Below are 114150 nucleotides of genomic sequence, written 5' to 3' on the forward strand. Positions count from 1 at the left end.
ATCGCAACAAGCCAGTGGCTGTGGTCGGTGGCGGTAACACCGCAGTCGAAGAAGCGCTGTACCTGGCCAACATCGCCAGCACTGTGACCCTGATTCACCGTCGCGAAACGTTCCGCGCCGAGAAGATCCTGATCGACAAGCTCAATGCCCGGGTTGCCGAAGGCAAGATCATCCTGAAGCTGAACTCGACCCTGGACGAAGTGCTGGGCGACAACATGGGCGTGACCGGTGCTCGCCTGAAGAACAACGATGGCAGCTTCGACGAAATCAAAGTCGACGGCGTATTCATCGCCATCGGCCACACCCCGAACACGTCGCTGTTCGAAGGTCAGCTGACGTTGAAAGACGGCTACCTGGTTGTACAGGGCGGCCGTGATGGCAACGCCACTGCCACCAGCGTCGAAGGTATCTTTGCTGCCGGTGACGTGGCCGACCACGTTTACCGTCAAGCCATCACCTCGGCCGGCGCCGGCTGCATGGCGGCACTGGACACTGAGCGTTACCTAGACGGCCTGCAGAACGCTTCGTTCTGATTCCGTAGAAAACAAAAAAACCGGCCTTGGCCGGTTTTTTTGTGGGCAGACGATTCTGCCTCAGGACAATTTCGCAAGGCACGCCTCAAGAATATCCAGCCCTTCCTCCAGCACTGCCGCCTCTGTCGTCAAAGGCGCCAGCAGCCGAATAATGTGGCGCGACTTGCCGCTGGGCATCAGCAGCAAGCCCGCGTCGCGCGCCAGAGCCAGCAACTGAGTCAGTTGCGCCGAAGCCGGTGTGCCGTCGGCGTTGATCAGCTCGATGCCGCGCATCGCACCCACGCCGGTCAAGCGGCCCAGATACGGTGACAGTCCGCGTGCTCGCCAGGATTCGTAGCGGCTGACAATCGCTTCTTCCTGTTGCGTGCCCCAGGCGTGCAGATGTGCATCACTCATTTCGTCCAGGGTCGCCAACGCGGCGGCGCAGGCGATGGGATTGCCTGAGTAGGTGCCGCCCAATCCGCCCTTGGGCAAGTTGTCGATTAGCGATTTTCGTCCGACAACCGCACCCAGCGGCACACCACCGGCAATGCTTTTGCCCAGCAGGATCAGGTCCGGCTCAATGCCCAGTCGCGAGAACGCAAACCGCTGGCCGGTGCGGCCGAAACCGGACTGGATTTCATCGGCGATCAGCAAAATGCCTTTGTCATTACAGAATCGCCGTAGTGCCTGGGCGAATTCCACATCCATCGCCAGAAACCCGCCTTCGCCTTGCACCGGTTCGACGATAAAACAGGCCACGTCATTCACGTCGATCTCGACGCTGAACAGCCGATCCATCGCCTTCAGTGCCTCGGCGCAGGTCACGTCATTGTCTTTGCTAGGGAAGGGCAGGTGATACACCGGCCCCGGCAGCACGCCGACTTTCTGTTTGTAAGGGGCGACCTTGCCGTTGAGGTTGAGGGTGGCAAGCGTGCGGCCATGGAACGCGCCATCAAAGGCAATGATCGCGGTGCGGCCGGTGGCGCCACGGACGATCTTCAGGGCGTTTTCCGCCGCTTCCGCGCCGCTGTTGGTGAGCATGCCACTGACCGGGTAATCCACCGGAATAAACGCAGCCAGGCGATCCATCAGGTCGATGTAAGGCATATGGGGCGCTGCGTTGAACGCGTAGTGAGTCAGGCGGGTGGCTTGTTCACGAATGGCCTCGACGATGCGCGGATGGCAATGGCCGAGGTTCAGTACGCCTATTCCCCCGACAAAGTCGATGTAGCGCTTGCCATCGGTGTCCCAGACTTCGGCATTTTTGCCGTGGCTGAGGCTGATGGGGTGAACAATGGAGATCGACTGACTGATGGTTTCGCTGCGCATGGATGGCTGACTCTGAAGAAGGGATGCTTCTTTTTATCTAAGCCGCGAGCAGAGGTGTCCGGCAAACGAAATAAAGTTGCCGGGTCAATCTTAAAAGTCGGGATGTGCCCTGATACCGATCGATGGCGACGCATAATTCGTGGCGAGGGAGCAAGCTCCCTCGCCACAGGTTTAGCGACGAGTCAGTGGCTGCTGAGCGAACTTCACACCCGCCAAGCCATGGGCAATCAACGCCCGGATATTGCCGTGGTCGCTGCCTTCGGGCGTGGCTACCACCGAACGATAATGCTCGCCAAACGCCAACAGCGCTTCTTCATCGCTCAGACCTTCCAGCAGCGCCAGGCCCAGGGTCTTGCACGAGCCTTCGTTCTGCCCGGCTGCGTTTTCCACGCCACCGTTGTTGAAAGCCTGGGGCTGGTAGTCATAACCGGCGGCAATGAACGCCAGGGTGTCGGCGAAAACGTGTTCGCCACTCTTGAGGCTGGCGCGTAGGGTGTTCAAATCACTCATTGGGTTTTCCTTTGGCGAACGCCGCTTGTTGGTCGGCGCTGGCTTCTTTCTGGTATTGGGCTTTCCACTCGGCGTACGGCATGCCGTAAACCACTTCGCGGGCTTCGTCGAGACTGACGTCGATCTGGCGTTCGTCAGCGGCGGCCTTGTACCACTTGGACAGGCAGTTGCGGCAGAAACCCGAGAGGTTCATCAGGTCGATGTTCTGCACGTCCTTGCGGCTGTCCAGGTGGGCAACCAGCCGGCGAAAGGCGGCGGCTTCAAGTTCCAGGCGTTGTTGATCGTTCATGATGGGCTCTGTGCAATCAAATCGTGGCGCGGATGATAAAAGCCTGGCGACCGATGCGCCAGACACGGTCAGCGGCTTGCGGCCAGGGTAATCGACACCGACTCGGCGAAGCGCAGGGCGTGGGGCTTGTCGACTTCGACTTCGGCATACAGCACCGACTCGTTGGCCATGACTAGGTCCAGCAGCTCCTGGGTCAGGCGCTCGAGCAGGGCAAAGCGATTACCTTCCACGTGGGCAATGATCGCCTTGGTGATGGTGCGGTAGTTCAGCGCGTGATCGATGTCGTTGTCACGCACGGCCTCCTGGGCGGCATACAGGATGGTCAGGTTGATCAGCACATCCTGTTTGTTGAGGATTTCGTCCTCGTTGATCCCGATGAAAGTTCGCAAACACAGGTTCTTGACCCGGATGCGTGCCATTCCTGGTTGAAGTTGTGGCATTGCTACTTGCTCCGTCCAATCAATTGCAGGAACTCCTGGCGAGTGTTGCTCGACTCGCGGAAGGCGCCGAGCATCACCGAGGTGTTCATGGTCGAATTCTGTTTCTCGACGCCGCGCATCATCATGCACATGTGCTGGGCTTCGATGACCACCGCGACACCGGCGGCATCGGTCACTTGCTGCACGGCTTCGGCGATTTGCCGGGTGAGGTTCTCCTGGATTTGCAGGCGGCGGGCGAACATATCCACAAGCCGCGCAATCTTCGACAGGCCGAGCACCTTGCCCGTTGGAATATAAGCCACATGTGCCTTGCCGATGAAGGGCAGCATGTGATGTTCACACAGCGAGTACAACTCGATGTTGTCGACAATGATCATTTCATCGTTGTCGGAGGCGAACAGTGCGCCGTTGACGATCTCTTCGACGCTCTGTTCGTAACCGTGACACAGGTATTGCATCGCCTTGGCGGCGCGCAACGGGGTGTCTTGCAGCCCTTCGCGGTCGGGATTTTCACCGAGGCCGATGAGGATCTCGCGATAGCTCTGGGACAGGGCGTTGTGGGGCAGGGATAACGTCATGGGGACATCCTCGCGGCGGCGGCTTATTTGACGTGCCGTCCGCCGTTGACGGTCAGGGTCGTGCCGGTGACATAAGGGTTGTCGAGCAAATAGCGCAGGCTCTGGTAGATCACTTCGCTGCCGGGCTCAATGCCCAGTGCGGATTTGGCCAGGACCCTGGCGCGGTATGCTGCGTCGTCGTCGGGATTGAACAGTAGCAGGGCTGGCGCGATACCGTTGACCTTGATGTCTGGCGCGTACTTGGCGGCAAAGGACAGGGTCAGGCTGTCGAGCCCGGCTTTGCTGGCGCAGTAGCCGATGTGCTTGCTGCTGCCCTTGCGGGTCACGTCATCGCTGATATGCACGATGTCGGCGGGGCTTGAGCGTCTGAGCAAATCGGCACAATGCAGGTTGATCAGGTAGGGCGCGAGCATGTGCACGCTGAACATGCGGGTGAAGGCCGTGGCTTCTGCGCCCGGGGTTTCGGCCAGCCATTCGGAGGCGTTGTGGACAATCGCCCGCAGGCTGTCGGTGTGGTTCTTCAGTTCACCGATGAACGCGAGAATTCCGGCCTCGCTGGAAAAGTCCGCGAACACCGCTGTCGCTCCCAGATCGCGCAGGGTCTTTACGCCGGGGCGTTCGCTGCGGTAACTGAAAATGACCGGATGGCCGTCTTCGAGCAAACGCTGTGCACAGTGCAGGCCGACACGCTGGCCGGCACCGGTGATGAGGATGGGGGCTGCGGAAGAAGTCATGAACGGCTCGCGTCGCGGTTAGAGCAAAACTATACCAGCGACGGGAGTCGTGCACCTATGTCCCGTAGGGGCGAGGGTCATTGATTTTGGGTGGCAGGCTCCGCTGGCAACGGTTGTCGCTTTGCGGGGTGCAGCCAGCCGGCCAGCAGGTGGGTCGACAGTGGAATGAAGAAATAGACCATTAACGGCGTCAGGCACAGGGTGCTGACGAACACGCGGGTCAGCAATGCTGTTTCGGCCAAAAACGGCCCCAGTACAAAGTTGAACAGCAGGGACACCGGAAAGAACGCCAGCCAGATCGCCACGGCCTGCTTCCAGCGTGGTGGGCGTTGCCCGAGCGCACCGAACCAGCCATCGATGCCACTGACCCGATGCTCCGAAGGATGGGCAAACAGATTGCTGCCGCGTCCCAGCCAGGCAGTTCGCGAGGCGGAATGCTCCCAGGCATGCAGCGTCTGGTCGTCGGCGAAACGGAAAATAATCTGGAATTCGTCATCGTCGGGGGGCGGCGCGAGTACGCCAGAGCCGAGGTAACCGGGGAAGTCGGTGGCCAATTGTTCGCCTTCGCGCAACCAGGCCATCAGGTCCTGATAACGCCCATCGGCGACGCGACGCGCAACCATCAGCGTGACGGGTGAAGTAGACATTGTGTATCTCCGTATGACAAATGCGTCACTCCGGATAGGAGTTCCGCCAGGCGCAGCGCCGGGGTAGTGGGCTGCGTCTTGGGACAAGCAAGAATTATTCCTGATTGCATTGTGGACGTCAGTACCAATTTCTTTAGGCTTGGTGTTGAATGCTACCGGGGTAAGAGAGTTAGAATGTGTCCAAATATGTACATGGACGTAGACTGAAGATGCCTGTGCTAACCGACCTTGCGCCCGGCTTGTCTACGGGGCGCTCCCTGACTCGAGAAGAGCTGTTCCCCATTCGTGAGGTCGCGCGCATGACAGGGGTCAACCCGGTCACGCTACGAGCCTGGGAGCGACGCTACGGGCTGATACAGCCCACCCGCACCGAAAGCGGGCATCGATTGTATTCGATGATCGATATCGAGCGCGTTCGCAGCATTCTTGGCTGGATCGAGCGTGGTGTGGCGGTCAGCAAGGTTGGCAAGATACTGGCCAAGACCGAACCGCTCCAGGCGCTGGAGCGGATCATTCCCGACGAGCTCGTTCAAGCCGACTACGACCAATGGCAGCAGCAGGTCGAGGCGGCGGTGAGTGTTTTTGACGAAGTTCAACTGGAACACGTCTACGGTCAGATTTTTTCCAGTTATCCGCTGACAGTTGTGTTTCAGGACATTCTGATTCCGATCTGGAAGCTATTGCTACAACGCCATGATGCGTTCGGTCAGACCAGCGAGTGGCTTTTTCTGGATGGCTTTCTGCGTTCTCGAGTATTGCAACGCCTGCTGCTGGTGCGTGTCATGCAGCCGCGACGAGTGATTGTCTGCGCCTTGGCCGGCCAATGTCGTGAACTCGAAGTGTTGGTCACGGCGCTGTATCTGAGCAGCATCGATTCGGCTATTCAGTTGTTGGCGATCGGGCAGCCCTTCGACGAGTTGATCCTGGTCTGTGAGAAGATCAAGCCCAGGGCGCTGGTGTTGATTTCCAATCACGCGCCGACTGCCGAACTGCCTCGACGTTTGAACCGTCTGGCCTTGGGGCTGGAATGTCAGCTGTTTCTGGCCGGGGATGCGTCCGACCTGGCGCAAGAAAGTCTGGCCGGGTCGTCGGTCGGTTGCCTTGGAAGCGAGGGATTGTTTATGCGCCAGCGTCTGAAACAGTTCCTGGCGGGAAACCTGGATACCTGAGATTCAAATATGCAAAGCAGGATGAGTCAGGCGATGTTGCTGAAGGATGTACTGACGCAGACGCTCGGTTTCGTCCTTGTCACTCTGGCTCAACTCGTAGGCGTAGAAACCTTGCTCGGTCTCACGCTCGAAGGTGCCGCGCAACGCAATTCGCTCATAGCCTGACGGGCTGAACCACAACGCGAAGTGCTTTGGCGCTTTGGTCTTGTTGCGAACTTCCAGTAAAACCCCTTTGAAGGATATTTCGTGCACCCACATCGTGCCGGGTTGCCCCTTCGCATTTTCCAGCGCAACGGGTTCTTCGAGCGCCAAGCGCCATGGCCGGATCATTGGCCCGTCTTCATAAATGCTTGGGACGCCGAGGCGTAGATGCATGGCGTGAAATTCATCTTCAACCAGGTGCAGCGGGAAGGTCATTTGCTGATTTTCGAAAGTGGCCTGGATGGTGACCTGCTCATGAGCAGCCAGACGCGTGAGCAAATCACGAATCTGCGAGCCGCCGTTGACCAATAGACTGGACGTCGCATCCCGCACATTGAGCTGCGGGTTGTGTTGCATGTTCTGGATAAAATCCAGCTCATCCTGGGTCAGGAGTGCGTCGCGCTGCATGATTTGCTCGAAAGAAATAATTACAAAGTCATCGGTGATTGTAGTAAATGACCACTAATTCGCGGATTGGTTTGAGCCGTTCGTCGATTTGAGGGCGGCAAGTTCTGCCTTTGCCTCGGCCAATTGCGCTTCCAGCTGCGCGACTCGCTGTTGCGTCTTGACCTGAACCGTGACGTCTTTCTGCACTCCGACGAAATAGGTCTGCCCGTCGTGCGGGTTTTTTACCGTGGACAATGACAGTTCATTCCAGAACGGGGTGCCGTCCTTGCGGTAATTCCTGAGTATTTCCCGGCAGGTACCACCACTGTCCAACGCGTGGCGAATCAATGCGAGGGCCGATTGATCCCGGTCTCCGGCCTGTAAAAAACGGCAATCCTGATAGAGAATTTCTTCGCTGGTGTAACCCGTCAGACGTTCAAACGCCGGGTTAACGTAAATCAGGATGTTGTCCAGTTCGCCTTCCTTTTCGGCAATCACGATGCCGTCGTTGGAGGCGTTTATTACCATTTGCAGCAGTGAGGCATTGATCATCGCAGAGTCCTTTGCGCATTGATTGATACGTTGCATTCTAAAAGATCAATGAAGGCTGTGCTGTTAATATCTCGGCCTTTTCTCAGCATCAGGATCAGATTGATGAAAGTCGCCATCCTTTCCGGCTCGGTGTACGGCACGGCTGAAGAAGTCGCCCGCCACGTTGCAAAAATTTTAAACACCGCCGGTTTTGAAACCTGGCACAACCCGCGCGCGACCCTCGCCGATGTTCAGGCATTTGGCCCGGAAGCATTTCTGGCGGTGACCTCGACCACCGGCATGGGTGAGTTGCCGGACAACCTGCAACCATTGTATTCGATGATCCGCGATCAATTGCCCGCCGCCTGGCGTGGCTTGCCGGGTGCCGTTATCGGGTTGGGCGACTCGAGTTACGGCGATACGTTCTGCGGTGGCGGTGAGCAAATGCGTGAGTTGTTCGGCGAACTGGGCGTGCATGAAGTGCTGCCGATGTTGCGTCTGGACGCCAGTGAAACGGTAACGCCGGAAACCGACGCCGAGCCTTGGCTGGCGGACCTGGTCAGCGCTCTGCGGGGCTGACCGGCTTTTATTGGCGGCAGTGTTCTGACATGGATCCAGGCTCCCCCGCGCACTGACTCGCTCGGCCACCAAGCTGGCTGCCAATGCAACTAGCCGATCTCCGGGGGCTGACTAGACTGCTGTAACGTCAGTGAACATTAAGAACCCAGAACAATAAAAAGAGATCCTTGCCGTGAGCGTAACCCCCATCCAGTCGCCACACAGTCTCCAGGATAAAGTCAGTGCCGCCGAGTGGCAGACCCGCGTCGACCTGGCGGCCTGTTATCGTCTGGTCGCCCTCCACGGCTGGGACGATCTGATCTTCACGCACATTTCAGCTAAGGTGCCAGGCACTGAAGACTTCCTGATCAACCCGTTCGGGATGATGTTCCATGAAATCACCGCGTCGAGCCTGGTCAAGGTCGATCAGGCCGGCAACAAATTGATGGACAGCCCCTACGAAATCAACCCGGCGGGTTACACCATCCACAGCGCCGTGCATGAAGTTCGTCATGACGTTGTGTGTGTACTGCACACCCACACGGCGGCAGGGGTTGCGGTATCGGCGCAGAAACAGGGCATTTTGCCGATCAGCCAGCAGTCCTTGTTCGTCTTGTCCAGCCTGGCTTATCACGCCTACGAAGGGGTGGCGCTGAACCATGAAGAGAAGGCGCGGCTGCAAGCTGACTTGGGTGAAAACAATTTCCTGATGTTGCACAACCACGGGCTGCTGACCTGTGGCGGCACTATCGCTGACACATTCCTGATGATGTTTACCTTTCAGCGCGCCTGCGAGATTCAGGTGCTGGCGCAGAACGGTGGCGCAGAACTGATCGCCATCGAACCGCAGATTCTGGCGGGCGCCAAGGCGATGATCGCCGGCGTTACCAAAAGTGCTCAAGGGATGGGTGGCGCGCTGGCCTGGCCGGCGCTGCTGCGCAAACTCGATAAACAAGACCCGGGTTATAAACTCTAAATGCCACTCGCCGAAATTCCTCTGTGTGTCTGGCGTAAACGCGGCCAGACGTTCGTCTTCCGCGGTCAGACCATCCGCTATTGGGCAGCGGGGCAGGGCGAGCCGTTGTTGTTGATCCATGGCTTCCCGACCGCCAGTTGGGACTGGCATTACCTGTGGCAGCCGCTGGCGCAGCGTTATCGGGTGATTGCCTGCGACATGCTTGGCTTCGGCGATTCGGCCAAACCGATGAGTCACGACTACAGCCTGCTGGAACAGGCCGATCTGCAACAAGCGTTACTGGCGCACTTGAATGTCGAGCAACCGGTTCACGTGTTGGCACACGATTATGGCGACAGCGTGGCCCAGGAGCTCTTGGCGCGGCACTACGAAGCACGAATCCATATCGCCAGTTGCGTATTTCTCAATGGTGGGCTGTTTCCCGAAACCCATCGCCCGGTGTTGATGCAAAAACTCCTGCTCAGCCCCTTGGGCTGGATGATCGGGCTAGCCTTTACCCGGGACGCGTTGGTGAAGAGTTTCAAGCAGATATTCGGGCCGCAGACTCGACCCACCGAAAGTGAACTGGATGATTTCTGGAGTCTGGTCGACAGCCATCACGGGCAACGGATCATGCATAAATTGATCTGTTATATCCCGCAGCGGCGAGTCCAGCGTGAGCGTTGGGTCGGCGCCATGCAGCGCGGCGAGATACCGCTGCGACTCATCAATGGCGAGGTCGATCCGGTTTCCGGCGCGCACATGGTGGCGCGCTACCGGCAACTGATTCCCGCCCCGGATACCGTCCTGCTGCCCGAGATCGGCCATTACCCACAGATCGAAGCGCCGGCGCAGGTGCTCAAGCACTATCTGGAATTTCGCGATCAGTTGATGTCACCGCCGCTCAAGTTGGCGTGTTCCTGACTATCCCGCTGCCTTATCGCGCACCATTCAGCCGCCCCCGTGTTCATTGTGACCGGCAGCCCCGTGCCTGACACTCGCACTAATAGTCCCTGGCCTGCTGGAGTTCCCCATGAATGAGTCTGTGCGCTTCGAAGATAAAGTCGTGATTGTCACCGGTGCGGGCGGCGGCTTGGGGCGAGCGCATGCTTTGCTGTTCGCCCAACAGGGCGCCAAGGTGCTGGTCAACGATCTCGGCGGCTCGGCTCAAGGAGAAGGCGCCAATGCGTCGGCAGCCGACCGAGTGGTGGCGGAAATTCGCGAAGCGGGCGGAACCGCCGAGGCCAACCATGACTCCGTCACCGACGGTGACAAAATCGTCCAGCACGCCCTCGATACGTTCGGTCGTATCGATGTGGTGGTGAACAACGCCGGCATCCTGCGGGACAAGACCTTTCACAAAATGGACGACAGCGATTGGGACCTGGTTTACCGCGTTCACGTCGAAGGCGCCTACAAGGTCACTCGCGCCGCCTGGCCACACATGCGTGAGCAAAACTATGGCCGCGTGATCTTCACCGCGTCGACCTCGGGCATCTATGGCAACTTCGGCCAGTCCAACTACGGCATGGCCAAGCTCGGCCTATACGGCCTGACCCGCACACTGGCTATCGAGGGCCGCAAGAACAACATCCTGGTCAATGCCATCGCCCCTACGGGAGGCACGCGTATGACTGAAGGCCTGATCCCGCCGCAAGTATTCGAGCAACTCAAACCGGAACTGGTCAGCCCATTGGTGGTGTACCTGGCCAGCGAGCATTGCCAGGAAACATCTGGTCTGTTCGAGGTCGGTGGTGGCTGGATGGGCAAGGTGCGCTGGGAGCGCAGCCTGGGTGCCGGGTTCGATCCGCGGGTCGGCTTCTCGCCGGAGGATGTGGCGGCGCATTGGCAGCAGATCTGCGATTTCGAAGGCGCGGCGCATCCGAAGGACAACATTGAGGCGCTGAAGGAAATGATGGAGAACTTGCAGAAGCATTCCCTCTGATTGCGCGACATCTGACGAGGCTTGCCTGAGTCCCGTCATCTCCCCCTGATTGCTTCCTGCCTGAAAACCTTTCGCCCATAAAAAAGGCCGCTGCAAACGCAGCGGCCAAAGTAAGACGTGGATCCAGGAGCTACAAATCAACGTCAGTGAACACAGGGCGATGAGTCGAAAAAATACGCTTCAAATCATCTGGATTCTGTCGCCAACGGGGTGGTCTATCATCCCCGTTCTTTGTGCTTTCGGGCCGTTTTCCGTGAAAGCCAGGCAAGAATAAGGTATTGATCGCAAAGGAAAAATAGCGATTTCAGACATGCACTGTTACAGTCTTGGCAACAGTCTTCGGCTGACCTTTTGTAACAGCTGCCGCAGCCTGCGCCAGCTGTTACACATCCAACTTCAATCATGTCCCATGCACTGCACTGATAACCCTCCATCCAGCCCATCCATACCCCGCGCAAAACCCCGCCCCATGCGGGCCTTCATCCTTTGGAGGTACATCGCGAATACCTCCTTGGTGCGCTTATCGCTCCCGGCGAGCGGCAGTAGGGTGGGGTCTTCTGTCACTCACCGGGGAAGACGCATGACAAAAACAACAATGCGCGCCATCTTCAAGCCGCAAGCGCTGGCCGCTGCGGTGGCCTTGGGCTGCTGTGCCCAGGCGCAGGCCGTTTCATTCAACATCGGCGAAATCGAGGGGCAGTTCGATTCCTCGTTGTCCGTCGGCGCGAGCTGGGGCATGCGCGATGCCGACAAGTCGCTGGTGGGCACCGTCAATGGCGGGACCGGCCAATCCTCGACCGGTGATGACGGACGTCTGAACTTCAAGAAAGGCGAAACCTTCTCCAAGATCTTCAAGGGCATCCACGACCTCGAATTGAAGTACGGCGACACCGGCGTGTTCGTCCGTGGCAAGTACTGGTACGACTTCGAGCTGAAGGATGAAGACCGCGAGTTCAAGCAGATCAGTGACAGTGGCCGCAAGGAAGGCGCCAAGTCTTCCGGGGCGGAGCTTCTCGATGCCTTCGTTTATCACAACTATTCCATCGCCGACTTGCCGGGCACCGTGCGCGCTGGCAAGCAAGTAGTCAGTTGGGGTGAAAGTACCTTCATCGGCAACTCGATCAACAGCATCAACCCGGTCGACGTTTCCGCGTTCCGGCGTCCCGGCGCGGAGATCAAGGAAGGCCTGATTCCGGTCAACATGCTGTTCGCTTCCCAGGGCTTGACCGATCAACTCACGGTGGAAGGTTTCTACCAACTGGAGTGGGACCAGACCGTCGTAGACAACTGCGGCACCTTCTTCGGTAACGATGTGGTGGCGGACGGTTGCAACAACAACTACACCGTCGGCAGCCCGGCGATTGCACCGCTTGCACCACTGGCGGCAGCCTTTGGCCAACCTATCCAGGTCACCCGTGAGGGCGTGATCGTGCCCCGTGGCGGTGACCGCGATGCACGGGATTCGGGGCAGTGGGGCGCGGCTTTGCGCTGGCTCGGTGACGACACCGAATACGGCCTCTACTTCATGAACTACCACAGTCGCACACCGACCGTCGGCACCACCACCGCCGGGCTGTCCACATTGGCCAGACTGCCGGGCATGGTCAGCGCTGCCAACCGTCTGGCCCCGGGCAGCGGTTCGGGCCTGGCGCAAAGCGTGATGCTCGGGCGCGGCCAGTACTACCTCGAATACCCGGAGGACATTCGCCTGTACGGTGCGAGTTTCTCCACCACGTTGCCCACCGGCACTGCCTGGACCGGCGAAATCAGCTATCGGCCTAACGCTCCGGTGCAGGTCAACACCAACGACCTGACCCTGGCGTTGCTCAACCCGATCGCCGGCGGCGCGGCATCGCCTGTAGCGACCCGGCCTGGCGCCGACAATACCGGTTACCGCCGCAAGGAAGTGACCCAGGTGCAAAGCACCCTGACGCATTTCTTCGATCAAGTGCTGGGCGCCCAACGGCTGACCCTGGTCGGTGAAGCGGCGATGGTCCATGTCGGTGGTCTGGAGCCGCGGAGCAAGCTGCGTTACGGCCGTGATTCGGTCTACGGCCAGTACGGTTTCGGTGGCGATACCGACGGCTTCGTCACCTCGACCTCCTGGGGCTACCGTGCCCGGGCGATCCTCGATTACGCCAACGTGATCGGCGGGATCAACCTCAAGCCCAACCTGTCCTGGTCCCATGACGTCGCCGGCTACGGCCCCAACGGGCTGTTCAACGAAGGCGCCAAGGCGATTAGCGTCGGTGTCGATGCCGACTACCGCAACACCTATACCGCAAGCTTGAGTTACACCGACTTTTTCGGCGGGAATTACAACACCCTGACCGACCGCGACTTCCTGGCGCTGAGCTTCGGCGTGAACTTCTGATCTGGCTGAGAAGGATGATGTTAATGCGCAAGATGATTCTGCAATGCGGCGCCCTGGCACTGAGTCTGTTGGCCGCCAATGTGATGGCTGCGGTCTCGCCGGAAGAGGCCAATAAGCTCGGCACCACCCTCACGCCGCTGGGCGCCGAGAAGGCCGGCAACGCCGATGGTTCGATCCCGGCCTGGACCGGTGGCATCCCGAAAAACGCTGGCGCGGTCGACAGCAAAGGCTTCCTGGCTGACCCGTTCGCCAGTGAAAAGCCGCTGTTCACCATCACCGCTGCAACGGTCGACAAGTACAAGGACAAGCTTTCGGACGGTCAGGTGGCGATGTTCAAGCGCTACCCGGAAACCTACAAGATTCCGGTCTACCCAACCCATCGCACCGTGGCCGTGCCGCCGGAAATCTACGAGTCGGCCAAGCGCAGCGCGCTGAACGTAACCAGCATCAACGACGGTAACGGCCTGGCCAATTTCACCGGCAATCGCTATTACGCGTTCCCGATTCCGAAGAATGGCGTCGAAGTGCTGTGGAACCACATCACCCGTTACCACGGCGGTAATCTGCGACGGATCATCACCCAGGTGACCCCGCAGACCAACGGCAGCTACACGCCGATTCGCTTCGAGGAAGAGATCGCCGTACCGCAACTGATGAAGGACCTGGACCCGGACAAAGCCGCCAATGTGCTGACCTTCTTCAAACAGTCGGTGACCGCGCCGGCGCGGCTGGCGGGTAACGTATTGCTGGTGCACGAAACCCTCGATCAGGTGAAAGAGCCGCGACTGGCGTGGATCTACAACGCCGGTCAACGTCGTGTGCGTCGTGCACCGCAAGTGGCCTACGACGGACCAGGCACCGCCGCCGACGGCCTGCGGACTTCGGACAACTTCGACATGTTCTCCGGTGCGCCAGATCGCTACGACTGGAAACTGATCGGTAAAAAGGAAATGTACATTCCCTACAACAGCTACAAACTCGACTCGCCGAGCCTCAAGTACGATGACGTGGTGAAAGCCGGGCACATCAACCAGGACCTGACCCGCTACGAGTTGCACCGGGTCTGGGAAGTGGTCGGCACGGTCAAGCCGAGTGAGCGGCACATCTACGCCAAACGCCACATGTACCTCGACGAAGACAGCTGGCAAGTGGCGCTGGTGGACCACTACGACGGTCGCGGCCAACTGTGGCGAGTGGCCGAAGGTCACGCCCAGTACTACTACGATCACCAGACTCCGGCCTACACCCTCGAGGCGCTCTACGACATCATCGCTGGCCGATACATTGCCCTGGGAATGAAGAACGAAGAGAAGCACAGTTTCATATTTGGCTTTGACGCCAAGGCTGCCGACTACACACCGTCGGCTCTGCGCGCCGAGGGCGTTCGGTAAGGGTTTTGATACATTTGCATCACAAAAGGCGACCGGTGGGTCGCCTTTTTTATGGGCGCCAATCAGCGCGCTGAATACCTCTCAACAAGCGGGTTGGAGAGGGTTAGGGTTGTCGGACAATTATAAAAAGGCACGCTGCAATGACCGCCATGACCCCGTGTCTGGACCGTTCTGGATTCCTGCCCCGCCTGTCCTCTCATCACTTGTCGCGGGCTCGCTTGACCGAGCCGCTACTGACCTCCACGGCCCGGGTGAAATTACTTTGCGCCCCCGCCGGCAGCGGCAAGAGTGCGCTGCTCGCCGAGTGCCTGTTGCGGGCGCCATCCCAGTGCCGGGTGCATTGGCTGCCCTTGTCTGGCGTGGTGTCGAGAGCGGCCGATTTTCGTCATTGTCTGGCTGAGGCGCTGGGGTTGGCCTCGTCAGGTGAAACCGAATTGCTGAGCAATCTGGCGCGATTGCAGACGCCGACCTGGCTGTTCCTCGATGACTACTGCCGTCTGCCGAACCCGGAGCTGGACTCGTTGCTGGATCGCATGTTGGCGATCGGCAGCCCGATGCTGACCTGGTGGCTCGGCACTCGTCGCCGGCCGCAATGCAACTGGCCACGGCTGTTGCTTGATGATGAATTGTACGAATGCGAGAGCGCTTCGCTGGCTTTTACTTCAGGTGAAGTGGAGCAGCTGTTGCGTCCCTGGGTGCCGGATCAGGCCAACAAGGTGGCCAGTCGGGTCATCCAGCGCACCGGCGGCTGGTGTGCCGGTGTGCGGATCGCGCTGTTGCAGAAGTGCGACTGGTCGCGTCAGGACAACCTCCAGGGACGGGCGGACACCTTGCTCGATTATCTGGAGCACGAGTTGTTCAGCTCGCTGACGCCTGAGTTGAGCGAGGCCTGGCGCGTGCTGGCCCACTTGCCACGCTTCAATGCCCGACTGTGTGATCACCTGTTTGGGGCCGGGGAGGGCGCGCAGTACCTGAGGACCTTGCAAGCACTGGGTTGTTTTATCGAACCCTGGCGCGACTCCACCGACTGGCTGCAGGTGTTCACCCCGTTCACCCAATTGCTGCGCGATGAGCAATGGCCGGCCGGACGCTCCTGGCATCGGCGGGCTTGCCAGTGGTTCTGCGCCGAGCAGGACTGGAAATCAGCCTTCGAACAAGCATTGCTCGCCGAGGAATACGAAGTGGCGGTCAGCCTGTTGCAGCACTTCAGTTTCGAGCAGTTGTTCGAGGAGCAGACGGTGGTGCTGTTGTTGCGTTTGCACGAGCAGCAAGGCGAGGAACTGACACTGGGCAGTCCGCAGTTGGTCGGATTGATTACCGCCGCCTTGTTGTTCGCCGGACGTTTCGAACAGGCGACCACCTGCATCGCTCGTTTGGCGCATTTCACGCCGCAACCCTCGGCCGTGCTTCAGCGTCGATTGATTGCCCGCTGGCAGTCCCTGCAGGGTTGGCTACTGCATTTGCAGGGGCGCATGGAGCCTTCTCGCGCGCACTTTCTTGACGCGTTGAGCGCACTCGATCCCGACTGTTGGACGGCGCGGTTGATGTGTTTGTCGGGGCTGACGCAACAGGCGTTGTTAAGGGGCGAACTCGACGTCGCACAAGCCCATAACCGTGAGGCCTTGTGCCTGGCGCGGGCGCAAGGTTCGCTGGTGTTCGAGGGCTTGATGGAACTCGATCATGCGCAGTTGCTGGAGCAACGGGGCGCGGCGTTACGGGCCGAAAGCCTGCTCTGTGACATCAATGAACTGCTCAGTCAGCGTTCGGACCGACCTGCCCCCTTGCTGGGACGAATTGCGTTGCGTCGTGGGCGGCTGGCCATGAGTCTGGGGGCAGACGAACACGCCGCCGAACTCTTTCAGACGGGGCTGGACGATTGCTTGCACAACCATGACAAGCGCGTGCTGTATGGGTTTCTCGGTCTGGCGCAACTGGCGGCCAATCATCGAGATTATGCGGCGGCGTTTGTTCATCTGCGCGACGCCGAACGATTGATGCAGCAGCGGCAGATTCCCGAAACGGTTTATCGGGGTGTACTGCTGCAAATCAGCAGCCATATCTGGTTGCAGCAGGGGCGCCCCGAGTTGGCCTGCGAAGCCTTGAGTCGGGTGCTCCGTCATTATCATGGCTCCCCCGTGCGGCAGGCACCGCCAGCGACACTAGAGCTGATACCGGTTCTGGAATACCTGTTGATACTGGCCGAGGTTCATCTAGGACTGGCCCAAGCGCCGTTAGCCCGGCTCGAGGCCCAGTTGCAATGGGCGCGACAGCGAGGCATGTCGCGACTACAAGCACAGTTGCATTTGGTCATGGCCGAAGTGGCCTGGTTGACCGACGACCCTTCTGCTCAGCAGTCGTTGCAGGACGGATTGGCCCTGGTTGAGCGCTGCAACCTCCAACAAGTCTTGTGCGATTTGCAACTACGCCAGCCTGAATTACTTGGCGCAATCCGTCTTGCCACAACGGGAACCCCTTTGAATGGGGAGACTTTCCCACAAAGTCAATTGAGTCTGCGTGAAATAGAAGTATTGAAGTTAGTGGCGCAGGGTAATTCCAATCAACAGATTGCCGATCTTCTATTTATTTCATTGCACACCGTTAAAACCCATGCGCGGAGAATTAATGTGAAGTTGGGGGTGGAGCGAAGAACTCAGGCGGTTGCTCAGGCAAAGTTGTTGGGGATGCTCGGTTAGTGTTGGGTTTTCTTTGTATGGGTTCGGCTTCTGATAACGATCAATCGACCAGGGCGGGTGGCTGATACCCCATTCGCCAACTCACGGCCCGGGTCGCCGCCAGCAAGCGCTGTGCCGCCGGGCCGTTTTCGTCAGCGTGGAACAACGAGGTTGGGCCGACGATAGTCATCACTGCCGCCACCTGGCCGACAGCGTTGAACACCGGAGCCGACAACGCATCCACGCCGGGCATCAGCAAACCATGCACATGATGCAAACCGCGTTCGCGGATCTGTTCGCATAGGGTGGCATAGGCTTTTTCGTCGGCCAGGGGATGGGCATCGACAGTGATTTCCTGTTCGCGCAATTCATCGGTTTCCCGATGTGGCAGGTAGGCACTGAACACCAGCCCCGTCGACGAACTGAGCAACGGCAACACCGAGCCCAATTGCGTGACCACCGTCACCGCTCGCACCGCCGGCTCGATGTGCACCACCGTAGCGCCCTGATTACCCCACACCGCCAAAAAACAGGTTTCGTTCAGATCGTCGCGCAGTTCGGCCAAGGGCAGGGCGGCGACTTTCAGCACGTCCATACTGTTCAGGGCAGCCAGGCCGACCCTAAGCGCTTCACGACCGAGGCCGTAATGGTTGGTGGCCGCGTTCTGCTCGGCAAAACCGCTGGCGATCAACGCCTGTAGATAACGGTGAACCTTGCTCGCCGGCATCTGCACGTGTTCGGCCAAGCGCGACAACGAGGTCGAGGGCGACAGCTCGGCGAGGGCCTTGAGGATGTCGGTGCCGACTTCGGCCGAGCGGACTTTCTGTTTACCGTTGCTTTCGCTGGTCATGGAGGCGGTGTGATCCCGGGACGAATGGGCGTCTTTATAGCTTGACGGTCAATACCAATCAAATTACGTTATGCGTAATTGAATTACGATAAAAATAACCCGGGCGTGCCAAGACCTCATCGCAGAGCAACTGGCCATTGCCTACTCCCGTTCAGGAGGCTCCATGAACCTCGATTCAACGGCGCCAGCGCTGGCTTATCAGTCAGGCTTTGGCAACGAATTCAGCAGCGAAGCGTTGCCCGGCGCACTGCCCGTCGGCCAGAACTCCCCGCAAAAAGCCCCTTACGGCCTGTACACCGAGCTGTTCTCCGGCACCGCGTTCACCATGGCCCGCAGCGAAGCACGCCGGACCTGGATGTACCGCATTCAGCCTTCGGCCAATCACCCGGCATTCGTCAAACTGGATCGGCAACTGGCCGGTGGTCCGTTGGGTGAAGTGACCCCCAATCGCCTGCGCTGGAACCCCTTGGACATTCCGACCGAGCCCACCGATTTCATCGACGGGCTGGTGAGCATGGTCGCCAATTCGGGCGCGGATAAACCGGCCGGGATCAGCATCTATAACTACCGCGCCAACCGTTCCATGGAGCGGGTGTTCTTCAACGCCGACGGCGAACTGCTGCTGGTACCGGAACTGGGCCGCCTGCGCATCGCCACCGAACTGGGCGTGCTGGAACTGGAGCCGCTGGAAATCGCCGTGCTGCCTCGCGGGCTGAAATTCCGCGTCGAACTGCTCGACCCGCAAGCCCGCGGCTACGTCGCCGAAAACCACGGCGCGCCACTGCGCCTGCCGGACCTGGGGCCGATCGGCAGCAACGGTCTGGCCAACCCCCGCGACTTCCTGACCCCGGTGGCGCATTACGAAAACCTCAAGCAACCGACCACCCTGGTGCAGAAATTCCTCGGCCAGTTGTGGGGCTGCGAGCTCGATCATTCGCCGCTGAACGTGGTCGCCTGGCACGGCAATAACGTGCCGTACAAATATGACCTGCGTCGCTTCAACACCATTGGCACGGTGAGTTTCGATCACCCGGATCCGTCGATTTTCACCGTCCTGACCTCGCCGACCAGCGTGCACGGTCTGGCCAACCTCGACTTTGTGATCTTCCCGCCACGCTGGATGGTGGCCGAGAAAACCTTCCGTCCGCCGTGGTTCCACCGCAACCTGATGAACGAATACATGGGCCTGATCAAGGGCGAGTACGATGCCAAAGCCGAAGGTTTCGTGCCGGGCGGCGCCTCGTTGCACAGCTGCATGAGTGCTCACGGCCCCGATGGCGAGACCTGCACCAAGGCGATCAACGCTGAACTGGCGCCGGCTAAAATCGACAACACCATGGCTTTCATGTTTGAGACCAGCCAGGTGCTGCGCCCGAGCCGGTTCGCCCTGGATTGCCCACAACTGCAAAACAATTACGACGCCTGCTGGGCCTCGCTGCCCGCCACTTTCGACCCGACCCGGAGATAACCCATGACTCAGACTTCCATCACTCGTAGCTGGGTTGCCTCCGCCAACGGCCACGCGGATTTCCCGCTGCAAAACCTGCCGCTGGGCGTGTTCAGCGTGAAGGGCGGCGCGCCGCGCAGTGGCGTGGCGATCGGCGACCATATCTTTGATCTGGGAGCGGCACTCGATGCCGGGCTGTTCGACGACGGTGCCGCGCGGACCGCCGTCGAAGCCACCCGTGGCGGCCAGCTGAATGCGTTTTTCGAGCTGGGTCGCGAGGCACGCGTCGCCCTGCGTGAACGCTTGATCGAGTTGTTTAAAGAAGGCAGCACCCTGCATGGCAAGATCGAAGCCCAAGGCGCAAAACTGCTGCCACTGGCGGCGGATTGCCAGATGCACCTGCCGGCGAAGATCAACGACTACACCGACTTCTATGTCGGCATCGAGCACGCGCAGAATGTCGGCAAACTGTTCCGCCCGGACAACCCGTTGCTGCCGAACTACAAGTATGTGCCGATCGGTTACCACGGCCGCGCCTCGACCATTCGTCCGTCCGGCACCGACGTGCGGCGTCCGAAAGGCCAGACCCTGCCGGCCGGCCAGACCGAGCCGACGTTTGGCCCGTGCGCACGCCTGGATTACGAACTGGAACTGGGTATCTGGATCGGTCCGGGCAATGCCATGGGCGACTCGATCGCCATCGGTGACGCCGCCGATCACATCGCCGGTTTCTGCCTGCTCAATGACTGGTCGGCGCGCGATATTCAGGCCTGGGAATACCAGCCGCTGGGGCCGTTCCTGTCCAAGAGTTTCATCACCAGCATTTCGCCATGGGTGGTGACGGCCGAAGCGCTGGAACCGTTCCGTCGTGCGCAACCGGCGCGCCCGGAAGGCGACCCGCAGCCGTTGCCTTACCTGTTCGACAAACGTGATCAGGAGGCCGGTGCCTTCGACATCGAACTCGAAGTGTTGCTGCTGACCGAGTCGATGCGTGAACAAAATCTGCCAGCCCATCGCCTGACTCTCAGCAATACGAAATACATGTACTGGACCGTCGCGCAGATGGTGGCGCATCACAGCGTCAATGGTTGCCAGTTGCAGGCCGGCGACCTGTTCGGTTCGGGCACGTTGTCCGGCCCTGAAAGCGGTCAGTTCGGCAGCCTGCTGGAAATCACCGAGGGCGGTAAAAAGCCGATCGAGCTGGCCTCGGGCGAGGTGCGTAAATTCCTCGAGGATGGCGACGAAATCATCCTGCGGGCACGTTGCAGCCGTGAGGGTTTTGCCTCCATCGGTTTCGGCGAATGCCGCGGCAAAGTGCTGCCAGCGCGCTAAGAGGTTCGGCTCATGGAACTCTATACCTATTACCGTTCGACCTCGTCTTTCCGGGTGCGCATTGCGCTGGCGTTGAAGGGGCTGGATTACCAGGCACTGCCGATCAACCTGATCGCGCCGCAGGGGGGCGAACATCGCCAGCCGGCGTATCTGGACATCAACCCGCAAGGCCGGGTGCCGGCCTTGCGCACCGACGAAGGCGAATTGCTGATTCAGTCACCGGCGATCATCGAGTACCTGGAAGAACGTTATCCACAGGTGCCGCTGCTGTCCAAAGACCTCGCCGCCCGCGCCCATGAGCGTGGCGTGGCGGCGGTGATTGGTTGCGATGTTCACCCGCTGCACAACGTCAGCGTGCTCAATAAGTTACGGCAGTTGGGGCACGATGAGGCGCAGGTGGTCGAGTGGATCGGTCACTGGATCAGCCAAGGGTTGGCGACGGTGGAGCAATTGATCGGTGACGCCGGTTATTGCTTCGGCGATCAACCGGGGCTGGCGGACGTTTACCTGATCCCGCAGCTGTATGCGGCCGAGCGTTTCAATATTTCACTGGACGCCTACCCGCGTATTCGTCGAGTGGCAGCGTTGGCGGCGCAACATCCGGCGTTCATCAAGGCGCATCCGGCGAATCAGCCAGACACCCCATAAAACTGTACACAGTCCCATAGGCGCGAGCGGTGCGGCGATCCGACTTGCCCGCGAAGAGCGATAACGCGGTATTGCTGATAGACCGATGCGGCAGGTTCGCGGGCAAGCCTCGCTCCTACAAAGGGCGGTGATTAATGGACGATGGCGTTGGGCGGCAGGTGCCCTAATCGTTCAGTCAGGCGAATCCGCTGGATTGGGTCGTCGCAGAGCAGCAGCGCGTGTTCCAGGTCAAAGCGCTCGGCATTCGGGCAGTCCAGCCGTTGATAGAGGCTGGCCCGGGCCAGGTAGTCGGAGGCGTTGGCATTGCCCAGCTCCAGCACGCGCTCGGCGTCGATCAGGGCGTCGATGTAGTCATCGTTCGTGAGGTACAACTGGCGCAGGTTGCGTGACAGCCGTTGCAGCATCTGCGCAGGTTCGGCGGTCTGCAAATGCTCGGCGCTGAGCTGCATGTTCGGGCCGTACTGGCGTTGCAGCAGTTCACGGCAATCGTTGGGGTACAGCCGGCGCCCGCCGCACGGGTCGAGCAGGTGATCGGCGCCTTGCACCCGCAGCAGGAAATGCCCGGGGAAGTTGACCCCGACCATGGGAATCTCCAGTCTTCTGGCCAGCTCCAGTGCAATCAGCGCCAGCGCCAGCGGCTGGCCGCGCCGGCGTTCCAGTACTTTATGGAGCAATGCCACTTGCGGGCGCAAGGGTGTGAAGTCGTCCTGGGCGAACCCCAGGTCATTCATGCGCCGCAACAACGGTTGCGCCAACTCATTTACCGGCAGCATCGGTAATCCGTAGCTGACCCGTTGTTGCAGATCCTTGAAGTCCGCCAGCACGGTCTCGATATTCAGCTCTTTATCGTGTTCGGCGGCGATCCACAGCGCCGCTTCGAACAGCGCGGGCGGTGATCGTTGCAAACAGTCGAAAAAGCGTTGGCGCGGGGTCATCGAAATCTCCGGGGAATGCCTCGTTTTAGCCCCGTCGCAGGCTTTCGTCCAGTGCTGAACACAGGCCGTAACAGGTTATGTCCGAAAACCTTTAAAGCCGCGCTGCTTATTCCTGTGCGCTTCTGCAATTTTTGTGCGCAAGCCTATACTGGCGACTACAAGAAGTGATTCGGGAGCCCTACGATGTTCGCTCTCATGCAAAGCACTCGCCTTGAATCGCTGCACCTGAGCGTCGATCCGGTCACCGGGTTGAAGGCGGTGATTGCCATCCATAACAGCCGCCTGGGACCTGCCCTGGGCGGATGTCGTTACCTTGCCTACCCCAGCGATGAATCCGCGATCGAGGATGCCGTGCGCCTCGCCCAAGGCATGAGTTACAAGGCGGCCCTGGCTGGCCTGGCTCAGGGCGGTGGCGTTGCGGTGATTATTCGCCCGGCCCATGTGGAAAACCGCGCCGCCGTATTCGAAGCGTTCGGGCGCTGGATCAATCAGCTCGACGGTCGCTACATCACCGCCATCGACGCCGGCACCTCGGTGGCGGACATGGACTGCATCGCCCAACATACGCAATTCGTCACCAGTACCACGGCTGCGGGAGACCCAGCACCCCACGCGGCCATGGGCGTGTTTGCCGGCATCCGCAGCACCGCCATGGCCCGTTTGGGCAGCGATAATCTGGAAGGACTGCGCATCGCCATTCAAGGCCTGGGCAATGTCGGTTATGCCCTGGCCGAACAGCTGCACGCGGCTGGCGCCGAGCTGTTGGTCAGCGACATCGATCACGGCAAAGTACAACTGGCCATGGAGCAGTTGGGCGCTCATCCGATCGCCAACGAAGCGCTGCTCAGCACCCCTTGCGACATTCTCGCGCCTTGTGGCTTGGGCGGTGTGCTTAACAGGACCAGCGTGACGCAGTTGCGCTGCTCGGCGGTCGCAGGTTCGGCCAACAACCAACTGACCCATCTGGAAGTCGCCGATCAGCTGGAACGCCGGGGCATTCTGTATGCGCCGGATTACGTGATCAACGCCGGCGGGCTGATCTACGTGTCGCTCAAACACCGTGGGGAAGAGCTGACGACCATCACCGCGCACCTGTCGAAAATCAGTTCACGGCTGACCGAAGTCTTTGCCCATGCCCAGGCGGAAAAACGTTCTCCGGCCAGGGTCGCGGATGAGTTGGCGGAGAAAGTGTTGTACCGGTGATGCTGTACCGGTGAAAAGTTTTGAACCGATGAAGGAGTGAGTGCTTATCCGGCCAACTTGCTCCCCAAGCCCTGCGCCACAAACGTCGGGCCTGATAATCGCACGCCGACCCCGCGTGCCAGGAGCCCTGTGATGCTTCACAAGGTTGAGCTGCCCTACACCCGTTTTTTATCCCCTGACGGCCAGGTGCTCTGCGATCTTCCTGCCTGGGCCGACGACTTCAATCTGTTGACGCGCTTGTATCGGCAGATGGTCATGACCCGCCTTTTTGACCAGAAAGCGGTCGCCCTGCAACGCACCGGGCGCATCGGCACCTATGCGCCGACTTTGGGCCAGGAAGCCATTGGCGTTGCGGTCGGCAGCCTGATGCACGCCGAAGACGTGCTGATCCCGTATTACCGCGACACCGCCGTGCAACTGATGCGTGGCGTGCGCATGGAAGAAATCCTGTTGTATTGGGGCGGCGATGAGCGTGGCAGCGACTTTGTCGACCCGGCGGTGGCGCAGGATTTCCCGATCTGTGTGCCGATCGCCACCCAGGCCCTGCATGCCTGCGGTGTTGCCAGCGCATTCAAGATCCGTGGCGAGCATCGGGTCGCCGTCACCACTTGCGGCGATGGCGGCACCAGCAAAGGTGATTTTCTCGAGGCCCTCAATGTCGCTGGCGCCTGGCAGTTGCCGGTGGTGTTCATGGTCAACAACAACCAATGGGCGATCTCGGTACCGCGACGCATTCAGTGCGGCGCTCCCACGTTGGCGCAGAAAGCCATTGGCGCCGGGTTCCACGGCGAGCAGGTCGACGGCAATGACATACTCGCCGTGTATGACCGCGTGCAAGCGGCCCTCGAACGGGCGCGCCACGGCAAAGGCCCGGTGTTGCTCGAATGCTTGAGCTATCGCCTCGGCGATCACACCACGGCCGACGATGCCACACGCTACCGGTCGGCGGACGAAGTCAAGCAAGCCTGGCTCGAAGAACCGATCAAACGTCTGCAGCGTTTCATGGTCGGGCAGGGCGTGTGGGATGAAAGCCGCGAGCAGGCGCTGATCAGCGAATGCCAGGGGTTGGTGCAGGTCGCTGTGGATAACTTCGAAGCGGCGGGCCTGCAGGCGCCGGCATCAGTGATCGATCATGTCTACGCCCAGTGGCCGCCAGCCCTGGCCGAGCAGCGTGAAGACTTCCTCGAACGAGTGGCGCGCCGGACGGGAGGTTCGGGCCATGAGTAACGGTAAGGTAACGCTGCTGGAGGCCGTGAATCTGGCGTTGCATCGGGCCATGCGCGAGGACGAGAACGTTATCGTCCTCGGTGAAGACGTCGGGGTGAACGGTGGCGTGTTTCGCGCCACGCTGGGCCTGCGCGACAGCTTTGGTTTCAAGCGGGTAATCGATTCGCCGCTGGCCGAAACCATGATCAGCGGGCTGGCAGTGGGCATGGCGGCCCAAGGCTTGAAACCGGTGGTGGAAATCCAGTTCATGGGGTTTATCTACGCCACCATGGAGCACCTGGTGTCCCACGCCAGCCGCCTGCGCAACCGCACGCGCGGGAGGCTCACTTGCCCGATGGTGCTGCGCTCGCCGATGGGCGCTGGGATTCGTGCGCCGGAACATCACAGCGAAAGCACCGAAGCACTGTTCGCGCACATTCCGGGGTTGCGGGTGGTGATCCCGTCCTCGCCGGCCCGGGCCTATGGTTTGTTGCTCGCGGCCATCGACGACCCGGACCCGGTGATCTTTCTCGAACCGACCCGACTCTATCGCATGAACCCGCAACCGTTGTTGGATGACGGCAAACGCCTGCCGCTGGACAGCTGTTTCACCCTGCGCGAAGGCAGCGACATCACCTTGATCAGTTGGGGGGCCAGTGTGATGGAAACCCTGCAAGCTGCCACAGCGTTGGCCGAGCAGGGCATCTCGGCGGAAGTGATCGATGTCGCCAGTATCAAACCGTTGGACCTCGACACGATGGAGGCCTCGGTGCGCAAGACCGGTCGCTGCGTGATCGTGCATGAGGCGCCGCGCTCCTGCGGGGTCGGCGCGGAAATCGCCGCCAGTCTCTACGAACGGGTGTTTCTACAGTTGCAGGCACCGATCCAGCGAGTCACCGCACCGGACATTCCGCCACCGCTGTATCGACTGGAATTGCTGTACATGCCCGGCGTCGAAGACATTCTTCATGCCTGTGACATCGTGCTGCGCCACGCCTGAAGACGCCTCTGAAGAAACGCCAGAGGCCGAGGAGGTTGCGATGAAATATTTCAAACTGCCGGATCTGGGCGAAGGTTTGCAGGAGGCGGAAATCGTCCGCTGGCACGTCAAGGTCGGCGATACCGTCAAGGCTGACCAATTGCTGGTGTCGGTGGAAACCGCCAAGGCGCTGGTGGACATTCCCGCGCCCTACGACGGCGTGGTGGCGAAAACCTTCGGCGGCGAGGGCGACATCCTGCATGTGGGTGAGCCGTTGCTCGGTTACGAAGGCGAAGCGGACGCGGGCACCGTGGTCGGACGGCTTGAGGGCGGCGGCACGAATCAGGAAGATGCGTTTTTTATCGGCACCGCACCTTCGACCCGCGAATACCTGGCGAACCGCGCCACGCCGGCGGTGCGTCAATTGGCGCGACAACTGGGCGTTGAACTGAGCGCCTTGGTCGGCTCCGGCCAGGACGGCCAGATCACCCGCAGCGATGTGGAAAATGCGGCCCAGGCGGAGCGTGAGCGTTTCGGCGGTGAGAAGCTGCGCGGTGTACGGCGCAGCATGGCGCTGAACATGGCCAGGTCCCATGCCGAAGTGGTGCCGGTGACGATTTTCGGCGATGCCGATCTGCATCGCTGGGGGCAGGCGCGAGAACCGCTGATTCGTCTGGCCAAGGCCATGGCGGCGGCCTGCGCCGTGGAGCCAGTGCTCAATAGCGCCTTCGATGGCAAAACCCAATTGCTCAAACAACATGAACGGCTCGATCTGGGCATTGCCGTGGATACGCCGGACGGCTTGTTCGTGCCGGTGCTGCGTGATGTCGGCAATCGCACGTCGGCGGATTTGAAAGAAGGTGTGATGCGCCTGCGCGCCGATGTGCAGGCGCGCTCGATTCCGCCCCAGGAGATGATGGGCGCGACCCTGACCCTGTCGAATTTCGGCACCTTGTTCGGTCGCTACGCCAACCCGGTGGTGGTGCCGCCGCAAGTGGCGATCCTCGCCGCCGGGGCGATCCGCGATGAGCCGGTGGCGGTCGAGGGGGCGGTGGCGGTGCATCCGATCCTGCCGCTGTCCCTGACCTTCGATCACCGCGTGGTCACCGGCGGCGAGGCGGCGCGGTTTTTCAAGGCGTTGGTCGACGCACTGGAGCAACCTGACGCCTGATTTTCTGCGGGCATGAAAAAGGCCCTGAGCCATTGGACTCAGGGCCTATTCAATTCGGGCATTGCTTACTTCGGCGTCTTGGCGGCTTTGGCTGGCTTGGTCGGCTCAGCTTGCTCCACTTCAACAGGTGCAGCCACTTCAACAGGTTTAGCGACTTCAGCCGGCACGTTGAGCAATTCGGACAGCGCGTCCGGTTGGCTCTTGAACGCCTTGGCGAACACATCGCGGTTCTTCGCCATGTAGATCCCGGCTTCTTCCACTTGCTGCTCGGTCAGGGACGGAACGGCTTTTTGCAACACTTCAGCCAGCAATTCGGCCAGTTCGAGCATTTTGTCATGACGGTCAGCTTCGGCTTTATCCATGAACAAGCGCTCCAGATCTCGGCTGCTGCGGTATACCACTTCGACGGCCATTCACCACCTCACATGCCTTCACATTTAGTTGTCTTTGCGACTACTGTATCTATATACAGCGAAAAGGATAAGCGAATCCCTGAGCTTTGGGTAGTGGCTTTTTAATGTAGACCGGATTCGGGGTTTGTCAGGTGGACCGTGTCGTCCCCATTCGCGAGCAAGCCCGCACCCGCCAGGATATGCGTTGTTCCTTGTGGGAGCGGGCTTGCTCGCGAAGGCGCCCGTCCAGACACCGCCAACGTGCCTCATATCACGCAGCCATCATCTCACCCAACAGTCCCTGGCCTTTTTTCTGCATGCAGAACAACCGTCACGTCCAACCCGCATCATCCGCTCGAACCGAGCTAAGGAATAACCATCGTGAAAATAAACTGGGCCGAGAACCTGCGGCAGAACGTACACCAACTGGCCGAGTCCCTGGGCAACCTGTTCGTCGAGACCTTCCACTACCTGGCGCTGTTCGCCATCGGTGCGGTGACTGCCTGGGCGGCGGTCATGGAGTTTCTCGGGATGCTGGAACAGGGGCACATCAAGATCGATGACATCCTGTTGTTGTTCATCTACCTGGAACTGGGGGCGATGGTCGGGATTTACTTCAAGACCAACCACATGCCAGTGCGCTTCCTGATCTACGTGGCGATCACCGCGTTGACACGGCTGCTGATCTCCAACGTCTCGCACCACAATCCGCCGGACCTGGGGATCATCTACCTGTGCGGCGGGATTCTGCTGCTGGCGTTTTCGATTCTGGTGGTGCGTTACGCCTCGTCGCAATTTCCTTCGGTGAAGATCGAACACCCGCAGCGCAAGATCGGTGCGGGTTCCGGTGAACATCCCGAAGTGGAGAAGGGCGAGCTCTAAAACCCGATTTCAGGTCGGGGCCGGGCTTTGGCCTGTGGCGGCGGCAGCTTACGGTTGTCGCCGTCGGTCATGGCTTCGAGGATGGCCACGGCACATTCACCCTGTTCGATGGCGATGCCGAACTGAATGCTTTGTACCAGGCGTTTGAGGCGCTTGGGGTCATTGCGTTGTTCGGCGCTGATCATCCGTTTGGCCACCACACGGCCAGCGTTGGAGAGGGTCAGCATGATGCTGCCGTCCAGGCCCTGGATGCTCAGGTTGATTTGATAATCCGCTGCAAAAGCATCGGTGATGAGCTGAAAAGGGTTGTCCATAATGCGTCACCGCCTGATTGAACGTGCAGTTGTTGACGGCCATGATCGGGATTAGTTCGCAATACCAGACCACCGGCCTTCCATGTTCATGCGCTTTCTTCCGTGCCGCACAAGGGAGATAGCAAGGGGCATGCCGGAAAAACTGTCGGACAATGTTTACGGCAAAAAAACGGCGGGCACTCTGGCCCGCCTTCTTTTTGCCTGCCCGTTTCAGGGCATAAATGAATAGATGATCGCTGACAGTGCAATCAGACCGACCAACACCACGAACACGTTCGAGGCCTGGCCCGAGTACTGGCGCAAGGCCGGCACGCGGCGAATGGCGTACATCGGCATCAGGAACAACAGGCAGGCGATGATCGGCCCGCCGAGGGTTTCGATCATGCCCAGGATGCTCGGGTTGAAGGTCGCCACGGCCCAGCAACTGAGGATCATGAACAGTGCAGTAAGGCGGTTCAGCCAGCTGGCAGAGACGGCTCGACCACGGCCACGCAGGCTTTTCACGATCAGGCCCTGAAAGCCTTCGCTGGCGCCGATGTAATGGCCCAGGAAGGATTTGGTGATTGCCACCAGCGCAATCAGCGGCGCGGCGTAAGCGATGACCGGTGTCTGGAAGTGGTTGGCCAGGTACGACAGGATCGAAATGTTCTGCGCCTTCGCCGCGGCCAAATCAGCCGGGGACAACGCCAGCACGCAGCTGAAGCAAAAGAACATAACCGTGACGACCATCATGGCGTGAGCGATCGCCAGAATGCCGCTGCTTTTGCGTTCGGCTTGCTTGCCGTAACGTTGCTTCTGATCGACGGCGAAGGCCGAAATGATCGGCGAATGGTTGAACGAGAACACCATCACCGGGATCGCCAGCCACAAGGTCTTGAAGAACAGCGGCAGCGGCATGCCTTCACTGGCGGTGGCGAAGAACGCGCCGTTCCAGTTCGGGATCAGGCTGATGCCCAGCAGCAGCAATGCCGCGACGAACGGGTAAACCAGCACACTCATGCATTTGACGATGACGCCCTGGCCACAACGGACGATGGCCATCAGGCCTAGAATCAGCCCCAGTGACAGGATCGCCCGAGGCGGTGGCGTCATGTGCAACTGGTGCTCCATGAGGCTGCTCAGGGTATTGGTCAGCGCCACGCTGTACACCAGCAGAATCGGGAAAATCGCGAAGAAATACAGCAGCGTGATCAGCTTGCCGGCACCGATGCCGAAGTGTTCTTCCACCACTTCAGTGATGTCCCCGGAACGGCCGGACAACACGAAACGAGTCAGGCCGCGGTGAGCAAAGAATGTCATCGGAAATGCCAGCACTGCCAGGATCAGCAGCGGCCAGAAACCACCCACGCCGGCGTTGATCGGCAAAAACAGCGTGCCGGCGCCAATTGCTGTGCCATAGAGGCCGAGCATCCAGGTGGTATCGTGTTTACTCCAGCCTTTGTGGGTTATTTCGTTATTGCGTGTGAGGTCTACAGCGGGATTATCGGCAGCAGGTGTACGTATTTCGGTCATCGTTTTCGCCTCGTTATTGTTTTTACTCGGGCTCACGTATTGCAGACGGTCAGGAGATGCTCCTCAGCATTCCACCCAGCTGACAGCCAAGCCGCCCCGTGAAGTTTCTTTGTATTTGTCGTGCATGTCGGCACCGGTATCGCGCATGGTGCGGATCACCCGGTCCAGGGAAATGAAGTGCTTGCCGTCACCGCGCAGGGCCATTTGCGTGGCGTTGATCGCCTTCACCGCGGCAATCGCGTTGCGCTCGATGCACGGCACTTGCACCAGACCGCCGACCGGATCGCAGGTCAGGCCGAGGTTGTGTTCCAGGCCGATTTCAGCGGCGTTTTCCAGTTGCTCCGGGGTGGCGCCGAGCACGTCGGCCAAGCCGGCGGCGGCCATGGCGCAGGCCGAACCGACCTCACCCTGGCAGCCGACTTCGGCGCCGGAGATCGAGGCGTTTTTCTTGCAGAGAATGCCTACAGCAGCCGCGCCCAAAAAGAACGCCACGACGTCATCGTCCGACGCGTCCGGGTTGAATTTCATGTAGTAGTGCAGCACCGCCGGGATGATCCCCGCCGCCCCGTTTGTAGGCGCGGTGACCATCCGTCCGCCCGCGGCGTTTTCTTCGTTCACGGCGAGGGCGAACAGGTTCACCCACTCCATGGCCGACAGGGTGGAGCTGATGACGTTCGGTTTGCCGATTTCCAACAGGCTGCGATGCAATTTCGCGGCGCGGCGCGGAACATTCAGACCGCCGGGAAGGATGCCTTCGTGACGCAAGCCTTGCTCGACGCACTCGCGCATCACCGACCAGATGTGCAACAGGCCCTGACGGACTTCGATTTCGCTGCGCCAGGCCAATTCATTGGCCATCATCAGCTCGGACACCCGTAGACCGTGCAGCTTGCAGAGCTTGAGCAATTCGGCGGCGCTGGAGAAATCGTACGGCAGCACGACGTCGCTGGCCGGCGCAACGCCGGACTCGGCTTCGGCCGCTTCGATGATGAAACCGCCGCCCACCGAGTAGTACGTCTGCTCGAACAGCTCTCCGGTTTCGCCGAAGGCTGTCAGGGACATGGCGTTCGGGTGGTAGGGCAGGCTCTCGTCGAGCAGCAGAAGATCGTGCTGCCAGTTGAAGGCGATGGTCGCTTTGCCGGCCAGGGACAGCTTGCTGGTTTCCCGCAGGTGCTGGATGCGCGAATCGATGGTGGTCGGGTCGATGCTGTCCGGCCATTCCCCCATCAAGCCCATGACACAGGCGCGGTCGGTGGCATGGCCGACGCCGGTGGCCGACAGCGAGCCATAAAGGCGGACTTCTACTCGTCGTACGTCGTCCAGCAAAGCCTGATCGATCAGGGCTTGGGCGAAGGTCGCCGCGGCACGCATCGGGCCAACGGTGTGGGAACTGGACGGACCGATGCCGACTTTGAAGAGATCGAAAACACTGATAGCCATGCTAAAGCCTATACAAGCAATGGAAGAGAAATCGCCGCCATTTTTGTAGGCCAAGCGCAATGTCGGCGATACTGCCTACCTCGGTCCTACGTGACCAACGAAACTTCCTAAGACAGCCTTTAGCAGGACTAAACGATGAGTCGTCAATTGCACGCCCAGACTTATGTCTGGCTGCACGTGTTTTCCTGTGCCGCGCGGCACCTGTCGTTCACCCGTTGTGCCGAAGAACTGCACATCACGCCGGGTGCGGTCAGTCAGCAAATTCGGCAACTGGAAGAGCGGCTGGGTTTTCGCCTGTTTCACCGTCGCGCCCGTGGAGTGGAATTGAGTGCGCAAGGCCAGCGCCTGGCCATTACGGTCAACGAGGCTTACGGCAGTATCGATGCAGAATTGCGACGACTGGATGCGGGAATGATCAGCGGGATTTTGCGGGTGCGTTCGATTCCCTCGTTCCTGAGCAAATGGCTGACTCCGCGTTTGCCACGTTTGCAGCAGCGTTTTCCGGACATTCAATTGCGCCTGGTGGCGGAGGACAGCAGCGTGCCGTTGCACGAGGGAGATTTCGACCTGGCGATCGATCTGAATGACGGCAGCTATCCCGGATTGTTATCCACAGCCTTGCTCGACGAGCAGATATTTCCGGTGTGCGCCCCGAGCTTGTTGCGAGGGCGGCCGCCGCTGCACGGCCCGGCAGACTTGATGCACTTCCCGTTGTTGCATGACATCACCGCGTGGCGCGGTAGCTACGAGTACGCGGAATGGGAGTTTTACCTCAATGCCATCGGTTTCGAAGGCGCGGACGTGCGGCGCGGGCACACCTTCAACCGCAATCACCTGACCATCGAAGCGGCGATTGCCGGGATGGGCGTGGCGATTGCGCGGCGAACGCTGCTTAACGATGAGCTGGAACGGGGCACGCTGATCGTGCCGTTTGGCCTAGCGGTGCCTAATCACAAGCGCTACGTGCTGCTCTACGCGCCGGGTGCGCTGAGCCATCCGGGCGTGCGCGCGGTGCATGACTGGCTGGTGGAAGAGGCGGGGATTTTTCGTGACCTGCATCCGCTGGGGGGCGCGGCAGATGTGACCATTTGTGACTGAAGACAGGGCCGACCCAACTCCCGACATTAACAGCGCTTTTGCTCGTTGTCCGGCTTTTTTTGCGTATGAATATTTATCTTTTTTTAGGGGTTGAAATGTTCCGCGCACACACCGATTGTGTAACCAAGAGGTCACGGTGATGAAGCCCAAGGGCCAGCCGAAGGGCCTCTCGCGAGCTAGCTGAAATAAGGGATGGAACTATGCAAATCCAAGTCAATAGCGATAACCATATTCAAAGCAGCATCCGACTGGAGGAGTGGGTACGTACTACCATTGAGAGCACGCTCGAACGTTATGAGGAGGACCTGACCCGCGTCGAGGTCCATCTGCGGGACGAGAACGGCGACAAGCCCGGTCCCCACGATATACGCTGCCAGCTGGAAGCGCGGCCAAAAGGCCACCAACCGATTTCTGTCACCCATAAAGCCGCTAACCTGGAACTGGCGATCGACGGTGCGGCCGAAAAACTCGAACATGCGCTTGAACATCTGTTCGGCAAACTGCGGGGCAAACCACGTGCCGCTGTGGTGCCGTTCGAAAGGCCTACTGCCGATGCGCTGCTGGAAGACGAGTTTCTCGAGAACGAACAGGCTGCACAAAACGGCTGAGGCCTGATTCACTTTTTACCTTTCCACTTTCTTTCCACCTAGAAAAACGGGCCTGCTTATGCAGGCCCGTTCTTGTTTCAGCATCCAGCGGGGCCCCACCACCAAACGGGTCAGCCTGCAAAAGATCGCAGCCTACGCATGCTCCTGCAGGAGCTGCCGAAGGCTGCGATCTTTTGATTTTGTTTTACCGCAAAAACGCCTGCCGATACTCCCCAGGCGTCCCACCCAACGCCTGTCGAAACCGGTTGGTGAAATGGCTCGCACTGGCAAACCCGCACGCCAGCGCAATCTCCCCCAACGGCTGCGACGATGCGCGCAACAACTCCCGCGCGCGGCTCAGACGCCGCGCCAACACATACTGATGCGGTGGCAAGCCGAAGCTCACACGAAACATCCGCGCAAAGTGATATTCCGACAGCGCGCACAAGCTCGCCAATTGCCCAAGGCTGATCGCCTCCGCCAACTGACTGTCGATGAACTCCACCAGTTGCCGCCGCTGATGCGCCGCCAATCCACCCTTGAGGCGCAAGCCCTGACGCACACCAACCTGGCTGAGCAAGGCGTGGCTGAGCATCTCGTGGGCCAGGCTGCTGGTGAGCAGGCGTTCGCCGGGTTCGTCCCAGTTGAGGCTGATTAACTGCCGAAAGTGCCGTACTTGCTGCGGGTCTTCGAGGAACGTGCGCTCGCGCAACTGCAATTCCCGTGGCTCGCGATCCAGCAACGTGACGCAACCAAGGGCAAATTGTTCGGGGCTGAAATACAGGTGGGCCAGGCGAATGTCGCCGTTGATCACCCAGCCTGACTGATGGTCGGCCGGCAGAATGCACAGCTTGTCCGGGCCGCCCTTGGTGCCGGGCTGGTCGCGGCGAAAGGTGCCGGTGCCGCCGGCGATGTAGCACGACAAAGTGTGATGGCTCGGCGCTTCGTAGTCCTGGGCGTCATGGTGGTTGCTCCACAAAGCCGCAGCCATGCCGTCACCGAGCTCGGCGCTGTGCTCCAGGCGAGCATTGGGCGAGCGGTTGAGGGCTTGAAAGACTTGCAACGTTTCCAGTGCGGCCATGATCGGTTCTCTCCAACGCCTTGCATCCTACTCCGTAGACGCTGGCCTGCCAGCCTGCCGACCGACAAAAACGCAAGTTTATGCAAGTGCAAAAGGGTGTCGCGCCGGACACTGAAGGCCTATTCAGGAGTCTTCACCATGAACCTCTCGTTATACCTGCTGACCGTGTTGATCTGGGGTACCACCTGGATTGCCTTGAAATGGCAATTGGGCGTGGTGGCGATTCCGGTGTCGATCGTCTATCGCTTCGGCCTCGCCGCGCTGGTGCTGTTCGTGATGTTGCTGCTTAGCCGGCGTCTGCAAGTGATGAACCGTCGTGGGCATCTGATTTGCCTGGCGCAGGGGCTGTGTCTGTTCTGTATCAATTTCATGTGCTTCCTCACCGCCAGCCAGTGGATCCCCAGCGGTCTGGTCGCCGTGGTGTTTTCCACCGCCACGTTGTGGAACGCCTTCAATGCGCGGGTGTTCTTCGGCCAGAAAATCGCCCGCAACGTGTTGATGGGCGGCGCGTTGGGCTTGCTCGGTCTTGGTCTGTTGTTCTGGCCGGAGCTGGCCGGTCATACCGCCAGCCCGGAAACCTTGCTCGGGTTGGCTCTGGCGTTGCTCGGAACCTTGTGCTTCTCTGCGGGCAACATGCTGTCGAGTCTGCAGCAGAGGGCCGGCCTGAAACCCCTGACCACCAATGCCTGGGGCATGGCTTATGGCGCAGCGATGTTGTCGGTGTGGTGCCTGGTCAAAGGTATCCCGTTCGACATGGAATGGAACGCCCGATACATCGGCTCGTTGCTGTACCTGGTGATTCCGGGCTCGGTGATCGGCTTCACCGCCTACCTGACGCTGGTCGGGCGCATGGGGCCGGAGCGGGCGGCGTATTGCACCGTGTTGTTCCCCGTGGTCGCGCTGAATGTGTCCGCGTATGCCGAGGGTTATCAATGGACGTCGCCGGCGTTGATCGGGTTGGTGCTGGTGATGTTGGGCAACGTGCTGGTGTTTCGTAAGCCCAAGGCACCGATGGTGCAGGGGAGCGGTAAGTTGGCTTGAGCTGAACAATGGTCGAACGCGGGCGGACTCAGCGCTCGATCTTCAGCGTCACATACATTAATAGTGGCAACATAAAATCAACAATATGCCGAGCCCAGTCTTTGGCGTTCCATGTTTGTGATTTGTCCATGTTGAACCATTCGACACCAACGACTTGCAGGCAGACGTAATAAATAAATAAACCGATCAATAAGCCGATAATGGAGAATTTTTTAGCCTCGTGAAACTTTTTGGCTGAGGCGTGAATGTTCCGGAAAAGCTGATAAGTACCCATTAGGCAATAAACGGTATACGTCACTTCGAGGGTAATGATAAGCCAGTAAATACGGTGGTGAAACAGGGGGGAGGTGATTGCCCGATAGCTGTTTTTTTCGTTGTTTTGAGCCGTGTCCATGCTTAGGACGTGAGCGACATATTCGTAGTTAGTTGCATAGTCAGTGAAGTTGCTATACATCACCAGCAGACCAAAAAAACTGATATACGCCATCAATATTACTTTGCTGTATCTGATGATCTGGTCGGTTGTCAGGTGGTTCAACATGAGGGTTCTCCATAAGTAGGCTCCGTAAGCAGCTAAGTAGTGGAGAGTCTATAGTGTGTATCTGTTTTTCGGCGGCAGACTGAATTGCAAGTTGTGTATCGAAAGGGCAGGCGTTTAAAATACCTGCCCGTTTTGATCAGCCTTTCCACACTTGTGGGTTCACCAGATCCTGCGGTCGCTCACCCAACAAAGCACTGCGCAAGTTGGCTAACGCACGGTTGGCCATGGCGTCACGGGTTTCGTGCGTGGCCGAGCCGATGTGCGGCAAGGTCACGGCGTTTTTCAGTTGGAACAGCGGTGATTCGGTCAGTGGTTCTTTTTCGTAAACATCCAGCCCGGCGCCACGAATCCGGTTGTTTTGCAGCGCTTCGATCAGCGCCGGTTCGTCCACCACCGGGCCGCGGGCGATGTTCACCAGAATGGCGCTCGGTTTCATCAACGCCAGTTCGCGGTGACTGATCAAGTGACGGGTCTTGTCGCTGAGCGGCACCACCAGGCAAACGAAATCGGCTTCGGCCAGCAACTGATCGAGGCTACGAAACTGTGCGCCGAGTTCCTGTTCCAGTGCGGTCTTGCGACTGTTGCCGCTGTAGATGATCGGCATGTTGAAACCCAGTCGACCTCGGCGGGCGATGGCCGCGCCGATGTTGCCCATGCCGACGATGCCTAAGGTTTTGCCATGCACATCGCTGCCGAACAACGGTGCGCCGACGGTGGCTTGCCATTGGCCAGCCTTGGTCCAGGCGTCCAGCTCGGCGACGCGGCGGGCGCTGCTCATCAGCAGGGCGAAGGCCAGATCAGCGGTGCTTTCGGTGAGTACGTCGGGGGTGTTGGTGAGCATGATCCCGCGTTCGTTGAAGTAGGCGAGGTCGTAGTTGTCGTAGCCGACGGAGACGCTGGAGACCACTTCCAGTTTGCTGGCGTTTTCCAGTTGTGCGCGACCGAGTTTGCGGCCAACGCCGATCAGGCCGTGAGCGTGGGGTAGGGCTTCGGTGAACTGGGCGGCGATGTCGCCGTTTTTCGGGTTCGGCACGATCACATCGAAATCCTGTTGCAGGCGTTCGATCATGGGCGGGGTGATGCGGCTGAAGGCGAGGACGGTTTTTTTCATTGGAGAGGGGCTCGTCGGGCGTGGAGATTGCCAAGCAAGCTAACATTCTTCGCGGACATTATGCGAGTGCTCGGATTGCCCGGGTGTACGCCATCCAAAATTGTGGGAGCGAGCGGTGCGGCGATCCGACTTGCCCGCGAAGGCCGCCTGACTGCCGGCCAATCACCCATAGATGAACCCGTTCAACTGTAGGAGCAGAGCTTGCTCGCGAAAGCGGTGTGTCAGGCGGCGTAAATGTTGAATGCTGGAAAGCCTTCGCGGGCAAGCCTCGCTCCTACAGGGGGTCAGCTGTGTGGCGCAGGCTTCGGTACGTCGACGTTATCCAGCACTCGGTTCACTGCCAGCTCGGCCAACATGATGACCTGCTGAATCGCCAGGAGCGTGTGCCGCTGCGGGGCGTCTACATAGGCTGCGATGTCGCTGGTCATGACGCTGGCCGAGGCCAGGGATTCGCAGACATGGGCCAGCAGGCTTTCGTTGTCCATGTCCGGCGCAACCTGAAACATCCTGCTTGGCTTGCGGCCTTCTGGTTTTTTCGGAGTGGGCTTGAGGTAGTGGTCGAGCGCGCGTTCGGCGGCTTCGTTGAGTTTTTTGGAATCGAGAGATTCGTAGGGCGAAACGTCGTCGGTTTCCGGAGGGTTCGGTGTTTCTTTAATCATGCGGAAGTTACTCATTGGCAGATGAAGTGGAACTGCCATCTTTCGTTTTCCAGACGAAAGGGTGGCAGCTGTGCGCGGACTGGAAAAACCGGAACACCCACCAAAACCCGGCAGACCCGAAGGTCTCCCGCGCACAGCCGCCATAACAAGGATTGCGTGCAAAAAAAGCGCCGCAGTATGCCATGAGCTGTAGTAAGTGTTTGCCAGGTTTTCCAGACCTGATCGCTGATTTGGCAGCGACCCACAAAGCCTACCCACTTCGCTTCCGACGCAACAACCGTCAAAACTTGTCGGAAATGCCCTCAAAAATCACCCCATCTGTAGGAGCTGCCGAAGGCTCGGGCCGCGTTCGGACGATCTTTTGATCTTACGGCGCGATCAATGACGTAAAGATCAAAAAATCGCAGCCTTCGGCAGCTCCAGCATCACCATCAAAAAACTCGGACTTCCCCTACACGCAAAAACGATTCGCCCGGCTTCTCTCCTTGAGTCCTCTCGCCAAAGTCTCACGTTTCCAAGGAACGGGACACGAGCGTGACCAGACTCATCCCCCAAAACCAACTCACCAGCCAACACGGCCAAGTGCTAGACAGCCACCAAGCCGTCGCCGACTTGCGCCAGGCCCTGAACTATCCCTACGACCTGCAAGGCTTCGACGACCTACTAAGCGCGGTCAGCGCTAACCGCTCTAACTACATGCAGGCCGCCAACCAGCAAAAACTCATCAATGCCGTTAGCAACGGTGATTGGGTCATGGTGAAGCCCCGAATCGATCCCGATAATGGCGGTGCTTCATGGAATGCCTTCAAGCCCAAACCTGAGCCACCACCCGCACAACATTTGGTCGAAGAACACGCCTTCGCCCTGCCTAAACCGGCTGAGTCCGGCTTCCACATCATCCAGCGCCCCATGACTCTCGAAGCCCTTGAGCGCTCGTTGTACGAAAACCCGCCAAACGATGCGCTGCGCCGGGAATTCCGCTCGCTCAATCGGCATCTCGGCGAGCGGGTGAAGCCGGGGCAGATGGTGATCTTCAGCGACTCGCGGCATTACATGTGCCGTCGCGAAGAGGCGCAAATGATGATCGCGGCGGAGAAGGTGAACGAAGCATTGAAGGATCTGAGTGATGAAGAGGCATCGTTTTTAGTCGAGCATCATGAAGTGATCGAGCCGTTTTTGGAGGTGTCGGCGGGATCGTTAGGCGTGGCGTCGTTCATGATCGGTCAGCACCTGGAGAGCCTGAAAACGACCCTGAAAGAACTTGATGGGTTGCATCAACAGCAATTCCGTGAACGCGGACATTTGCATTCCCCTGAGTTTTTTTCCCGGCGCAGGCGGTTGATGGCCAAACTCGATGCTGGTCTGGGGGGGCTTGTACGCAAAGGCACCGGTATCCCGGATCATCCCAAGCTCAAGCGTGCCTTGGGCCTTTCTACTCGTAGAGCGATTCATCATTGGAACAAGGCAGGGGCACCGACACAGTTACCCGGCTACGCCTCTAACATTGATGGTGTGGCGAAGGCTGCCAAGTTTATGAAGGCGGGAGGCTATGTAGGAATAGGGCTTGCAGCAGGTGCGGCTACCATGCGTATCAACGAAGTTTGCCGTACAGGAAGTGCTGAAGACTGCAGGCAGGTGCAATTTTCCGAGGGCGGTAAGCTGTCTGGTAACGTAATTGGCGGTGTTACCGCAGGAGTTGTGACGGGAAAAATCACCTTGAAGTACTGCGCCGGTATTGCTTTGAAGACCCGCGGCTTAGGCGGTGTTGTTTGCGCGTTAATTCTCAGCGGGGGCACAGCATCAGTTGGAGGAAATATCGGGGCGAAGTTTGGAGAGGCTGGTGGAGAATTGATCTACGAGGTAACAACTCCATGAGCCAAGAAAAGATGCTGTATGGAGCATGCGCCCTACTTTTATTGGGTTTTATGCTTATAAATTTGATCGTTATGTTTTATGTGGCGCTCTTCAAACTGGACGAAATTGAAAAACTTCTTAAGAATTCCGCTGTTTTAGAAAACGATCATTTGACGGGCAGTGGACCCATTAGCAGATTAATGCGCTTGAGCCGAATCAGCGGATTGCTTTGCGCCAGCACGTCATTCCTGCAGCGAACTGACCCGCTGGCGATCTCGGATATAGCACAATTTCCTGCTGGACTTAGGTTGTGGGTCAATGTTCCATTTCATATCGCAACGTTTTTCATTGTTTTTATGGTGGCTTTATGGGGCTGGGGAAAATATACCGGCCTACTGAGTTAAGTCTGTGGTGGAGGTTTTTTCGAGGGCGTATCGCCATAAGCGAGCATGAAGTTTTTTAATTCCGGGGCATGATGATGAGTGACGCTAAAAATATCGTGCTTGTTCTTACTGCGATCATTTTTCTACTGGTTTTTACCAGTCAGGTAATCCTGCTGTACGCCGCCTATTTCAAACTCGACCAAATTGAAAGTCACTTCAACGCGTCTCATCTGGTGAGTATCAACCGAAACACGGCGGGTAACGGCCCGTTTGGAAGGATGAACAGACTTAGGTTGGTTGGCGCTTTAAGGGGTAGTTTCTATCAACATCAGATGTTGGACTCGTATGCGTTTATGGAGGCTGAAATCTTGCCGGAGCGCCTGAAAAAGTGGGCTGAAACTCCAAAAAAACTGATGCGGATTGCGGTCGTCAGCGCTGGATTACTGTTGCTTTGGAGTGGTTTTGTATCTTTGCGTGCGACAATTTCAAACCCGATGAGTGACCTGAAACTACTCTACACAGCCATTCTGATCGGCTTTCTTGCCCTGGTTTTTATTGTTTCACTGCTGCGTGTGTACATCAGTTTTTTTAAACTCGAAGAACTCGAATCTCACCTCAACGACTCTTACTTCGTTGGTCGCAACCGTCGGGTCATGGGTGATGGCCTGTACGGGCGTCATTACCGCTTGACTCATCTCTCGACCATGCTTCGTGAGGATGATGCATTCCTGCTGAGAAGCGACCCGCATTGTATCGATGAGATAAAGCACTTCCCTTTACACCTACGACGCTGGGTCGTCATTCCCAATCTGATGTTTGCCTATTCAATTGTTGGCCTTTGTGCGTATTGGCTCTGCGGAAAGTACGCTGGACTGCTGGGCTAACCCGCAGTCCACATACCTCAATTCGCCACCCGAGCCCCACCCAAACTCCCACTCAATTCATACGCCGCCAATTCCGCCTGATGCGCCGCCAGAATCTCCGGCAACGACCCGCGCAAATACTCGACCCACGTCTTGATCTTCGCGTCCAGATACTGCCGCGAGGGGTAAATCGCATACAGATTCAATTCCTGCGACCGATACTTGGGCATCACCCGCACCAGCGTACCGTTGCGCAGCCCTTCAATCGCCGCATACACCGGCAACACACCAACGCCCATGCCACTGGTGATCGCTGTCTTCATCGCGTCAGCGGAGTTCACCAAGAACGGTGAGCTGTTGATGGTGACCATTTCCTGGCCTTCCGGGCCGTCGAAGGCCCACTTTTCCAGCGGGATCACCGGGCTCACCAGGCGCAAGCACATGTGATTGAGCAAATCGCTGGGCTTCTGCGCGCAGCCGTTGGCTTTTACATAGGCGGGGGATGCGCAAACGATGCTGTAGGTGATGCCCAAACGCTGGGAGACGAAGCCCGAGTCGGGCAGTTCGCTGGCGAGCACGATGGACACGTCGTAGCCCTCGTCGAGCAAGTCCGGCACACGGTTGGCCATGGTCAGGTCGAAGGTCACGTCGGGGTGGGTCTTGCGGTAGCGAGCGATGGCGTCGATCACGAAGTGCTGACCGATGCCGGTCATGGTGTGCACTTTGAGTTGCCCGGCCGGGCGCGCGTGGGCGTCGCTGGCCTCGGCTTCGGCTTCTTCGACATAGGCCAGGATCTGCTCGCAGCGCAACAGATAGCGCTTGCCCGCTTCGGTCAGGGCAATGCGCCGGGTGGTGCGGTTGAGCAGGCGGGTTTGCAGGTGGGCTTCCAGGTTGGAGACCGCGCGCGAGACGTTGGCCGTGGTGGTGTCCAGTTGTACGGCGGCGGCGGTGAAGCTGCCGGCCTCGGCCACGTAACTGAAGGCGCGCATGTTTTGCAAAGTGTCCATGGGGTGCTCTCTTGGCGGATGGCAAATTGTGACACGAAGTTTCAGGGGCTGAGACCCCGACCAAGGGATTATCTCGTTAACGGTAACAAAGAATCACAAGAATCCCGGCTTATCGCCATTCAGACCGCCCCCTAGAATTGCGCCCGTTCTTGTAGGAGCGAGGCTTGCCCGCGAAGACGGTCTCACAGTCACCATTGATATCGCCTGACAGACCGTCTTCGCGGGCAAGCCTCGCTCCTACACCTCCCAATTTTCAGGAAATCGCAGCAGTGCCGCGTCGCATCAACAGAGCGCTCAAGACGCTCAGTGTTTTGGCTTTAACCCTGGCAATCAGCGGCTGCATCGGAACCGGCGGTATTGCCCCACAAGGCAAGGCACTGGAGGCCAACTCATTGGCCACCGACGAAGCCATCCAGAGCGCCGCCCGGGACGCTCACTGGCCCACCGCTCAATGGTGGCAAGCCTATGGCGACCCGCAACTGAACCGCTGGATCTCCCTCGCCCTGCAAGACAGTCCGAACATGGCCATGGCCGCTGCGCGTGTGCGTCAGGCCCGGTCCATAGCGGGTGTTGCCGAGTCCGCCGAGTCGCTGCAGATCAATGGCCAGTCGACCCTCAAGCGCCACAACTGGCCCACCGATCAGTTCTACGGCCCCGGTGAGTTGGCCAACACCACCACTTGGGACAACAACGCCGCGTTGGGCTTCAGTTATGCCCTCGACCTCTGGGGTCGCGAAAGCAACGCCACCGAGCAAGCGGTGGACATCGCGCACATGAGCGTCGCCGAGGCGCGGCAGGCCCAGCTCGAATTGCAGAACAACATCGTGCGCGCCTATATCGAGCTCTCATTGCATTACGCGCAACGGGACATCGTCGCGGCGACCTTGAAGCAGCAACAGCAAATCCTCGACCTGGCGCAAAAACGTCTGGACGGTGGCATCGGCACGCATTTCGAAGTCAGCCAGGCCGAAACGCCGCTACCGGAAACCCATCGCCAACTCGATGCGCTGGACGAAGAAATCGCCCTCAGCCGTAACCAGCTCGCAGCCTTGGCCGGTAAGGGACCGGGGGAGGGCGCGCAGTTGCAACGGCCGACGCTGTCGTTGGGGACGGCGCTGAAGTTACCGTCATCGTTGCCGGCGCAATTGCTCGGGCAACGCCCGGACGTGGTTGCCAGTCGTTGGCAAGTGGCGGCTCAGGCGCGGGGCATCGATGTCGCTCACGCGGGTTTCTACCCCAACGTCGATCTGGTGGGCAGCCTCGGCTACATGGCCACCGGCGGCGGGGCGCTGGAATTCCTGACCGGCAAGAAGCTCAACTACAGCGTGGGACCTGCGATCTCGCTGCCGATTTTCGATGGCGGCCGTTTGCGTTCCGAGCTGGGTGAAGCCTCGGCCGGTTATGACATCGCCGTGGCCAAATACAACCAGACGCTGGTCAATGCGCTGAAGAACATCTCCGATCAGTTGATCCGCCGCGAGTCGATGGACAAGCAGCAAACGTTCGCCGCCGAATCGGTGGCCACGGCGCAGAAGACTTACGACATCGCGATGATCGCCTATCAACGTGGGCTCACCGATTACCTCAACGTACTCAATGCGCAGACCTTGCTGTTCAAGCAACAGCAAGTGCAGCAGCAGGTTCAGGCTGCGCGGTTGAGTGCTCATGCGGAGTTGGTGACGGCGCTCGGCGGCGGACTCGATGCGGGCGACGACGTCCCGAGTGCCGAGAAAACCCAGCCCCCGAAAACCCCGGTTCTATTACGTTGAGCACAAGAGCTGTGGGTGCGGGCTTGCTCGCGAAAGCGGTGAGTCAGGCGAAATCTACATTGACTGACACTCCGTCTTCGCGAGCAAGCCCGCTCCCACAGGGGCCGAGTTCTCGCCGCACAACCCTGGACCATTGAGCAGAATTTCATGACTCCCTTGCCCGCACCTTTGCGCTGGCTGTATTCCCTTGAATGGCGCCGGGGTTTCTTCGACTGGGCGCGCAGCGATGGCGTGACCTGGGTCTACATTTTCAAGGTGCTGTTCGCCGCATTCCTCACGCTGTGGCTGGCCATGCGTCTTGAATTGCCGCAACCGCGCACCGCGATGATCACCGTGTTCATCGTCATGCAACCGCAAAGCGGCCAGGTGTTCGCCAAGAGTTTCTATCGCTTCCTCGGCACGTTGGCCGGGTCGGCGGTGATGGTCGCGCTGATTGCCTTGTTCGCGCAGAACACCGAACTGTTCCTCGGCTCGCTGGCGATCTGGGTCGGCCTGTGCACGGCTGGCGCAGCGCGTTGTCGCAACTTTCGCGCCTATGGATTTGTGCTCGCCGGTTATACGGCGGCGATGGTTGGGCTGCCCGCTCTGGCTCACCCGGACGGCGCATTCATGGCTGCGGTCTGGCGAGTGCTGGAAATCTCTCTGGGGATTCTCTGCTCGACGCTGGTCAGCGCCGCGATCCTGCCGCAAACCGCCAGTGCGGCGATGCGCAATGCGTTGTATCAGCGCTTCGGTGTGTTTGCGTTGTTCGTCACTGATGGCTTGCGCGGTCGCAGTCGGCGCGAAGCGTTTGAAGCAAGCAACGTTCGGTTCATCGCCGAAGCGGTGGGCCTGGAAGGACTGCGCAGCGTCACGGTGTTCGAAGACCCGCACATGCGTCGACGCAACGGGCGACTCAGTCGTTTAAACAGCGAGTTCATGGGCGTCACCACACGCTTCAATGCCCTGCATCAGTTGCTCGAGCGCTTGCGCGGCAGCGGCGCCGATCATGTTGTCGCGGCGATCAAACCAGGGTTGCAGGACCTGGCCGAAGTGCTCGACGGTTTCAGCGGCCGTGCGTTGACCAGCCCTGATGCCGCTCGTCTGACCAGCACCTTGGCGACCTATAAGGACAACTTGCCGGCGCGGGTGCGCAAGCTGCGGGCGAGCTTTCAGGAGAGCGAACCGAGCGACGCCGAACAGCTGGATTTTCACACTGCCTATGAACTGCTTTATCGCTTCGTCGACGACCTGCACAGTTATGCACAGACCCACGCGTCCCTGGCCGATCACAGCCACGAGCGTGAACGCTGGGACGAGCCCTTCACCCCGCAAACCAACTGGCTGGCTTCGGCCGCGTCGGGGATTCGCGCAGCGTTCATCCTTGTGGTGCTCGGCAGTTATTGGGTGGCTACCGCGTGGCCTAGCGGGGCGACCATGACCCTGATCGCCGCTGCCACCGTGGGCCTGTCAGCGGCGACGCCGAACCCCAAACGCATGGCGTTTCAGATGGCCTGCGGGACGTTGCTCGGGGCACTGATCGGCTTCGTCGAGATGTTTTTCATCTTTCCCTGGATCGACGGTTTTCCATTGCTTTGCGTGATGCTCGCGCCGGTGATTGTGCTCGGGTCGTTCCTTACGTCGCGTCCGCAATACGCCGGTGTCGGTCTCGGTTTGCTGATCTTTTTCAGCACCGGTTCGGTGCCGGACAACCTTACGGTCTACAACCCTTACGCCTTCATCAACGACTACATCGCCATGGTGATGGGCATGCTGGTGTGCGCGGCGGCCGGGGCAATCATTCTTCCGCCCAACAGCCGCTGGCTGTGGCGACGGCTGGAGCAGGACTTGCGCGGGCAAGTGGTGTACGCCATCAGCGGCAAACTCAAAGGCCTGGCGTCGAGTTTCGAAAGCCGTACGCGGGACTTGTTGCATCAGGCTTATGGTCTTGCAGCGGGGCAGCCTCAGGTGCAACGGGACTTGCTGCGCTGGATGTTGGTGGTGCTGGAAGTCGGCCACGCGATCATCGAGTTGCGCAAGGAGCAAGCGATTTTGCCGGTGCACCCGGCGTATGCCGAATCCCAGCCGTGGCGCCAGTCCATCCGGGCGATGGGGCGTTCGCTGGTGCGGCTGTTTCTGCAACCGGGCCAGAGCAATCTGGAGCGGGCGCTGGTCGCCGTCGACCACGCGATCGGCCGCGTGCAGGCCACCGACGAACCCTTCGCGCCACACTTCGATACCTCTGCCTTGCGCCGGGTGAAGAGCTACCTGCACTTCATCCGCACCTCGTTGCTCGACCCGCAATCGCCGCTGGCCTCATACACCATTGCCAAGCCCCAAGGACTTGAACATGCCTCGTGAAATCGCCTTCCACGGCGTGTACATGCCGACCATGACCCTGATGTTTTTCATTGCGGCGGCGCTGGCCTGGGCGCTTGACCGGTTCTTGTCCGGGTTCGATCTGTACCGTTTCTTCTGGCACCCGGCGCTGCTGCGCCTGAGCCTGTTTACCTGTCTGTTCGGCGCTTTGGCGCTGACTGTCTACCGTTGACTCTCTATCACTGAAGAAGGCCTTGATGAAAAAGCTTTTCAGCCTGCTCGCGACCCTGCTGGTGCTGGCCCTTGCCCTGTGGATCGGCCGGACCTTGTGGGTGCATTACATGAACACGCCCTGGACCCGTGACGGCCGGGTGCGCGCCGACATCATCAATGTCGCCGCCGACGTGACCGGTGAGGTGGTGGAGGTGCCGGTGCGTGATAACCAGTTGGTGAAGAAAGGCGACTTGCTGATGCGCATCGACCCCGAGCACTACCGTCTCGCGGTGAAACAGGCGCAGAGCCTGGTGGCCTCGCGCAAGGCCACGTGGGAGATGCGCAAGGTCAACGCCCATCGCCGCGCCGACCTCGACAACCTGGTGATCTCCAGGGAAAACCGCGACGACGCCACCAACATCGCCGACTCGGCCCTGGCCGATTACCAGAACGCGCAAGCGCAACTGGAAGCCGCCGAACTGAATCTCCAACGCACCGAAGTACGGGCGGCGGTGGACGGCTACGTCACCAACCTCAACGTCCATCGCGGTGACTATGCGCGCATCGGCGAAGCGAAAATGGCGGTGGTCGACATGAACTCGTTCTGGGTTTATGGCTTCTTCGAAGAAACCAAACTGCCGCATGTTCGCGTGGGCGATAAAGCCGACATGCAATTGATGAGTGGCGAAGTGCTCAAGGGCCACGTGGAAAGTATTTCTCGCGGCATCTACGACCGCGATAATCCGGAAAGCCGCGAGCTGATCGCTGATGTGAACCCGACCTTTAACTGGGTGCGTCTGGCGCAGCGGGTGCCAGTAAGGATTCACATTGATGAAGTGCCGCAGGGCGTGCTGTTGGCGGCGGGGATTACGTGTACGGTGGTGGTGAACCCCCCGGCTGGCGAATAACCTGTGGCGAGGGGGAAAGCCCCCTCGCCACAGAAAGTGGCCGTGTCAGCCTTGGCAAAACGTCTCATGCAAATGCCGCCAAACCACCTTGCCATCGGCCTGTTTCTCAAACACCACCGAGGACCGCCGATCAGAATGCAGCCCCGTCGCATCGGTCTGTTGCTCGCGGTAACTGACCACTGCGCCACCGTCATACAGCGCGACACCTCGCAACTCGCTGAGCTCAATTCTGAACCCGAGCTTCTTCCCGCCCGCGAGCAGAAACAATTCATTCAACGCCTCGAAATCCAGTACCCGGCCCAACGGCGAGACCATGGAAAACTGCGGTGAAAAACGCGTCAGCAATTGCTCAAGCTCGGCCTCGTCCCGTTCCTCGGCCAACCATTGCTCGATGGCTACGTGGGCCTGGATCACTTCGTCAAAGTATTCGGTGTAGTCGGTCATGCTGTTTCCTGAAAGTCTGAAAGTGTGTTTTGACGCCTTCGCGGTCTCAGAGCTGCCCGCGCAACCCGAACCGCTTCATCAACCCCGACTCCAGCAACCCTTTTGGCAATAACCCCGCCATTAACGGCAACGCCCGGCTGCCGTTACCCAAACGCACCAGACGCGGCGTTTTGCTCTGCTGTACTGCCTTCAGTAAACCGGCGGCAAATTCACTGGCCGGCGTTGGTTTATCTTGAGAGGCCTTGGCCCGTGCACGAATACCTTCACGCAGTGGAAACCACGGGGATTGTTCGGTGATCAATTGCTCGGCTTCGTGGCCGGCATTTTTCGCGAAGCTGGACGCGATGGCCCCAGGCTGAACTTCCATGACCCGCACGCCGAACGGCGCCAGCTCCATGCGCAGCGCATCGCTCAAGGCATGCACGGCGGCTTTCGAGGCGCAGTAGGCACCGGCAAACGGCGTGACCAGAACCCCGGAAACGCTGCCGATGTTCACCACCAGCCCCCGGGCGCGACGCAGTACCGGGAACATCGCGCGAGTGACGCCGACAATCGCAAACACGTTGGTTTCGAACTGGCGCTGCATGGCCGGCACGCCGCCATCGAGCAGCGGCCCCATGGCGCCATAGCCGGCATTGTTGATCAGCACGTCGAGGCCGCCACGCTGCTGATTGATCCGTTCGCTCAACTGTTCGAGCGCCGGGCCATCGTTAACGTCCAGCTGCACGGCGGTGAAACCGGCGGCGGTGAGGGCTGCCACGTCTTCAGCCTTGCGGGCACTGGCCCAGACTTCGTAACCGGCATTTTTGAAGGTGTCGGCGAGGGCGCGGCCAATGCCGCTGGAGCAACCGGTAATCAACGCAACAGGCATGGCGCGGTCCTTGTGCAAAAGAAAAAGGGGGATCAGTCGGAGAAACTACCCTGCAACCGTTCAGCGCGAAATTCCAGGGTTTGCGGGCGGTAGCCGGGGCGCAAGGGCGGTAGCGGCAAGCAGTCTTCCCAACTGCCGCCGGCCTGCAATTCACCGGGGCCGCGATAACGTGGCGCAGCGTATTGATTGTCGGCCAGGTTCACCGTATCGCCCGGCGCATACGCCGCGATGCGCCAGCGCAACTCGGTCAGTGGCACGTCGTTGCCGTTTTTCATTGTCAACTTCAACGGCCGGTCTGCGGGACAGTGCTCGGGTGCGTAAGTGATGCGCAGCTCAAGGCGTGCCAGTTGCTTGATTTCGCGGTTGTCCAGCCAGAATACCCACGTCGCCACCAGGCCCAATCCGACAGCGGCCGCCACGGAAACCGGCACGGCCTTGGCCGGATAGCGCAGCAGCAGGATCAGCCAGGTGATGACCAGCAGGACGCCGATGAACATGTTTGAACGCTCCTTGAACGGATAACCGACATCCTACCGAAGGGGCACGAGAATGGATATTCGGTGAGCAAGGGGTTGTACCGTTGGTCGGTACTGTAATTTCTGACAGTAGCCAGCCATGTTCTTGAAACGTTAGAAGACATTGGCCGACGGGGCTGTTATTCGATGGACAGAGGCGATGGAAATGCACCACAAGACGCCCACACTGAGGATCTTCGATCCGCGCGGCCTGTCGATTCGCTTGGTAGATTACTGGCGCGCCATCGAAAACCTGCCCGCTGAGGTCCGCATCAATCGCACTGCTCACAATGGCGCAGGACGTGCAGTCAAACAGTGGGATCCGCGGTTATGGGCGCTGCAAGAAGGCGATCCCCTGACCCCTCCCAATCTGATCACGGTGTATTCGCTGTCCGGGAACGCGTTGCGCACGGACAGCGTTGATGCCGGAACGCAGATCACCCTGCGCGGTCTGGCCGACGAAGTGTTGTCGGACTGGGACAGCCGCCAAACACGTCGCGAGGTCGAATATGACGATTTGCTGCGGCCCGTGGCGGTGTTCGAACAGGGCGCCGTGGAGCCCCGTCGCTGTGTCGAGCGCTTTGCTTATGGCTACCCGGGCCAGGGTCATCAGGACCTTAACCAGTACGGCAAACTGATTCGCCATGACGACCCGGCGGGCAGCGTACTGTTCGACTCGTTTGCGATCAGCGGTGAAGGCATCGAAAACACCCGCCACTTCACCCTTGAGCCGGTAACCCCCGATTGGCCGGAATCGATTGATGATCGCCGACGGCTGCTCGAACCGGGGACTGGGGCGACGTCCAGGTGGCGTTTCGGCCCGTTGGGTGATGTGCTGGAACAGACCGATGCCAAGGGTAATCGTCAGACTTTCGGTCTGACCGTCGATGGCCGATTGCGCGAAAGCCGACTGCAATTGAAGGATCAATCCATTTGGCAAACGTTGGTCAGCGAGATCCGCTACAGCGCCCAAGGGCAAGTCGAAGAGGAGGTCGCGGGTAACGGGGTGCGGACGACGCTGGCCTATCGACCCGAAGACGGTTTGTTGATGGAGCGTCGGGCACAGGATGCCAGTGCCCGAATGTTGCAGCATCTGATCTACGACTATGACCGGATGGGCAATGTCTTGAGCATCGAGGACAAGGCCCTGCCCGTGCGCTACTTCGCCAACCAGCGCATCGACCCGATCAGTCGCTTTTGCTACGACAGCCTGTACCAGTTGATCGAAGCCTTTGGCTGGGAGGCGGGCGGTCCCAATCAAGGCCCCGAGTCGGTTGGTCGCACCGATCCGGCGGCCGTCAGCAACTACCGGCAGACCTACAGTTATGACGCGGGCGGCAATCTGCTGAAGCTGACCCACGTCGGCGCGCAAAACCATGGGCGCGATTTGAAAGCCGCCTGCTACAGCAACCGTTGCCTGCCCTGGCGCAACGGCGTGCCGCCTACCGAAGACGAAATCGCCGCCGCATTCGACGCCAAAGGTAATTTGCTGGCGCTGGATCAGGGACGGTTATTGACCTGGGATCTGCGCAATCAGTTGGCATCGGTGTGCCCGGTGGAACGCGCCACCAGGCTCAATGACCGTGAGGCCTACGCCTACAATGGCGCTGGCCAACGAGTGCGTAAAATTCGCTCGTTACAGACCAATGCCCGGACCGTGGAGGTTGAAGTGCATTACATGCCGGGGTTGGAACAGCGAACCGACAGTGGCACTGGGGAACAGCGGCAGGTCATCATCGCGCAGGCCGGCCTCAACACCGTGCGGGTGTTGCATTGGGAAACCGAGCCACCGTCTGGTGTGACCAACGATCAGTACCGATACAGCCTGGTTGATCAGATGAACTCCTGCATACTGGAACTCGCCGATGATGCGCGAATCATCAGTGCGGAAACTTATTATCCCTTTGGTGCAACAGCCTGGTCTGCCGGTCCGAACGACACCGATGGGGATTACAAAACCGTTCGCTACTCAGGCAAGGAGCGGGATGCGACAGGGCTTTATTACTATGGGTTCCGGTACTACATCTCGTGGTTGCAGCGTTGGCTCAATCCCGATCCTGCCTTGGATATCGATGGTCTTAATCTGTACCGCATGGTTCGAAACAATCCGATAGGGTTGGTTGATATGGAGGGTCTCGCACCTACTCCCAATAAGCCCGTAGTTCCTCCACGACCGCCCTTTCTTATGCTGCCGGTCGCAATCAAACCGGCGGTCCCACCCCGGCCTGCTGCTCTGCCTCTGCCGAATCCAGGGCTAACGGTTGATCCCTCGAAAGCCGCGGTGGTCGCGCCTCGAAGACAGCCTCCCATATCGTTGCCAGCGGCGGATAGGTCAAATGAAGCGCTTCCTTCCTATGCTGGCAGTTCAATGACTGTGGGCTCACATCAATTGATGCTTACTGGATCGGGCGATGTCATAGCCATGAGGGGGGACAATCGTTCCCCCGACACAATCCGTAAAGCGGGTGGTTTTTTTCCCAGGGATAACAGAGGGCCAGAAATCAAGGATGAGTTCAGGCGAGGGGTACTGGCCAAAGGCATTAACTCGTTGTCCCAGGAACACGTTAGAAGCCCCGTTCCAGGGTACGTATCGACCGGGATGGATGAAGATTCAGGAGGTTACGGTGACACAAGAGCCTACCTGTACCGGATGGAAATTCCGGATTTGAAGGAGCGAGACATCAATGATCAGACGCTGGGGCTCAAATCGTCTTTCAAATTCACTCCCAAAAACCGTCTGGATGCCAGATTTTTGATGAGTGATGAAACCCTTGATCAGTCAGGTTTCGTGGCGATCATTCCTCCCATGACAGTGGAAATGACCTTTGTTACACCGATTCCAAGTTCCTACATCGTTGCCGTCAGGGAGGCGAAGAGTACTCAATGGAAACCTTTTTAACGATGAAGACCAAGATGTAAAAAAACCCCGCCCAACCCGCTGCGGATAGGGAACGCAGCTGGCTGGACGGGGGCTTCTTGTTTTACTGAACGCTTACTGCGCGATGGTTTTCACCGACACGCCGCGCTCGATCGGGGTGGAGCGACCGTAGATATCTTCGAAGCGTTCGATATCGTCTTCGCCCAGGTAGCTGCCTGATTGCACTTCGATGATCTCGAGTGGAATCTTGCCTGGGTTGCGCAGACGGTGAACCGAGGCGATCGGGATGTAGGTCGACTGGTTTTCAGTGAGCAGGAACACGTTTTCGTCGCAGGTCACTTCAGCGGTACCGCTGACCACGATCCAGTGTTCGGCGCGGTGATGGTGCATCTGCAGCGACAGGCACGCACCCGGTTTGACCGAGATGCGCTTGACCTGGAAACGACCGCCCATGTCCACTGAGTCGTAGGAGCCCCACGGACGATAGACTTCGCAGTGGGTCTGGGTTTCGCTGCGGCCCTGTTCGTTAAGGGTGTTGACCATTTGTTTCACGCCTTGGACCTTGTCCTTGTGGACGATCATCATGGCGTCCTTGGTCTCGACCACCACGATGTTTTCCAGGCCGATCACCGACACCAGTTTGCCGTTGCCGTGGATCATGCAGTTTTTGCTGTCCTGGATGACCACATCACCTTTGGTGACGTTGCCGTTGGCGTCTTTTTTATTGACTTCCCAAAGCGACGACCAGCAACCGACATCGCTCCAGCCAGCGGTCAGAGGCACGACGCAGGCGCGCTGGGTCTTCTCCATCACCGAATAGTCGATGGAATTGTCCGGGCAGCAGGCGAAGGTGGCAGGGTCGATATCGACGGTGTCGGCATCCTGCGCGCTACGTTCCAGCGTCAGTACGCAAGTGTCGTAGATGTCCGGATCATGTTTTTTCAGCTCTTCGAGGAAGCGGCTGGCGCGGAACAGGAACATGCCGCTGTTCCAGAAATAACCGCCAGACTGGACGAACTCGGTGGCGCGCTTCACGTCGGGTTTTTCGACGAAATGCGAGACACGGCTGACGCCTTCCGGCAGCAAAGCATCGTTGGTGGATTTGATGTAGCCATAACCGGTTTCCGGTTTGGTCGCCGGTACGCCGAACAGCACCATCTCGCCACGCTCGGCTGCCACGGTAGCCAGGGCCAGGGCGCGTTGCAGGGCTTTCTGGTCTTCCAGGACGTGGTCGGCCGGCAGCACCAGCATCAACTCGTCGCGACCTTCATTGACCAGCATCATCGCGGTCAGGGCCACTGCTGGCGAGGTGTTGCGGCCGAAGGGTTCCATCAGCACGCGCTGCACGTCCAGGTTGCGGGCGCTCAGTTGCTCGTTGACGATGAAACGGTGTTCCTTGTTGCAGACCACGATCGGGGTGTCCATGCCTTCGAACACCAGGCGCTCGAGGGTTTGCTGGAACAGCGTGTGTTCGCCGGTCAGGGCGAGGAATTGCTTGGGGAACTGCTTACGGGAAAGCGGCCAAAGACGTGAGCCACTACCACCTGACAAGATCACCGGAATCATGTTGTTACTCCTTTAAAATCGATTGGTTAGAGCTACGAACGTTCTGTCGTTTCACTCTTGTTTTTGTTCCGTAATCAGATCGGCTCACCGATTCTGTAGCAGCTGCCGAGCCTGCGAGGCTGCGTTCGGCGACGTAGTCGTCGTGAATCCCGTCAATGCGGTCATTCAGAAAGACCGAGTTGCTTGGATTGCGACTGCTTCGCAGTCGGACGCAGGCTTCGCCAGCTGCTACAGGGTGATCACCGTCCTGATGAATTAATCAGCGCGTCGACACTGGGCGCTTGACCCAGACTGGCGACAGGCTGCTGCCGTTGCCGGTAACGTACAGCACCGCCGCTTCACCGCGTTCCAGGGCAACCGGTTTCACGTCGCCGACTTTCTTGTCGCCTTCGTACAGCGCCAGGCTGACTTTCACCGGGTTGATTTCACGCTCGCCACGGCCCTTGGCGGCCACGTTCGGCACCACATCGGTCTTGCCGTCGGCGGTTTTCAGGGTCAGGGCCTTGTCGCTGAGGTTCTGCACGCGCACCAGGGATTTCTGCTTGTTCTTGAACGGCGGCTCTTCGATCAGTTGCGGCGCGCCGCTGGCGTTGTTGACCAGAGTGTAATAGTGATCGCCGGCCAATTTCACTGGCAGGGTCTGGCTGCCGATCTTGGCGCTGTAGTCGCCGCCCGGCATGAAGCTGAAATCAGTGCTGGACAGCGGCGCGACTTCGTTCAGGTTGGTGGTGCCAACGGTGGCGCTGACTTCAGCGTTACCGGCGTTGTAGACCCGCACGAAGGTGGAGCCTTTCGGTGCGGTCGGGCCGTAGAGGGCGGCGTCGCCACCGGCGAAGGCCTGCATCGAGAGCACGCTCATGCCGGCGACGAGAGCAAAGGTCTTGGCGAGACGGCGAGGAGTAGTAGTGAAAGTCATGGGTGTACCTCTCTTTCAGTTTTGCGCCCGGTCGGGCGTCTCGGATTTGGTGTTTACAGCTACGTTTTGTTGGCGAGCGCCGGCTTGTTTAAGCTCTGCGACCCACTGCGGGTCGGCGTCACCGATTTCGTTGTTCACAGGCAGATATCGTTCAGGGAACTCCCAGATCAGCACTTGTGGCGGGCTGTTCTTGAAGGCATCACTTTTCAGGTAGCTGAGCATCGGCAGAATCGGGCCGTGGCCGTCTTCGGCGTAACTGACCACATCGCTGTGCAGCGCTTCTTTCAGCGCGCCGACGAAGTTCCAGTTCGGGTTGGCGCTGTAGCTGGTGCCGACCAGGGCTACCGGCACTTCAGCGTTGGCGAACAACGCGTCATCACCGGCAGCCTGGTCCTGGACCGCTACGGTGTTGCGCTTCTGCAAAGGTTCTGGCGCTGGCATCAGGTTTTCGAACAGTGGGTCCAGCGGCAGGAACAACCGCAGGTCACCCTTGTGCGTCACCTTCTCGGCAGGTTCGGTGACGAAGTTTTGCGGTTCGCCGCTGAGCGGTGCCTTGTCGGCGATGGTTTTGGCCAGGGTCTGGGCAGCGACTTGTGCACCTTCCGGGGTCCAGTGGGTGTCGGTGCGCAGGAACACTTGCTGACCGTCGTGCTTGGCTTGTTGCAGCGGGCCGAGCAGGTCAGGGGCGAGGATCTTGTCGGCCGCCACACGAGCGTGGAAGTCCTTGTACAGATTGGTGTGGATACTCGCCGGCTTCACTTCACCCAGGTGTTCCGGGTACAGACGCGTCTTGGCCGGCACGATCGCCATCACCAGTTGCACGCCTTGCTTTTTCAGTTCCTGGCGCACGCCTTCGACCAGCGCGTAGTTGCCTTGCAGGTTCAACTCTTCGTTGACGATCGGGTGGAACTCTTCATCGCTGTAGAGCCACTGATCGCGACCGAGCACCACACCCGGACGACCTTCGTTGAACAGTTTGAAATCCAGCGCGGCCCAAAGGTTGGTGCCCAGGCGTTTGATCGGGAACTCGTCGTCGTAATGCGTCTCGACGGCTTTGGTCCAGCGACCGTTGAGCACAGTGGCATCGGCGTTGGTACTGAAGCCGAAGAAGCTGCGTACCGACCACAGGCCCAGGACCAGCAAGGTCACCAGGAACAGGGCGATGTAGAAGATGCGTAATGAGCGGGTCATGGTCAGATCCCTCAGAACTGGAAGTAAAGGAACGGCGAGAAGCTTTGCGCCGAGAGTTTGAGAATCGAGGCGATGAACAGCAGCAGTACCAGGGCACGCATCACGTAACGGGACCAGTCGGCGGTCCAGTAGGCCGGTTGCACAGTCGCTTCAACGCCGACGGTGTAACCCGGTTGGTGGATGCTGGCCGGGTTATCGCCCGGTACGGCTTTGATCGTTCCGGGTGTCGCCGCAGCCGGGCCATCGGTCTCGGTGTTCACCGCAGGTTTGGTTTTGACCGGCGGCTGGTTGGTGTAGAAATCACGCAGGCCGAAGAACGCCAGGGTCACGTAAGCCACCACCAGGGTTGCCACTTGCAGACCGGTGAGGCTGGCCTGGTTGAGTTCCGACAGCGACCATTCGCCGAAGCTGAACATCGCGCCGTACATGCGACCGGCGACGTGCAGGTTCTCGGCACGGAAGATCACCCAGCCCATCACCACCAGCAGGAAGGTCAGGACCCAGCGGATCGGGTTGAAGCTGCGCGGCGAGGTGTTCAGGCCGATGGCTTTTTCGATCGCCAGCCACATGCCGTGCCAGGCGCCCCAGACGATGTAGGTGATGTTCGCACCGTGCCACAGACCGCCGAGCAGCATGGTCAGGAACAGGTTGCGATAGGTCATCAGCGTGCCTTTGCGGTTACCGCCGAGGGTGATGTACAGGTAGTCACGCAGCCAGGTGGAGAGGCTGATGTGCCAGCGCCGCCAGAACTCGGTGATCGATTGGCTGATGTACGGCTGTTTGAAGTTTTCCATGAAGCGGAAACCCATCATCAAGCCCAGGCCGATGGCCATGTCGCTGTAGCCGGAGAAGTCGAAGTACAGCTGCGCGGTGTAGGCCAGGGCGCCAAGCCAGGCGTCACCCGTGGTCGGGTTCTGCAAGGCGAAGCAATGGTCGGCCACTACCGCCAGGGTGTCGGCGATGAAGACTTTCTTGATGAAGCCCTGCATGAACCGCGTGGCACCTTCGGAGAACTTGTCGAGGGTGTGGGTGCGGTTGTTGAACTGATCGGCCAGGTCGCGGAAACGCAACACGGGGCCCGCGATCAAGTGCGGGAAGATCGCCACGAACGCGGCAAAGTCGATCAGGTTGCGGGTGGCCGGGGTATCGCCGCGGTAGACGTCGATGATGTAGCTGATGGACTCGAAGATGTAGAACGAGATCCCGATCGGCAACAGCACGTGGGTCAGGATGAACGGCGACAGACCGACCGAGGTCATCATCGCGTTGATGCTCTCCACGCCGAAGTTGGCGTACTTGAAGTAGCCGAGGATGCACAGATCCACCGCGACGCCGAGCAGCAGCCAGCGCTGGGCTGGTTTGCTCTTGACCCCGGCGGCACCGACTTTCAGGCCGATCCAGTAGTTCCACAGCGTGACGGCTGCGAACAGCGCAAGGAAGTCCACACGCCACCAGGCGTAGAACACGTAGCTGGCGATCAGCAGCAGCAAGTTGCGATAGCGTTGCCCGCTCAAGTAGTACAAGCCGAGAAAGATCGGCAAGAACAGAAACAGGAACACATTGGATGAAAATACCATCCCGATCTCTCCATGTTTAACCAACAGTCAAGGGCCAAGGCCCCCCCAAACCCCCCACGAAAATCCGGGGGGTATCACACAAAAAAACTCATGCCTGACACTGATCCTTGTGGGAGCGGGCTTGCTCGCGAAAGCGGTGTGTCAGTCGACATCATGGGTGAATGTCAGACCGCATTCGCGAGCAAGCCCGCTCCCACAGGGGGATTGCGTGTGTCCTAAGAACCTTTGTTGCCTTTCTCGTTGGCCGGGTCGTAGACCTTGGTCAAATCCCCGCCGAGGCGGAACGACTTGAACGGCTGCATCTTGTGCTTGAGTTCCAGCACATTCGGCGCGCAGGTGTAGAGCGAGCAGAACGGTTCGAGCCAGGCGAATTTCGAGTCGATCTTGAGATCGGTCATGTCCTGGCCTTTACCGTTTTTCTGCTCGAATTGATCCGGGTCGTTCACGCCGGCCAGCACGCGATCACCCAGGCGTTTCAAGGCGCCGTTGTTTTCCTGACGCAAATCCACACCGTTGGCCTGGGCGAAACTGGCGATCATCGCCAGCGGCGGCAGGGCATAGTTGTGGTAGGCGAGGGCGCGTTGCTGGCGCTTGAGTTCGTTAGGCAGGAAGCCTTGGGCATCGATCTGATTGGCCCCGACCTTGAATTCCTTCACGGCCCAATCGAACAGGTCACGGCGGTTGGTGGCGACCGACGTCGCCATCACCGACCAGGCGGCCCAATACGAGTGGTTGTTGGTCTGTTCGAGCGGCAGGTTGTCCCAATCGCTGACCACCTGGTCGGCCATTTTGCTGAACCAGGCTTCAATCACCTGCGCTTGTTCCTGGTGGGTGGCCAGGGGATGCGAGTCAGAGAATTTCAGGCGGATATAGGACGACGCCATGCTGCCCAGCGCCCATTTGCGCATGGACTTGCCGGTGTGGTTGAAGTCCCTGGACATCAACGCATCGGCCTTGGCCCAGGCGGTCAACCAGTCGAGGGTGCATTCCAGTTGTTCCGGGCGACCGTCACGCATGAACTGCATCACTCGCTTGCTGGTGCCACGCTCGATCTTGGTGATGTCGGCGGTGGTGTCGCGGAAGGCTTTTTCCGATGCCTCGTTCAGGGTCGAACGGGACTTGTCGGAGCCTTCGTATTTGCTGCGAAACTGCAGGGCGCCGGTGTAGGGCGTCGGCATTGCATCGCAGCCTTCGCTCTTGTCGCCGGTCTTGAATTTATCCACAGGCGCGAAGTAACCCTGGGGCGGGTGCAGTGGCGCGGCGGCCTGGGTGGCGCCAGCGAACATCGCCAGAGCCAGCAGGGAAGGCGCGAGTAACTGTTTCAAAGTTCGGGTTTGCATGCAGTTCATAAGAGGTAGCCTCATTGCCCGGCTTGAGCAGTACGCTGCCCGGTGCCGGAGAACACGTTGCGTTTGCAGATTTTCGCTTCGACTTTCTGCGGCGCGGCGCCTGGTGTTTCAGGCCCCTGGACTTCAACGGCCAGCAGATTCTGCGAGGCCCAGTCTTCGTCCGTGCGCAACTCGAAAGCGAAACGCCCGTCGGTCTCGGAGGTTTCCGGCTTCTCGATCTTGATGTCCTCATGACGCCCATTCATGTACCAGAGGGTGGCATGCAGGGTTTTCACCGACGTATCGGCGAAGCGGATATCGACCTGGTGGTCGCTGTTGCGCAGGTCCAGGTTCTTGCTGTTGACCATCAGTTCGTTTTTACCCGGCTTCAGTGCGGCGCTGCCGCTCATCTGTGCATCCTTGCCTTCGCAACCGTTATCCAGCAGCGCCATCATCTGGCGGTAGATGGTTTCCTGGTCGAGGCGATAAAGCGGCGAGAACTCCCAGATGAGAATCTTCGGTGGCTTGGTCTGGAACTCTTCGCTGCCCAGGTACTGCAGCATCGAACCTTCCAGGCCACCGCCGGGGAATGCCACGTTGAGGATGTCGGCGCCGATGGCCTCTTCGAGGAAACCGGCGAAGTTGTAGTTCTTGCCGCTGTGGCTGGTGCCGACCAGGGTGATTTGCGGGTTGCCGGATTCACCGAACAGATCGCCATCCGCCGCTTCGCCCTTGGGCTCGGTGGTGAACTGATCCATGTACTGGATCGCGTAGCTGGTGCCACAGAGTTGACCCGCCATGTTGTGCAACGTTCCGGTCTTGCCCATGCGACCCGACTTATGGGTCTCGAATTCACGTTTGGGAATGTCGGCGAAGGCCGGCATTTGCTTGACCTTCTCGGCGACGATCTTCGCGGTGCGCTGGGCGCCATACGGGGTCCAGTGCTGGTCACCGCGGAAGTAGAAATCGTGGGCGGGCAGGGTGTCGGGCAGCGATTCGTTGGTCAGCGGTGACAGGTCAGGGACCACGTAGCCCATCTGCGCAAAACGCCCGAGCATGGTTTTGTAGTTGGTCAGCGCCTTGTCGAAATCGTATTTGGCTTTTTCTTCCGGGTTCAGCTTGTTGCGGTTCACCAGGCCACGGGTCGGCTGGTAAACGATGACCAGTTCCACGCCTTTGCTCTTGAACGCATCGTGCAGCTGCTTCATGCGTTTGTAGCCGGCAGGCGTGGTATCGAATTCGGTACGCAGGTCTTCTTGCGTACGGAACAGCCAGTCGCCTTGGGCCTGCACCAGCGTGGTGAAGTTCTGCTGATAGCGGGTGGTGTAGTTCTTCGGGTCGTGGGCTGCCGGGCACAGGCTGCAGCACGGCTCGGCGCTGAAGCTCGGCGCCGCCTTGGCGTCTTCGGCACGCACGCCAGTGCTGGCCGCAAGAATGCCCGCAGTCAGGGCCGACAGGCTGAGTAATTTGATCAAGTGTGGGTGCATAAAATTATCCTCAGTCCCGCATTTCGGTCTGGCGTTCGACAGGGTCGATCAGCACGGCTTTCTGCTGGCGCACCAGCAGGTCGAGAATTTCATCCTGGCGCTCGCCCAAAATCCCCGAGAAGCTGATGCCGCTGGTTTTGGTCGGCGCGAGCATCGACACGCGATACAACTCCACGCTCAGCGGCGAGTCGATCGACAGCGGTCCGCTGCCGTTGGCGGCCAGTTCACCGCCGACCACGATCAGCGACACTTCGGCATCGAACGGGTCGAGCTTGATGTCCCGGTCGGTGTTGGTCAGGTCTTTGATGTGCCCGTAGACACCGGTCAGGCCGTTGGCCATCGAGACGTTTTCGTACAGGCGAATGTTCACGCTGTTACGAATACGGATGCCGTGACGCCGGTTGCTGATCACCTGGTTGCCCCACAGCAGGTTGTCGGCACTCTCGTAGAGGGTGATGCCGTCGGTGTGGTTCTTGTAGATCTCGTTGTAGGCGATCAGGTTGTTCACACTGTTACGGTCGATCACCAGGCCCGACAGGTGGTTGTCGTAGCTGCGGTTGTTGAAGATGAAGCTGTCGTTGACCTCACGGGAAATAATGATCCCGTGCTTCTTCTTCGTACCGTACACCGTGTTGTCGGCGATGATCAGACCGTGGGAACGGTCATGGGGGTCGATGCCGTAGACGATGTTGTCTTTGTAGGTATTGCCCTTGACCACGAAGTCGCGGGTTTCGTAGCAGTAGAAGCCGTACCACATGTCCGAGAACTCGGAGCCGACGATCCAGCCGGTCGGTTCAGGGCGCTTGAGCACCTTGGCCATGTTCGGCGTGTATTGGGAAATACTCACGCCGTAGGACTTACTGTTGGCGTAACCGAAGCTGGCAATCTTGCTGTTGGCGATGTAGGTCTCGGTGCCGCCCCAGGACAACAGGAACGGACGGAATTCCTTGGGCGACGAGAAGGCCGCCGGGCCGTTGGCCTTCTCGCTCCAACCGGTGATCTTGGTATCACGCACAAACAGCTGACCGTCGTTGACCAGGAATGAGCCGGCCTCTTGGGACAGGCGCAATTCCTGGGTCTGTTTGTCGATTTCCAGAATGCCGTGTCTGCCCACCACGATCGGCAACTTCGCCAGGAACACACCTGGCGACGTTTCGCTGAGGTACTGCTTGGGCAGCTTCTTGGTCAGGTCCTTGAGGTTCATGTAGCCGTCGTCGACGAAGATCGCCTGCGGGATGCCGTGCTGACGCACCACCCACTCGGCCATCTTGTTGTCGCCGCCGATGAAGTCCTTCAAGGCGTCTTCCTGCATCATCCGGCGTATGCTGATCTTGCCGGGCTTGGTGCGCACGATTTTCGCGGCAATGGCTTCGGCGGTGTAGCCAGAAGTGTCCGGCAGTTTCGGCTTGGCCAGGTCCAGCGGCGCAGTTGGCGCGCTGCTGACGGTGTAGGTCTTGGCCTGTTGCAGCCCCTTGGCTATGGTCGTCGATTTGCGCTGCTGTTCAGGCTGCTGCACAGACTTGGCCGGTTCGACGGTGGCGAAGGCGGTTGCGCTGGCCAGCAGCAGCGCGCCGGCCAGCAGGCTGATCGAGCCTTTCTTGGCGCTGTTCATGTCGGGCACTCCCTTCGCGGTTTGCATCAGAAGCGCCAGATCACGTCGATAAACGCACGGTGCATGTACGAGTCGACTTCTTTGCCATAGGCATCACCGGGCTTGAACACACCGCCACGGAACCGCACCAGGGCCGAAGGCTCATCGATCGACTGGCTCAACGCCGCTGGCAACAGGCCTTGCTTGAAGTACTTGGTGACCACCAGGTCCATTTCCTGACCGAGGTCCTTGTTGCCATCTTCCAGCGGCAGGGAGGTGCTGGAGAGGATCGCGCCGGTCGCGTCGTCGGTGTTGTTTTCAACAGCGTTGATGCCGTTGCTGCCCACCGGCTTGTTGCCGTCCACACGCCAGAACTTGTGGTAGATCAGGCTGGCGTCGTATTCGTCGTTGAGCATCCAGGAGCCGAACAGCGTAGCGGTCTGCATGTTGTTCATTTCGCCACGGAAGGCTTCGCCGAAACGGTGAACCCGCGAGCGAGTACCGGTGTAGTTCGAGCGGTTGCTTTCCAGGCCGTTCTGTTGGTACTCGGCGCTGGCGCGGGCATAGGCTGCACCGACTTGCCACTGCGGATCGAGACGCAGACGCACACCCAGGTCGGTAGCCCAGCCGTTCAGGTCTTCACCACGCTTGGCTTCTGCCGGGCGAGTGCCGTCGGCATTCAACGGGTTGACCGTGTCACGGTCGCCGTTCATGCCGGTGATGCTGCCCCAGTAATTGACGGAGTTGGTGTTGCGCCAGTTATAGGCATCGCTGTCGGCGGTGAGGCCGAGCCAGCTGATGTCGCCGTTCTGTTTCTTGTCCAGGGTATCGCCGGCCACGCCCGGCTCCGGATAGTCGAGCTTGCCGTTATCGTGGGTGTGATGACCGCGAATGCCGACCCAGTTACCGGGTGTCCACTGATACGCCGCATCGGCGTAGGCGTGCAGGCGATCCTTGTCTTTGGGCGCCAGTTCTTTCAGGTCGGTACGGTATTCGCTGAAGCGTTCGGCGATACCGACGTTGGCGCGCAACAGGGTGGTGTCGAAGGTCCAGTTCAGGGCTTCGATGTTGGTGTCGCGCCATTGGCCGTCGTCGTTGCGCAGGCGTTGGCGACCGAACTTGAGGATCTCGCCAGGGTAAGGCGTGAGGCCCTGGTAACCGACCCAGAACTCGCGCATCGCCAGGTAGTTTTTCTTGGTCTTGCGATCGCCGCTGTCGGTGGTCTGGGTGCCGCTGTTGTCGGACTGCTGCAGGGTGTCGGTTTCGATGATGTCGGTGGACGTCACGGCCTGACCCATCGCGTAGGCGCTCCACGCGCCGCTTTCGCCATAGACCCATGGGCGCAGGTCGAGGCCGACGCCGTTAACGTCGCCGCCACCGGCGGTGCCCAGGTCACTGTCGTTTTCGGACTGGCCGGTAACTTTGACTTCGAGACCGAAGTTCTTGTCTTCGGTCAGGGCCGCCAGGGTCGGGCACGACCACAGCAGGGCGAATGTCAGGCCAATACCGGCCTGCACGAATGGATTGAGTTTCATAGGGATTCCTCGCCGTCTTCTTCTTGCAAAGCGTGCAGTTCCAGCGTGTCCGGACTCACGGTGCTACGAATGGCCTGTTCTTGTTTGAGCAGGCGTTGGGCCTCGGCCAGCCGATCAGGCGGCAGTTGCGCTTCGAGTGTTTGCGCAAGCTCAGTGGCTTGCGGGGTGTCTTGAGCCTTGGCCAATTGGCTGAAGACGTAAGCGTTGACCGGGTCGGGCCGGGTGCCCTTGCCTTGGGAGAACAGTTGGGCGATGGCGAAATCGGCGCTGTTCTGGCCGTTGCGCGCAGCGGTCAGCAGGTGATCCAGGGCTTTCTGCGGATAGACCTTGCCCAGGTAACCGCGACGGTAAATCTGGCCGAGGTAGTAATCGGCGGCGACTTCCCGGCCGACGGCTTTCTGGAAGTGCTCTTCGGCGACCTTGGCGTCGGCCGGCACCATCTTGCCTTCGTAGTAGAGCTTGCCCAGCAACAGTTCGGCACGCGGCTGGTCGGCGGCGCGGCCGTTGTCCAGGTACTTCATCATCGTGTCGACGTCGCCCAGTTCAGGGAAGTCGTAGAGCAATTGCGCCAGGCTGACCCAGGACGCCGGGTAGCCAGGGGCGATGCCTTCGAGCAGCGACTGAGCGGTTTTTTCGTCAGTTTTGCCCAGGCTCGCATCGCCCAGCACGCGGGCCACGCTGTCGACCCGTTGCGCCGAGACGGCGCCACGGCTGTGAGCAGCCTGCATCTGCTTGATCAGCTCGGCCTGCTGGTCGGGTTGGCCGCGTTTCTGATAGACCGTGGCCAGTTCGACGTAGCAGATGTCGGTGGTGTTCAACGCTGCTTTGCAGATTTTTTCCACGTCATTCAGGTGTTGGTCGTAAGTGCCTTGGGTGCGATAGAGCAGCACCTGGGCCAGACCTGCTTCCGGTTTCCCTTCGGCGCGCCATTGGCTGATCTGCTGTTGTGCGTTGACGTTGGGGAAACTGTGCGGGAATTGCAGGTACAGCATCGCCAACGGGATCAGGGTGTTGCCTTCGCCATTGGTCGCGGCTTTCTTCAACAGTGTTTCGGCTTCGTGGTGTTCGGCTTCGGTGGCACCGGGTTTGGCCACCAGCAGGCGACCCAGGCGAGCCTGAGCCCGCGGCGAGACGCTGGCTGCGGCGCGGTAAGTCGCCTCGGCCTTTTTGATCTGCGCCGGGTCGCGGCTGTCGACCTGAATGTCGGCCAGCCCAACCTGGGCTTCGCTGTAACCCAGGTCGGCCAGTTGCTGATAGTTCTGCGCCGCCAGGGTGGTGTCGCCGCGCTTGAGTGCTTCATTGGCCAGGCGCTGGTCGGGCAGACCGGCGCAACCGGCCAGGCTTACGGCCAAAGCAACGGCACACAGTGATCCCATGTGGGAACGGTGGTGCGGCATTGTGACTTGCTCGCGAAGCAGGCGCTGCGGTGCATCAGGCAGACCGTGTTGATCCCTTCGCGAGCAAGCCCGCTCCCACAGGGAGTGCGGTGTTTTCAGGATTTTTATAATGGTCACGGGCATGTCCTCGATTTAAAGACCGGCGGCCATGGCTTTGTTGATCAGCCAGTTCAGGTTCGGACCACGGGTGCTGTTCACTTCCACCGGGCGGCCGGCGAAGGTGCTGTCCAGCGGCTCGTCAGGTTTGATCTGTACGCGGATGTCGGATGACAGGTCTTCGCTTTTCAGGCTGGTGCTGCTGACGATCTTGCCGGTACGGGTCTGGTCTTCGCCGGCGATCTGGAAGCTGACTGAGGTGCCTGGGCGTACGTCGCCGAACTGGCGATAGGAGAAGCGTGCTTCAACGTTGGCTTCGGTATTGCGTGGCACCAGTTGGAAGATCACGTCACCTTTGTTGGCGTATTGACCGTTAGCCACCAGTTGCTGGGCCACGGTGCAGTCGCACGGGGAGGTCAGGGTGCCGGTCATTTGCTTGCCGAAGAGCTCTTCAACCTTGGACGGTTGCAGTTGGTTTTCGTCCAGATGGCCCTTGAGTACGTCGAGCATGCTGGTGCTGAAGGTCGCCAGCGGTGCGCCTTTGGCGGCAACGCCGTCAGCCTTGATCAGGCTTTGCACGGTGCCGTCGCGCGGCATGGTGATGTTCATGCCTTGCACGCTGACCAGACCGGCCTGGGCGTGGCTGACGAAGTACATGCCGTACACCGATTTGAAAATGAAACCGAACGCCACCAGGCCGACCACGAAGATACCGGCGCTGAAGGTCACCGCTTTCAGACGGCCGAGCGGAGTCATGCCGTGGCCGCCGTCCTTGATCTTGCGCGCCTTGGTGAAGTTGTCGCGCTGCAGGGTGGCCAGCACTTCACCGATGCTGACGATGTCGCCGGCCAGGTGCGAGGTGATCAGGTGGCGCAGGGTAGAAATGTCTCGCGGTTCCAGGTTCTGGAACTGGCAGCCAACACGACCGGTCTGGCGGTCGGCGGAGCGGATCTGCAATTCCACGTCCATGGCCAGGCCAAGGTTATCGATGACAAATTGCAGGCGGGCCTTGTGCACATCGCCGACCTTCAGCGGCAGCTGACCGGCGTTGAACGCCAGGCCGCCCGCGGAAAGGTCGATGACCCGGGCTTCGACCGGAGTCCGGTCAGGACCGAAGAAACGCAGCTTGGCCGGAATTTTCACACGGGCGTGTTGGCGCTGGGCTTCGGATTCGTGCACTACGTTGCTGTTGACGGCGGTATTCATATGGGCGATTTCCTAGTTAATTCAGGCGAGTTCGGTCAGACCATCATCAGCAGCACGGCGACAAAGATGCTGCCGGCGGAGAAGGTCATGGTCCGAGACGACCAGGTGTTGAACCAACGTTGAAAGCTGGCGAGATCACGGGTCAGAGAAGTGGGCTGGCGAGTCCAGGATTGTTTGTCGAGGCGGAAGAACACGTAGATCTTCACCAGCGCGCCGACGATCTGGTTGTAATAGAGAATGGCCGGGTACGCCGGGCCGATCCGGTGACCGGAACAGGACAGCAACAGGGTCAGGATCAGGCGGGTGATGCCGATCCACAGCAGGTAAACCAGGATGAACGCGGTGCCGTACTTGAAGGTGGCGATGAGCGCCACGGTCAGGCCCAGCAGGGACGTCCACATCGACACGCGCTGATCGAACAGCACCACCGAAGTGAACAGACCGAGGCGTTTCATCCCCAGGCCCAGGGCGCGGGAGTTCTGCCGCAGGTTGTTGCCGTACCAACGGAACATCAGTTTGCGACTGGCCTTGATGAAGCTCTTTTCCGGCGGGTGTTCCACGGTATGGATCGCGGCGTCGGGCACGTAGAACGTGTCGTAACCCAGGCGCATCAGGCTGAACCAGCTCGACTTGTCGTCACCGGTCAGGAACTTGAAGCGGCCCAGACGCCAGTGTTGCAGCGAGTCGCTTTCCACATCGGCGATGAAGTCCGGGTTGGTGACCACGGTGGCGCGGAACACCGACATCCGACCGGTCATGGTCAATACACGCTTGGACAGGGCCATGGAGCACATGTTGATGTGGCGCTGGGCGAATCGCAGTTTGTGCCATTCGCTCATGATGTAGCCGCCGCGCACTTCGCAGAACTCGTTGGTGGTCAGGCCGCCGACATTGCCGAACAGCTGGAACCACGGCACGGTCTTGAGCACGACGCCTTCGGCCAGCACGGTGTCGCCATCGATCACTGCAACCACGGCACGGTCGTCCGGCAGGTGGCGGGAGATGGCGCGGAAACCGTAGGCCAGGCCATCGCGCTTGCCGGTGCCGGGAATGCGCACGAAGTCGAGCTTGACGCTCGCCGGTGGGTTCATGCGTTTCCAGAGGCTCTTGACCAGCAGCTCATCGGACATTTCGACGATGGAGCACACCACGGTGGTCGGCAGGCCGCAGTCGATGGCCTCGCGGATCACCGAGCTGTAGACCTGCGCCGTGGTCAGTGCGTCGATACGGAAGCTGGTGACCATCAGGAACACATGGGACGGATCTGCCGCTTTGCCCAGCTTGCGCACTTTGCGCCGCAGGTGCGGGTAGACCACGTACAGAAACAGCATGCCGCGCAGAAAATGCGTGGCACCCATCGAGTAGCGCCAGATACCGACGATACCGACCAGGAAGATGAAGTCCTTCGACTCGGAGTCGAACGTGGACACAGGCAACGCCATAGCGATGCCCATCAATAAACTTAGGTAAAACAGCCAACCGGCGGCCTGAAGTAGGCCGTGCTTTAGCCTGTGCATAATCTGCATCCGTCTCGATCTCGGGCGAGCCTGTGGGGTGGCCCGATGGGGTTAAGGCAGGCGTAAAAGCCAAGGCGATCTCATCGGACCTGTGAGAGCGAGCTTGCCCCCGAAGGTTGCGAACCTGACACGCCACGTTGTCAGGTTCGCCGCCCGCTCGCTCCTACAGGGGGCGGTGTATTACCAGCAGATGCCTTCAGTCCGGCCACTCACGCTGGTGGCTTTGGACATGAAGCCGACCAGGTCGATCACTTGCTTGCCGTGCGGTGCTTCCAGCGCCAGGGCGCGGAATTTCTCGTCACGGTTACCGAGGATGATCACGTCGGAGTTGTTGATCACGTCCTCGAAGTTCGAGTTGAGCAAGGACGAGACGTGAGGGATCTTCGACTCGATGTAATCTTTGTTCGCACCGTGGACACGGGCGTACTCGACGTTGCTGTCGTAGATGCTCAGGTCGTAGCCCTTGCCGATCAGCATTTCCGCCAGGTCGACCAGCGGACTTTCGCGCAGGTCGTCGGTGCCGGCCTTGAAGCTCAGGCCCAGCAGGGCGACTTTGCGTTTGTCGTGGCTGGAGACGATGTCGAACGCGTTCTGCACCTGGGACTCGTTACTGCGCATCAGCGAGTTGAGCAGCGGTGCTTCCACGTCCAGGGAACCGGCACGGTAGGTCAGGGCGCGGACGTCTTTCGGCAGGCAGGAGCCGCCGAACGCGAAGCCAGGACGCATGTAGTACTGGGACAGGTTCAGTGTCTTGTCCTGGCAGACCACTTCCATCACTTCACGGCCATCGACGCCGACAGCCTTGGCGATGTTGCCGATCTCGTTGGCGAAGGTCACCTTGGTGGCGTGCCACACGTTGCAGGTGTACTTGATCATCTCGGCAACGGCGATGTCCTTGCGGATGATCGGCGCGTCGAGTTCTTCGTACAGCGATTGCAGAACGTCGCCCGAAGCCTTGTCGAACTCACCGATGACGGTCATTGGCGGCTGGTCGTAGTCGGCGATCGCGGTGCTTTCACGCAGGAACTCAGGGTTCACGGCAACACCGAAGTCGACACCGGCTTTCTTGCCGGAGCAATCTTCGAGAATCGGGATGACCACGTTTGCCACGGTGCCCGGCAACACGGTGCTGCGCACGACGATGGTGTGGCGGGTGGTTTTGTCACGCAGAACAAAACCGATTTCGCGGCACACGGCCTCGATGTAGTTCAGTTCCAGGTCGCCGTTCTTTTTGCTCGGCGTGCCGACGCAGATCATCGACAGGTCGGTGTCGCGAATCGCCTCGGCGAAGTTGGTCGTACCGCGCAGACGGCCAGTCTCGATGCCCTGTTTCAGAAGTTCGCCCAGACCGGGTTCAACGATCGGCGAACGACCGGCGTTGATCATATCGATCTTGTCTTTGGCAACATCGACGCCAACGACGTCATGGCCCCGTGCAGACAGGCAACCGGCACAGACTGCACCGACGTAACCCAAACCAAATATGCTGATGCGCATCGCATTTACCTCTCAGTTATCAAGACTGTATTCAACAAGCCATTACATGGCCGGAGTTAATGGTGTTCAGCGGTCGTAGTGCACTCGCAAGTGCGGCCTTAAAGGCGTCACAATGCCGGGTGCAGGCATGCTAAGTTCCGAGTGTCTAAATAAGTGCACTCAAGATGTGCGCAACCAGGCCTTATTGTTATGACGTGCCCTGTTATGCAGCCGACCCTCTAATCAGAGGACGTTCGTGCAAAGGTCTTGCGCGCTCAATGCCAGGACAAAAGCCTGTAAATCAAGCGGTTGGGTGCTCGGGTGAGCACGTTTATAGGGGCGCAGCCGTGGCCTTGTAGGGGATATTAATGGTGCGTTATCTCCTGTCCTTCATGTGTTGCCCAAACAAGTGATCCATAAGTTCAAGTTAATGTGACAACTTCGCTATCGGGACCGCTTCTCTGTGTAAGTTATCTCGTACGTTCGCCGAGAGAATCGTTACGGGTGGTATGAGCGGCGCATTTGGACATAGTTCCAGTCCGCCCATCGCGATTTCTGAAATTTCTTGAAATATTGAAAAAGATGGCACTGCTTTCATATTGATAGCACTTGCCGTTTCGCCCTTTATATATAGGGTGATTATTGCCTTGGATATTTTTTTGCCACTATCCATAAAAATTTTCAGTGCCACTACTGAAAAAAATCAGCAAAGTCGAGTGAAACAAAAGTTAGAAAATCGAGTGCTTGTTTTTTGGCGCCAATAAGTCGGCGAAATGGCGGGGATTGTTCGAGGATGGAAGGGGGGGCGCACGACAAAGTTGTTCGATGTCGTGCGCTGATTGAGTGCGGCTCTGGTTATTCCGGGGCGTGATCGCGCAGGAACACCAGATTGTCCGGTTTAGACTGTTCGCTGCTATAGCGATAACCCTGAATGTCGAACTGCTTGAGGGCAGCCGGGTCATTGATGCGTTCTTCAATGACGAAGCGGCTCATCATCCCGCGGGCTTTTTTCGCGTAGAAGCTGATGATTTTGTACTGGCCGTTCTTCAAGTCCTTGAACTCGGTATTGATGATGCGTGCGTTCAAGGCGCTGCGTTTGACCGCCGAGAAGTATTCGTTGGAAGCGAGGTTCAGCAGCACATCGTCGCCCTGATCGGCCAGCGCTTCGTTCAGCCATTCGCTGATCCGCGTGCCCCAGAAGGCGTACAGGTCTTTGCCACGGGCATTGGCCAGTTTGGTGCCCATCTCCAGCCGATAAGGCTGCATCAGGTCCAGAGGGCGCAGCAGGCCATACAGGCCGGAGAGCATGCGCAAGTGCTGCTGGGCGTAATCGAAGTCGGCTTCGCTGAAGGTCTGTGCATTCAGGCCGGTGTACACATCGCCCTTGAACGCCAGCAACGCCTGCTTGGCATTTTCCGGGGTGAAAGCCGGGGTCCAACTGCCGAAACGTGCGGCATTGAGGCCGCCAATCTTGTCGGAGACGTGCATCAGTTCGCTGATCTGCGCCGGCGTCAGGTCGCGCAGTTGCAGGATCAGTTCCTGGGAGTGGTCGAGGTATTGCGGCTGAGTGAAGCGCTGGGTCGCCGGCGGTGTTTCGTAATCGAGGGTCTTGGCGGGGGAAATCACCATCAGCATGAAGTCGGCTCCTTTAATCGTGGGGGCGATTCTAGGGGGTTGTCTGTGTTGACTCCAGCTATCAAGGTCATAGGTGATCGGCGGCTACAAAACCTGTAGGAGCGAGGCTTGCCCGCGAAGGCGGTGTGTCAGTTACCGATGATGCCAACTGATACACCGCCTTCGCGGGCAAGCCTCGCTCCTACAGGAGATCGGTGCTGGTGCGGGAATGTGAGCGGGATCGGCTATAGTGCCGCGCGGGTTTTGTTATGGAGACATCCCATTGCGTATCGTTTTTCTATTCTTCGCCGGGCTGTTGAGCTTTGGTGCCATGGCGGCACCGGGGGATGTGGCGACACTGGATCGCAGCACCTGGCCTGAACAACTCAGCAACCCGACCCTGTTCGACGTTGCCTCCCGGGCCGAAATCCTCATGTTCGCTCGCGTCCTGCTCGCCAGCGAATCGCTGGATGAAGCGAGCCTGGCTCAACGCCTGGGCCTGCGCACCATCAATCTGGAGTCGGTCAACCAACTGCGTCAGCGCATGTGGCAGCGCTTGCTGAGCAACTACAACTTCGCCCAGCAGAGTTGCGATCAGGATGCCTCCTTCTGTTTCCTGGTCGAGGACATGGACACCCTGCGTGAGCAAGCGGCCAAGTTTCAGATCAGTGACGACAGCTACTACATCAAGTGGGCCGAGCCGAGCCGGCTGTTCCACGCCCAGTATCTGGACGAGCAATTGCGCAAGGCCGCGCTGTTTCCGCAGACCAGCAGTGAAGTCGATCGTTTTGGCGACTATGAGCGCAATGGCGATGCGATGAATGATCGTCTGTTCCTGCTGACTTTCGACAGCGCTGCCAATGCCGTGCCGGACAACACTGCCTGGGTCACCGAGTACCTGCGCAAATCGAACATGAGCGCGACGTTCTTCGTCCTCGGCAAGGACATCCAGGCCCGTCTGGCTGAAGGTTCGGCGACCAGCCTGCAAGGGACCTATTCGCAGCAATGCGTTGGCGTGCAGGGTTGGGAATTCCGTTCCCACAGCCATTGGCAAGACTGGCAGGACTCGGTGCGACGCAGCGCCGAGCTGGTCAAAGGCAAGCTGCCGGAGAACTACGTGCCCTTGTTTCGCCCACCCGATGGCCAGCGTCGGTCCGATGCTGAAGGCTTCTTCAGGTCTCAGGGCTTGCAGGTGGCGTTGTGGGACATCGATGCCCAGGACGGCGCCGGCAAGCTCAAGGGCAGCCAGAGTGCGCAACGGGTGCTGACCCTGATGCTGCTGTGGCGGCACGGGGTGATCAATTTCAATGTGAAGCAGGATGCGCTGAAAACCGCGTTACCTTGGCTCATGACGCAAACGGCGCCGAGCGGGATCGGTTGGGAAAACTGTCAGGGCGGGTTTCGCTGAAACGGAGAAAGCCCGTAAACATTGGGGAAGGGGCGTTTTTGGAAGAGATTTCGATGCAGGCGGACTTCCGACTTTAGCGGGGTGCTGGCAGTCCGCCAAGTGCTATTGGTCATTCTGAAAAATAAACTTCAAAAAAACGTCAAAGTGCTTTTTTCTGTCATGTGTTTTGGAGTATTACGAAGACAGACCGCCGAAACCTGCAACACAGGTGGCGTCTTCCAAGACTCCGTTTGGGTTGCAATCACTTGAGTCTGAGCAGGTGATTTCGGTGGCCACTTCGAGGCGCAGCACTGTCATGGTATTGCGTCGACTGGCTCCCACAAAGGTGACCGAGTATGGATGATCACGGACGTAGCTCTTCTTCCAACCAGCCAATCCTTTATGTACTCGATACCAACGTATTGATTCACGATCCAAACGCCCTGCTTAACTTCGAAGAACACCACGTTGCGATCCCGATGACCGTGCTTGAAGAGCTGGACAAGCTCAAGAGCGGGCCTCACAGCGTCGCAGCGGAATGCCGTCAGGCCATTCGGCTGATCGACAAGACCCTGGGCGATGCCAGCCCCGAAGACGTCGAACTCGGTGTTCCGATCCAGCGTGGCAAGAGTGGGCCCAAGGGCTTGCTGTCAATTCTGATGAGCAAGCGCACTGAGCCGAACATCATTCTGCCCGAGCATCTTAACGACAACATCATCATCAACCAGTTGATTGACCTGCGCGCGCGTGATGCAAAACTGCCCGTGGTACTGGTCACAAAAGATATCAACATGCGCCTCAAGGCCCGGGCTTGTGGGATCGCGGCCGAGGACTACAGTACCGACCAACTGGTCGACGACGTTTCGTTGCTGCCCAACGGTTACCACAACATGACCGGCTCCTTCTGGGACCGTGTGAGCAAGGTCGAAACCCGGCAGGATCATGGCCGCACCTGGCATCAGGTGCAGTTGATCGACAACCTGCCTGCCGTGCACGTCAATGAGTTCATCATCGACGAACAGGGCTTTGTCGGCTGGATCAAGGAAATCCAGGTCGACAAGTTGCTGATCCTCGATCTGCATCAGGAACCTCTGTTGCACCAGGAAGCCTGGGGCCTGAAACCGCGTGACATCTATCAAAGCCTGGCGCTGTATGCCTTGCTCGACCCGGACATTCACCTGGTCAACCTGTCCGGCGCGGCCGGTTCCGGTAAAACCATCCTGGCCCTGGCGGCGGCCATCGAGCAGACCATGGTCAGCAAACGCTACCGGCGCATCATCGCCACCCGTAGTGTGCAGGGGCTCGACCAGGAAATCGGTTTTCTGCCCGGCACCGAAGCGGAAAAGATGGAGCCTTGGCTGGGCGCCATCACCGACAACCTCGAAGCCTTGCACATGGATGACGAAAGCACCCATGGCAGCGTCGACTACATCCTCAGCAAAGTGCCGTTGCAGTTCAAATCCCTCAACTACATTCGAGGCCGCAGCTTCCAGCAGAGTCTGATCCTGATCGATGAATGCCAGAACCTCACGCCGCACCAGATGAAAACCATCATCACCCGTGCCGGCGCCGGTTCCAAAGTGGTGTGCCTGGGCAACCTGGCACAGATCGACACCCCTTACCTGTCCGCCACCAGCTCCGGGCTGACGTACCTGACCGAACGCTTCAAAGACTTCCCCAACGGTGTACACATCACCCTGCAAGGGGTGCCTCGTTCGATTCTGGCCGAATACGCCGAATCGCATCTGTAACCCTCGCCACAGAACCGGGCGGTCCGAAGCCGCCCGGTTTTTTATGGGTGACACTTTTACCCTGAGGTGATCGGATAATCGTGCGTGCGGAAAATTGACCCGCAGGTTTACAATCGATGCTCCTGATCAGGAGTAACGCTGTGCTGACTCATCTCGATTCCCAAGGTCGCGCCAATATGGTCGACGTCACCGAAAAAGCCGTGACGTTCCGCGAAGCGACGGCCCAAGCGCTGGTGCGCATGTTGCCCGAAACCCTGCAGTTGATCGTCAGCGGCGGCCATCCCAAGGGTGACGTGTTCGCCGTGGCGCGCATCGCCGGCATCCAGGCAGCGAAGAAAACCAGCGATCTGATTCCTCTGTGCCATCCGTTGATGCTCACCGGCGTCAAGGTCGAACTCAGTGCCGAAGGCGACGACACTGTGCGCATCGTGGCGCGCTGCAAGTTGTCCGGGCAGACCGGCGTCGAAATGGAAGCGCTGACCGCCGCCAGCGTTGCGGCGCTGACTATCTATGACATGTGCAAAGCCGTGGACCGCGGCATGACCATCGAGAGTGTGCGGCTGCTGGAAAAGCTCGGCGGCAAGAGCGGCCATTTCCAGGCGGAGCAGCCATGAACGTGACCGTGAAGTTTTTTGCCCGTTACCGTGAAGCGCTCGGCGTGGACTCGGTCAAGGTTGAAGGTGATTTCGCCACGGTCGACGATGTGCGTGCGCTGCTGGCCCAACGTGACGGGGCCGATGTGCTGAGCGAGCAGAACCTGATGTGCGCCCGCAACGAAGACCTCTGCCAGCTCGACGAACCGGTCAACGATGGCGATGAAGTGGCTTTCTTTCCAACCGTGACTGGGGGCTGAGCCATGGCGATTCGCGTGCAGCCCACGCCATTCGACCCGGGTACTGAAGTCAACGCCATGCACGCGGCCAATGTGGGAGTCGGTGCGGTAGTGAGTTTTGTCGGCTATGTGCGCGACTTCAATGACGGCCTCGACGTTGCCGGGATGTTTCTGGAGCACTACCCGGGCATGACCGAAAAAGCCCTGGGCAAGATTGCCGCGGAGGCCGAGCAGCGCTGGCCACTGTTGAAGCTGGAAGTGCTGCATCGCATCGGCGCGCTGGAGCCGGGCGAGCCGATCGTATTCGTCGGTGCCGCCAGCGCTCACCGTCAGGCAGCGTTCGATGCCTGTGCCTTTGTCATGGACTACCTGAAAACCCGCGCACCATTCTGGAAGAAAGAAAACACCCGTGATGGCCCGCGCTGGGTTGAAGGGCGCGACAGCGATCATGCGGCGGCGGATCGCTGGAAGCAGTAAACAGCCTGTTGCTGCTCTGTTGTTCTCTAAACCGTCTTCGCGGGCAAGCCCGCTCCCACAATAGACCTGTGTGCCCATAACCCTGTGGGCGCGGGCTTGCCCGCGAAGAGGCCATACGCTTCAGCCGATAACTCCCTGACTCACCACCCGACCATCGGCCAGGCCCAAGCCGGTTCGCCCGATTGACGGACAAGACATAAAAGTCCAGTATGGAATTCCAAGTACAAAAAATTCATTCCCTGTTTCAGTTTTTTCTTCTGTCTTGCCAAACCAACAACAACCCGCGAGAGAACGAACATGAAGAAATTCCCCCTCATCACCGGTCTGGCCCTGAGCCTGTTGGCGTGCAGTAGTGTGTTCGCTGCCGAGAAAAGCCTGCGTATCGGTATTGAAGCGGCCTATCCGCCGTTCGCGTCTAAAACCGATAAAGGTGAAATCGTCGGTTTCGACTACGACATCGGCAACGCCCTGTGCGCGCAGATGAAGGTCAAGTGTGTGTGGGTCGAAGGCGAATTCGACGGTCTGATTCCTTCCCTGAAAGTGAAGAAAATCGACATGGCGCTGTCGTCCATGACCATCAATGAAGACCGCAAGAAATCGGTGGATTTCACCCACAAGTACTACTTCACTTCGTCGCGACTGGTGATGAAAGAAGGCGCGGTTGTGGATGACCAGTATGCGAGCCTCAAGGGCAAGACGGTCGGCGTACAGCGCGCAACCACCACGGACCGTTACGCCACCGAAGTTTTCGAACCCAAGGGCATCAACGTCAAGCGTTACGGCAACAACGAAGAAATCTACATGGACCTGGCTGCCGGTCGCCTCGATGCCATTTTTGCCGACACCATTCCATTGAATGACTTCCTGTCGATGCCGCGTGGCAAGGGTTACGCCTTTGCCGGTCCGGAGCTCAAGGATCCGAAATACGTGGGTGAGGGCGCCGGGATTGCGGTGCGCAAGGGCAATGCCGAGTTGGTCGGTGAACTGAACGCGGCTATCGACGGTATTCGTGCCAGTGGCGAATATCAGAAGATTTCGGAGAAGTACTTCAAGTCCGACATCTATGGCGATTGATTAACCGCCATCGCGGGCAAGCCCGCTCCCACAGGTTCAGTGGTGTACTCATGTTTTGTACACGACACGGACACTCTGGGAGCGGGCTTGCCCGGGCGGCGTTCCGACGATGAGGTCGGAACAGTCACCGCAAATCTTTAGCCCTTCAGTTCCTTCAAATGCTTGTACACCGTCGCCCGCCCCATGTTCAGCACATTGGCCACATAGTTGGAGGCGCTTTTGCCTTTGAAGGCGCCTTCGGCGTGCAGCGCCAGCACCAGTTCGCGTTTGTGGTCGCGGGTCAGCACATTCAGGCTCAACTGACGCTCGCGCAGCCAGGCATGCAGAAAAGTGTTGATCCGCTCCTGCCAGTCATCGCGAAACAGTGAGTCCGGTTGCGGAATCAGCTTGGTCGGCGACAGGAACAAATCCAGCGCTGCTTTCGCATTCTCGAACAACGAGATATTCAGGTTGATGCACAGCACCGCCAGCGGTTGCCCCTCACTGTCGCGCAGTACGCTGCTGAGGCTGCGAATTTTCTGGCCGTCCCAGTTGAGCTTTTCGTACGGCCCGATGTTTCGTTCACTGACCTCATCACTGAGCATGTCCTCCAGCGATGAGTCGTCTCCAATTTCCCGCTTGGACAGGTTGTTGGCGATGTAGTCGACCTTTTGCGTGCGCAGGTCGTGCAGCACCACCTCGGCGTGAGGGAAGAACAACGTGGCGATGGCATCGGCAATCGCGCGGAAGTTGTCCATGGACACATTGTCCAGGGCCGAGTTTTTTTCAGGTGCGTTCATACAATGGAGCTCCAGGCCAGCGTCAGTGCCCCTTTAAAAGGGGGCACTGGAAGTTTGCCGCAATCGTGTGGACACGTCACCTGAGGATCAGTCAACCCAGGCGGGCGGGGGAGAGCATCGCGGCGTCCAGGCCAAAACGGGAGAGCTGTTCGGGCAACGCCTCGCCGCGCACCAGTGCTGCACTGGCCTGGCCCATGGCCGGTGACGTCTGGATGCCGTAGCCGCCCTGTCCCGCCACCCAGAACAGGCCCGGTACGTGTTGATCGAAGCCGGACAGCAAATCCCCATCGTGCACGAAACTGCGCAAGCCGGCCCAGGTACGGGTCGGGCGGCGGATGGTCAGGGTGGTGGCCTCTTCGATCTGGTAGATGCCCATGGCGATGTCCAGCTCTTCAGGCTGCACGTCGTGTGGTTCCACCGGGTCGGCGTTGGCCGGTGAGCCGAGGAACATGCCGGCATCGGGCTTCATGTAGAAAGATTCATCGAGGCTGACCAGCATCGGCCAGTCATGGCTATCCAGGCCCTCGGGGCCGGCGAAGATAAAGGCTGCCCGGCGCTTGGGTTGCAGGCCCAGAGGTCGGGCGCCGGCCAGCTCGCCAACCTTGTCGGCCCAGGCGCCGGCGGCATTGATGATGATCGGGGCGCTGAAGATTTGAGTGGCGGTTTGAACCTGCCACAACCCTTCGGCATCCCGGGTCAGGCTCAGCACTTCGCTGTCGGTATGCACCTCGCCTTTATTGCGCCGGATCCCGCGCAGATAGCCTTGGTGCAGGGCATCGGTATCGATGTCGCTGGCGGTCGGGTCGTAGATCGCGCCATGGACTTTTTCCCGACGCAGGATCGGCAGTCGCGCGCAGGCTTCGTCGGCGCTGAGCAGTTGCATCTGCGGCACGGTGGCTTTGGCGCTCAGGTATTGATTGTTCAACTCGGCCGGATCGCCCGTGAAGTCGACGGTCATCTCACCGCGCGGGGTCAGCAATGGGTGTTCGCAGAAACCGGGCGGTGGCGCGTCGAAGAAGTCGCGGCTGGCCAGGGTCAATGCCCGAACCTGGGGCGTGCCGTAGGCGGCGGTATAGAGCGCCGCCGAGCGTCCGGTGGAGTGATAGGCCGGATGGGATTCGCGCTCGAGCACAATCACCCGTCCGTGTTTCGATAGCCAGAAACCGGTGGAAGCGCCGGCAATCCCGCCGCCGATGATGATGAAATCTGCCTGGCTCATGAACGTCTCCTGATGGGGCGTAAATGCCGAAATTGTTGGGGATCCCTGTGGGAGCGGGTGTTAGCCCAGTAGGCGGTAAATGGCATTGGCCAGTGCGATGTCTTCCAGGCCCAGGCCGATGGAGCGGAAGAACACAGGTCGGTCGTAGTCCGGGCGCTGCACTTTTCCGCTGAGCAAGTCGGGCAGGTCGCCGACTATCGAGCGCTTGTCCCAGCCATGCTGTTCACCGGCGATCAGCATTTCGCCGGCCGAGCCCGGGGTGGTCTGGCGATAGTCGCAGAATACCTGCATGTCATTGAGGTTCTGCGGCGGCACTTCATGGGCACGCGGAGCATTGGTGCTGATAGACGTAATCAGCGCCGGCTTGCTCAAAGTGGACGGGTCGATCACCGGTCCGGCGGACGAAGTGCAGAGCATGATCACGTCGGCGTCTTGAGTCGCGGTTTCGCAACTGTCGGCGAGGGTCAGCCGTGGATCGAGGCTTTTGAGTTGCGCCAGTGCTTCGGTGTTCTTGCCGCGCAGGCTCGGCGAATACAGGCTGATGCTTTGCCAGTCTCGCAGGTTCTTCACGTAGTGCAGGTGCGCCTGGGCGACCTTGCCGCTGCCGATGATTGCCAGGCGCCGGGCCTTGAGCGGGGCGAGGGCATCGACCGCCACTGCTGTCGTCGCCGCGGTACGGGCCGTGGTCAGTTCACCGGCATCGCAGAGCAGCAGTGGTTGGCCGGTCTGCATCGACATCAACAGCGTCCAGGCGGTCACCAATGGGCCTTGCTCGCGCACGATGTAGGGCGATGTCTTGACGCCATACACGCCGTCTTCGGCCAGCACGCCCAGGTAGTTGATGAAGTCCCCGGCACCTTTCGGGAATTCCACCAACTGCTGGGCCGGTTGCACGGCTTGCCCGGCGGCCAGGTCGCGGAACAGCTTGCGCAAGATCTGCGGCACGTCGACTTGCGCCAGCAGTTCGCGGGCCTGGGGTTGGGTGATCACGTAAGGCGTGCTGGGCATGGTTGGCTCCGGGCGCTGAAAGTAAACTAATTTGTCCATTATGGACTTTTAGTTTTCTCGAGCAAGCTCCTGTTGAAAAAAACCGGACGAAAAAAAAGCGCAGTCCGTCTCCGGCTGCGCCTTTTATTCTGCGACCCGCGTTATGGGCGCTTGCGCTCAACCGCCCGCAGCAGATGCGTCGGTGGCGTTTCACAACTGATCTTGCGACCCAACAGCGCCTCGATGGACGGTAGCTGGTAGGAGTCGTCTTCACCGGCAAAGCTGATGGACACTCCATCGGCGCCGGCACGGCCAGTACGACCGATGCGGTGCACGTAGTCGTCCGGGACTTCCGGCAGGGTGAAATTGATCACGTGGCTGATGCCGTCGATGTGAATGCCGCGACCGGCCACATCGGTGGCGACCAGCACCCGGATCTTGCCTTCGCGGAAACCTTCCAGGGTCTTGATGCGCTTGTGCTGCGGCACATCGCCAGACAGTTGCGCGGCGTTGACGCCATCGCGCACCAGGCGTTCTTCGATGCGCCGCACTTCGTCCTTGCGGTTGGCGAAGACCATCACTCGTTCCCAGCCGTTATCGTTGACCAGGTTATAGAGCAGTTTGTATTTATCGGCGCCGGCCACCGCGTAGATGTGTTGCTCGACGTTTTCGCTGGCCACGTTCTGCGCTTCGATCTCGACGATCGACGGGTCGGTGGTCCATTGCTTGGCGAGGTTCATCACGTCGTCGGTGAAGGTCGCGGAGAACAGCAGCGTCTGACGCTCGCTCTTCGGTGGGGTCTGGCGAATGATCTGACGCACTTGCGGGATGAAACCCATGTCGAGCATCCGGTCGGCTTCGTCCAGCACCATGACTTCGACCATGTCCAGGTGTACGTCGCCGCGCTGGTTGAAGTCGAGCAAGCGGCCCGGAGTGGCCACGAGGATGTCGCAGTGACGGGCTTCGAGGTGCTTGAGTTGCTTGTCGAAGTCCATGCCGCCGACAAACGTCATGACGTTGAGGCCGGTGTACTTGGTCAGGTCGGCCGCGTCCTTGGCGATTTGCACCACCAGTTCCCGGGTCGGGGCGATGATCAGTGCCCGTGGCTCACCCATGTAGCGTTCTTTGGGCGGCGGGGTTTGCAGCAGCTGCGTGATGATCGAAATCAGGAACGCGGCTGTTTTGCCAGTACCGGTCTGGGCACGACCGATGGCGTCTTTGCCGGCGAGGGTGAAGCCAAGCACCTGCGCCTGGATCGGCGTGCAATAAGGGAAGCCCAGGTCCTGAATGGCGTGCATCAGCTCGGGGGCGAGCTTGAAGTCGTGGAAGCGGGTTTTGCCTTCCTGGGGTTCGACGACGAAGTCTTCGAGTTTCCAGGGGATGACCGGCGCCTTTGGCTTCGGTTCGCGGCGTGGTTTTGCCGGCTTCGGGGCTTCGGTTCGCGGCTGTTCAGAGGCAATGGCCGGAGCAGAGGGGGTGGTCGGTGTGGTCACCGGCTCGTGTTTCGGTGCCGCTACGGTTGCGGTCCGGCCAGACTGATTACCGTCGGTACGGTGGCTGGTGGTATGAGAAGGAGCGCTGGAGCCTGGCGCGAGCTGCTCAGCCTCGCTTTTACCGAACATTTTCTTGAGTGCTTTGAGCACGGTCATCTCATCAATTGGTTAAGGAATGTACGCCGGCCAGTGTAATGCAAGAATCGGGCGCGGCGTAGTGCGATGGATCAAAGGGGAGCTTTTAGCGCAAGCGCTCTGCGAGCCAGACGCCGATGTCGCGGATTTCTTCGGGTAACACTTCGTGGCCCATTGGGTATTCCTGCCATGTCACGGTGACACCATGCAGCTTCAAATACTCGTAGGCGGTCCGGCCCATGGAGTTTTGCACGACGTCATCATACTGGCCATGCAACGACAATACGGGAATGCGCTGCTGGCTGGCGGAAAGCTCCAGTTCATCGCTGAATGTCGGGGCATAAGTCGAGAGCGCAAGTACACCGCCCAACGGTCCCTGCCATTTCAGGAAGGCTGTGTGCAAAACCACGGCGCCGCCCTGGGAAAAACCGGCGAGAAAGATCCGCGAGGCGTCTATTCCGCTGGCCTTCTGCACTTCAATCAATTCCACGACCCGTTGCGCGGACTCCTCCAACTGCTCGCGGCTGATGGCGCGTGCCGGGCTCATGGCCAATATGTCGTACCAGCTTGGCATCTCGTAGCCACCATTAATGGTGACGGCGCGGGTCGGAGCCTGGGGCAAAACGAAACGGGTAGTGAGCAGGTTTTCCTGTAGCGCTTCGGCGACTGGCAAAAAATCGTAGCGGTCGGCACCCAGCCCATGCAGCCAGATTACGCAGGCGTCTGCGGGCTTGACGGGTTGAAGAATCAGGGGCTCGGTCATGTCTGCTCCATTGTTGTGCGTGCGCTCTCATTAAGTGCGAGGTTCGAGTGCGCAATGGGTTGATCAGTTAAGAAGATGTCGCAAGGTTGCAAGTTTTGCTATTGACCTTGCGCTGAATCGCTTTAGCGAGCGGTCTGGTACGGGCTTTGCTATAGGGAAACCTGTGCAACCAATCTCGTGCCTGGCGGTAACACTATCAGTGTATGGCTAGTCGTGGGATAGCAAAGAATCCGGTGATGGATGTTCGCCAGTGGCCGCTACGGGCTTCGCGAACGTGAAAGGGCTACAGCCCGTTCGGCCGATTGGTGAGAAGTGAGTTATCCATGAAGTGGATTTTCTCCTACTAGACTCATAGCGACGGTCCTTACGTCGGTTGACCCTAAAAAAAGCCGACACGGGTCAGCAACGCCTCAAAAGGGTGCGACAGGACTCAAGCTCCGACACAACAAGAGCAAAACTGGAGGTTTGAATGAAGATGTTGAAATCCACCCTGGCCGTCGTGACTGCAGCCGCAGTGCTCGGTGTCAGTGGGTTCGCTCAGGCGGGTGCAACCCTGGATGCAGTGCAGAAGAAAGGTTTTTTACAGTGCGGTGTCAGTGATGGTCTGCCGGGCTTCTCGGTTCCGGACTCCACTGGCAAGATCGTTGGTATCGATGCGGACTTTTGCCGTGCTGTAGCTGCTGCAGTGTTTGGTGATGCGACCAAGGTCAAATTCAGCCAGTTGAATGCCAAGGAGCGTTTCACTGCTCTGCAATCCGGCGAAATCGACTTGCTGTCGCGCAACTCCACCATGACCAGCTCCCGTGATGCGGGCATGGGCCTGAAGTTTCCTGGCTTCATCACCTATTACGACGGCGTAGGCTTCCTGGCCAACAGCAAGCTGGGCGTGAAAAGTGCCAAGGAACTGGATGGCGCAACCATCTGTATTCAAGCCGGTACCACCACCGAGCTGAACGTGTCCGACTACTTCCGCGCCAACGGCCTGAAGTACACCCCGATCACTTTCGACACTTCCGATGAAAGCGCCAAGTCGCTGGAATCCGGTCGTTGCGACGTGCTGACCTCCGACAAGTCCCAGTTGTATGCACAGCGCAGCAAACTGGCCTCGCCGAAAGATTACATCGTTCTGCCTGAAACCATCTCCAAAGAGCCTTTGGGGCCGGTCGTGCGTAATGGCGACGATGAGTGGCTGGCAATCGTTCGTTGGGTTGGCTACGCGATGCTCAACTCCGAAGAGGCCGGTATCTCTTCGAAAAACGTCGAGGCAGAAGCCAAGTCGACCAAGAACCCGGACGTTGCTCGTCTGCTGGGCGCCGACGGTGAGTACGGCAAAGATCTGAAGCTGCCAAAAGACTGGGTGGTGAAAATCGTCAAGCAAGTCGGTAACTACGGCGAAGTCTTTGAGAAAAACCTCGGCAAGGGTACTCCGCTGGAAATCGACCGTGGCTTGAACGCCCTGTGGACCAACGGCGGCATTCAATACGCACCACCAGTGCGCTGATGGTTCTATCACCCGGTGGGCCAACCACCGGGTGATGTTCTGTTCCATTATTTCCGGGGCACTTCATGCAAAATTCAATCGGCGCACCAAAGCAGAGGTTCAGCCTCAGCGATCCGCGAGTGCGTGCCTGGCTGTTTCAGATTATTACGGTTATCGCCGTGGTCGGGATGGGTTGGTACCTGTTCGACAACACTCAAACCAACCTGCAACACCGGGGCATTACCTCCGGTTTTAGTTTTCTTGAGCGCAGTGCCGGCTTCGGCATCGCTCAGCACCTGATCGACTACACCGAATCGGACAGCTATGCCCGGGTGTTTGTCATCGGCCTGCTCAACACATTGCTGGTGACGTTCATCGGCGTGATCCTGGCGACGATCCTCGGTTTCATCGTCGGTGTGGCACGGCTGTCGAAGAACTGGATCATTGCCAAGATGGCGACGGTTTATGTCGAGGTCTTCCGTAACATTCCGCCGTTGCTGCAAATCCTGTTCTGGTACTTCGCGGTATTCCTGACCATGCCAGGGCCGCGCAACAGCCATAACTTCGGTGACACCTTCTTCGTCAGCAGCCGTGGTCTCAACATGCCCGCCGCGTTGATAGCGGACGGTTTCTGGCCGTTTGTGGCAAGTATCGTCGTGGCCATCGTCGCGATCGTGCTGATGTGCCGCTGGGCCAACAAGCGTTTCGAAGAAACCGGCGTACCGTTCCACAAGTTCTGGGTAGGCCTGGCGATGTTCCTGGTGATCCCTGCGCTGTGCGCATTGATCTTCGGCGCGCCGCTGCACTGGGAAATGCCAAAGTTGCAAGGCTTCAACTTCGTCGGTGGCTGGGTACTGATCCCGGAACTGTTGGCACTGACCCTGGCCCTGACGGTGTACACCGCGGCGTTCATCGCCGAAATCGTACGTTCGGGCATCAAGTCGGTCAGCCACGGCCAGACCGAAGCGGCTCACTCGCTGGGGCTGCGCAACGGTCCGACCCTGCGCAAGGTGATCATCCCGCAAGCCTTGCGCGTGATCATTCCGCCGCTGACCAGCCAATACCTGAACCTGGCGAAAAACTCCTCGCTGGCGGCCGGTATCGGTTATCCGGAGATGGTGTCGTTGTTTGCCGGTACGGTGCTGAACCAGACCGGGCAGGCGATCGAAGTCATTGCCATCACCATGAGCGTGTACCTGGCGATCAGTATCAGCATTTCCCTGCTGATGAACTGGTACAACAAGCGCATTGCGCTGATCGAGCGGTAAGGAAGAGCGCATGACGACTCATACTTTCAAACCCGACATGCCTCCACCGAGCAGCAGCATCGGTGTCGTGGCGTGGATGCGGGCGCACATGTTTTCCAGCTGGATCAACACCCTGCTGACGCTGTTCGCGTTCTATCTGATTTACCTGATAGTTCCGCCGCTCGTGAGCTGGGCAATCCTTGACGCCAATTGGGTCGGCACCACCCGTGCCGATTGCACCAAGGCCGGCGCCTGCTGGGTGTTCATTGAACAGCGCTTCGGCCAGTTCATGTATGGCTACTACCCGGTGGACTTGCGCTGGCGCGTGGACCTGACCGTGTGGCTGGCGGTGATTGGCGTGGCGCCGTTGTTCATCGCACGCGTTCCGCACAAGGCAATCTACGGCCTGAGCTTTCTGGTGCTCTATCCGATCATTGCCTACCTCCTGCTGCACGGTGGTGTATTCGGTCTGAGCCAGGTGGCGACCAGCCAGTGGGGCGGCCTGATGCTGACCCTGGTGATCGCTACCGTCGGTATCGTCGGCGCACTGCCGCTGGGTATCGTGCTGGCCCTGGGCCGTCGTTCGAACATGCCGGCGATTCGGGTGGTCTGCGTGACCTTCATCGAGTTCTGGCGCGGTGTGCCGTTGATCACGGTGCTGTTCATGTCGTCGGTGATGTTGCCGTTGTTCCTGCCCGAAGGCATGAACTTCGACAAATTGCTGCGGGCGCTGATCGGCGTGATCCTGTTCCAGTCGGCGTACATCGCCGAGGTGGTGCGTGGCGGTCTGCAAGCGATCCCTAAAGGTCAGTACGAAGCGTCCGCGGCGATGGGCCTCGGTTACTGGCGCAGCATGGGCCTGGTGATTCTGCCGCAAGCCCTGAAGCTGGTGATTCCTGGCATCGTCAACACCTTCATTGCGCTGTTCAAGGACACGAGCCTGGTGATCATCATCGGTCTGTTCGACTTGCTCAACAGCGTCAAGCAAGCTGCCGCCGACCCGAAATGGCTGGGCATGGCCACTGAAGGCTATGTGTTTGCGGCCCTGGTGTTCTGGATTTTCTGTTTTGGTATGTCCCGCTATTCCATGCATTTGGAACGCAAGCTGGACACTGGCCACAAGCGTTAGGAGTATCTCCATGAGTGAAGCGATCAAAAAGCCTGTGAGCCCTGAAGGCATTATTCAGATGCAGGGCGTGAACAAGTGGTACGGCCAGTTCCACGTCTTGAAAGACATCAACCTGAACGTCAAACAAGGCGAGCGTATCGTGCTGTGCGGCCCGTCGGGTTCTGGCAAATCGACCACCATCCGTTGCCTCAATCGTCTGGAAGAACACCAGCAGGGCCGCATTGTGGTCGATGGTGTGGAACTGACCAATGACCTCAAGCAGATCGAAGCGATCCGTCGTGAAGTCGGCATGGTGTTCCAGCACTTCAACCTGTTCCCGCATTTAACCATCCTGCAGAACTGCACCCTGGCGCCGATGTGGGTTCGCAAGATGCCCAAGCGCAAAGCCGAAGAAATTGCCATGCACTACCTGGAGCGCGTACGCATTCCGGAGCAGGCGCATAAATACCCGGGGCAGTTGTCCGGTGGTCAGCAACAGCGTGTGGCGATTGCCCGTGCCCTGTGCATGAAGCCGAAAATCATGCTGTTCGACGAACCGACTTCTGCACTCGACCCGGAGATGGTGAAAGAGGTTCTGGACACCATGATCGGCCTGGCGGAAGACGGCATGACCATGCTCTGCGTAACCCACGAAATGGGCTTCGCCCGTACCGTGGCCAACCGCGTGATCTTCATGGACAAGGGTGAAATCGTCGAACAGGCCGCGCCGAACGACTTCTTCGACAACCCGCAGAACGAGCGCACCAAGCTGTTCCTGAGCCAGATCCTGCATTGATAGACACTTGGCAGTGAAATAAACCCGGACTCTGTTCCGGGTTTATTTTTGTCCGGGAGTCGAGGCTCAGGAAGCGAGCGCGGCTTGGCGCTCGTAAGGGGAGAAAAGCAGGCGGGCAGCGCCACTCCCGCCCGTTTGCTCCTTGGGAGTCAGCGAGAAAACGGATTTTAGCCGGATCAGCGTTTAGTCTGATTCAGTCTCGCTGCTCCTTTCGCTCAAGCGCCAGGTGTACCGCTTGAAGTGCATTGAGTCGACCATACCCGTAGTAATGGCTATGACCATTCTGATCATATTGACCAAGCAGCCCATCGTCGGCACGGCCGATTTTGTCACAACAATCGGCTAGGATCTGGCGGACAGCTTCGCGATCCAGTGCTGGATTGGCCGCAAGTACCAGTGCTGCTACGCCGGCCGCACCGGGGCAGGCGCTGGAGGTGCCGCTGAATGACTCGGTGTAGGCTGCATTGTCAGGATCGGCAAACTTGCCGCTCAGATCCGTGGTGCGAATGCCTCGGGTCTGCGGGATTGATGTGGCGGGCTTGAACTTAGGGTCCGGGTGCGGCTGATCTCCGCTGGGAAAGCAGCACCAGAGCGCCTTGCCATAGTCGCTGTAGGCACTGCGCCGATTCTGGTCATTGCAGGCTCCGACAGCGATGACCAACGGGTGGCTGGAATACCCATCGTTGTCCACGCACTCGTTTCCGTTGCCTGCGCCGAAAAAGATGAGGCAGCCTTTTCCGTTGCGACCCTTGGTCGCGGCATAGTCGATGGCCAGTCGGGTACTTGCGGCCAGTGGAAATACTTGCGTGTGCCGTGGGTCGGTGGGGTCGGCCCAATGGCCTTCGGTAGGCCCCCAGCTGCAGGAAATGATATCGGCGCCTTGATCTGCGGCCCAGAAAAACGCGTCCGCTTCAGCCCGTGCGCCCAAAGGCTTGGTGAGCTTGAGCGGCATGAGGCTCGCCCGAGGGGCGACGCCGCTGGCGCCAATTTGGCCATTGGCGCACGCGACACCGGCCGCGGCCGTGCCGTGGCGCTCGTTGGCATTTTTCGGTCGAGGGCCTTGCTTGGCGTTGCGGCGATCAAAGTTTTGCGCGCCGACAATTTTACCAGCGCCGGAGAACTCGGGATGATCGATATCAAAGGCATCATCAATGACGGCGATGACGATCCCTTCACCCTGAGTCAAATCATGGGCTGCTTCGACGTTGGCGCTGGCGTCGACGTGTACCTGATAGGTCACTGTGGTCTTTTTCAGGTGCCACTGATTGTCGTGGATCGCCCGCCGTTGGCCTAGACGCAATATTTCCGGGTGGCAGTATTCGATATCCTCGCGTTCGAGCAATGCCAGTGTGAATGAGCAAACTGCCGTGCCATGGCAGTCCCGGTGATGAACGAAAAAGGCATTGGTCGCGTAGGGGACCTGTTGTTTGATGGTCAATCCCAGCGTCTTGAGTATGACCAGGCACTGTGTCGGGGTGAGATGGTCAATAAACTTGAGAAAAATGTTTTCGGTGTAGAGCACAGGTTCCTGAGTGTCGGGATCGACGAGTACACGGCCAGCGAAACGCACTTGCGGCAATTCACGCAATAATGCTTTGCACCGAGGAAAATCCGATTCGGTTGGCAGCTTGAGGATCTGTACATCGGCGTCCTCGATGTGCGCCAACAGATGACTGCCGTTCAGTGCCTCACAGGCTTTTTCACAGCATAGGAGAGTGGACAAATCTACCCCCGCTTGGCTGCGTACGGCAATCAGATGCTCACTTTTCGCCAGAAAAAAAGAACGGCTGTGCTGCTTGCCGAAGTTGACTTCTTCCATGTGTATTCCCATTCCTTCTTTACGTAGCGAACGAGCATGTTCGCGAGTTGGGCGTGAAGTCTGACGTCCGGTTCCTCTTAGATATGTCAGCTCATTCTCTCCGTGGTGTAAGAAATGACTTTGCATACGGACTATCGCAGCCGCTTGTTGTCTCTCCGGTTGTTGACTAACATGTCAGAAAATTCATCCTATGATTGGATGAAAGGGTGAGTCCTATGTCAGAAATTTCTCCATTAATTAAACGATCCCTGGTCGATCAGGCTCTGGATCAGTTACGCCTGCGCATCAATCAAGGTGTCTGGACGGTCGGCCAGCGCTTGCCTACCGAGCCGGAACTGGCGACCGAGCTGGGCATCAGCCGCAACACCGTGCGCGAAGCCATGCGCGTGTTGGCGTTTTCCGGGCTGATCGAGATCCGTCAGGGCGACGGTAGCTACCTGCGGGCGGTGGTCGATCCGCTCGATACCATGAAAGCGCTGTCCCGCTGCTCTCAGGAACAGGCGCGGGAAACCCGGCACATTCTGGAAGTCGAAGCCATCGGTCTGGCCGCGTTACGCCGCACCGATGAAGACCTGGTGGCGTTGCGCGAAGCGCTGGGCATCAGCGGCAGTCATTACCACGGTGATCTCGACACCTACATCGCCTGTGACCTGGTGTTCCACCGTCGTCTGGTGGACGCGGCGCACAACCCGACCCTCAGCGAGCTGTATCGCTACTTCTCCAGCATCGTGGGCGCGCAGTTGCGTCAAACCCTGAACATTACCCCTCGTCGCCAAGCGGTATTCGACCTGCACATCGAATTGCTCGATGCCGTCGAGCAACGCGATCCGGAAAGAGCCAAAGCGCTCACGAGGCAGTTGATCAATGGACCTTGAAACCGAGAATCCAATATCCAGCCAGCAGGCCCGCACCCTCTCTGAACGCAAGCGCACGGCGGAGCTTGAAGAGTTGTTGATCGATGCCGAGGCCGATGACGACCAGGTTCAGCGAAGTCACCCGATCCTGCGGCGCCCGTGGCTGTTGTTGCTGGGTCTGATTCTGGTGGCGCTGAACCTGCGTCCGGCGCTGTCGAGCATGGCGCCGATGCTCAGCGAGGTTTCGAAGACGCTGGGGTTATCGGCTGCCCAGGCCGGTTTGCTGACAACCTTGCCGGTCCTTTGCCTCGGTCTGTTCGCACCGTTGGCGCCGGTGCTGGCGCGGCGTTTTGGTGCTGAGCGGGTGGTATTGGGGATTCTCCTGATGCTGGCCGGCGGGATCATTTTGCGCAGCTCCTTTGGTGAGGTTGGCCTGTTCGCCGGCAGCGTGCTGGCCGGCGCCAGCATCGGAGTGATCGGCGTGCTGCTACCCGGCATCGTCAAGCGCGACTTCCCGAAACAAGCCGGCACCATGACCGGCGTCTACACCATGGCGCTGTGCCTGGGCGCGGCCATGGCGGCTGGCGCGACCGTGCCGTTGAGCGAACATTTCGACAAGAGCTGGGCGCTGGGCCTCGGCTTCTGGGTGGTTCCTGCCTTGGTCGCAGCCATGTTCTGGCTGCCGCAAGTCGGTCAGAAACACGGCGCACATAACGTTGCCTATAGGGTCCGAGGCCTGTTGCGCGATCCGCTGGCCTGGCAAGTGACCTTGTACATGGGCCTGCAATCGTCTCTGGCCTACATCGTATTCGGTTGGCTGCCGTCGATTCTGATCGGTCGCGGTCTGACGCCAACCCAGGCCGGTCTGGTGCTGTCGGGTTCGGTGATCGTCCAGTTGATCAGCTCGCTGGCCGCACCGTGGCTGGCGACCCGTGGCAAGGATCAGCGACTGGCCATCGTGATCGTCATGGCAATGACCCTCGGCGGCTTGTTCGGTTGCCTGTATGCGTCGATCGACGGCCTGTGGGGCTGGGCAATCCTGCTGGGACTGGGGCAGGGCGCTACGTTCAGCCTGGCATTGACCCTGATCGTGTTGCGATCGCGGGATGCTCATGTCGCGGCCAATCTGTCGAGCATGGCACAGGGCTTCGGCTACACCCTGGCATCCATGGGGCCGTTCGCAGTCGGTGTGGTGCATGACTGGACCGGCGGCTGGAGCGCCCTGGGCTGGATCTTCGGTGTCATTGGTCTCGGCGCGATCATCGCCGGCCTAGGTGCCGGGCGTTCGCTGTACGTGCAGGTCGAAAGCGAAAAGATCTGATTCGCACACACTGTCGGTATTCGGGGGGCGAATGCTGATGGTGTTTCGTCTGTTTGCAGATTATCGTGCTGGCAATCTGCCTATTTTTCGGAGCCTGCCCATGAGTGACGCCCACGACGCCTTGATCACCCGGTTCTATCAAGCCTTCCAGCGGCTTGATGCCGAGGCCATGAGCGCCTGCTACACCGACGACGTGGTGTTCAGTGATCCGGCGTTCGGCGAGCTGCGCGGGCGCGATGCCGGCGATATGTGGCGCATGCTCACCACCCGCGCCAAGGACTTCTCCCTGACCTTCGATAACGTGCGCAGCGATGAGCGCACTGGTGGCGCCCATTGGGTGGCGACGTACCTGTTCAGCCAGACCGGCAATATCGTGGTCAATGACATTCAGGCGCGTTTCGTGTTTCGCGACGGCAAGATCTGCGAGCACCACGACAGTTTTGATCTGTGGCGCTGGTCGCGTCAGGCACTGGGTTTCAAAGGGCTGTTGCTGGGCTGGACGCCGCTGGTGAGAAACGCCGTGCGTGCTCAGGCCTTGAAGGGCCTGAAGGCATTCCAGGCCAGTCGCTGATAAGATTGCGGCTTGTTTTCTTTCAAGCCTTGATCGTCACGTGAGCACCTCGAGCGAATCTTCCGTCATTGCCGCCGAACCGTCGCTGCCCGTCAGCAAACCCTGGTTCGTCTACCTCGTTCGCGCGGCCAATGGTTCGCTCTACTGCGGGATCAGCGACGATCCCCTGCGTCGCTTCGCCACCCATCAGAGTGGCAAGGGCGCGCGTTTCTTCCTGTCGAGCCCGGCCGTGGCGCTGGTTTATACCGAGCGCTGCCGCGATAAAAGCGAAGCACTGCGCCAGGAGCGTTTGATCAAGAAACTCAAGAAAAGCGCCAAGGAATGTCTGGTGGCGAGTGCGGCCGCGGGCTTATCAATCTGACTGATAAGTGCCCATCAGGCAGATGGGTAGGCTGCCTGCCGATTGCGCGTTAAGCTGCGGGCTCCTTATCCGAGCGGCGGAGCCGAGCATGTCCGAGTTGATTCTGCATCATTACCCGACGTCCCCTTTCGCCGAAAAGGCCCGCTTGCTGCTGGGCTTCAAGGGGTTGTCCTGGCGCTCTGTGATGATCTCGCCGGTGATGCCAAAACCCGACCTGACGGCCCTGACCGGCGGCTACCGCAAGACGCCGGTGTTGCAGATCGGTGCTGATGTCTATTGCGACACCGCGTTGATCGCTCGTCGTCTGGAGCAGGAAAAAGCTTCACCGGCGTTTTTCCCGGAAGGCCAGGAAATGGTCACGGCGACCTTTGCGGCGTGGGCCGATTCGGTGGTGTTCCAGCATGCGGTCAGCCTGGTGTTCCAGCCAGAATCGGTAGCGGTGCGCTTCGGCAAATTGTCGCCGGAAGCGATCAAGGCATTCCTGGCCGATCGCTCCGGCTTGTTCAGCGGTGGCAGCGCCACTCGGTTGTCGGCCGAGCAGGCAAAGCATCAGTGGCCAACGATCATGACGCGTCTGGAGCAGCAGCTTCAGCGTGAGCAGGGCGACTTCTTGTTCGGCGAACCGTCGATTGCCGACTTTGCCCTGGCTCACTCGCTGTGGTTCCTCAAGGCGACGCACGTGACATCACCGTTGGTGGATGCTTATCCGGCCGTTTCGGCGTGGTTTGGCCGTGTGATGGGTTTTGGTCATGGTGCGTTCAGCGAGATGACGGCCGAGCAAGCGCTAGAGATTGCCCGCCATGCCACACCGGCTGCGTTGCCGGATGAGCAGTTCGATGAGCCGAACGGGTTCGAGGTTGGCCAGCGGGTGGTAATCGCCGCGACTGATTACGGGGTTGATCCGGTGGCGGGGGAGCTGATGTTTGCCGGCAGCGAAGAGTTGATTCTGCGCCGTGAAGACGAGCGGGCCGGTGTGGTGCATGTGCACTTTCCGCGGTTCGGGTTTCGTATCGAAGCGCAGTAACCTGACATCACGGATGATGGGATTGGTGACGACCTGTGGCGAGGGAGCTTGCTCCCGCTTGACCGGGCTGGCGCTCCAGTGCGCAGCGCTCACAAGATAGTTGGGCCTGCTACGCAGTCCAGCGGGAGCAAGCTCCCTCGCCACAAGGATTGTGTGAAGCTGATGGTTATTTCAATGCCGCAAGCACCTGGTCCGGGTCATACCCGCGAATCAACGTTCCATTCACATCGATAATCGGAATCCCGCGTCCACCGAGTGCCTCATAGGCTTTGCGCGCTTCGGAGTCTTTCTCGATGTCGAATTCCTTGTACGGAATGCCCTTCTGGTCGAGGAAACGTCGGGTCAACTTGCAGTAGCCACACCACTCAGTGGCATAGAGCACGACGTTGGCCTTGGCCTGGGTCTGCTCGGACACCACCTGCGAGGGGTGAAGTACCCGCTCGATCTTGCCCCAGTTCTGGTAAACCACAACCACCAGCAGGATCAGCAGGAATTTTTTCAACACGCCACCGAGCATCAGTTGCGTCGCTTGAGCTGGTCGGTCAGCTGGGTCGGCAGGCCCTTGATGATCAGCGTGCCGGCTTCTTCGTCGTATTCGATCTTCGAGCCCAGCAGATGCGCTTCGAAGCTGATCGACAAGCCTTCGGCGCGACCGGTGAAGCGGCGGAACTGGTTCAGGGTGCGCTTGTCCGCCGGGATCTCCGGGGACAGGCCGTAGTCCTTGTTGCGGATATGATCGTAGAAGGCTTTCGGGCGATCTTCGTCGATCAGTCCGGACAACTCTTCCAGGCCCATGGGCTCGCCCATTTTTGCCTGGCTGCTGGCGTAATCCACCAGGGTCTTGGTCTTCTCGCGGGCGGATTCTTCCGGCAGGTCTTCGCTTTCGACGAAGTCACTGAAGGCCTTGAGCAGAGTGCGGGTTTCGCCGGGGCCGTCGACGCCTTCCTGGCAGCCGATGAAATCGCGGAAATACTCCGAAACTTTCTTGCCGTTCTTGCCCTTGATGAACGAAATGTACTGCTTGGACTGCTTGTTGTTCTGCCATTCGGAAACGTTGATCCGCGCTGCAAGGTGCAACTGGCCAAGGTCCAGATGTCGCGACGGGGTCACGTCCAGTTGATCGGTCACCGCCACGCCTTCGCTGTGGTGCAGGAGGGCGATGGCCAGGTAATCGGTCATGCCTTGCTGGTAGTGCGCGAACAACACATGGCCACCGACGGAGAGGTTGGATTCTTCCATCAGCTTTTGCAGATGCTCGACCGCCACTCGGCTGAAGGCCGTGAAATCGCGACCGCCGTCGAGGTATTCCTTCAGCCAGCCGCTGAATGGAAACGCACCGGACTCCGGATGGAACAGCCCCCAGGCTTTGCCCTGTTTGGCGTTATAGCTTTCGTTCAAGTCGGCGAGCATGTTCTCGATGGCCGCGGACTCAGCCAGTTCAGAGTCGCGGGCGTGAAGAACTGCGGGTGTGCCGTCGGGTTTTTTGTCGATCAGGTGGACGATGCAATGACGGATCGGCATGGGCTTCTCGGCTGATTGAAGAGAGGAGGGCGTGCTCCCCTGAAAAAGCGCCCAGTGTACCGCAACCACTGGTTTTGGCGTGGTACGAAGGGCAATTCGAAGCTGTCCGACGGACCTTATGCAGTTTTTTCCTGTTTTAGAGCAATAAAGCTGACCAAATGGGTAGCTAGAGGCGGATATTTCCCCGTCTCTGTGCTAGTTTTGCCCGGTCTTACGCGAAGTCACTGCGTTAAGCGTGCATTCAGCATTTGTCAGGTCGAACCAAACCCTGATTTCGGTATCTATAACCCCGACTCGTCGTGGTTATGGCCGAGGGTGCCAGATCCAGAAGATCGGGCTCGATGGCTGACACTGCACTCTGCAATCCATATGAATTTGATAGGGAAGGAACACTACAATGGCTCTTACTAAAGACCAACTGATCGCCGACATCGCTGAAGCTATCGACGCGCCAAAAACCACCGCGCGTAACGCTCTGGACCAACTGGGCCAAATCGTTGCCGATCAGCTGGAAAACGGCGGCGAAATCACCCTGCCAGGTATCGGCAAGCTGAAAGTGACTGAGCGTCCTGCCCGTACCGGCCGCAACCCTTCGACTGGCGCTGCCATCGAAATCGCTGCCAAGAAAGTGATCAAGCTGGTTGTGGCCAAAGGCCTGACCGACGCTGTTAACAAGTAAGACTTGTTAAAAAAAACCGTGCTCCGGAGCAATCCGGGCACGGTTTTTTTGTGTCTGCGATTCAGCGATTAATCAGGCTCAATCGCTGTCTCGGTTGTTACTCAGCTTTTGCGGGCCCAGCGCTCGCGCCAGACCTGCTGCTCGGATTTGGTCTGGAAGGTCCAGGCGACGAAGCGGCTTTGCTTCTGCCCTTGGGACATTTCCACGACCTGGCTTTCCAATACGCCGGCCTTTTTCAGCGCCGTCTGGATCGCCGGCAGGTTCGAGGCTTTCGAGACCAGGGTGCTGAACCAAAGCACTTTGTGTTGAAAGTGCGCGCTCTCGGCGATCAGTTGCGTCACAAACCGTACCTCGCCACCTTCACACCACAGTTCGGCCGATTGCCCGCCAAAGTTCAGCACCGGCAGTTTGCGTTTTGGGTCGGCGCGGCCCAGTGCGCGCCATTTACGCACGCTGCCCTTGGTCGCCTCGTCCATCGAAGCGTGGAACGGCGGGTTGCACATCGTCAGGTCAAAGCGTTCGCCAGGTTCGAGCAAGCCCAACAGAATGTGCTTGGGATTAGTTTGCTGGCGCAGCTGGATGGCTTTGTTCAGCCCGTTGGACTGCACGATGGCTTTGGCTGAGGCTACGGCTATCGGGTCGATTTCCGAGCCGAGGAAGTGCCAGCGATAGTCGCTGTAGCCGATCAGCGGATAGACGCAGTTGGCGCCCATGCCGATATCGAGCACCTTGACCGGCGCGCCGCGAGGGATCTCGCCGTCGTTGACGCTGGCCAGCAGGTCGGCCAGGAAGTGCACGTAGTCGGCACGGCCCGGAACCGGCGGGCACAGGTAGTCGGCCGGGATGTCCCAATGGGCGATACCGTAGAACGCCTTGAGCAGCGCCCGGTTGAACACTCGCACCGCGTCCGGGCTGGCGAAGTCGATGCTCTCCTTGCCGTACGGATTGATGATCACGAACTTCGCCAGTTCCGGCGTGCTCTTGATCAGCGCCGGGAAGTCGTAACGACCCTGATGGCGATTGCGCGGGTGCAGGCTGGCCTTCTCGCGTGGCTCCACGGCTTTGGCCGGGGTCGCGGGTTTAGGCTTTTTGCGCGCAGGTTTGGGTGTGCTGGGGGCGGTCATGGGCGAGGTCGATTCGGGTATGGCTAAAAGTGGCGGGTATTGTCCCACATCCAGCTGCTGGTCACCCAATTGTGAAGATCGCCGCATGTCCCTGTGGCAGCGGGTGTTTGGGAGAATGTAGCGGGCATAAAAAAGGGAGGCCGCTGGGGCCTCCCTGTTTCATTGCGATGTGCCGTTACAAACTGGCAATCCGCGCATGTTGCTCGGCCAGCTTGCCCAAAGCCTGTTCAGCTTCAGCCAGTTTGGCGCGTTCCTTCTCGATGACTTCGGCCGGGGCCTTGTCGACGAAACCGGCGTTGGACAGCTTGCCGCCGACGCGCTGAACTTCGCCCTGCAGACGCAGGATTTCCTTGTCCAGGCGCGCCAGTTCGGCGTCCTTGTCGATCAGGCCGGCCATCGGCACCAGCACTTCCATCTCGCCAACCAGTGCGGTGGCGGACAGTGGTGCTTCTTCGCCAGCCTTCAGCACAGTGATCGATTCCAGGCGCGCCAGCTTCTTCAGCAAGGCTTCGTTCTCGGTGAGTCGACGCTGATCTTCGGCGCTGACGTTTTTCAGGAACAGGTTCAGCGGCTTGCCTGGGCCGATGTTCATTTCACCGCGGATGTTACGGGTGCCGAGCATCAGGCCCTTGAGCCATTCGATGTCGTCTTCGGCGGCCGGATCGATGCGTTCCTCGTTAGCCACTGGCCACGGTTGCAGCATGATCGTCTTGCCTTTGATGCCGGCCAGCGGTGCGACGCGTTGCCAGATTTCTTCGGTGATGAACGGCATGAACGGATGAGCCAGGCGCAGAGCGACTTCCAGCACCCGAACCAGGGTACGACGGGTGCCGCGCTGACGTTCGACCGGCGCGTTTTCGTCCCACAGCACAGGCTTGGACAGTTCCAGGTACCAGTCGCAATACTGGTTCCAGATGAACTCGTACAAGGCTTGTGCCGCCAGGTCGAAACGGAACTGATCGAGTTGACGGGTCACTTCAACTTCGGTGCGTTGCAACTGCGAGATGATCCAGCGATCCGCCAGCGAGAGCTCGTAGGCTTCGCCGTTCTGGCCGCAGTCTTCGCCCTTGTCCAGTACGTAGCGCGCGGCGTTCCAGATCTTGTTGCAGAAGTTGCGATAGCCTTCGACGCGGCCCATGTCGAACTTGATGTCGCGACCGGTGGACGCCAGCGAGCAGAAGGTGAAGCGCAGGGCGTCGGTGCCATAGCTTGCGATGCCTTCGGCGAACTCGTCGCGGGTCTGCTTTTCGATCTTCTTCGCCAGTTTCGGCTGCATCATGCCGGAGGTGCGTTTCTGCACCAGATCTTCCAGCTCGATACCGTCGATGATATCCAGCGGGTCCAGGACGTTGCCCTTGGACTTGGACATTTTCTGGCCTTGGCCATCACGCACCAGGCCGTGCACATAAACAGTCTTGAATGGAACCTGCGGCGTGCCATCTTCGTTTTTCACCAGGTGCATGGTGAGCATGATCATCCGGGCAACCCAGAAGAAAATGATGTCGAAACCGGTCACCAGCACGTCGGTGGAGTGGAACTTCTTCAGGAATTCGGTCTGCTCCGGCCAGCCGAGGGTGGAGAAGGTCCACAGGCCCGAACTGAACCAGGTATCCAGAACGTCGTTGTCTTGTTGCAGCGCAACATCCGGCCCGAGATTGTGCTTGGCACGTACTTCGGCTTCGTCGCGACCGACGTAGACCTTGCCCGACTCGTCGTACCAGGCTGGAATCCGGTGGCCCCACCACAGCTGACGGCTGATGCACCAGTCCTGGATATCGCGCATCCACGAGAAGTACATGTTTTCGTACTGCTTTGGCACGAACTGAATGCGGCCGTCTTCAACCGCAGCGATGGCCGGCTCGGCCAATGGCTTGGTGGACACGTACCACTGGTCGGTCAGCCACGGCTCGATGATGGTGCCGGAGCGGTCGCCTTTAGGCACTTTCAGGGCGTGGTCGTCGACGCTGACCAGCAGGCCGGCGGCTTCGAACGCTGCCACGATCTGCTTGCGCGCTTCGAAGCGGTCGAGGCCGGCGTATTCGGCCGGGATCTTGCCGTCGATGCTCTCGTTCAGTGTGCCGTCGAGATTGAACACCTGGGCCGCAGGCAGCACATGGGCGTTTTTGTCGAAGATATTCAGCAGCGGCAGGTTGTGACGCTTGCCGACTTCGTAGTCGTTGAAATCGTGGGCCGGGGTGATTTTCACGCAGCCGGTGCCGAATTCAGGGTCGCAGTAATCGTCGGCGATGATCGGGATGCGGCGGCCAACCAGCGGCAGCTCGACAAATTTGCCGATCAGGGCTTTGTAGCGTTCATCGCTCGGGTTAACGGCCACGGCGGCGTCGCCGAGCATGGTTTCCGGACGCGTGGTCGCGACGATCAGGTAGTCGTTGCCTTCAGCGGTTTTGGCGCCATCGGCCAGCGGGTACTTCAGGTTCCACAGGAAACCTTTCTCGTCGTGGTTTTCCACTTCAAGGTCGGAAATCGCCGTGTGCAGCTTGGTGTCCCAGTTGACCAGACGCTTGCCGCGATAGATCAGACCGTCTTCGTGCAGGCGTACGAAGGCTTCTTTCACCGCTTCCGAGAGACCGTCGTCCATGGTGAAACGCTCACGGCTCCAGTCCACGGACGAGCCGAGGCGGCGGATCTGACGGCTGATGTTGCCACCGGACTGATCCTTCCATTCCCAGACTTTTTCGAGGAATTTCTCACGGCCCAGATCGTGGCGATTCTGGCCCTGAGCTTCGAGTTGACGCTCCACCAGCATTTGCGTGGCGATACCGGCGTGGTCGGTGCCTGGCTGCCACAGGGTGTTGCGACCCTGCATACGGCGGAAACGGATCAGGGCGTCCATGATCGCGTTGTTGAAGCCGTGACCCATGTGCAGGCTGCCGGTGACGTTCGGCGGCGGGATCATGATGGTGTAGGACTCGCCCTCGCCTTGCGGGGCGAAGTAGTTCTCGGACTCCCAGGTGTTGTACCAGGAAGTTTCAATGGCGTGCGGCTGGTAGGTCTTATCCATGCGCGGCGGGACCCTATTGGCATTTATTCAGGAAAAGCCGGGAAGTATAGCGGGGCACGGGGCGTAGGGCGAGCAGGGGCGGACAGGGCGCAGATCAAATTGTGAAAGGGACCCCGTGGCGAGGGAGCTTGCTCCCGTTGGGGCGCGAAGCGGGCCTCGGCACCATCAAGTCAGGTGTATCAGGTACACCCGAGTGTTCGGGTATTGCGGCTGCTTCGCAGCCGAGCGGGAGCCCGCTCGGCTCAGGGTTACTCGTACTGGCTGAGCAACCGTTCCATCCGCGCATCCAGCCGGCGTTTGATTTCGGTTTCGATGTGCGGGGCGAAGTCGTCGATCACGTCTTGCATGATCAATTGCGCGGCGGCGCGCAGTTCGCTATCCAGGTGCAAAAGGGCATCGGGGCCCTTGTTGGCGGCAGGAGTCGGCTGGGCGGCCGGAGCGGGTGGTGGCGGTTCGACCTGTGGCGCATGGCCGACGGTGTCGAATAGCATGGGAATCTGTTCCTGATCGCCTTCAATGACCGTGTCGGTCAGCAAGGGCGGTTGCAGGTTGTCATCGCCGAGCAGTTGGCGGATCGACTCGAGGTCATCCAGCAGGTGCGCGGACTTCTGTGGCTGTTTTGGAGTGTCCATCGGAATGCTCAGAGTCGCTGTAAACGGTGATCTTGCAGAGGATAGCCCTGTTCGCGGTAGAAACGAAAACTCTCCCGCGCGGCCTGACGAATCGTCGGGTCTTCCACCACCACTTCCGCCACCCGGGCGAACTGTTTGGCAAAGGCCGGGACTTTCAGGTCGAGATTGACCAGCAGATCCTGATGCTGACCGCAGTCATCGCCAAGACCCAGCACAATCAAACCATCCGGCTCGCTTTCGGCGGAGCCGTGGGGCACGAAGCTTTCGCCCTTGAACGCCCACAAGCGCGCATCGAGCGCATCACGCTGGGCGGCATCGCTGCAATGCAGGTAAATGCGGTGGCCCATGCGCCAGGCTTTTTCGGTGAGCTTGCAGGCGAAATCCAGCCGCGCCGAAGGATCGGCGCTGGGCAGGATATAGAAGTCGACTTTGGTCATTGCGGTTCCTGAGCCAAAGGCCGCGTCACCGGAAAGTGACGCCGCCCAGGTTCATCGGTTTCAGGCTTTGGCGCGGTCCAGCAGGTATTGGGTCAGCAGGGGAACCGGACGGCCAGTGGCGCCCTTGTCCTTGCCGCCGCTGGTCCAGGCCGTGCCGGCGATGTCCAGGTGGGCCCAGTTCAGGTTCTTGGTGAAGCGCGACAGGAAGCAAGCGGCGGTGATGGTGCCGGCTTTCGGGCCGCCGATGTTGGCGATGTCGGCGAACGGGCTGTCCAGCTGTTCTTGATACTCATCGAACAGCGGCAGTTGCCAGGCGCGGTCGTCGGCGGCTTGGCCGGCGCTCAGCAGCTGGCCGATCAGTTCGTCGTTGTTGCCCAGCAGGCCCGAGGTGTGGGCGCCCAGTGCCACGACACAAGCACCGGTCAGGGTGGCGATGTCGATCACCGCTTGCGGCTTGAAGCGTTCGGAGTAGGTCAGGGCATCGCACAGCACCAGACGGCCTTCGGCGTCGGTGTTGAGGATTTCAACTGTCTGGCCGCTCATGGTGGTAACGATGTCGCCCGGACGCGAAGCGTTGCCGCTCGGCATGTTTTCGGCGCAGGCCAGGATGCACACCAGGTTGATCGGCAGTTTCAGCTCAAGCACGGCGCGCAGGGTGCCGAACACGCTGGCGGCGCCGCCCATGTCGTATTTCATCTCATCCATGCCGGCGCCCGGCTTGAGGCTGATGCCGCCGGTGTCGAAGGTGATGCCTTTGCCGACGAGGGCGTACGGCTTCTCGGATTTCTTGCCGCCGTTGTATTGCATGACGATCAGGCGCGGTGGCTGGGCGCTGCCCTGGCCGACGGCGTAGAACGAACCCATGCCCAGGTCCTTGATCTTCTTCTCATCAAGGACTTCGACTTTCAGGCTTTTGAACTCTTTGCCCAGGTTCTTGGCTTGTTCGCCAAGGAACGTCGGGTGGCAGATGTTCGGCGGCAGGTTGCCCAGGTCACGGGTGAAGGCCATGCCGTTGGCGATTGCGGTGGCGTGGGCCACGGCGCGTTCGACTTCAGCCTGTGCCGCCTTGATGGTCACCAGAGTGACTTTCTTCAGGGCGCGCGGGTCGGCTTTCTGGCTCTTGAACTGTTCGAAGGTGTACTCGCCGTCAACCAGGGTTTCGGCCAGCAGGCGGGTCTTGCCATAGCTGTCACGGCCCTTGACCACCACTTCGTCCAGAGCCAGCACTGCATCGCTGCCACCCAGGCCTTTAAGTGTGTTGAGGATGCCAGCGATGATTTTGCGGAACGGGCGATCGCCCAGTTCTTCATCCTTGCCCACGCCCACCAGCAGCACGCGTTCGGCCTTGAGGTTGGGCAGGCTGTGCAGCAGCAGGCTCTGGCCGACTTTGCCAGCCAGGTCGCCGCGCTTGAGTACTGCGCTGATGGCGCCGCCGCTCAGTTCGTCGAGTTGTTTGGCGACGGTGCCGAGCTTGCGGCCTTCGCGGACGGAGACCACCAGCGTGGCGGTCTTCAACGTTTCCGGGCTAACGCTTTTTACAACCAGTTCCATGTCCGGGTCCCTGAATTAATGGTCAAACTGCGCGACGCGCAGAGGCTTGCTAATAAGTAGAAAGACGCCGGTGCTTTGCCAGCGACAAAGGCCGCAGTTTGAACCTCGCCGCCTGCGCCTGACAACCCTCGGTTATACGAACTTCAGCGGTTCAGGCGCCTGCTTGAGCATGCGCAGTGACAGGCGCCCCCAATCACAGGATAATGCGCATCTTTTTCGGCGGCTCTGCCCTGCGGGCCGGCTGATACGTTTTGTTTGTTTGGCCGCTTAGCCTGACAACCCTGGAGTGTCTGGTTTGATTGTCTTCCGTTATCTATCCCGCGAAGTCCTGTTGACCTTGAGCGCCGTCAGCGCCGTGCTGCTGGTCATCATCATGAGTGGACGCTTCATCAAATACCTCGCCCAGGCGGCCTCCGGGCTACTGGATCCGGGCTCGCTGTTCCTGATCATGGGCTTTCGTCTGCCGGGCTTCCTGCAGCTGATTCTGCCTTTGGGGCTGTTTCTCGGGATCCTGCTGGCCTACGGTCGTCTGTACCTTGAAAGCGAAATGACCGTGTTGTCTGCCACTGGCATGAGCCAGCAGCGTCTGTTTGCCATGACTCTTTTTCCGGCCACTCTGGTTGCCCTGGTAGTGGCATGGCTGAGCCTGAGCCTGGCGCCACAAGGTGCCAACCAGTTCCAGCTGCTGCTGAACAAACAGGACGCACTGACTGAGTTCGACACCCTCGAGCCAGGTCGCTTCCAGGCCTTGCGCGATGGCACTCGGGTGACCTACACCGAGCAACTGTCGGATGACCGCATTAATCTGGGCGGTGTGTTCATTTCGCAAAAGAATGTCAGTTCCGATAACAAGGATCGGGGGATTTCCGTGCTGGTAGCCGAGAAGGGCCGTCAGGAAATCAGGCCCGATGGCAACCGTTACCTGATTCTCGACAACGGCTACCGCTACGACGGTAATCCGGGGCAGGCCGACTACCGCGCCATCAAATACGACGAGTACGGCGTATTGCTGCCAAAACCGGACGTCAGCGACGAAGTGACCGACCGCGATGCGATGAGCACCCGTTCCTTGCTGGGCAGCGACGACATCCGCTCGCGTACCGAACTGCAATGGCGTCTGTCCCTGCCGTTGCTGGTCTTCATCGTGACCTTGATGGCGGTGCCGCTGTCGCGGGTCAACCCGCGCCAGGGCCGTTTCCTCAAGCTGCTGCCGGCGATTCTTCTTTATATGGCTTACCTGACCATCCTGATTGCCGCTCGCGGCGCCCTCGAAAAGGGCAAAATCCCGGCCGCATTGGGCTTGTGGTGGGTGCATGCGGTCTTCCTGGTCATCGGTCTGGGCTTGCTGTACTGGGAGTCGCTGAGCTTGAAGATGGCGAGTCGCCGCAGCGCGCTGGAGGTGGCCCGTGGATAAGCTCGATCGCTACATCGGTAGCAGCGTGTTCATCGCGATCCTGGCAGTGCTGGGGATCATTCTGGGCTTGGCCACGCTGTTCGCCTTCATCGACGAGATGAGCGAAGTCAGCGATACCTACACGTTGATGGATGTCCTGAGCTACGTGTTGCTGACCGCGCCGCGCCGCCTGTACGACATGCTACCGATGGCGGCGCTGATCGGTTGCCTGATTGGTCTCGGCAGTCTGGCCAGCCACAGCGAGCTGACCATCATGCGTGCTGCGGGTGTCTCCATTGGTCGGATCGTTTGGGCCGTGATGAAGCCAATGCTGATCCTGATGGTGGTAGGGCTGATGATCGGCGAATACATCGCGCCGGCCACGGAAGTCACCGCTCAGGCCAATCGCTCGCTGGCCCAGGGCAGTGGCGATGCGCAAAGCGCCAAGCACGGTCTGTGGCATCGTCAGGGGGAGGAGTTCATTCACGTCAACTCCGTGCAACCCAACGGGCTGCTGTTCGGCGTGACCCGTTATCGTTTTGACGATCAGCGCCACATGCTGTCTTCGAGCTTCGCCAAGCGTGCGGAATTCGATACCGATCACTGGCAGCTGACCGATGTCACGACCACGCTGTTCCATGACAAAAGTACCGAAGTGGTGACTGCCCCGGTGGAGCGCTGGGAAATTGCGCTGAGCCCGCAACTGCTGAGTACCGTGGTGATGGCTCCCGAGTCGTTATCGATCAGCGGTCTGTGGAATTACATCCACTATCTGGCTGACCAGGGCCTGAGCAACGGTCGTTACTGGCTGGCGTTTTGGGTCAAGGTGTTGCAGCCGCTGGTGACCGCCGCATTGGTATTGATGGCGATTTCCTTCATCTTCGGTCCGCTGCGTTCGGTGACCCTCGGTCAGCGGGTCTTCACTGGCGTGCTGGTGGGCTTCACCTTCCGTATCGTCCAGGATTTGCTCGGGCCTTCGAGCCTGGTGTTCGGTTTCTCGCCGCTGTTTGCGGTGCTGGTGCCGGCCGGTGTCTGTGCCCTGGCCGGAGTCTGGTTGCTGCGTCGGGCCGGTTGATTGTAGGAGCCGGCTTGCTGGCGATGGCATCGCTGCGGTCATCCAGACCCACCGCGGCGTCCCCATCGCCAGCAAGCCAGTTCCTACAAAAGTCGCCAAAAACGCCCCTGTCGCAAGACCGGGGCGTTTTTTGTAGGCGCCGTCCGACCTGCAAACGTGACGCTTGCGTCGTGGATCAGGTACAATTCCCGGCTATTTTTCGGCGGGCTATGCCTGCAGCCTTTTTGAGTGTTGATCCGTGAGTGATTTGAGTCATATCCGCAATTTCTCCATCATCGCCCACATTGACCATGGCAAGTCGACGCTGGCCGATCGCTTCATCCAGATGTGCGGCGGCCTTGCCGAGCGCGAAATGGAAGCCCAGGTGCTGGACTCCATGGACCTGGAACGTGAACGCGGGATCACCATCAAGGCCCATAGCGTCACCCTCTATTACAAAGCCCGCGATGGCATCAACTACCAGCTGAACTTCATTGATACCCCGGGCCACGTCGACTTCACCTATGAAGTCAGCCGGTCGCTGGCGGCCTGTGAAGGTGCGTTGCTGGTGGTCGATGCCGGCCAGGGCGTCGAGGCGCAATCGGTTGCCAACTGCTACACGGCGATCGAACAGGGCCTGGAAGTCATGCCGGTGCTGAACAAGATCGACCTGCCACAGGCTGATCCGGAGCGCGTCAAGGAAGAAATCGAAAAAATCATCGGTATCGATGCCACCGACGCTGTCGAGTGCAGTGCCAAGACCGGCCTTGGCGTCGATGAAGTGCTCGAGCGTCTGGTTCACACCATTCCTGCGCCAACCGGCAACATCGAAGATCCGCTGCAAGCGTTGATCATCGACTCCTGGTTCGACAACTACCTGGGCGTTGTCTCCCTGGTGCGCGTTCGCCACGGCCGCGTGAAGAAGGGTGACAAGATTCTGGTCAAATCCACCGGCAAGATCCACCTGGTGGACAGCGTCGGTGTATTCAATCCGAAACACACTCCTACCGTCGACCTGAAGGCCGGTGAAGTGGGCTTCATCATCGCCAGCATCAAGGACATTCACGGTGCGCCGGTGGGCGATACCCTGACCTTGAGCTCGACGCCGGACGTCGACGTGCTGCCAGGCTTCAAACGCATTCAGCCGCAGGTGTACGCCGGCCTGTTCCCGGTCAGCTCCGACGACTTCGAAGACTTCCGCGAGGCGCTGCAAAAGCTCACCCTCAACGATTCGTCGCTGCAATACACACCGGAAAGCTCTGACGCACTGGGCTTCGGCTTCCGTTGCGGCTTCCTCGGCATGCTGCACATGGAAATCATCCAGGAGCGCCTTGAGCGCGAATACAACCTGGACCTGATCACCACGGCGCCGACGGTAATCTTCGAGCTGCTGCTCAAGACCGGCGAGACGATCTACGTCGATAACCCGTCCAAGCTGCCAGACTTGTCTGCCATCGAAGATATGCGCGAGCCAATCGTGCGCGCCAATATTCTTGTGCCGCAAGAGCACCTGGGTAACGTCATTACCCTGTGTATCGAAAAACGTGGCGTACAGGTCGATATGCTGTTCCTCGGCTCCCAGGTACAAGTGACCTACGACCTGCCGATGAACGAAGTGGTACTGGACTTCTTTGATCGCCTGAAATCCACCAGTCGCGGCTATGCTTCTCTGGACTACCATTTCGATCGTTACCAATCGGCCAGCCTGGTGAAACTGGACGTGCTGATCAACGGCGACAAGGTCGACGCTCTGGCGCTGATCGTGCACCGTGACAACTCGCACTACAAAGGTCGCCAGTTGACCGAGAAGATGAAAGACCTGATTCCGCGGCAGATGTTCGACGTGGCAATCCAGGCCGCCATTGGCGGTCAGATTGTGGCGCGTACAACCGTCAAGGCACTCAGAAAGAACGTATTGGCCAAATGCTACGGTGGTGACGTCAGCCGTAAGAAAAAGCTGCTGGAAAAGCAAAAGGCCGGTAAAAAACGCATGAAGCAGGTCGGTAACGTGGAAATTCCACAAGAAGCCTTCCTTGCCGTGCTCAGGTTGGATAGTTAGGTCCTATGTCACTAAATTTCCCGCTGTTGCTGGTCATCGCCGTGTTCGTCTGCGGCCTGTTGGGGTTGCTCGATCTGTTGTTCCTGGCGCCGCGGCGCCGGGCTGCCATCAACTCCTATCAGGGGAGCGTCAGCCAGGCTGACATGGTAGTGATCGAGAAACTGAACAAAGAGCCGCTGCTGGTCGAATACGGCAAGTCGTTCTTCCCGGTGTTGTTCATCGTGCTGGTGCTGCGTTCGTTCCTGGTGGAACCGTTCCAGATTCCTTCCGGCTCGATGAAACCGACTCTGGATGTCGGTGACTTCATTCTGGTGAACAAGTTTTCTTACGGGATCCGCCTGCCGGTGATCGACAAGAAAGTCATCGAAGTCGGTGATCCGCAGCGCGGCGATGTGATGGTGTTCCGCTATCCGAGCGATCCAAACGTCAACTACATCAAGCGTGTAGTGGGCCTGCCGGGCGACCAGATTCGCTACACCGCCGACAAGCGCCTGTTCGTCAACGGTGAGTCGATTGCCGAACAACTGGTCGGCTCCGAGCCGGGCACGTTGGGCAGCGCCGAGCTCTACAAGGAAAAACTCGGTGCCGCCGAGCACCTGATCCGCAAGGAAATGAGCCGTTACCGCGCAACGCCGGACCATTCGTGGACCGTGCCGGCCGGGCACTACTTCATGATGGGCGACAACCGCGACAACTCGAACGACAGTCGCTACTGGGATGACCCGAGCATTCCCAAGGATCTGCTGGGCATGGTTCCCGACAAGAATATCGTCGGCAAGGCCTTCGCAGTCTGGATGAGCTGGCCGGAACCCAAACTCGGTCACCTGCCGAATTTCTCGCGGGTTGGTCTGATCAAGTAATCACACACGGCGCTGTTGAACACAGCGCCGAATGCATTTCTGGAGTCGGCACAATCGGCGACAGGAGCATGAAAACAACGATATTCAGGACGTTATTTTTGAACACAGCGTTAATTGTCCCAAGCCTGCGCCGCATCAAGGCCCTGGCGGTGGAATCCAACCACGAACTCAGCGTGGGTAAACCGTGAGCGTCTCCTTAAGCCGTCTCGAGCGTCAGCTCGGTTACACCTTCAAGGATCAGGAACTGATGGTCCTGGCCCTGACTCACCGCAGTTTTGCCGGGCGCAACAACGAACGCCTGGAATTCCTCGGCGATGCCATCCTCAATTTCGTTGCTGGCGAGGCGCTGTTCGATCGCTTCCCGCTGGCCCGCGAAGGCCAGTTGTCGCGTTTGCGCGCACGCCTGGTGAAAGGTGAGACGCTGGCCGTACTGGCCCGTGGTTTTGACCTTGGCGAATACCTGCGCCTAGGCTCCGGCGAATTGAAAAGTGGCGGTTTCCGTCGCGAGTCGATTCTGGCCGATGCCCTCGAAGCGCTGATCGGTGCGATCTACCTGGACGCCGGCATGGAGGTGGCGCGCGAGCGTGTGCTGGCCTGGCTGGCCGGAGAGTTCGAAGGCCTGACGCTGGTCGACACCAACAAAGATCCGAAAACCCGCCTGCAGGAATTCCTGCAGTCCCGTGGTTGTGAGCTGCCGCGTTACGAAGTGGTGGATATCCAGGGTGAGCCGCATTGCCGGACGTTCTTCGTCGAATGTGAAATCATCTTACTGAATGAAAAAAGCCGAGGTCAGGGTGTGAGTCGTCGTATTGCCGAACAGGTAGCGGCCGCCGCAGCACTGATTGCCCTGGGTGTGGAGAATGGCAATGACTGATTCAACCGCAACTCGCTGTGGCTATGTTGCCATCGTCGGCCGTCCCAACGTGGGCAAATCCACGCTGCTGAACCACATTCTGGGTCAGAAACTGGCGATCACCTCGCGCAAGCCGCAGACCACCCGCCACAACATGCTCGGCATCAAGACCGAAGGTGACGTCCAGGCGATCTACGTCGACACCCCGGGCATGCACAAGGGGGGCGAAAAGGCCCTGAACCGCTACATGAACAAGACCGCTTCGGCGGCGTTGAAAGACGTCGACGTGGTGATCTTCGTGGTTGACCGTACCAAGTGGACCGACGAAGACCAGATGGTCCTCGAGCGTGTTCAGTACGTGACCGGTCCTCTGATCGTGGCGCTGAACAAGACCGACCGCATTGAAGACAAATCCGAGCTGATGCCGCACCTGACCTGGTTGCAGGAACAGCTGCCGAACGCGCAGATCATGCCGATCTCGGCCCAGCACGGGCACAACCTCGACACGCTGGAGCGAGTGATCGCCGAGCACCTGCCGGAAAACGATCACTTCTTCCCGGAAGATCAGATCACCGACCGCAGCAGCCGCTTCCTTGCCGCTGAACTGGTACGCGAAAAAATCATGCGCCAGTTGGGTGCCGAGCTGCCGTACCAGATCACCGTGGAAATCGAAGAGTTCAAGCAGCAGGGCAAAACCCTGCACATCCATGCCTTGATCCTCGTCGAACGTGACGGCCAGAAGAAAATCATCATTGGCGACAAGGGCGAGCGCATCAAGCGCATCGGCACCGAGGCGCGCAAGGATATGGAGCTGCTGTTCGACTCCAAGATCATGCTCAACCTGTGGGTCAAGGTGAAAGGCGGCTGGTCCGACGACGAACGCGCCTTGCGTTCGCTGGGTTACGGCGACCTGTAAACCCGGTCTGCGCTGCACCGTAGAACCCTGTGGGAGCGGGCTTGCCCGCGATGAGGATGTAACATTCAGCGCAGATGTTGAATGTAAGTCCGCCATCGCGGGCAAGCCCGCTCCCACATTGGTTTTGGGTTGTTTGTAAAACTGCGCTCTTTCATTGAGAACTGCGATTTCCATGTCGACCACCGCGCCAATCGGCCAACGCGCTTACGTGCTCCACTCCCGCGCCTACCGCGAAAGCAGTGCGCTGGTGGATTTCCTCACGCCGCAAGGTCGGCTGCGGGCGGTGTTGCGCAGTGCGCGGGGCAAGGCCGGGACGTTGGCGCGGCCGTTCGTGCCGCTGGAAGTCGAGTTCCGTGGCCGGGGCGAACTGAAGAATGTCGGCCGCATGGAAAGCGCCGGCGTTTCCACCTGGCTCAATGGCGAAGCGCTGTTCAGTGGTCTCTACCTCAACGAATTGCTGATCCGTCTGCTGCCCGCCGAAGACCCTCATCCCGCGGTTTTCGATCACTACGCCGCGACCTTGCTTGCCCTGGCCGAAGGTCGACCGCTGGAACCATTGCTGCGCTCCTTCGAATGGCGACTGCTTGATGATCTCGGTTATGGCTTCGCGCTGAATACCGACATCCATGGCGACCCCATCGCTCCGGACGGTCTCTATCGCTTGCAAGTGGATGCGGGCCTGGAGCGGGTCTATCTGCTGCAACCGGGTCTGTTCAATGGTACCGAACTGCTGGCCATGGCTGACGCCGACTGGTCTGCACCCGGAGCGCTGTCCGCCGCCAAGCGCTTGATGCGTCAGGCGTTGGCCGTTCATTTGGGTGGTCGTCCATTGGTCAGTCGCGAGTTATTTCGAAAGCCGTAGATCTGTTGATGCTTGCGTCAACAGACCCTATCTCCCGTGTATGCTGTGCACCGAACTTTCCCTCTTTCAGGAGCGCTTCCGTGACCACCAGCAATCGCATTCTTCTTGGCGTGAACATCGACCACGTTGCCACCCTGCGTCAGGCCCGGGGCACTCGTTACCCGGATCCGGTCAAGGCAGCGCTGGACGCGGAAGAGGCGGGCGCTGACGGCATCACCGTGCATTTGCGTGAAGATCGCCGGCACATTCAGGAGCGCGATGTCCTGCTGCTCAAGGATGTGCTGCAAACCCGCATGAACTTCGAAATGGGCGTCACCGAAGAAATGATGGCGTTTGCCGAGCGTATCCGCCCGGCGCACGTTTGCCTAGTGCCGGAAACCCGTCAGGAACTGACCACTGAAGGCGGTCTGGACGTAGCGGGGCAGGAAGCGCGGATCAAGGCAGCGGTGGATCGCCTGGCGAAGATCGGCTGCGAAGTGTCGCTGTTCATCGACGCTGACGAGCGTCAGATCGAAGCGTCCCGCCGCGTCGGTGCTCCGGCCATTGAGTTGCATACCGGGCGTTATGCGGACGCCGAGACGCCAACCGAGGTCGCTGAAGAGCTCAAACGCGTGGCCGATGGCGTGGCATTCGGTCTGGCCCAAGGCCTGATCGTCAACGCCGGCCACGGTTTGCACTATCACAACGTCGAGGCTGTTGCGGCGATCAAGGGCATCAACGAATTGAACATCGGCCATGCGCTGGTGGCCCATGCGTTGTTCGTCGGGTTCAAGTCGGCGGTGTCGGAGATGAAGGCGCTGATTCTGGCAGCTGCGTTGAAAGGCTAGATCGGCAGCGCTGCCATCGCGGGCAAGCCACGCTCCCACAAGTTTTGCGTCGAATACACAGTCGTCATTCAACGCAAAACCTGTGGGAGCGTGGCTTGCCCGCGATGGGGTCTTTGACGGTTGCGAAGATTTAAAGCGGTGGGGTTTCCTGGCTCGGTTTGGTCTTGTCGACTCCGGGCACATGCAGGTTGCCCTCGGCGACCTGGGTGCCTTCGAGCTGCGGCTGTGTGACCCACGTCAGGATGTCGTAGTAGCGACGGATGTTCGCCACGAAATGCACCGGCTCGCCGCCACGGGCGTAGCCATAACGAGTCTTGCTGTACCACTGCTTCTGCGACAGGCGCGGCAGGATTTTCTTCACGTCCAGCCACTTGTCCGGGTTCAGCCCTTCCTTGGCCGTCAGTTTTCGCGCGTCATCCAGGTGACCGCTGCCCACGTTGTAGGCTGCCAGCGCAAACCACGTACGATCCGGTTCCTGGATCGACTCATCCAGTTGATCTTTCATGTAAGCCAGGTACTTCGCGCCGCCCATGATGCTCTGCTTGGGATCGAGGCGATTGGACACGCCCATGGCTTGCGCCGTGTTCTGGGTCAACATCATCAACCCGCGCACGCCGGTCTTGGACGTGACCGCAGCTTGCCACAGCGATTCCTGATAGCCGATCGCCGCCAGCAGGCGCCAATCGACCTTTTCTTCCTTGGCGTATGTCTTGAAGTGCTTCTCGTACTTGGGCAACCGCTGCTGCAAGTGCTGGGCGAAGGTGTAGGCGCCCATGTAGCCGAGTACGTCGACATGCCCGTAATAGCGGTCTTTGAGGCGTTGGAGGGTGCCGTTTTCCTTCACCTTGTCGAGGTAGGCGTTGATTTCGTTGAGCAGGCTGTTGTCATCGCCAGCGGCCACGGCCCAGCTCTGATTGCTGGCGTCGCCGAGATCGAAAGCGACCCGCACGTTGGGGAAGTAGACCTGGTTCATCGCCACTTCGTTGGAGTCGACCAGGGTCAGGTCGATCTGACCTTCGTCGACCATGCGCAGCAGGTCGACGACTTCAACTGCGTCGGACTCTTCGTATTCAATGCCGGGATATTTCTTTTTCAACTCCGCCAGCTGCTCGGCGTGGGTGCTGCCCTTGAGCACCATGATCTTCTTGCCAACCAGATCGCCAGCGTCGGTCGGTCGCGACTGGCCGTTACGGTAGATGATCTGTGGGGTGACTTCGAGATAGGGGTGGGAAAACCGCACCTGCCTTTTGCGTTCCTCGCTGCTGACCAGGCCGGCAGCTGCCAGTACCGGGCCATTGGGCTTGCCTACCTGATTGAACAGGTCGTCGAGGTTGTCGGCGGTTTCGATCTTGAGTTCAACCCCCAGATCGTCGGCGAAGCGCTTCACCAGCTCGTATTCGAAGCCGGTTTCACCGTTGCGATCCTGAAAGTAGGTGGCGGGGCTGTTACGGGTAACCACCCGCAGCACGCCATCCTCCTTTACGCGCTCCAGCGTGTTGGGTTTATCAACACAGCCACCGAGCACCAGGAAGAGTCCGGTTGCGATCAGCCATTTGGCATACCGCGGACGCAAAGCCGTTGGGGAAAACATCTGCGCAGTATACGCAAAGGACCACGAGCGCCATATCTCGACAGCGAAGGGCTTGTCTGCTAGAGCTTTAAAAACCCGCTTGGAGCCCGCAGGAATTGGCCCGGACAGCATTTTGTGACAGAAAAAATAACCCCCGGTGCGCACCCGTTCAAGGTCCGAATCCCCGGCCCGACGTTCGGGTGCAACCGCGTGTACCGTTTCGGGTGATGTCGCGGGCGGTTTAGGCTAGAATGCACGGCCTCAAAGCACACCCCTTCCCGAGGCTGTCCCGAAGATGTTGATCCTGCGCGGCGCTCCTGCCCTTTCTGCCTTTCGCCACAGCAAACTCCTTGAGCAACTGAGCCAGAAGGTTCCAGCTGTCAGCGGCCTGTATGCTGAATTCGCTCACTTCGCCGAAGTTACCGGCGTCCTGACCGGCGACGAACAGCAGGTGCTTGCGCGCCTTCTGAAGTACGGCCCTAGCGTTCCGGTACAAGAGCCCACTGGTCGTCTGTTCCTGGTATTGCCGCGTTTCGGCACCATTTCGCCGTGGTCCAGTAAAGCCAGCGACATTGCTCGCAACTGCGGCCTGACCAAGATCCAGCGGCTTGAGCGCGGCATCGCGTTCTACGTCGCCGGCCAGTTCAGCGACGCCGAAGCGCAGCTGATCGCAGACGCGCTGCACGACCGCATGACCCAGATTGTGCTGGGCAACCTCGAACAAGCCTCCGGCCTGTTCAGCCACGCCGAGCCAAAACCGCTGACTGCCATCGACGTGTTGGGTGGCGGCCGCGCCGCGCTGGAAAAAGCCAATACCGAGCTGGGCCTGGCCCTGGCCGAAGACGAAATCGACTACCTGGTCAATGCCTTCCTTGGTTTGAAGCGCAACCCACACGACATCGAACTGATGATGTTCGCCCAGGCGAACTCCGAGCACTGCCGTCACAAGATCTTCAACGCCAGTTGGGATATCGACGGTCAGAGCCAGGAAAAAAGCCTGTTCGGCATGATCAAGAACACCTACCAGATGCACAGCGAAGGTGTTCTGTCGGCTTATAAAGACAACGCCTCGGTCATCGTCGGCTCCGTGGCTGGCCGTTTCTTCCCGGACCCTGACACCCGCCAGTACGGCGCGGTGCAGGAACCGGTGCACATCCTGATGAAAGTCGAAACGCACAACCACCCGACCGCGATTGCCCCGTTCCCGGGCGCATCCACCGGTAGCGGCGGCGAGATTCGTGACGAAGGCGCCACCGGTCGCGGCGCCAAGCCAAAGGCTGGCCTGACCGGTTTCACCGTGTCGAACCTGCAGATCCCGGGCTTCGAGCAGCCGTGGGAAGTGCCGTATGGCAAACCCGAGCGCATCGTTACCGCGCTGGACATCATGATCGAAGGCCCGTTGGGCGGCGCTGCATTCAACAATGAATTCGGCCGTCCGGCGCTGACCGGTTACTTCCGTACCTTCGAACAGTCGATCACCACGCCTCATGGCGACGAAGTGCGCGGTTACCACAAGCCGATCATGCTGGCTGGCGGCATGGGCAACATCCGTGAAGAACACGTCAAGAAAGGCGAAATCGTCGTTGGCTCCAAGCTGATCGTGCTTGGCGGCCCGGCGATGCTGATCGGTCTGGGTGGCGGCGCGGCTTCCTCCATGGCCACCGGCACCAGCTCGGCAGACCTGGACTTCGCTTCCGTACAACGTGAAAACCCAGAGATGGAGCGTCGTTGCCAGGAAGTCATCGACCGTTGCTGGCAACTGGGCGACAAAAACCCGATCAGCTTCATCCACGACGTCGGCGCTGGCGGTCTGTCCAACGCCTTCCCGGAACTGGTCAACGATGGCGACCGTGGTGGCCGTTTCGAACTGCGCAACATTCCAAACGACGAGCCGGGCATGGCCCCGCACGAAATCTGGAGTAACGAATCCCAGGAACGCTACGTTCTGGCAGTCGGCCCGGCGGACTTCGAACGCTTCAAGGCGATCTGCGAGCGTGAGCGTTGCCCATTCGCGGTAGTCGGCGAAGCCACTGCCGAGCCGCAACTGACCGTGACCGACAGTCACTTCGGCAACAGCCCGGTGGACATGCCGCTCGAAGTGCTGCTGGGCAAAGCCCCGCGCATGCACCGTTCGGTGGTTCGTGAAAACGAGCTGGGCGACGATTTCGATCCGTCGACCCTCGACATCGGCAACTGCGTCGAGCGCGTTCTGCATCACCCGGCCGTGGCCAGCAAGAGCTTCCTGATCACCATCGGCGACCGCACCATCACCGGCCTCGTGGCCCGTGACCAGATGGTTGGCCCGTGGCAGGTTCCGGTGGCCGACGTTGCCGTTACCGCCACCAGCTTCGACGTTTATACCGGTGAAGCCATGGCCATGGGCGAGCGCACTCCGCTGGCTCTGCTGGACGCTCCGGCGTCGGGCCGCATGGCCATCGGCGAAACCCTGACCAACATCGCCGCCTCGCGCATCGCCAAGATCTCCGACATCAAACTGTCGGCGAACTGGATGTCCGCTGCCGGTCACCCGGGTGAAGACGCGCGTCTGTACGACACCGTGAAAGCGGTCGGCATGGAACTGTGCCCTGAGCTGGGCATCACCATTCCGGTGGGCAAGGACTCCATGTCCATGGCCACTCGCTGGAACGATGAAGGTGTCGATAAGGCGGTCACTTCGCCAATGTCGCTGATCGTGACCGGTTTCGCGCCAGTGGCTGACATCCGTCAGACCCTGACCCCGCAACTGCGCATGGACAAGGGCACCACCGACCTGATCCTGATCGACCTCGGTCGCGGCCAGAACCGCATGGGTGCCTCGATCCTTGCTCAGGTTCACGGCAAGCTCGGCAAACAGGCACCGGACGTCGATGACGCTGAAGACCTGAAAGCCTTCTTCGCGGTGATCCAGGGCCTCAACGCCGACGGTCACCTGCTGGCTTACCACGACCGTTCCGACGGTGGTCTGCTGACCAGCGTGGTGGAAATGGCGTTTGCCGGCCACTGCGGCCTGAGCCTGAACCTCGACGGTCTGGCAGAGACTTCCGCCGATATCGCCGCGATCCTGTTCAACGAAGAACTGGGCGCTGTGATCCAGGTTCGCCAGGACGCCACCGCGGACATCCTCGCGCAGTTCAGCGCTGCTGGCCTGGGCGACTGCG

Annotated in this window: 102 protein-coding genes and 1 pseudogene (2 of these 103 only partly in view); 53 read left to right on the plus strand and 50 right to left on the minus strand. The window is 59.4% G+C overall.

What is annotated here, in order from left to right:
• Window positions 1-533, plus strand: the 3' portion of a protein-coding gene (gene trxB / locus AC30D7_RS09645; RefSeq protein WP_490133884.1) for a thioredoxin-disulfide reductase. The gene continues 430 nt to the left of window position 1, outside the view; only the last 533 of its 963 coding nucleotides appear in the window; the start codon falls outside the window, past its left edge; the stop codon is at window positions 531-533.
• Window positions 534-593: 60 nt separating this feature from the next.
• Here trxB and AC30D7_RS09650 read toward each other — a convergent pair whose 3' ends face one another.
• From AC30D7_RS09650 to AC30D7_RS09680, 7 genes are all read right to left on the minus strand, one after another.
• Window positions 594-1844, minus strand: a complete 1251-nt coding sequence (locus AC30D7_RS09650; protein ID WP_490133885.1) for a 2-aminoadipate transaminase — start codon at window positions 1842-1844, stop codon at window positions 594-596.
• A gap of 171 nt (window positions 1845-2015) precedes the next feature.
• Entirely contained in the window at window positions 2016-2354 is a 339-nt protein-coding gene (locus AC30D7_RS09655) for a HopJ type III effector protein (RefSeq protein ID WP_018927180.1), read from the minus strand.
• Window positions 2347-2643, minus strand: coding sequence for a DUF1244 domain-containing protein (locus AC30D7_RS09660; protein ID WP_018927179.1), 297 nt, complete (start codon window positions 2641-2643; stop codon window positions 2347-2349). Before AC30D7_RS09660 ends, AC30D7_RS09655 begins: the two co-directional genes overlap by 8 nt.
• Before the next feature lie 68 nt (window positions 2644-2711).
• Window positions 2712-3083: a dihydroneopterin triphosphate 2'-epimerase gene (gene folX, locus AC30D7_RS09665; RefSeq protein WP_490133886.1), complete on the minus strand. Its 372-nt coding sequence runs from the start codon at window positions 3081-3083 to the stop codon at window positions 2712-2714.
• Window positions 3084-3085: 2 nt separating this feature from the next.
• Window positions 3086-3661 (minus strand): GTP cyclohydrolase I FolE, encoded by a 576-nt coding sequence (gene folE, locus AC30D7_RS09670; RefSeq protein WP_019647673.1) that lies wholly within the window; start codon window positions 3659-3661, stop codon window positions 3086-3088.
• Window positions 3662-3684: 23 nt separating this feature from the next.
• A complete protein-coding gene (gene folM / locus AC30D7_RS09675) occupies window positions 3685-4395 on the minus strand; it encodes a dihydromonapterin reductase (RefSeq protein WP_490133887.1) in 711 nt (236 codons plus the stop codon).
• A 77-nt stretch (window positions 4396-4472) separates the two neighbouring features.
• Window positions 4473-5042, minus strand: coding sequence for an antibiotic biosynthesis monooxygenase (locus AC30D7_RS09680; protein WP_490133888.1), 570 nt, complete (start codon window positions 5040-5042; stop codon window positions 4473-4475).
• 209 nt (window positions 5043-5251) lie between these two features.
• On the opposite strand from AC30D7_RS09680, the gene AC30D7_RS09685 reads away from it, so the two are divergent.
• Window positions 5252-6211, plus strand: coding sequence for a MerR family transcriptional regulator (locus AC30D7_RS09685; protein WP_490133889.1), 960 nt, complete (start codon window positions 5252-5254; stop codon window positions 6209-6211).
• A 3-nt stretch (window positions 6212-6214) separates the two neighbouring features.
• On the opposite strand, the gene AC30D7_RS09690 is transcribed toward AC30D7_RS09685, so the two are convergent.
• Together AC30D7_RS09690 and AC30D7_RS09695 are read right to left on the minus strand one after the other, a co-directional pair.
• Window positions 6215-6820, minus strand: coding sequence for a hypothetical protein (locus AC30D7_RS09690; protein ID WP_490133890.1), 606 nt, complete (start codon window positions 6818-6820; stop codon window positions 6215-6217).
• Between the two features lie 54 nt (window positions 6821-6874).
• Window positions 6875-7351 carry a PAS domain-containing protein gene (locus AC30D7_RS09695; protein ID WP_490133968.1) on the minus strand — a complete coding sequence of 159 codons (477 nt, stop codon included), beginning with the start codon at window positions 7349-7351 and terminating at the stop codon, window positions 6875-6877.
• 102 nt (window positions 7352-7453) lie between these two features.
• Between AC30D7_RS09695 and AC30D7_RS09700 the strand changes: the two genes are divergently transcribed.
• The 7 genes from AC30D7_RS09700 (at window position 7454) to AC30D7_RS09730 (ending at window position 17246) form a co-directional block, all read left to right on the plus strand.
• Complete coding sequence (locus AC30D7_RS09700; protein ID WP_490133891.1) at window positions 7454-7909, plus strand: flavodoxin; 456 nt, start codon at window positions 7454-7456, stop codon at window positions 7907-7909.
• A 172-nt stretch (window positions 7910-8081) separates the two neighbouring features.
• Window positions 8082-8864: a class II aldolase/adducin family protein gene (locus AC30D7_RS09705; RefSeq protein ID WP_018927170.1), complete on the plus strand. Its 783-nt coding sequence runs from the start codon at window positions 8082-8084 to the stop codon at window positions 8862-8864.
• Window positions 8865-9767, plus strand: a complete 903-nt coding sequence (locus AC30D7_RS09710) for an alpha/beta fold hydrolase (RefSeq protein WP_490133892.1) — start codon at window positions 8865-8867, stop codon at window positions 9765-9767. It begins immediately after the preceding gene.
• 109 nt (window positions 9768-9876) lie between these two features.
• Complete coding sequence (locus AC30D7_RS09715; protein ID WP_490133893.1) at window positions 9877-10788, plus strand: SDR family oxidoreductase; 912 nt, start codon at window positions 9877-9879, stop codon at window positions 10786-10788.
• Window positions 10789-11368: 580 nt separating this feature from the next.
• Complete coding sequence (locus tag AC30D7_RS09720; RefSeq protein WP_490133894.1) at window positions 11369-13162, plus strand: DUF1302 domain-containing protein; 1794 nt, start codon at window positions 11369-11371, stop codon at window positions 13160-13162.
• 23 nt (window positions 13163-13185) lie between these two features.
• On the plus strand, window positions 13186-14553 hold the full coding sequence (locus AC30D7_RS09725; protein WP_018927165.1) for a DUF1329 domain-containing protein: 1368 nt from the start codon (window positions 13186-13188) through the stop codon (window positions 14551-14553).
• A gap of 140 nt (window positions 14554-14693) precedes the next feature.
• Window positions 14694-17246, plus strand: a complete 2553-nt coding sequence (locus AC30D7_RS09730) for a LuxR C-terminal-related transcriptional regulator (RefSeq protein WP_490133895.1) — start codon at window positions 14694-14696, stop codon at window positions 17244-17246.
• 40 nt (window positions 17247-17286) lie between these two features.
• Here AC30D7_RS09730 and AC30D7_RS09735 read toward each other — a convergent pair whose 3' ends face one another.
• A complete protein-coding gene (locus AC30D7_RS09735) occupies window positions 17287-18075 on the minus strand; it encodes an IclR family transcriptional regulator (RefSeq protein ID WP_490133896.1) in 789 nt (262 codons plus the stop codon).
• 163 nt (window positions 18076-18238) lie between these two features.
• Here AC30D7_RS09735 and hmgA point away from each other — a divergent pair, with 163 nt between their 5' ends.
• The 3 genes from hmgA to maiA are packed head-to-tail and all read left to right on the plus strand — an operon-like array spanning window position 18239 to window position 21502.
• Window positions 18239-19543, plus strand: a complete 1305-nt coding sequence (hmgA, locus tag AC30D7_RS09740) for a homogentisate 1,2-dioxygenase (RefSeq protein WP_349745747.1) — start codon at window positions 18239-18241, stop codon at window positions 19541-19543.
• A 3-nt stretch (window positions 19544-19546) separates the two neighbouring features.
• Window positions 19547-20854, plus strand: a complete 1308-nt coding sequence (gene fahA, locus AC30D7_RS09745; protein ID WP_490133897.1) for a fumarylacetoacetase — start codon at window positions 19547-19549, stop codon at window positions 20852-20854.
• Window positions 20855-20866: 12 nt separating this feature from the next.
• Entirely contained in the window at window positions 20867-21502 is a 636-nt protein-coding gene (gene maiA, locus AC30D7_RS09750) for a maleylacetoacetate isomerase (RefSeq protein WP_490133898.1), read from the plus strand.
• 131 nt (window positions 21503-21633) lie between these two features.
• Here the strand turns inward: maiA and AC30D7_RS09755 are convergent, their stop codons facing one another.
• On the minus strand, window positions 21634-22437 hold the full coding sequence (locus tag AC30D7_RS09755; protein ID WP_490133899.1) for a SirB1 family protein: 804 nt from the start codon (window positions 22435-22437) through the stop codon (window positions 21634-21636).
• 183 nt (window positions 22438-22620) lie between these two features.
• On the opposite strand from AC30D7_RS09755, the gene AC30D7_RS09760 reads away from it, so the two are divergent.
• The 4 genes from AC30D7_RS09760 (at window position 22621) to AC30D7_RS09775 (ending at window position 26996) form a co-directional block, all read left to right on the plus strand.
• Window positions 22621-23640, plus strand: a complete 1020-nt coding sequence (locus AC30D7_RS09760) for a Glu/Leu/Phe/Val dehydrogenase family protein (RefSeq protein WP_305410119.1) — start codon at window positions 22621-22623, stop codon at window positions 23638-23640.
• A 132-nt stretch (window positions 23641-23772) separates the two neighbouring features.
• Window positions 23773-24867, plus strand: a complete 1095-nt coding sequence (gene pdhA / locus AC30D7_RS09765) for a pyruvate dehydrogenase (acetyl-transferring) E1 component subunit alpha (protein WP_490133900.1) — start codon at window positions 23773-23775, stop codon at window positions 24865-24867.
• The gene (locus tag AC30D7_RS09770) at window positions 24860-25846 is read left to right on the plus strand and encodes an alpha-ketoacid dehydrogenase subunit beta (RefSeq protein ID WP_490133901.1); all 987 of its coding nucleotides are present in this window, start codon (window positions 24860-24862) and stop codon (window positions 25844-25846) included. The genes pdhA and AC30D7_RS09770 overlap by 8 nt, the downstream gene beginning before the upstream one ends.
• A 40-nt stretch (window positions 25847-25886) precedes the next feature.
• Window positions 25887-26996 carry a dihydrolipoamide acetyltransferase family protein gene (locus AC30D7_RS09775; RefSeq protein ID WP_490133902.1) on the plus strand — a complete coding sequence of 370 codons (1110 nt, stop codon included), beginning with the start codon at window positions 25887-25889 and terminating at the stop codon, window positions 26994-26996.
• A gap of 173 nt (window positions 26997-27169) precedes the next feature.
• Here the strand turns inward: AC30D7_RS09775 and AC30D7_RS09780 are convergent.
• Window positions 27170-27409: pseudogene (locus AC30D7_RS09780) on the minus strand (YebG family protein); the annotation flags it as partial.
• A gap of 360 nt (window positions 27410-27769) precedes the next feature.
• Here AC30D7_RS09780 and AC30D7_RS09785 point away from each other — a divergent pair.
• Window positions 27770-28270: a phosphate-starvation-inducible protein PsiE gene (locus AC30D7_RS09785; protein ID WP_460147882.1), complete on the plus strand. Its 501-nt coding sequence runs from the start codon at window positions 27770-27772 to the stop codon at window positions 28268-28270.
• Here the strand turns inward: AC30D7_RS09785 and AC30D7_RS09790 are convergent.
• The 3 genes from AC30D7_RS09790 to AC30D7_RS09800 form a co-directional block, all read right to left on the minus strand.
• On the minus strand, window positions 28267-28584 hold the full coding sequence (locus tag AC30D7_RS09790) for a DUF3509 domain-containing protein (protein ID WP_019581133.1): 318 nt from the start codon (window positions 28582-28584) through the stop codon (window positions 28267-28269). The two genes, AC30D7_RS09785 and AC30D7_RS09790, sit on opposite strands and share 4 nt — an antisense overlap.
• A 210-nt stretch (window positions 28585-28794) precedes the next feature.
• Entirely contained in the window at window positions 28795-30096 is a 1302-nt protein-coding gene (locus tag AC30D7_RS09795; RefSeq protein ID WP_490133903.1) for a serine/threonine transporter, read from the minus strand.
• A gap of 63 nt (window positions 30097-30159) precedes the next feature.
• Window positions 30160-31536: an L-serine ammonia-lyase gene (locus AC30D7_RS09800; protein WP_490133904.1), complete on the minus strand. Its 1377-nt coding sequence runs from the start codon at window positions 31534-31536 to the stop codon at window positions 30160-30162.
• Between the two features lie 135 nt (window positions 31537-31671).
• Here AC30D7_RS09800 and AC30D7_RS09805 point away from each other — a divergent pair, with 135 nt between their 5' ends.
• Window positions 31672-32634 carry a LysR substrate-binding domain-containing protein gene (locus AC30D7_RS09805; RefSeq protein WP_018927148.1) on the plus strand — a complete coding sequence of 321 codons (963 nt, stop codon included), beginning with the start codon at window positions 31672-31674 and terminating at the stop codon, window positions 32632-32634.
• Window positions 32635-32834: 200 nt separating this feature from the next.
• Window positions 32835-33242 carry an HPF/RaiA family ribosome-associated protein gene (locus AC30D7_RS09810; protein WP_489838477.1) on the plus strand — a complete coding sequence of 136 codons (408 nt, stop codon included), beginning with the start codon at window positions 32835-32837 and terminating at the stop codon, window positions 33240-33242.
• 184 nt (window positions 33243-33426) lie between these two features.
• Here the strand turns inward: AC30D7_RS09810 and AC30D7_RS09815 are convergent, their stop codons facing one another.
• Window positions 33427-34302: a helix-turn-helix domain-containing protein gene (locus AC30D7_RS09815; RefSeq protein WP_111454323.1), complete on the minus strand. Its 876-nt coding sequence runs from the start codon at window positions 34300-34302 to the stop codon at window positions 33427-33429.
• A 138-nt stretch (window positions 34303-34440) separates the two neighbouring features.
• Between AC30D7_RS09815 and AC30D7_RS09820 the strand changes: the two genes are divergently transcribed.
• Entirely contained in the window at window positions 34441-35343 is a 903-nt protein-coding gene (locus tag AC30D7_RS09820; RefSeq protein WP_490133905.1) for a DMT family transporter, read from the plus strand.
• A gap of 28 nt (window positions 35344-35371) precedes the next feature.
• Here the strand turns inward: AC30D7_RS09820 and AC30D7_RS09825 are convergent, their stop codons facing one another.
• The 3 genes from AC30D7_RS09825 to AC30D7_RS09835 form a co-directional block, all read right to left on the minus strand.
• Window positions 35372-35881 (minus strand): DUF2165 family protein, encoded by a 510-nt coding sequence (locus AC30D7_RS09825; RefSeq protein ID WP_490133969.1) that lies wholly within the window; start codon window positions 35879-35881, stop codon window positions 35372-35374.
• 139 nt (window positions 35882-36020) lie between these two features.
• On the minus strand, window positions 36021-36995 hold the full coding sequence (locus AC30D7_RS09830; RefSeq protein WP_490133906.1) for a 2-hydroxyacid dehydrogenase: 975 nt from the start codon (window positions 36993-36995) through the stop codon (window positions 36021-36023).
• A gap of 284 nt (window positions 36996-37279) precedes the next feature.
• Window positions 37280-37654, minus strand: a complete 375-nt coding sequence (locus AC30D7_RS09835; protein WP_111454322.1) for a DUF6124 family protein — start codon at window positions 37652-37654, stop codon at window positions 37280-37282.
• Window positions 37655-38188: 534 nt separating this feature from the next.
• Between AC30D7_RS09835 and AC30D7_RS09840 the strand changes: the two genes are divergently transcribed.
• The 3 genes from AC30D7_RS09840 (at window position 38189) to AC30D7_RS09850 (ending at window position 40775) form a co-directional block, all read left to right on the plus strand.
• Window positions 38189-39529, plus strand: coding sequence for a hypothetical protein (locus tag AC30D7_RS09840; protein WP_490133907.1), 1341 nt, complete (start codon window positions 38189-38191; stop codon window positions 39527-39529).
• On the plus strand, window positions 39526-39912 hold the full coding sequence (locus AC30D7_RS09845) for a hypothetical protein (RefSeq protein ID WP_490133908.1): 387 nt from the start codon (window positions 39526-39528) through the stop codon (window positions 39910-39912). Before AC30D7_RS09840 ends, AC30D7_RS09845 begins: the two co-directional genes overlap by 4 nt.
• A 74-nt stretch (window positions 39913-39986) precedes the next feature.
• Window positions 39987-40775 carry a hypothetical protein gene (locus AC30D7_RS09850; RefSeq protein ID WP_490133909.1) on the plus strand — a complete coding sequence of 263 codons (789 nt, stop codon included), beginning with the start codon at window positions 39987-39989 and terminating at the stop codon, window positions 40773-40775.
• Between the two features lie 17 nt (window positions 40776-40792).
• Here the strand turns inward: AC30D7_RS09850 and AC30D7_RS09855 are convergent, their stop codons facing one another.
• A complete protein-coding gene (locus AC30D7_RS09855; RefSeq protein WP_019581124.1) occupies window positions 40793-41761 on the minus strand; it encodes a LysR family transcriptional regulator in 969 nt (322 codons plus the stop codon).
• A gap of 269 nt (window positions 41762-42030) precedes the next feature.
• On the opposite strand from AC30D7_RS09855, the gene AC30D7_RS09860 reads away from it, so the two are divergent.
• The 4 genes from AC30D7_RS09860 to AC30D7_RS09875 all read left to right on the plus strand — a co-directional run bounded on the left by AC30D7_RS09860 (window position 42031) and on the right by AC30D7_RS09875 (window position 46949).
• The gene (locus tag AC30D7_RS09860; RefSeq protein WP_490133910.1) at window positions 42031-43530 is read left to right on the plus strand and encodes an efflux transporter outer membrane subunit; all 1500 of its coding nucleotides are present in this window, start codon (window positions 42031-42033) and stop codon (window positions 43528-43530) included.
• Window positions 43531-43677: 147 nt separating this feature from the next.
• Window positions 43678-45870 (plus strand): FUSC family protein, encoded by a 2193-nt coding sequence (locus AC30D7_RS09865; protein ID WP_490133911.1) that lies wholly within the window; start codon window positions 43678-43680, stop codon window positions 45868-45870.
• On the plus strand, window positions 45860-46060 hold the full coding sequence (locus AC30D7_RS09870; RefSeq protein WP_007896379.1) for a DUF1656 domain-containing protein: 201 nt from the start codon (window positions 45860-45862) through the stop codon (window positions 46058-46060). Before AC30D7_RS09865 ends, AC30D7_RS09870 begins: the two co-directional genes overlap by 11 nt.
• Window positions 46061-46085: 25 nt before the next feature.
• Window positions 46086-46949 (plus strand): efflux RND transporter periplasmic adaptor subunit, encoded by an 864-nt coding sequence (locus AC30D7_RS09875; protein WP_305410107.1) that lies wholly within the window; start codon window positions 46086-46088, stop codon window positions 46947-46949.
• A gap of 45 nt (window positions 46950-46994) precedes the next feature.
• On the opposite strand, the gene AC30D7_RS09880 is transcribed toward AC30D7_RS09875, so the two are convergent.
• From AC30D7_RS09880 to AC30D7_RS09890, 3 genes are read right to left on the minus strand one after another with little or no spacing between them, the layout of a single operon-like run.
• Window positions 46995-47393, minus strand: a complete 399-nt coding sequence (locus tag AC30D7_RS09880; RefSeq protein ID WP_028940322.1) for a DUF4440 domain-containing protein — start codon at window positions 47391-47393, stop codon at window positions 46995-46997.
• A gap of 46 nt (window positions 47394-47439) precedes the next feature.
• Complete coding sequence (locus AC30D7_RS09885; protein WP_305410106.1) at window positions 47440-48264, minus strand: SDR family oxidoreductase; 825 nt, start codon at window positions 48262-48264, stop codon at window positions 47440-47442.
• 32 nt (window positions 48265-48296) lie between these two features.
• The gene (locus AC30D7_RS09890; RefSeq protein WP_490133912.1) at window positions 48297-48761 is read right to left on the minus strand and encodes a multidrug transporter; all 465 of its coding nucleotides are present in this window, start codon (window positions 48759-48761) and stop codon (window positions 48297-48299) included.
• 178 nt (window positions 48762-48939) lie between these two features.
• On the opposite strand from AC30D7_RS09890, the gene AC30D7_RS09895 reads away from it, so the two are divergent.
• Entirely contained in the window at window positions 48940-51678 is a 2739-nt protein-coding gene (locus AC30D7_RS09895) for an RHS repeat-associated core domain-containing protein (RefSeq protein WP_490133913.1), read from the plus strand.
• Between the two features lie 93 nt (window positions 51679-51771).
• Here AC30D7_RS09895 and AC30D7_RS09900 read toward each other — a convergent pair whose 3' ends face one another.
• The 13 genes from AC30D7_RS09900 to yaaA all read right to left on the minus strand — a co-directional run bounded on the left by AC30D7_RS09900 (window position 51772) and on the right by yaaA (window position 70175).
• Window positions 51772-53223, minus strand: coding sequence for a mannose-1-phosphate guanylyltransferase/mannose-6-phosphate isomerase (locus AC30D7_RS09900; RefSeq protein WP_490133914.1), 1452 nt, complete (start codon window positions 53221-53223; stop codon window positions 51772-51774).
• Between the two features lie 259 nt (window positions 53224-53482).
• A complete protein-coding gene (locus AC30D7_RS09905; protein ID WP_096479570.1) occupies window positions 53483-54139 on the minus strand; it encodes an alginate O-acetyltransferase AlgF in 657 nt (218 codons plus the stop codon).
• Between the two features lie 15 nt (window positions 54140-54154).
• Entirely contained in the window at window positions 54155-55330 is a 1176-nt protein-coding gene (locus tag AC30D7_RS09910) for an alginate O-acetyltransferase (RefSeq protein ID WP_490133915.1), read from the minus strand.
• 11 nt (window positions 55331-55341) lie between these two features.
• Window positions 55342-56907 carry an MBOAT family O-acyltransferase gene (locus AC30D7_RS09915; protein WP_490133916.1) on the minus strand — a complete coding sequence of 522 codons (1566 nt, stop codon included), beginning with the start codon at window positions 56905-56907 and terminating at the stop codon, window positions 55342-55344.
• A 215-nt stretch (window positions 56908-57122) separates the two neighbouring features.
• On the minus strand, window positions 57123-58256 hold the full coding sequence (locus tag AC30D7_RS09920; RefSeq protein WP_490133917.1) for a mannuronate-specific alginate lyase: 1134 nt from the start codon (window positions 58254-58256) through the stop codon (window positions 57123-57125).
• Window positions 58257-58267: 11 nt separating this feature from the next.
• Window positions 58268-59722 carry an alginate O-acetyltransferase gene (locus tag AC30D7_RS09925; protein WP_019581111.1) on the minus strand — a complete coding sequence of 485 codons (1455 nt, stop codon included), beginning with the start codon at window positions 59720-59722 and terminating at the stop codon, window positions 58268-58270.
• A 10-nt stretch (window positions 59723-59732) separates the two neighbouring features.
• Complete coding sequence (gene algG / locus AC30D7_RS09930; RefSeq protein ID WP_490133918.1) at window positions 59733-61334, minus strand: mannuronan 5-epimerase AlgG; 1602 nt, start codon at window positions 61332-61334, stop codon at window positions 59733-59735.
• 26 nt (window positions 61335-61360) lie between these two features.
• A complete protein-coding gene (locus AC30D7_RS09935) occupies window positions 61361-62848 on the minus strand; it encodes an alginate export family protein (RefSeq protein ID WP_490133919.1) in 1488 nt (495 codons plus the stop codon).
• Complete coding sequence (gene algK / locus AC30D7_RS09940; protein ID WP_490133920.1) at window positions 62845-64362, minus strand: alginate biosynthesis TPR repeat lipoprotein AlgK; 1518 nt, start codon at window positions 64360-64362, stop codon at window positions 62845-62847. Before algK ends, AC30D7_RS09935 begins: the two co-directional genes overlap by 4 nt.
• A 15-nt stretch (window positions 64363-64377) precedes the next feature.
• The gene (locus AC30D7_RS09945) at window positions 64378-65547 is read right to left on the minus strand and encodes a PilZ domain-containing protein (protein WP_490133921.1); all 1170 of its coding nucleotides are present in this window, start codon (window positions 65545-65547) and stop codon (window positions 64378-64380) included.
• 35 nt (window positions 65548-65582) lie between these two features.
• Window positions 65583-67064, minus strand: a complete 1482-nt coding sequence (gene alg8 / locus AC30D7_RS09950; RefSeq protein WP_490133922.1) for a mannuronan synthase — start codon at window positions 67062-67064, stop codon at window positions 65583-65585.
• 180 nt (window positions 67065-67244) lie between these two features.
• On the minus strand, window positions 67245-68561 hold the full coding sequence (locus AC30D7_RS09955; protein WP_490133923.1) for a nucleotide sugar dehydrogenase: 1317 nt from the start codon (window positions 68559-68561) through the stop codon (window positions 67245-67247).
• Between the two features lie 834 nt (window positions 68562-69395).
• Window positions 69396-70175, minus strand: a complete 780-nt coding sequence (yaaA, locus tag AC30D7_RS09960; RefSeq protein WP_490133924.1) for a peroxide stress protein YaaA — start codon at window positions 70173-70175, stop codon at window positions 69396-69398.
• Between the two features lie 310 nt (window positions 70176-70485).
• On the opposite strand from yaaA, the gene AC30D7_RS09965 reads away from it, so the two are divergent.
• The 6 genes from AC30D7_RS09965 (at window position 70486) to AC30D7_RS09990 (ending at window position 75675) form a co-directional block, all read left to right on the plus strand.
• Window positions 70486-71562, plus strand: a complete 1077-nt coding sequence (locus AC30D7_RS09965) for a polysaccharide deacetylase family protein (RefSeq protein WP_490133970.1) — start codon at window positions 70486-70488, stop codon at window positions 71560-71562.
• 335 nt (window positions 71563-71897) lie between these two features.
• Window positions 71898-73292, plus strand: coding sequence for a PhoH family protein (locus AC30D7_RS09970; RefSeq protein ID WP_490133925.1), 1395 nt, complete (start codon window positions 71898-71900; stop codon window positions 73290-73292).
• Between the two features lie 140 nt (window positions 73293-73432).
• Window positions 73433-73906, plus strand: a complete 474-nt coding sequence (moaC, locus tag AC30D7_RS09975; RefSeq protein WP_028940343.1) for a cyclic pyranopterin monophosphate synthase MoaC — start codon at window positions 73433-73435, stop codon at window positions 73904-73906.
• The gene (gene moaD / locus AC30D7_RS09980) at window positions 73903-74145 is read left to right on the plus strand and encodes a molybdopterin converting factor subunit 1 (protein ID WP_490133926.1); all 243 of its coding nucleotides are present in this window, start codon (window positions 73903-73905) and stop codon (window positions 74143-74145) included. The genes moaC and moaD overlap by 4 nt, the downstream gene beginning before the upstream one ends.
• 3 nt (window positions 74146-74148) lie before the next feature.
• Complete coding sequence (gene moaE / locus AC30D7_RS09985) at window positions 74149-74601, plus strand: molybdopterin synthase catalytic subunit MoaE (RefSeq protein WP_192346100.1); 453 nt, start codon at window positions 74149-74151, stop codon at window positions 74599-74601.
• Window positions 74602-74898: 297 nt separating this feature from the next.
• Window positions 74899-75675: an ABC transporter substrate-binding protein gene (locus AC30D7_RS09990; protein WP_490133927.1), complete on the plus strand. Its 777-nt coding sequence runs from the start codon at window positions 74899-74901 to the stop codon at window positions 75673-75675.
• A 137-nt stretch (window positions 75676-75812) separates the two neighbouring features.
• On the opposite strand, the gene AC30D7_RS09995 is transcribed toward AC30D7_RS09990, so the two are convergent.
• From AC30D7_RS09995 to AC30D7_RS10015, 5 genes are all read right to left on the minus strand, one after another.
• Window positions 75813-76454 carry a helix-turn-helix transcriptional regulator gene (locus tag AC30D7_RS09995; protein ID WP_490133928.1) on the minus strand — a complete coding sequence of 214 codons (642 nt, stop codon included), beginning with the start codon at window positions 76452-76454 and terminating at the stop codon, window positions 75813-75815.
• A 91-nt stretch (window positions 76455-76545) separates the two neighbouring features.
• The gene (locus tag AC30D7_RS10000) at window positions 76546-77673 is read right to left on the minus strand and encodes an NAD(P)/FAD-dependent oxidoreductase (protein WP_490133929.1); all 1128 of its coding nucleotides are present in this window, start codon (window positions 77671-77673) and stop codon (window positions 76546-76548) included.
• A gap of 60 nt (window positions 77674-77733) precedes the next feature.
• Window positions 77734-78681 carry an ornithine cyclodeaminase family protein gene (locus tag AC30D7_RS10005; RefSeq protein WP_490133930.1) on the minus strand — a complete coding sequence of 316 codons (948 nt, stop codon included), beginning with the start codon at window positions 78679-78681 and terminating at the stop codon, window positions 77734-77736.
• Between the two features lie 140 nt (window positions 78682-78821).
• The gene (rhlB, locus tag AC30D7_RS10010) at window positions 78822-80309 is read right to left on the minus strand and encodes an ATP-dependent RNA helicase RhlB (RefSeq protein WP_490133931.1); all 1488 of its coding nucleotides are present in this window, start codon (window positions 80307-80309) and stop codon (window positions 78822-78824) included.
• Between the two features lie 85 nt (window positions 80310-80394).
• Window positions 80395-81051, minus strand: a complete 657-nt coding sequence (locus AC30D7_RS10015; RefSeq protein ID WP_490133932.1) for an alpha/beta hydrolase — start codon at window positions 81049-81051, stop codon at window positions 80395-80397.
• A gap of 469 nt (window positions 81052-81520) precedes the next feature.
• Here AC30D7_RS10015 and AC30D7_RS10020 point away from each other — a divergent pair, with 469 nt between their 5' ends.
• From AC30D7_RS10020 to AC30D7_RS10035, 4 genes are all read left to right on the plus strand, one after another.
• Complete coding sequence (locus AC30D7_RS10020) at window positions 81521-82552, plus strand: amino acid ABC transporter substrate-binding protein (protein WP_490133933.1); 1032 nt, start codon at window positions 81521-81523, stop codon at window positions 82550-82552.
• A gap of 65 nt (window positions 82553-82617) precedes the next feature.
• A complete protein-coding gene (locus AC30D7_RS10025; protein WP_490133934.1) occupies window positions 82618-83799 on the plus strand; it encodes an amino acid ABC transporter permease in 1182 nt (393 codons plus the stop codon).
• A 10-nt stretch (window positions 83800-83809) separates the two neighbouring features.
• Window positions 83810-84907, plus strand: coding sequence for an amino acid ABC transporter permease (locus tag AC30D7_RS10030; RefSeq protein ID WP_490133935.1), 1098 nt, complete (start codon window positions 83810-83812; stop codon window positions 84905-84907).
• A gap of 10 nt (window positions 84908-84917) precedes the next feature.
• Window positions 84918-85682: an amino acid ABC transporter ATP-binding protein gene (locus AC30D7_RS10035; RefSeq protein WP_007905492.1), complete on the plus strand. Its 765-nt coding sequence runs from the start codon at window positions 84918-84920 to the stop codon at window positions 85680-85682.
• A gap of 193 nt (window positions 85683-85875) precedes the next feature.
• Here AC30D7_RS10035 and AC30D7_RS10040 read toward each other — a convergent pair whose 3' ends face one another.
• Entirely contained in the window at window positions 85876-87501 is a 1626-nt protein-coding gene (locus tag AC30D7_RS10040) for a S8 family peptidase (RefSeq protein ID WP_490133936.1), read from the minus strand.
• Between the two features lie 215 nt (window positions 87502-87716).
• Between AC30D7_RS10040 and AC30D7_RS10045 the strand changes: the two genes are divergently transcribed.
• The 5 genes from AC30D7_RS10045 to AC30D7_RS10065 all read left to right on the plus strand — a co-directional run bounded on the left by AC30D7_RS10045 (window position 87717) and on the right by AC30D7_RS10065 (window position 91632).
• The gene (locus AC30D7_RS10045) at window positions 87717-88376 is read left to right on the plus strand and encodes a FadR/GntR family transcriptional regulator (protein ID WP_490133937.1); all 660 of its coding nucleotides are present in this window, start codon (window positions 87717-87719) and stop codon (window positions 88374-88376) included.
• Window positions 88366-89676 (plus strand): CynX/NimT family MFS transporter, encoded by a 1311-nt coding sequence (locus AC30D7_RS10050; protein ID WP_490133938.1) that lies wholly within the window; start codon window positions 88366-88368, stop codon window positions 89674-89676. Before AC30D7_RS10045 ends, AC30D7_RS10050 begins: the two co-directional genes overlap by 11 nt.
• Before the next feature lie 100 nt (window positions 89677-89776).
• On the plus strand, window positions 89777-90247 hold the full coding sequence (locus AC30D7_RS10055; protein ID WP_490133939.1) for a nuclear transport factor 2 family protein: 471 nt from the start codon (window positions 89777-89779) through the stop codon (window positions 90245-90247).
• A gap of 40 nt (window positions 90248-90287) precedes the next feature.
• A complete protein-coding gene (locus AC30D7_RS10060; RefSeq protein WP_490133940.1) occupies window positions 90288-90608 on the plus strand; it encodes a GIY-YIG nuclease family protein in 321 nt (106 codons plus the stop codon).
• A gap of 88 nt (window positions 90609-90696) precedes the next feature.
• Window positions 90697-91632, plus strand: a complete 936-nt coding sequence (locus tag AC30D7_RS10065; protein ID WP_490133941.1) for a glutathione S-transferase family protein — start codon at window positions 90697-90699, stop codon at window positions 91630-91632.
• A gap of 166 nt (window positions 91633-91798) precedes the next feature.
• Here the strand turns inward: AC30D7_RS10065 and AC30D7_RS10070 are convergent, their stop codons facing one another.
• Together AC30D7_RS10070 and yejK are read right to left on the minus strand one after the other, a co-directional pair.
• Entirely contained in the window at window positions 91799-92149 is a 351-nt protein-coding gene (locus tag AC30D7_RS10070; protein ID WP_490133942.1) for a glutaredoxin family protein, read from the minus strand.
• A complete protein-coding gene (gene yejK, locus AC30D7_RS10075) occupies window positions 92149-93153 on the minus strand; it encodes a nucleoid-associated protein YejK (protein WP_019581084.1) in 1005 nt (334 codons plus the stop codon). Before yejK ends, AC30D7_RS10070 begins: the two co-directional genes overlap by 1 nt.
• A 397-nt stretch (window positions 93154-93550) precedes the next feature.
• Between yejK and AC30D7_RS10080 the strand changes: the two genes are divergently transcribed.
• Window positions 93551-93832: an HU family DNA-binding protein gene (locus AC30D7_RS10080; RefSeq protein ID WP_007905514.1), complete on the plus strand. Its 282-nt coding sequence runs from the start codon at window positions 93551-93553 to the stop codon at window positions 93830-93832.
• Between the two features lie 101 nt (window positions 93833-93933).
• Here AC30D7_RS10080 and rlmF read toward each other — a convergent pair whose 3' ends face one another.
• The 5 genes from rlmF to AC30D7_RS10105 form a co-directional block, all read right to left on the minus strand.
• Window positions 93934-94956 carry a 23S rRNA (adenine(1618)-N(6))-methyltransferase RlmF gene (gene rlmF / locus AC30D7_RS10085; RefSeq protein ID WP_490133943.1) on the minus strand — a complete coding sequence of 341 codons (1023 nt, stop codon included), beginning with the start codon at window positions 94954-94956 and terminating at the stop codon, window positions 93934-93936.
• Between the two features lie 175 nt (window positions 94957-95131).
• On the minus strand, window positions 95132-97978 hold the full coding sequence (locus AC30D7_RS10090) for a valine--tRNA ligase (protein ID WP_305410081.1): 2847 nt from the start codon (window positions 97976-97978) through the stop codon (window positions 95132-95134).
• A 248-nt stretch (window positions 97979-98226) separates the two neighbouring features.
• Window positions 98227-98610, minus strand: coding sequence for a DNA polymerase III subunit chi (locus AC30D7_RS10095; protein WP_490133944.1), 384 nt, complete (start codon window positions 98608-98610; stop codon window positions 98227-98229).
• An 8-nt stretch (window positions 98611-98618) separates the two neighbouring features.
• Window positions 98619-99047 carry a DNA polymerase III subunit chi gene (locus AC30D7_RS10100; protein WP_490133945.1) on the minus strand — a complete coding sequence of 143 codons (429 nt, stop codon included), beginning with the start codon at window positions 99045-99047 and terminating at the stop codon, window positions 98619-98621.
• Window positions 99048-99107: 60 nt separating this feature from the next.
• A complete protein-coding gene (locus tag AC30D7_RS10105; protein ID WP_490133946.1) occupies window positions 99108-100598 on the minus strand; it encodes a leucyl aminopeptidase in 1491 nt (496 codons plus the stop codon).
• A 295-nt stretch (window positions 100599-100893) separates the two neighbouring features.
• On the opposite strand from AC30D7_RS10105, the gene lptF reads away from it, so the two are divergent.
• From lptF to pdxJ, 8 genes are all read left to right on the plus strand, one after another.
• Window positions 100894-102012: an LPS export ABC transporter permease LptF gene (gene lptF, locus AC30D7_RS10110; RefSeq protein WP_490133947.1), complete on the plus strand. Its 1119-nt coding sequence runs from the start codon at window positions 100894-100896 to the stop codon at window positions 102010-102012.
• The gene (gene lptG, locus AC30D7_RS10115) at window positions 102005-103066 is read left to right on the plus strand and encodes an LPS export ABC transporter permease LptG (RefSeq protein WP_490133948.1); all 1062 of its coding nucleotides are present in this window, start codon (window positions 102005-102007) and stop codon (window positions 103064-103066) included. The genes lptF and lptG overlap by 8 nt, the downstream gene beginning before the upstream one ends.
• Before the next feature lie 238 nt (window positions 103067-103304).
• Window positions 103305-105104, plus strand: a complete 1800-nt coding sequence (gene lepA / locus AC30D7_RS10120) for a translation elongation factor 4 (protein ID WP_018927092.1) — start codon at window positions 103305-103307, stop codon at window positions 105102-105104.
• Window positions 105105-105109: 5 nt separating this feature from the next.
• Window positions 105110-105964 (plus strand): signal peptidase I, encoded by an 855-nt coding sequence (gene lepB / locus AC30D7_RS10125; protein ID WP_204125638.1) that lies wholly within the window; start codon window positions 105110-105112, stop codon window positions 105962-105964.
• A 184-nt stretch (window positions 105965-106148) separates the two neighbouring features.
• Window positions 106149-106838 carry a ribonuclease III gene (gene rnc / locus AC30D7_RS10130; RefSeq protein ID WP_018927089.1) on the plus strand — a complete coding sequence of 230 codons (690 nt, stop codon included), beginning with the start codon at window positions 106149-106151 and terminating at the stop codon, window positions 106836-106838.
• Window positions 106831-107733: a GTPase Era gene (gene era, locus AC30D7_RS10135; RefSeq protein ID WP_007936226.1), complete on the plus strand. Its 903-nt coding sequence runs from the start codon at window positions 106831-106833 to the stop codon at window positions 107731-107733. Before rnc ends, era begins: the two co-directional genes overlap by 8 nt.
• A gap of 172 nt (window positions 107734-107905) precedes the next feature.
• Window positions 107906-108595, plus strand: coding sequence for a DNA repair protein RecO (gene recO / locus AC30D7_RS10140; RefSeq protein ID WP_490133949.1), 690 nt, complete (start codon window positions 107906-107908; stop codon window positions 108593-108595).
• Between the two features lie 80 nt (window positions 108596-108675).
• Window positions 108676-109422, plus strand: coding sequence for a pyridoxine 5'-phosphate synthase (gene pdxJ, locus AC30D7_RS10145; RefSeq protein ID WP_007936221.1), 747 nt, complete (start codon window positions 108676-108678; stop codon window positions 109420-109422).
• 130 nt (window positions 109423-109552) lie between these two features.
• Here pdxJ and mltF read toward each other — a convergent pair whose 3' ends face one another.
• Window positions 109553-111013, minus strand: coding sequence for a membrane-bound lytic murein transglycosylase MltF (mltF, locus tag AC30D7_RS10150; RefSeq protein ID WP_490133950.1), 1461 nt, complete (start codon window positions 111011-111013; stop codon window positions 109553-109555).
• Window positions 111014-111287: 274 nt separating this feature from the next.
• On the opposite strand from mltF, the gene purL reads away from it, so the two are divergent.
• Window positions 111288-114150 carry the 5' portion of a phosphoribosylformylglycinamidine synthase gene (gene purL, locus AC30D7_RS10155; RefSeq protein ID WP_490133951.1) on the plus strand. The gene runs 1034 nt beyond the window's last position, so the window shows 2863 of its 3897 coding nt (coding positions 1-2863); the start codon lies at window positions 111288-111290; its stop codon lies off the right edge, out of view.

It is taken from the genome of Pseudomonas sp. DF5 (assembly GCF_058148225.1).

Bases quoted from the DNA above. Each gene is read 5' to 3' on its own strand.
- AC30D7_RS10065 (WP_490133941.1), top strand. From the start codon at position 90,697: ATGTCCGAGTTGATTCTGCATCATTACCCGACGTCCCCTTTCGCCGAA.
- AC30D7_RS09735 (WP_490133896.1), bottom strand. From the start codon at position 18,075: ATGACCAGCGAAAGCAACGGTAAACAGAAAGTCCGCTCGGCCGAAGTC.
- AC30D7_RS10025 (WP_490133934.1), top strand. From the start codon at position 82,618: ATGCAAAATTCAATCGGCGCACCAAAGCAGAGGTTCAGCCTCAGCGAT.
- AC30D7_RS10005 (WP_490133930.1), bottom strand. From the start codon at position 78,681: ATGCCCAGCACGCCTTACGTGATCACCCAACCCCAGGCCCGCGAACTG.
- AC30D7_RS09815 (WP_111454323.1), bottom strand. From the start codon at position 34,302: ATGGCCGCACTGGAAACGTTGCAAGTCTTTCAAGCCCTCAACCGCTCG.
- AC30D7_RS09945 (WP_490133921.1), bottom strand. From the start codon at position 65,547: ATGAATACCGCCGTCAACAGCAACGTAGTGCACGAATCCGAAGCCCAG.
- yaaA (WP_490133924.1), bottom strand. From the start codon at position 70,175: ATGCTGATGGTGATTTCCCCCGCCAAGACCCTCGATTACGAAACACCG.
- AC30D7_RS10090 (WP_305410081.1), bottom strand. From the start codon at position 97,978: ATGGATAAGACCTACCAGCCGCACGCCATTGAAACTTCCTGGTACAAC.
- AC30D7_RS10105 (WP_490133946.1), bottom strand. From the start codon at position 100,598: ATGGAACTGGTTGTAAAAAGCGTTAGCCCGGAAACGTTGAAGACCGCC.
- AC30D7_RS09970 (WP_490133925.1), top strand. From the start codon at position 71,898: ATGGATGATCACGGACGTAGCTCTTCTTCCAACCAGCCAATCCTTTAT.
- AC30D7_RS09900 (WP_490133914.1), bottom strand. From the start codon at position 53,223: ATGATTCCGGTGATCTTGTCAGGTGGTAGTGGCTCACGTCTTTGGCCG.
- AC30D7_RS10040 (WP_490133936.1), bottom strand. From the start codon at position 87,501: ATGGAAGAAGTCAACTTCGGCAAGCAGCACAGCCGTTCTTTTTTTCTG.
- moaE (WP_192346100.1), top strand. From the start codon at position 74,149: ATGGCGATTCGCGTGCAGCCCACGCCATTCGACCCGGGTACTGAAGTC.
- AC30D7_RS09835 (WP_111454322.1), bottom strand. From the start codon at position 37,654: ATGATTAAAGAAACACCGAACCCTCCGGAAACCGACGACGTTTCGCCC.
- AC30D7_RS10050 (WP_490133938.1), top strand. From the start codon at position 88,366: ATGGACCTTGAAACCGAGAATCCAATATCCAGCCAGCAGGCCCGCACC.
- pdhA (WP_490133900.1), top strand. From the start codon at position 23,773: ATGCTTCACAAGGTTGAGCTGCCCTACACCCGTTTTTTATCCCCTGAC.
- AC30D7_RS10095 (WP_490133944.1), bottom strand. From the start codon at position 98,610: ATGGACACTCCAAAACAGCCACAGAAGTCCGCGCACCTGCTGGATGAC.
- AC30D7_RS09770 (WP_490133901.1), top strand. From the start codon at position 24,860: ATGAGTAACGGTAAGGTAACGCTGCTGGAGGCCGTGAATCTGGCGTTG.
- AC30D7_RS09715 (WP_490133893.1), top strand. From the start codon at position 9,877: ATGAATGAGTCTGTGCGCTTCGAAGATAAAGTCGTGATTGTCACCGGT.
- AC30D7_RS09905 (WP_096479570.1), bottom strand. From the start codon at position 54,139: ATGACTTTCACTACTACTCCTCGCCGTCTCGCCAAGACCTTTGCTCTC.
- moaD (WP_490133926.1), top strand. From the start codon at position 73,903: ATGAACGTGACCGTGAAGTTTTTTGCCCGTTACCGTGAAGCGCTCGGC.
- AC30D7_RS09890 (WP_490133912.1), bottom strand. From the start codon at position 48,761: ATGTTCATCGGCGTCCTGCTGGTCATCACCTGGCTGATCCTGCTGCTG.
- AC30D7_RS09695 (WP_490133968.1), bottom strand. From the start codon at position 7,351: ATGATCAATGCCTCACTGCTGCAAATGGTAATAAACGCCTCCAACGAC.
- recO (WP_490133949.1), top strand. From the start codon at position 107,906: ATGTCGACCACCGCGCCAATCGGCCAACGCGCTTACGTGCTCCACTCC.
- AC30D7_RS09760 (WP_305410119.1), top strand. From the start codon at position 22,621: ATGTTCGCTCTCATGCAAAGCACTCGCCTTGAATCGCTGCACCTGAGC.
- maiA (WP_490133898.1), top strand. From the start codon at position 20,867: ATGGAACTCTATACCTATTACCGTTCGACCTCGTCTTTCCGGGTGCGC.
- hmgA (WP_349745747.1), top strand. From the start codon at position 18,239: ATGAACCTCGATTCAACGGCGCCAGCGCTGGCTTATCAGTCAGGCTTT.
- AC30D7_RS09865 (WP_490133911.1), top strand. From the start codon at position 43,678: ATGACTCCCTTGCCCGCACCTTTGCGCTGGCTGTATTCCCTTGAATGG.
- AC30D7_RS09655 (WP_018927180.1), bottom strand. From the start codon at position 2,354: ATGAGTGATTTGAACACCCTACGCGCCAGCCTCAAGAGTGGCGAACAC.
- folX (WP_490133886.1), bottom strand. From the start codon at position 3,083: ATGCCACAACTTCAACCAGGAATGGCACGCATCCGGGTCAAGAACCTG.
- AC30D7_RS09710 (WP_490133892.1), top strand. From the start codon at position 8,865: ATGCCACTCGCCGAAATTCCTCTGTGTGTCTGGCGTAAACGCGGCCAG.
- AC30D7_RS09810 (WP_489838477.1), top strand. From the start codon at position 32,835: ATGCAAATCCAAGTCAATAGCGATAACCATATTCAAAGCAGCATCCGA.
- AC30D7_RS10045 (WP_490133937.1), top strand. From the start codon at position 87,717: ATGTCAGAAATTTCTCCATTAATTAAACGATCCCTGGTCGATCAGGCT.
- AC30D7_RS09965 (WP_490133970.1), top strand. From the start codon at position 70,486: ATGGCGGCACCGGGGGATGTGGCGACACTGGATCGCAGCACCTGGCCT.
- AC30D7_RS09925 (WP_019581111.1), bottom strand. From the start codon at position 59,722: ATGCACCCACACTTGATCAAATTACTCAGCCTGTCGGCCCTGACTGCG.
- mltF (WP_490133950.1), bottom strand. From the start codon at position 111,013: ATGTTTTCCCCAACGGCTTTGCGTCCGCGGTATGCCAAATGGCTGATC.
- AC30D7_RS09660 (WP_018927179.1), bottom strand. From the start codon at position 2,643: ATGAACGATCAACAACGCCTGGAACTTGAAGCCGCCGCCTTTCGCCGG.
- folE (WP_019647673.1), bottom strand. From the start codon at position 3,661: ATGACGTTATCCCTGCCCCACAACGCCCTGTCCCAGAGCTATCGCGAG.
- AC30D7_RS09790 (WP_019581133.1), bottom strand. From the start codon at position 28,584: ATGGACAACCCTTTTCAGCTCATCACCGATGCTTTTGCAGCGGATTAT.
- era (WP_007936226.1), top strand. From the start codon at position 106,831: ATGACTGATTCAACCGCAACTCGCTGTGGCTATGTTGCCATCGTCGGC.
- AC30D7_RS09805 (WP_018927148.1), top strand. From the start codon at position 31,672: ATGAGTCGTCAATTGCACGCCCAGACTTATGTCTGGCTGCACGTGTTT.
- AC30D7_RS10100 (WP_490133945.1), bottom strand. From the start codon at position 99,047: ATGACCAAAGTCGACTTCTATATCCTGCCCAGCGCCGATCCTTCGGCG.
- AC30D7_RS09800 (WP_490133904.1), bottom strand. From the start codon at position 31,536: ATGGCTATCAGTGTTTTCGATCTCTTCAAAGTCGGCATCGGTCCGTCC.
- AC30D7_RS10055 (WP_490133939.1), top strand. From the start codon at position 89,777: ATGAGTGACGCCCACGACGCCTTGATCACCCGGTTCTATCAAGCCTTC.
- AC30D7_RS09910 (WP_490133915.1), bottom strand. From the start codon at position 55,330: ATGACCCGCTCATTACGCATCTTCTACATCGCCCTGTTCCTGGTGACC.
- AC30D7_RS09875 (WP_305410107.1), top strand. From the start codon at position 46,086: ATGAAAAAGCTTTTCAGCCTGCTCGCGACCCTGCTGGTGCTGGCCCTT.
- AC30D7_RS09795 (WP_490133903.1), bottom strand. From the start codon at position 30,096: ATGACCGAAATACGTACACCTGCTGCCGATAATCCCGCTGTAGACCTC.
- folM (WP_490133887.1), bottom strand. From the start codon at position 4,395: ATGACTTCTTCCGCAGCCCCCATCCTCATCACCGGTGCCGGCCAGCGT.
- yejK (WP_019581084.1), bottom strand. From the start codon at position 93,153: ATGCCGATCCGTCATTGCATCGTCCACCTGATCGACAAAAAACCCGAC.
- algG (WP_490133918.1), bottom strand. From the start codon at position 61,334: ATGAACAGCGCCAAGAAAGGCTCGATCAGCCTGCTGGCCGGCGCGCTG.
- AC30D7_RS10020 (WP_490133933.1), top strand. From the start codon at position 81,521: ATGAAGATGTTGAAATCCACCCTGGCCGTCGTGACTGCAGCCGCAGTG.
- AC30D7_RS09920 (WP_490133917.1), bottom strand. From the start codon at position 58,256: ATGAACTGCATGCAAACCCGAACTTTGAAACAGTTACTCGCGCCTTCC.
- AC30D7_RS10030 (WP_490133935.1), top strand. From the start codon at position 83,810: ATGACGACTCATACTTTCAAACCCGACATGCCTCCACCGAGCAGCAGC.
- AC30D7_RS09700 (WP_490133891.1), top strand. From the start codon at position 7,454: ATGAAAGTCGCCATCCTTTCCGGCTCGGTGTACGGCACGGCTGAAGAA.
- alg8 (WP_490133922.1), bottom strand. From the start codon at position 67,064: ATGCACAGGCTAAAGCACGGCCTACTTCAGGCCGCCGGTTGGCTGTTT.
- AC30D7_RS10070 (WP_490133942.1), bottom strand. From the start codon at position 92,149: ATGCTCGGTGGCGTGTTGAAAAAATTCCTGCTGATCCTGCTGGTGGTT.
- AC30D7_RS10035 (WP_007905492.1), top strand. From the start codon at position 84,918: ATGAGTGAAGCGATCAAAAAGCCTGTGAGCCCTGAAGGCATTATTCAG.
- AC30D7_RS09885 (WP_305410106.1), bottom strand. From the start codon at position 48,264: ATGCCTGTTGCGTTGATTACCGGTTGCTCCAGCGGCATTGGCCGCGCC.
- AC30D7_RS09995 (WP_490133928.1), bottom strand. From the start codon at position 76,454: ATGAACGCACCTGAAAAAAACTCGGCCCTGGACAATGTGTCCATGGAC.
- rlmF (WP_490133943.1), bottom strand. From the start codon at position 94,956: ATGACCGCCCCCAGCACACCCAAACCTGCGCGCAAAAAGCCTAAACCC.
- lepB (WP_204125638.1), top strand. From the start codon at position 105,110: ATGTCACTAAATTTCCCGCTGTTGCTGGTCATCGCCGTGTTCGTCTGC.
- AC30D7_RS09880 (WP_028940322.1), bottom strand. From the start codon at position 47,393: ATGACCGACTACACCGAATACTTTGACGAAGTGATCCAGGCCCACGTA.
- AC30D7_RS09915 (WP_490133916.1), bottom strand. From the start codon at position 56,907: ATGGTATTTTCATCCAATGTGTTCCTGTTTCTGTTCTTGCCGATCTTT.
- fahA (WP_490133897.1), top strand. From the start codon at position 19,547: ATGACTCAGACTTCCATCACTCGTAGCTGGGTTGCCTCCGCCAACGGC.
- AC30D7_RS09755 (WP_490133899.1), bottom strand. From the start codon at position 22,437: ATGACCCCGCGCCAACGCTTTTTCGACTGTTTGCAACGATCACCGCCC.
- AC30D7_RS09990 (WP_490133927.1), top strand. From the start codon at position 74,899: ATGAAGAAATTCCCCCTCATCACCGGTCTGGCCCTGAGCCTGTTGGCG.
- AC30D7_RS09720 (WP_490133894.1), top strand. From the start codon at position 11,369: ATGACAAAAACAACAATGCGCGCCATCTTCAAGCCGCAAGCGCTGGCC.
- AC30D7_RS09650 (WP_490133885.1), bottom strand. From the start codon at position 1,844: ATGCGCAGCGAAACCATCAGTCAGTCGATCTCCATTGTTCACCCCATC.
- AC30D7_RS09775 (WP_490133902.1), top strand. From the start codon at position 25,887: ATGAAATATTTCAAACTGCCGGATCTGGGCGAAGGTTTGCAGGAGGCG.
- AC30D7_RS09870 (WP_007896379.1), top strand. From the start codon at position 45,860: ATGCCTCGTGAAATCGCCTTCCACGGCGTGTACATGCCGACCATGACC.
- AC30D7_RS09855 (WP_019581124.1), bottom strand. From the start codon at position 41,761: ATGGACACTTTGCAAAACATGCGCGCCTTCAGTTACGTGGCCGAGGCC.
- AC30D7_RS09895 (WP_490133913.1), top strand. From the start codon at position 48,940: ATGGAAATGCACCACAAGACGCCCACACTGAGGATCTTCGATCCGCGC.
- AC30D7_RS09935 (WP_490133919.1), bottom strand. From the start codon at position 62,848: ATGAAACTCAATCCATTCGTGCAGGCCGGTATTGGCCTGACATTCGCC.
- AC30D7_RS09845 (WP_490133908.1), top strand. From the start codon at position 39,526: ATGAGCCAAGAAAAGATGCTGTATGGAGCATGCGCCCTACTTTTATTG.
- AC30D7_RS10080 (WP_007905514.1), top strand. From the start codon at position 93,551: ATGGCTCTTACTAAAGACCAACTGATCGCCGACATCGCTGAAGCTATC.
- AC30D7_RS09955 (WP_490133923.1), bottom strand. From the start codon at position 68,561: ATGCGCATCAGCATATTTGGTTTGGGTTACGTCGGTGCAGTCTGTGCC.
- AC30D7_RS09820 (WP_490133905.1), top strand. From the start codon at position 34,441: ATGAACCTCTCGTTATACCTGCTGACCGTGTTGATCTGGGGTACCACC.
- AC30D7_RS09725 (WP_018927165.1), top strand. From the start codon at position 13,186: ATGCGCAAGATGATTCTGCAATGCGGCGCCCTGGCACTGAGTCTGTTG.
- AC30D7_RS09830 (WP_490133906.1), bottom strand. From the start codon at position 36,995: ATGAAAAAAACCGTCCTCGCCTTCAGCCGCATCACCCCGCCCATGATC.
- AC30D7_RS09685 (WP_490133889.1), top strand. From the start codon at position 5,252: ATGCCTGTGCTAACCGACCTTGCGCCCGGCTTGTCTACGGGGCGCTCC.
- AC30D7_RS09680 (WP_490133888.1), bottom strand. From the start codon at position 5,042: ATGTCTACTTCACCCGTCACGCTGATGGTTGCGCGTCGCGTCGCCGAT.
- AC30D7_RS10015 (WP_490133932.1), bottom strand. From the start codon at position 81,051: ATGACCGAGCCCCTGATTCTTCAACCCGTCAAGCCCGCAGACGCCTGC.
- rhlB (WP_490133931.1), bottom strand. From the start codon at position 80,309: ATGACCGTGCTCAAAGCACTCAAGAAAATGTTCGGTAAAAGCGAGGCT.
- AC30D7_RS09690 (WP_490133890.1), bottom strand. From the start codon at position 6,820: ATGCAGCGCGACGCACTCCTGACCCAGGATGAGCTGGATTTTATCCAG.
- AC30D7_RS09850 (WP_490133909.1), top strand. From the start codon at position 39,987: ATGAGTGACGCTAAAAATATCGTGCTTGTTCTTACTGCGATCATTTTT.
- AC30D7_RS09730 (WP_490133895.1), top strand. From the start codon at position 14,694: ATGACCGCCATGACCCCGTGTCTGGACCGTTCTGGATTCCTGCCCCGC.
- AC30D7_RS10000 (WP_490133929.1), bottom strand. From the start codon at position 77,673: ATGAGCCAGGCAGATTTCATCATCATCGGCGGCGGGATTGCCGGCGCT.